The following is a 115343-nucleotide window of genomic DNA, read 5'->3' on the forward strand; positions in this document are numbered from 1 at the left end:
ATCCCGCCCAGCATGACATACTCAAAGGTGATCCACTCCCGATTACGCAGCGGAATCGTATTCAGCGCCTCAAACAACGCCGCAATGTTCCATTTACGCGTAATCGGCATGATGGACTCGCGAATCACATCGTTAGGCGCATTCAGGCTGACAGCGAGCTTGGGCCGCACTGTCTCCTTGGCAAAATCAAGAATACCCGGCAGAATCCCCGAAGTGCTGACCGTCATACGCGACTCCGGAATGCGCATGTACACCAGCAACCGGACGGCGGCCATAAAGTTGGCATAGTTCAAAAACGGCTCGCCCATCCCCATAAAGACCAGATTGATGCGCGCCGGAGTAGGATTGCCCCGGCTGCTGCCAAGATCGAGCCGATGGCGATTCAGCACCGCAGCAACCTGTCCGGCGATCTCACCCGGCGTCAGATTACGGCGAATACCCAGCTTCGCCGTCAGGCAGAACTGACAGTTGACCGCACAGCCCACCTGACTCGAGATGCAGATCGTAGCCCGCCGATAAGGGAACTTGGCCGTATTGCCCGGCCTCTCCTCGTCTTCCTCTTCTTCAGCGGCCAGAGATCCGTCACCCCGCTCGCCGCCATCGCCGTCCGGCATCCAAACCGTCTCGACAGTCTCGCCGTCCGCCATGCGGATAAGATAGCGCTCCGTCCCATCCACTGACCGAGCCGTCTGGACGATCTCAGGCAGACCAATTGCGTAGCCCTCGGCCGCAAAGGTCTCACGCAACTCCGAGGGCAGTGTCGTGATCTCCTCCAGGCTGGTTACCCGCTGCCGGTAGAGCGCCTCGGCCAATTGTGCGGCACGGTAAGGCCGCTGGCCGTGGGCCTCCATCAGGCTGGCAAGCTCGTCAAGAGAAAGGCCGAAGAGCGGTTTGGGCTGGGAAGTAGCTTCGGCGACGGTGTTTATTTTGTTAGACATAGAGGAAAATCACAGCTTCTGATGGGCTTCCCCTAGTTTACTCCGGCACGGAGGGTGTGACCAATCCCCCGCCCCGCTGTGAAACAATGGAGGGTAAGGAGATTCATGTCTGTAACCCTGGTTGAAGATAGTGGCTTGACGAGAAATGCCGCCGAACGGAACATCCGCAAGACCGTTTTGTCCAACGGACTGACCGTTCTGACGGAGGCGATGCCCCACCTGCGCAGCGTGTCGATGGGGGTGTGGATCGGCACCGGATCACGCGACGAAGAGGCCGCAGTCAACGGTGTCTCGCACTTTGTAGAACACATGGTATTCAAGGGCACGACCTCCCGGTCGGCCAAGCAGATCGCCCGCGAGGTGGACACCATCGGCGGCAATCTGGACGCATTTACCAGCAAGGAGATGGTCTGCTTCAACATCAAGGTGCTGGACGAGAACGTCACCCCGGCGCTCGATGTACTGGCTGACCTCGTGCTTCACCCGACCTTCACGCCCGAGGAACTGGTTCGCGAGCAGGGCGTCATCCTCGAAGAGATCAAGATGGACGAGGACAACCCCGACTATCTGGTCCACGAGGTCTTTACCCAGAACTTCTGGAAGAACGACCCTCTTGGCCGCCCCATCCTCGGCACCAAGAAGACCGTCTCAAGCTTCAACCAGCAAATCGTCTTCGACTTCTATGCCAGCCGCTTCACGCCGCGCAACATGGTCTTCTCGGCAGCGGGAAACCTCGACCACGACGCCTTCGTCGCGCAAGTCGAGCAGCAGTTCAGCTCACTGGCCGCCAGCAGTGACAGCCTCCTGCCCCGTCGTCCAGTCCCGGTGGCGACGCCGCACATCACGCTCAAGCGCAAGAAGTCGCTCGAGCAGGTGCAGGTCTGCCTCGGCGTCCCCGCCCCTCCGGTCAACCACCCCGACCGCTACGGAGTCTATCTGCTCAACACCATGCTCGGCGGCGGCATGAGTTCGCGCCTCTTCCAGACCATCCGCGAAGACCGTGGACTGGCCTATGCCATCTACTCCGAGATGAACCCCTTCCGCGACACCGGCTCGCTCTGCATCTTCGCCGGAACCGCCGTCGACAAGACCGAACAGGTTTTGCAGCTTACCATGCAGGAGTTGCGCCGTCTGAAAGAAAACACTGTAAGCGACAACGAGTTGAAGCGGGCCAAGGACCAGTTGAAGGGCAATATCGTGATTGGCCTCGAGAGCTCGGGCAGCCGTATGGCGAACCTTGCAAGGCAGGAGATGTACTACGGCCGTTTCTTCGGCGTCGACGAGATTACGCGAGAGATCAACGCCGTAACCCCCGCCGACATCCAGGCACTGGCGCAGGAGCTGTTCCGCCCCGAGTCCATTGCACTGACACTGCTGGGTAACCTCGGCGAGATGAACGTCGAGCGGGAAGATTTGGCCTGCTAAGGTCTGATAGAGTTTGTTCGAGACTGGATTAAGTGGCCGAGAAGATCGGTACACGATAGCTGAGGAATAGATGACGAAATTGTTGGCGAAGACGACCGCTGTGGAACGGGTACAAACTGCACAACGGGCCGAAGAAGGCTTCACACTGATCGAACTGCTGATCGTCATGTCGATCATGTTGATCCTGATGACGCTCGCCGTTCCCCAGCTCCTGAAGCTCAAGAAGACGGGCAACCAGACCTCGGCGATCAACTCCGTGCGCACCATTGGGCAGGCAGAGCTGCAATACAACTCCGCCTATCCTGCCAACGGATTCTCCTGTTCACTGACCGCCCTTGGCGGCGATCCCAAGTCCGGCGCCCCCACGGCACAGGCAGCCCAGCTGCTTACCCCCGACCTCGCCGAAGGACACAAGGCGGGCTACACCTTCGCCATCACCAACTGCCAGAAGGTGACCATCAATAATCAGGACATGGTCACGTCGTTCGAGATCACGGCTGTACCCGACGCAGTCGGCAAGACCGGCGACCTCGGCTTCTGCTCCGACGAGAACAACGCCATCCGTCAGGACCCCACCGGCGGCACCAACTGCACCCAGCCCATTCAGTAAGAGCGGTATTGAAGAAGCAATGCTGAAGAAGACTGTTCTCACGCTGTTCGTCTGCTGCGCCACGCACCTGTTCGCGCAGGACAACGCCGCGCTGATCCACAAGGTGGACGATCACTACAACCATCTCAGCTCCCTGCGTGCTCACTACACCGAGCACTACACCGGCATGGGCATGGATCGTACCGAATCGGGAACTCTGTTGCTCAAAAAGCCGGGCCGCATGCGCTGGAACTACGACAAGCCAGTCGGCAAGGTCTTCGTGCTCGACGGCAAGTACGCCTGGTTCTATACGCCGGGCGACCCCCAGGCCCAGCGAGTCCCAGCCAAAGAGCTGGACGACCTGCGCTCTCCCCTGCGCTTCCTGCTCGGCCACACCCAACTGCAAAAAGAGCTGGACCACCTGACCGTCACACCCGATGGCTCCAATTTCAAGATCACCGGCGTCCCCAAAGGCATGGAGCAGCGAGTCAAAGCGCTGACGCTGGGCGTGACCGCAACCGGAACCATCGAGCAGATGCAGATCGAAGAGCTCGACGGATCGGTAACAGCATTTTCTTTTAGCGGAATAGAAGAAAATATTCCAGTAAAAGGTGAGGATTTTATCTTCCACCCTCCCGCTGGCGTAACCATCGTAAACGGACTTCCCCCAATCTAATCATCAGGTTCTCGGGGGTTCGAATCCCTCCCTCTCCGCCAACTCAGCCACACGTCATCTCGACCGGAGCGTAGCGGAGTGGAGAGACCCCTGTATTTTTGCCGCCCTGAGCGGCACCCACGCCCCGCACAGGCTCCAAATTGTAAAATCAGGTTAACTTCACAATGATTGAATCAACCGTGCGCGGTCTCGTGCGCAGAAAAGTTGAGTATCCACTTGAGTAATCTAAGCAACACGCTATTGACCCACCGCCTCACCACCGCAGAGTTTCACGCCGCCATCTATGAGCTGTCCCCCTCTGTCGCCGTCTTCGACTGCGACGGAACGCTGTGGTCCGGCGATGCCGGGTCGTCCTTCATGAACTGGACCATCGAGACCGGGCTGGTCTCCCGCGAGGCGACCGACTGGATCGACCGCAGGTATCGCGGCTACAAGCGCGGCGAGGTCTCCGAGATCGCGATCTGCGGCGAGATGGTGCAGCTCTATCAGGGCCTGCGCGAAGACGAGATGCGCCGTGCGGCAAAGAAGTTCTTCGCAAGCAAGATCGAGCAGAACATCTTCCCCGAGATGCTGGAGCTGGTAACCGAGCTACAGCGCCGCAATGTGGATATCTGGGCCGTCAGCTCGACCTGCGATTGGGTCATCGAAGAGGGCGTCCGCCGCTTCAACATTCCGGCAAACCGTGTACTGGCAGCCTGCGTCACGGTCAAGGACGGTCTGGTGACCGAAACGATCTGCGATGTACCCACCGACGAGGGCAAGGTAGCGTCGCTCGCTCGCGTGGGAATCACCAAGCCGGACGCGGTCTTTGGCAATTCGGTACACGACGCCGCCATGCTGGCGATAGCGCGCCGGGCTTTCCCTGTAAATCCGACTCCAGCACTGGTTGAGCGCAGCACAGCCGAAGGCTGGCCTGTTTACTACCCGGCTTCGGTGGCACCTTCCAGCTAACCGGCTAAATATTGCGAACGAAGCATTTAGGCTCCGTGGGAGTCTAAACTGTACTTAGGTGAGAGATTCGATTCGTAAGCTGGATGAACGTGTTGAGACGGCGCCCCCCAAGCCTTTGAGGCTGGTGGTCGCGGCGCTGATCCTGCGTGAAGGCGCGGGCGGCACCGAGGTGTTCATCTGCCAGCGCAAACCCGACCAGCCCATGAGCCTGAAGTGGGAGTTCCCCGGCGGCAAGATCGAACCCGGCGAAGGCCCCGAAGAGGCCCTGGTGCGCGAGCTGAACGAGGAGCTGGGCATCTCGGCAAAGATCGGCCAGCGCGTAGCCCAAGTTCGACACAAGTATCGCAACGGCGGCGCGGTCGACCTTCAGTTCTTCGTGGTGAAGGAGTTTCAGGGGCCGATGGTCAACCGTATCTTCAACGATATGCGCTGGGTGTCGCTGGCCTCCTTGCCCGGATACGACTTTCTCGCCGCCGACCTCGGCCTGATTCGAGACCTGTCGGAAGGCAAACTGCTCTAAAAAGGTTTAGCGCTCAATAGTTGAGGGCTGCAATAGTTTAGTGACTCAATCAAATTTTGCAGATCATCAACATGGATGGCGCATGCGTGAACATCGGCAGTCATCGATTCGCGCTAGAATCACCGCATGATCGCCCCTGCACAGGATGCCACTGAAGTTACCGCCCGTTCGGCCCAGGCCCCGTTCGTCAACGAAGAGTTTGTGGACTTCACCCTGGGAGAGAACCGCCGCGCCATGCAGGAGGCGCTGGCCGAAGTGGGCAGCCAGCTCGGCCGCGGCTACGACCTCGTCATCGGCGGGCGACGCATACGGACAGAAGGCAAGATTATCTCCAGCAATCCGGCCCAGCCGAAGCAGGTCGTCGGCATCCACTCGAAGGCGGGCCTGGAACATGTCCAACTGGCGATCGACGCCGCCCAGAGTGCCTTTCAGGGCTGGAGCCGCCAGACGCCGGTCGACCGGGCAGGGCTCCTCTTCCGTGCCGCTACACTCATCCGCGAGCGTAAGTTCGAGTTCTGCGCGTGGCTGGTCTACGAGGTGGGTAAGAACTGGGGCGAGGCCGACGCCGATGTGGGCGAGACCATCGATTTCCTCGAGTTCTACGGACGCGAGGCGTTGCGTCTCGCCGGTGCGACCACTCCCATCCAGTTTCCCGGCGAGCGCAACCAGCTTCGCTACCTGCCGCTCGGCGTCGGCGCGGTCATCCCGCCCTGGAACTTCCCCTTCGCCATTATGGCGGGCATGACAGCAGCGGCCATCGTCTGTGGCAACACGGTGGTGCTCAAGCCGTCGGAGGATGCGCCTACTATCGCTGCGCGATTTATGAGCCTGCTCGAAGAGGCTGGCTTGCCTGATGGCGTCGTCAACTTCTGTCCCGGCGCAAGGGTGGAGTTCGGCGCAGCGCTCGTCGAACATCCACAGACGCGCTTCATCGCCTTTACCGGATCGAAGGCCGTCGGCTTGCAGATCCACGAGCGTGCCGCCCGCACCCAGCCCGGCCAGCACTTCATCAAGCGCACGATCCTCGAGATGGGCGGCAAGGACTCGATCGTCGTCGATAATGATTGCGATCTCGACGCAGCCGTCCAGGGGGTAGTGGCAAGCGCCTTCGGCTTCAATGGTCAGAAGTGCTCCGCCTGCTCGCGCGTGATCGTCGATGCCGGCATTTATGACACCTTTTGCGATCGTCTGCAGGCCAAGGTAGCAGACATCAAAACCGGCAATCCGGTAGAGAACGCCTACACAGGCCCGGTCGTTAACGAGAAGGCTTATAAAAAGGTGATTGGCTATCTCGATATCGCAAAGACCGAGGGAGCCATCCTCAACGGCGGCGGCGCTATCGAGACACCCGAGGGTGGATACTACATTGCTCCTACTGTGGTTCGAGATGTTGCCCCCACCGCCCGTATCGCGCAGGAAGAGATCTTCGGGCCGGTGCTTGCCGTCATTCGATCGCAGAGCTTCGACGAAGCACTCGCCATTGCCAACAACACCGAGTACGGACTGACCGGAGCCATCTACTCCAACTCGCAGGCAAACCTGGACCGGGCGCAAAACGAGTTCCACGTCGGCAACCTGTATCTGAACCGGAAGTGCACAGGCGCGATGGTGGGGGCGCATCCCTTCGGCGGCTTCAACATGAGCGGCACCGACTCCAAGGCCGGAGGCCCTGATTATCTGTTGCTGTTCACGCAGGCGCAGAGCATCGCTGAAAAGATGTCTTAGCCAGCCTGGCGGGGCTGCTACACAACACCAAACCATCAGAAATCATCTGTTGAGCATGAGACTTATCCCGCTCTTCGAATTACGAAAGAGCGCTATGGCTACTGACACGGTTGCCCTACGCCGATTACTATTGCCGCCGAAGCTACGGAGTAAGCCATGCCTCTGATCGAACGCTTTGCGGTCTGCCTACTTGTAACAGCGTCTGCCTTTACCCAGGCACAGTCATTCGCAACCATCGACGTGAAACCCGCCCTTTCGGTTGAACCGCAGAGCATGCGGGTAAGAGTTCTTCCTAACGGGGATCTGATAGGCACCTCGGTCAACGTGATAACGCTGATCAACGAAGGCTACGACGTTCCATCCAACCCATCTGAGCGGCTCTCCAATCTTCCTTCCTGGGTTTACAGCGAGAAATACGACATCGTGGCTAAGGCTTCTTCTGGCGCGAAGCAATTAAGTTCCTCCAACCCAAATGCAACGAAGCTAATCCGCGACATGTTTCGTCAGGTGCTTACGGATCGGTTCCACCTTGCGATGCAAGTCGAAGACAAAAGCATGCCGGTCTATGCTCTCGTCGTTGCCGGCAACGGCCCAAAGCTCAAGCGCTCAACCCTTGCTGACTGTATCTTCGATACAGCACCGGACGGTTGCCATAGCTTCGTCATAGGCTTCGGACATCCACTGAACGCCAGAGCAATCGATATGGACGATCTCGCTCACTACATCGAGAACTGGACCGACTTGCCGGTTGTCAACAGGACAGCGCTTACAGGGCTCTACACGGTGAGCACTGAGGGATGGCGCCCGATGCGGTTGCCGCCGCCACCGCCGAATGGTGCAGGAGACGTGGACTTCACACAGCTACCGAACATTGACACGATCCTGGGTAGGCTGGGGCTTGGACTTCGCAAGCAAGAGGAAGTTCTGCCCATCTACAAGGTGGAGCATATTGAGCGCCCATCTGGTCATCGGTAACGACAAGTCGGCTTGTCAGAATATGTTTTGCCTCAGGCGGTCTTCATCTGGAGCAGGTTCCCTGCCTTGGCTGCGGCCTCGGCCAGCACCCGGTGGTGAATCGTGAACAGTGCCAGCTCCAGCCGGTCGGAGACGCCGGTCTTGTCGTAGATGCCGCGCAGATAGTTCTTGATGACCTGCTCTTTGGTGCCGAGCTGGGCGGCGATCTCCTTGTTTTTGCAGCCCTGGACGATCAACGCCACGATCTGCATCTCCTTGGGGGTCAACCGGTCGCGGACGCGTGTTCCTACACTATCGGCGCCCTGCATGGTGGTGACGTTGGCAAGCTGCACAAAACGCTGGCCGCGGGCCACCCGGCGTACACAATCCACCAGCTCCGGCCCGGCGACGTTGCGGCCCACGATGCCGTCGAGGAGGACAACGATCTCGTCGGCGACATGCTCTGAATTCTCGGCGACGAGGATGACCCGGCTGCACGATGCCTTTGTTCGGGCAAATAGAGTCTGAAAGTCCGGACGAAGGCTCGAAGCCAGCAACAGTATCCCCGCTCGAAAGCTCTCAATCGCAGTATTCAGCTTCTCCGCGTTCTCGCACTGCGCGACGATACGCATATCGTCCTCTACTGCGAGCACACGTGCCGCCCCGGCCCGGAAGATCGCTTGATTATCAGCGAGAATAAGTCGATTCATGAGCTCTTTCTATCTCCTGCCGGGGTCTGGAGCGTCTGCTGTTCCGGGCACACTACAGCGGATCGAAGTGCCGCGTTCGCTTGAAAGAAAACGGCCTTCGGCCTCCGCCTCGGTGTCCCTTAGCAGCAGAACCGTTCGATTGCCCCGTATTGTGCCTCATCGGCAACGTGCGCCGTGTGAGCGGAGATGTCCATAAATCGGACAACTCAGGAGGCAAAAGGATTCATCGCAGGTGCCTGATTCGTCAACAACCTACGTTTTCTGAACCCTGAGGGCACCGTCCACAATCGAATGATACGTACAGGTATGTGGAAAACCCGTGCGCGAAGTATAACTAGGGTATGCCAAAGCCAATTCTGCTCGCTATCGATGACGACACCAGCGTACTGGAAGCAGTCGTCCAGGATCTGCGCCGCCACTACGGTCAAAGCTACCGTATCGTCCGTGCTGCCTCCGGCGCGGCCGCGCTCGATATCAGCCGCCAGCTTCTGGAGCGCAAGGATACTGTAGCCCTCTTCCTATCGGACCAGAGAATGCCGGGAATGACCGGCGTCGATTTTCTCCAGCAGGCGCTCGTACTCTATCCCGATGCCAAGCGCGTATTGCTGACGGCCTACGCCGATACCGAGGCGGCGATTCGGGCCATTAATTCTGCAAAAATTCACTACTACCTCAACAAGCCGTGGGACCCTCCCGAAGAGAAGCTCTACCCGGTGCTGGACGATCTGCTCGAGGCATGGAAGCAGGGCTACAAGCCACCGTTTGAGGGTATCCGGGTGGTGGGCATGCGCTGGTCACCCGCTGACCATGCCGTGCGCGACTTCCTCTCGCGCAATCGTATTCCCTACCAGTGGCTGAACCCCGACGCTCATCCTGAGGCGTTGCCGCTGCTCAAGGAAAAAGGAATCGACGATGCCAAGTTGCCGGTTGTCCTTTTTGGCGACGGAACGGCACTGGTGCAGCCGTCGACAATCGACCTGGCGCAAAAGCTCGGCATCCCCACCCAGGCACAGCAGGAGTTCTACGATGTCGTTGTCGTAGGAGCGGGACCGGCTGGACTGGCGGCTGGCGTCTACGGAGCCTCTGAAGGACTGCGAACCTTGATCGTCGAGCCTAATGCGGTCGGCGGACAGGCCGGCTCCAGCTCCAAGATCGAAAACTACCTCGGCTTCCCTTCCGGCATCAGCGGCGACGAGCTGGCGAAACGCGCCTTTTTGCAGGCTGGACGTCTCGGTGCTGAGTTCCTTCTGCAGCAGGTCACCTGCATCCGCTCGGAGAACCGCTATCACATCGTGACGATGAAGGACGGCCGCGAGGTGACGTGTCATGTGTGCCTGATTGCAACGGGCGTCTCATACTGCAAGCTGGACATCCCCGGATGCGACCAGTTCAACGGAGCAGGCGTCTATTACGGTGCGGCGCTTACCGAGGCGATGTCCTGTGCGGGCGAGGTCGTCTACATCGTCGGCGGAGCGAACTCGGCGGGTCAGGCGGCGATGCACTTTTCGCGCTACGCCTCAGAGGTTCACATGCTGGTGCGTGCTACCTCGCTTGAAAAGAGCATGTCAAAGTATCTGATCGATCAGATCAAGGCTACGCCGAACATCATCGTCGAGACTGAGACCGAGGTCATCGGTATGTCGGGAGACGACCATCTCGAGTGCCTGATGCTGAAGACGCCCCGGGGAGAAGAAGCGCGCCACTCAAGCTCCCTGTTCATCTTCATCGGAGCTGCACCCAAGACCGACTGGCTGCCCAAGGAGCTTGCCTGCGACAGCAAGGGATTCATCCTCGCCGGTCCGGAGCTGAAGGCGAAGTCGGCTTCTTCATGGACGCTCGATCGTGAACCCTATTTGCTAGAGACAAGCGTACCCGGTATCTTTGTCGCCGGTGATGTTCGCTACAACTCAGTGAAACGATGCGCTTCCGCCGTTGGCGAAGGCTCGATCGCAATCCAGTTCGTGCACCAGTATCTTGCAACACTTTAAAAGGCAATCTTTCCAGGAAAATAATGAGCAATCCATCCCAACTCGTCCAGACAAAAACAAGCGGCAAGATCAGCGATGAAATCTTTGCCAAACTCCGCAACATCTCCATCCTGTCAACCCTGACCGATGAAGAGCTACGCTGCCTCGAAGGTGCAGAGGTGATCCGGCTGGAGAAAGATGAGGTGCTTGTGCGACAGGGTGAGGTTGCTCATTATTTTTGGATTCTGCTCGACGGCGAACTGCGCCTGCTTCAATCGGTCCCCGAAGGCAAGGAGATGAACCTCGCTCCCATCACCAGCGGAACCGCCTTCGGCGAGGTGCCGCTGCTCTCGAATACGCCGAACCTGGTTAGCGTTCGCGCCAAGGATGCGGCTGAGCTGCTTCAGTTTGATGAAGAGGCTTTCTGGAAGCTGATGACCTCCTGCCCCGGCGTACGCAAGGCCATCCTCGGAAACATGGCCATGCGCATCCAGAAGTTGCAGAGCATCGCGGTGCAGCAGGAGAAGATGGCCTCTCTCGGCACACTCGCCGCCGGTCTGATGCACGAGTTGAACAATCCGGGAGCAGCAGCCCGCCGCGCTGCCTCTCAGCTTCGCGAAAACCTATTGCGCATGCACGAGCTCTCCGCGAAGTTCAGCAAGACCGAGCTGAGCAACGAGCAGAAGCAGTGCATCTTCGATCTGCAGGAACATGCGCTCGCCGCCAAGCAGCCGCTGCATCTCAACTCGCTCGAGCAGAGCGACGCCGAAGAAGCACTCGCCGAATGGATGGAAGAGGCCAACATCGAGAACGCCTGGAAGATGGCGCCGACACTGGTCTCGATTGGCATCGACGCCAAGGAATTAAAGTGCGCGCGCGAAGAGTTCCCGGATGCGACGCTCTCTGACGCGCTGGGCTGGCTGGCTGCTCTCGTCTCGAGCATGCAACTGGTCGCGACCATCGAAGAGAGCATCGGCCGCGTCTCCGACCTTGTACTCGCAGTGAAGTCTTACGCCTACGAAGGCAAGGGACAACGGCAGCAGGTCGATATCAACAAGAGCATTCATGCAACGCTGCTCATCCTCGGCCATAAATTTCGCGAGAAAGAGATCGTGGTCGAAAAAGAGCTTGCCTCCGAGCTTCCCGTATTTCAGGCGCAGTGCTCCGGGCTCAATCAGATCTGGACTAACCTTCTCGACAATGCCATCGATGCCGCTTCGCCTCAGGGTCATATTAAAGTGCGCACATGGGTCGAGAAAACGCTTAATGACGGACGTCCCGAGATCTGCATCAGCATCAGCGACAACGGCAGCGGCATCCCGACCGAATGCCAGGCACACATCTTCGATCCCTTCTATACAACCAAGCCGATCGGCGTCGGCACCGGCATCGGCCTTGGAATCGTTCATCGCATCGTCGAACAAAATGGCGGCGTCATTCGTTTCGCCTCTGAACCCGGTAACACCGAGTTTGTTGTTCGCCTTCCGATCGACAATCCTCCCCCGCAGGAACAAGCCAGCTAAAACAAAATTTCAGAACAACATTTTGTTTCATTGAGCGTTTTCACAGAAGAACACGCGCGGCAATCACGCTGCACGAATCGACAAGTGAGGACTCAATGAAGCTTTCCACGTCTGCACGTCTCGCTCTTCCACTCATCGCCGCGGCCTGTCTGCTGACCACCGGTTGCGCCTCGCGCACCTACGTCGGGCCTCCACCTCCGCCGCCGCCCTATCCCGGCCCCTCTCCACTGATACAGAGCGCTGAACAACAGGGATTCCGTGCGGGCGTCGCCGATGGATCGAGAGATGCATACAACCGCATGGGCTATTATCCAAAGCGCACGCGCGCCTTTCACGACACACCCGGCTACAATCCGTCCTTCGGTCCCTTCGGCCCGTACCGCGCACACTTCCGCGATGCTTACCTGCGCGGCTACTATCAGGGCTTCTATCGACGCTAGCCGATCAATACCAGCTCCTGGCACGTCGTCGTAAGATGAGTGCCAGGAGAACCTCGTGCCCCTCACTCCATTTCATCTCGCCTTTCCCGTCGACGATCTCGATGCCGCTCGCCACTTCTACGGCACAGTGCTGGGCTGCCCCGAGGGCCGCAGCTCGACGCAGTGGATCGACTTCGATCTCTTCGGCCATCAGATCGTCGCGCATTTGAAGCCGGAGCCGCGCGAGCGCAAGAAGCACCACAATCCGGTCGATGGTCACGACGTTCCCGTCCCCCACTTCGGTGTCGTTCTTCCGATGAAACAATGGCAGGCTCTGGCCGAGCGTCTTCGCGGCACTGGCATCGATTTCATCATCGAGCCGTACATTCGCTTCAAGGGCGAAGTCGGCGAGCAGGCCACCATGTTCTTTCTCGATCCTGCGGGCAATGCGTTGGAGTTCAAGGCCTTCGCCGATATCGGCCAGCTCTTCGCAAAGTAGATCGGCTTACCAGCAACGCAACCTCTCTTCAACAGGTATCGCCCCTCGCATGAGGTCCGACCTTTTCGGCATTGAGGCAGTGCGAACTATACCGTTAAAACCCATAGCTAATTCGATTTAGTTCATTTAGACTCTCTAGCGACCCAGCAAGAGACGTTTTGGCGTTTTGCGACTGCCCCAGACAGACGGCTGCGTCCAGCTATTGAAGGAGCACCGATGGAATTTTCTGCACTTTTTAAAGGTCTAACGATCTCGTTTCTCTCCACAGCCCTGTCTATCGCAACGTTCGTCCCACAGCAGGCTCAAGCCCAGAAACATACTCAGAAGCATCCGGACCTCGCGCAGATGCCCTGGATGAATAAAGCCCTTACACCAGATCAGCGCGCCGACATGGTCGTTGGCCAGATGACGCTCGACGAAAAGATACAGATGGTGCATGGCACGGGCTGGGGCGTGCTGCGTCCGGGTTCTTATATTGCTCCCGGCTCGAACCTTGGGGCGGGCTACACCGAGGGCGTTGAACGCCTCGGCATTCCCGGCATCAACATGGCCGACTCTGCCGTGGGCATTCGTATGGCCGCGTTGCAAAGCCGCTACGCTACGCTGCTGCCCTCGACGATTGGAGCCGCATCGAGCTGGGACCGCGATGCTGCGTTTCTCTATGGATCGGTGATTGGCCGCGAGGCGCGCGCAGAGGGCTTCAATATGTCGATCGGCGGTGGCCTCGACATCACCCGCGAGCCGCGCAATGGCCGCAACTTTGAATATGCAGGCGAAGACCCTGTGCTTGCGGGCATCATGACCGGCGAGCTTGCGCTGGGCGTCAAATCCGAACACGTGATGAGCGACATCAAGCATTACGCGCTCAACGATCAGGAGACGGGGCGGAACGTTGTGAACGTTCTGCTCGATAAGCGCTCCATGCGCGAGTCCGACTTGCTTGCGTTTGAGATCGCCATTGGGCTGTCGAAGCCATCGGCAGTAATGTGCTCGTACAACCTCGTCAACGGCGACCACGCCTGCGAGAACGACTATCTCCTCAACCAGGTTCTGAAAAAGGACTTCGACTACAAGGGCTTCGTCGTCTCCGACTGGGGCGGAACCCACAGCACTGTAAAGGCAGCGCTCAATGGCCTCGATCAGGACGAGCCCGGCGATGATAACTATTTCAGCGAGCCGCTCAAGAAGGCCGTCGAAGGCGGACAGGTCCCCATGACGCGCCTTAACGACATGGTGCACCGCATTCTGCGCAGCATGTTCGACGCCGGCGTCATCGACAATCCTCCCGTGCGTAGCGTCGTCGATCCTTTCCGCGGCCGCGACGACGCGCAGCACATCGCCGAAGAGAGTATCGTGCTGCTCAAGAATGCTGACGATATCCTTCCGCTGAAGGCCTCGCCTTCTACTTCGATTGCGATTATCGGCTCGCACGCAGACATCGGCGTTCTTTCAGGCGGCGGCTCGGCTCAAGTCGATGCTCCCGGCGGCAACGCAATCGATCCCAAGCCCGGCCCTTCCCCATGGGGCCAGGTCATCTACTTCCCTTCCTCTCCGCTTCGTTATATTCGCGAGAAGTCGCCTCAGAGCAATGTGCAATATAACGACGGCAAAGACAATGCAGCCGCGGCAAAGCTGGCCAAGGACTCCAGCCTCGCCATCGTCTTCGTCAACCAGCCCATGCGCGAAGGGCAGGATGCGCCGACGCTGTCGTTGCCTGATCATCAGGATGCTTTAGTTGAAGCAGTGGCCAAAGCGAATCCCAACACGATCGTTGTGCTCGAGACGGGTGGGCCGGTCACCATGCCATGGGCCGGGCACGTCAAAGGCATCGTCGAGGCGTGGTATCCCGGCATCGGTGGCGCGCAGGCGCTTGCGAACATTCTCTTCGGCGAAGTCAACCCCTCGGGCAAGCTCTCAGTCACTTTCGCCAAGAGCGACGATCAGCTTCCGCATCCCACTGTCCCCAGCCTCGATGCAAATGCTAAGACGACCGGTGATGATGGCCATCACGAAGTCGGTCCCTTCGATCTGAAGTACACCGAGGGAGCCGAGGTCGGCTACAAGTGGTTCGAGGCGACGCACAGGCAGCCGCTGTTCCCGTTCGGCTTCGGGCTCTCGTACACCACCTATGCCTACTCCGGCTTGACCGTCGACGACGCCACGCGCACCGCGCACTTCACCGTCAAGAACACCGGCTCGCGCGAAGGCACCGAGATCGGCGAGCTCTACGTCACACTTCCCTCTGCCGCAAACGAGCATTACAAGCGGCTCGCGGGATGGGAGCGAGTCAAGCTCGCACCCGGCGAATCGAAGGAGGTTAGCATCCCTCTCAATCCGCTCTATCTCTCCATCTTCGACACCGCCAAAGACGCATGGCAACTGCTGCCGGGCGACTACAAGGTGATGGCCGGGGCCTCCTCCAGCGATACTCCGCTGAATGCCACGCTTCACATATCGCAGTAGATGATTCACTGACGAACCAAGCGGCACGGCTGAGAATCCCTCGGTCGTGCCATTTTTTTCTGTTTATAAGATCATCCGCACAGATTTATAAAAATACTATTCACCTGTAAAACACAAACCGAGCGTTCGCGAACTAAAATAAGCGCAGCACTGACGAGCCCGTTTTTCTCTGCCAGCCGCACGAACCTCTCGGAGTCACTGAATGCTTAACCGCACCACCCGTCGTCACTTTCTCATCTCCTCTGCCGCTCTGGCTGCCTCGCTGACGCAACGATCCGCATCGGGTCTGACTACGGAACGGCCACCGAAAGACGACGAGACTCCGTATAAGCTTTACTTCAATCAGCCCGCAGCGACATGGCCCGACGCTCTGCCCGTAGGCAACGGCCGCCTCGGCGCCATGGTCTTTGGCAAGCCGTCGCTCGAGCGCATCCAGCTCAACGAAGAATCGATATGGGACGGCGAATATCGCGACCGCAACAACCCCAAGGCCGGAGCCGCTGTCCCTCGCATCCGCGAGATGCTCTTTGCGGGAAAGACCGCCGAGGCCGAAGCGTTTGCGCTCTCGGACATGATGTCGCTGCCGCGGCGCATGCCCTGCTATCAAACCCTCGGCGATCTTCATCTCGACTTTTCGCCGTCGGGCATCGCGCCGGACGCAAAATTTGAGGACTACCGTCTCGAGCTCAATCTCGACACTGCCATCGTCACCACCAGCTTTACCTGCAACGACACGCGTTATACGCGCGAGGTCTTCAGCTCCGCTCCCGATCAGGCCATCGTCGTGCGGCTGACCGCAAGCAAGCCTGGCAAGCTCTCTTTCACCGCACGGCTTGACCGCCCCGGCCCCAGCCCGTTCGAGGCCAAGGCACTCTCCTCTAATCGGCTCTCGCTCGACGGCGAAGCACTGCCGGTTAAGGACAACCCGGGCCTGCCCGTGAAGGAGCATCAGGTCGGCGTTAAATTTCACTCTGAGTTGCTCGCCCTCTCTACGGGCGGCAGCATCACCACGAAGGACGCGACACTGACCGTCGCCAATGCAACCAGCGCGACCCTCTTCATCGACTGCGCCACCAGCTTCCGCTACTCGGCAGGCGCACAGGCTATGCGCTCTGCGGTGAGCAGAAATCTTGCCTCCGCTTCGCGCCGCAGCTACGCCAGCCTGCGCAGCCGTCACGTCGCTGACCACCAGCGCCTCTTCCGCCGGGCTGAGATCAGCTTCGGCCCCGACGCGAACGCAGCCATGCCCACCGATCAGCGCGTTCAGCGCATCAAGGACGGCGGCGAAGATATGCATCTCGTGCCGATCTACTTCCAGTTCGGTCGATACATGCTCATCTCCAGCAGCCGCCCCGGAACGCTTGCAGCCAATCTGCAGGGCATATGGAATGAGTCGGTCGATCCGCCGTGGGGGAGCAAGTACACCATCAACATCAACACCGAGATGAACTACTGGTTGGCCGAGCGGGCCAATCTCTCCGACCTGCACTTCCCGCTCTTCGACCTCGTCGATTCGACCCGTACTCCCGGCGCGCGAACGGCAAAGGACTACTACAAGGCGCGCGGCTTCGTCGTTCATCACAATACCGATCTGTGGGGAGACTCTTCGCCGATCGACGCGCTCGGCGGCGGCATATGGGCCATGGGCGCGGCGTGGCTTACGCTTCACCTGTGGGACCACTACGACTACACCGGCGATACGGCATTTCTTCGCGAGCGCGCTTATCCCCGTCTGCGCGAGAACGCTCTCTTCCTGCTCGACTACCTCACGCCGGCGCCTGCGGGAACGCCTTATGCGGGCTATCTCGTCACCGGCCCATCGTGCTCGCCGGAGAACAAGTACACACGACCCGATGGCCGCTCCTTCAACCTCTGCATGGGGCCGACCATGGACATCGAGATCACTCGCGCCATCCTGACGCGGCTGCTTCAATCCGCCGCGATCCTTGGCAGCTCTGCTTCCGCAGACAGCGAGCTGCTCAGCAGAGCGCGCACAGCTATCGCCAAACTTCCGCCCTTCAAGATCACGCACGATCACCGCTTGCAGGAGTGGCCCGAAGACTACGTCGACTACGAGCCCGGCCATCGCCACATCTCTCACCTCTGGGCGCTCTTTCCCGATGACCAGATCACGCTGCGCGGAACACCGACGCTCGCCCGCGCCTGCCGCGCTACGCTCGATAAGCGGCTCGCTGCCGGAGGCGGCAGCACCGGCTGGTCGCGCTCGTGGATCATCAACTGCATGGCTCGCCTCGAAGATGGAGAAGCTGCCCATGAAAACGTTCTGCAACTCTTCCGCCAATCCACCCGCCACAACCTCTTCGACGTCTGCGGTCTGAAGGCGAACTCGCCGTTCCAGATCGACGGCAACCTTGGCGGCCCCACCGGCCTTATCGAGATGCTGCTGCAATCTCACGCCGGGCAATCGGCGACCGATGGACAACATGCAGAGGCCCAGCCTCCTGCGAACGTAACTCGCTTTCTGCCCGCTCTGCCGAAGGCATGGGCCAGCGGAAGCTTCCACGGTCTGCGTGCTCGAGGCGGGCTCGAGGTCGATCTCGAATGGAAGGATGCGCGAGCCCTGCGCGCTACGCTTCACTGCTCAATCAGCCGCAGCCACACTCTCGCCGCACCCAACGGTCAACGCATCGCAGCCATCAAGCAGGCGGCGAAAGACGTACCCTTTACCACCAACACTGACCAGACCGTCAGCTTCCTCGCAAAGGCCGGAGCGCACTACACCGTCACGTTCTCGTGATCGTGCAGTGCGTTGAGTACGTCGAATATCTGCCGGAAAAATTACCAGGAGGAGTACGAGGTGCCGTCGGCTGCGCTCAACTGCGAGCCGCTGTGAACATCGTCGATGCCGGAGTCGGTCTGATCGGTAGTCGACAGGTCGCTGCTCTCGTCGGGAACCCAGGTATCCGTGCGCTCAGTGAAGGGGTCCTTGGGCATGGACTTCAGATAGCCTGCCTGCACCAGATCGTCCAGCGATTGCGGAGCCTTCTGCTTGTCCACCGTGTACGAGTCGATCGCCGTGCGCATCGTGTGGAGGTCTTCCTTAAGAACGGCCTCCTTCGCGTTGCGAATATTGTTCGTATACGAAGGAATGGCAATCGCCGCCAGCAGCGCGATGATCACCATGACGATCATGAGCTCGAGCAGCGTAAAGCCTTGCTCAGCGGTGCGTGATGCGCGGGATGAGGAGATCACTACCATGTATTGTATTTTGTACCGTCCAGCGCAGTTCCGTCGCTCTTGGTGTAGACATCGAAGACGTTCTGGCCGCCGAACGAGGTCGAGTCTGGATCGTCCTGATTCGAGCGCAGGCCCCAGTCAGTAGACTTCGTCATAGGATCGACTGGAATGCGGCGCAAAAACTTCACTTTCTTATCCTGAATATCCACTCCATCGACTAGCGTCTGCAGGTCCGGCGGATAGTTCATGCTGTCGACCTTCGTCTGAATGCCGCCTTTGCTCGCTGCGTCGTAGTAGCGATCGATGGCGTCTCGCATCTCCCACAGATCGCGGCGAAGCTCGATCTCCTTCTGCCGCTTGACCTGAAAACGCGCAATCGGAATCGCCGCAGAGGCAAGAATGGCAACGATCGCCACCGTAATAATCAGTTCGACGAGCGTAAGACCCGATTGTGAGTTAGTGCGCGAGACAGCCTCGCCTTGCGCAGATGCCGAACGTATCTCATCCGAAACTCTGGACGAAGCACCGGCCGGGTTGTTGCACACGATCACTTCACATGCACCACGGCCTGCGAACCGACGGCCGGAAGATTGGCCTGGGCGCTATTGCGTGCCCCGACCTTGACGAGGGCGAGGTTGGAATCTCCTGCGGCGACTGCCTTGAAGGTCAGCGTGCACAGGCTTCCCTGCCCGCTGACGCCGGCAACATTCGGCGGCCTCGAGCTGGAGATCGTCACCAGACCGTTTCCGTCATCTCGATGCACCAGCGCAACAGCCTGACCATCGCGTCCAAGGAAGTTTCCTGTATCGACGTTGACCAGTTGAAGCACCTTAGGATTGAACTGCATCTGCAACGGAACCGAGTAGACATCGCGCCCATTGCCGAGCATGACCGCAACCTGGAAGGTGCTGCCAACCGTCTGCGCCGAAGCTGGCGGAACCACGCTGAAACTGACCGGAGGCCCGCTCGGCACAACATCCGTCGGTGCCGGAGGCGTCAACGGCTGCGCCTGCTTCTGCATCTGCTGCACCATGGCCTCAGCAGCATTAGCAGCGCTGGTCGCAGGACCAGTTGAAGGAGGCTTCGAAGACACGAAGCCGGGATTGCCCAGGTCCATGCCCGCCTGATCCGCATCGACGTGCCGCAGCTCGATGGCCTGGCCAGTGCCAGTGTCGATAGCGCGGGTATTCAGGCGGCTCAGTACGGACTCGCGAACGATATGCGGAATCAGCAGAAAGACGATCTCATCCTGCTGCACCTCACGGTCACGCGACGAGAAGAAGTATTTGAAGATGGGCAGCTCGCCGATACCCGGCGTGCCACTGACGTTCAGGTTGTTCTGCTTGGTCAGGATGCCCGCAAGAATGCTGGGCTCCCCCTCCTTCAACTGAATCACCTGATCGATGATGCGCTGGCCGATAATAGGCTCAGTAACGCCCGAGATTGTGACCGACGATTGCTGCGATGAGACTTCAACCTTCATCTTCAGGCTGACCTCATCGTCATAGTGAACTGTGGGCGTCATGTCGATGTTGACACCGACATCGATATAGGTGAACTGTGTCTGGACTCCGATGCTCGAGATGCCCGTAGAGACTCCGGCGTTGTAAGAGCCTGTGGCGATGGGGATTCTTTGGCCAATCTTCAGTTGCGCACGCTGACCGTCCGTCGCCCGAATGCTGGGGTTCTGCAGGATATGGGTATCAGCATCGGTGAGAAGCGCGTCAAGCTCGGCGCCGGTGATGCCGACTGCAAGATTGGTGGAATTGAAATGAGCCAGCGAATTGAGCGTGAAGTTGGAGGTGGTTGAGGTGCCGGTAGTACTACTGCTACTGCTGCTGCTCGAAGTGGGCGAGGCCTGCGGCGTCAACGTGACCGATTGCGGCAGGGCGAGTCCCAGTTTGCGTACCTTGTCGCGGTTGACCTCGAGAATGGCGACATCGACCACAACCTCCGGGCGAGCACGATCGAGGTCGTTAATCAGTTTTTGCGCCAGCAGAAGCTGGTCCGGCGTGGCCCGCATCACAATGGCGTTCTGGCTCGGCACAAGGTTAATCTTGGTGCTCGGGTCCATCAGGTTGCGGATCGCCGTCAGTACCTCGTTGGCATCGCTCTGCTGGCTTGCATTCGTCAGATAGAAAGTCTGGACCGCCTGCTCTTCCAGGTCCGCGCGCTTGGTGCGGCTGTTTTGCGCGACGAAGATGGTATTGCTGGTAACCGGCTTGTAGAACGTGTCGGACATCGTTCCGACGATACGAAGCGCATCATCGAGCGTAACGTTTGTGAGATCGACCGGAATGCGCTTGGAGACGTAGTCGGGATCGAAGATGACATTCAGCCCCGCCATCTTTCCAATGGCCTGGTAGATGACCTTGACGTCCTCGACCATCTTCAGCGTGATGTGATCGTTCGAGACCGGCTTGAGCTGGATCGGACCTGCGACGGAGTTCAACTCCTGGAGCATCTGCGACTGCCTCGTTGGAGGCTGCGGGGTTGCTGTCGGAGTGGGAGCTACGGCAGCAGCACCCGATTCCGGATGCTGCAACTGATCGATCTCCTGCTGCGCGGTCTGGTTCGAAGGGTCGATCTCGCGGGCGCGAAGAAACTCGTTGAGCGCTCCTGTGAGGTCGCCGCTGGCACGAAGAACACGGCCGCGGTCGATGTGGCTGACCCCGGCCTGAAACCTCATCCGCTCAAAGTGAGCTTTGTAGGTCATGTCCTTGGGGTTTTTTAGCGTGGCCTGGCGATAGTCCTCGTAGGCGGTGTCGTAGTCCTGGCGTGTCTCTGCGTCCTGTCCGCGCTTGGCCCACTTCTTGGCTGACTGCGCGTGTGCTGCCACTGGAGTGGAAGCAAGGAATCCAGCCAGCAAAAAGAGAAGCAAGTACGCCTGGAGCGCAAAAGCCGGTAGTTTGATGATTGATTTTTTGCCGCGACTCATGCTGCTTCCGTTTGCGTCCTTTACACCGTTAAGAGTGCGGCGTCTGCCGGAGTATGCGCCTGCCCCCATGCGTTCCGAGTGAAGGACGCTGCCTGTGGAGGCTATGCCTGACAGGCTATTGCGCTCGGGTGAGTATACCATTCGCAGTGCGGTTGACCTCATTGTTTGTGACGGTGTTGAGAGTTAGACGCGACAGACGGCTGCAGGTGAGGCCATTTATAAAGAGCATGTTAAAGTAAGAAGTTCTATGCCTCGCTCACTCTCCAACCCGACCGTCGCCCACCAGCCCAAGCCGGTGGTCAAGGCGAAGGACCGCGATCCGGTAGCTGCGGGCCTGAGGGATGCTGCATTTAATCGTTCAGCCAGCTTCAATTACTTCCTCTCCGACAGGTTCGAGGCGGGCGTCGCCCTGCGAGGAACCGAGGTAAAGTCGATCCGCGAGGGTAAAGCCAACCTGAAGGATGCCTATGGCTTGCTCAAGGACGGCGAATGCTTTCTGCTGAATGCGCACATCGGTCCCTTCTCGCATGGCAATGCGATGAATCATGAATCACTGCGTACTCGCAAGTTGTTGCTACACAAGACCGAGGTTCGCAAACTCGAAGCATTGACGCGGCAAAAAGGATTTACCCTCATTCCTGTCCGTCTCTACTTCCGCAACGGCCGCGTCAAGTGCGAGCTGGCTCTCGCCAAGGGCAAGCAGGACTGGGACAAGCGTGAGACAGAGCGACGTCGCGAGGCCGACAATGAAGCCAAGGCTGCCGTCGCCAGAAGCCAGCGCCGCTAGATTCTCCTTCCCTTATCGTTGTTCCGCATGTACCTCAGGACACAAGCTGAGATGTCATCTTGTCTCCGCCCAATGGCCGAAAATCGGGTTACGATAGTTTCATGGATACGAAGCTTCTCTTTCAGGATGCGGCTGGATTTGCGACACCGATGCTTGCTGTATTCGCCGTAGATATTGCAACGGAGATCGATGCAGATCCCTTGCCGGCCCTGCTGTCAACTTCGGACGCGGTAACGAACGCAGCAGCAAAGGTCATCGCATCGGGTGAATTTAAAGCAGCTTTTGGTGAAACGCTTCTCCTCCATGCCCCGAACGGCCTGAAGGCGGAGCGGCTTCTGCTGGTCGGATTGGGAAAAGCCGGCTCGCTCTCGGTGAATGAGGTGCGCAGAGGTGCCGGGGTGGCCGTGCGTGCAGCCAAGCCTCGCGGCCTGACGCAAATCGCTATTATCTTCCCTGAAGACCATGCTCTCTCCGACGAGCATCTCGACGAGCTTCCCTGCCTTTTAATGTCGCGCGCCGTAGTCGAAGGCGCTTTGCTGGCCGACCCCGATTACGACACCTATAAGACCACCCGCAAAGAAACCGCCTTGCAGACACTCTCGATCGTCGCCAAAGAGAATGAAAAGTCCACGCGCGCCGAGATTCAGGATGGCTTCAACGAGGGCCTCATCATTGCCGGCGCGCAGAACTTTACCCGCTCTCTGGTCAACGAGCCGGGCAATGTGCTGACGCCTACCGTGCTGGGCCAGCGTGCCGCGGAGATGTGTGCGGAGATGGGCCTGAAGTGCGAGGTCTTTTCGACGGAGAAGCTGCATGAACTGAAGATGGGGGCCTTCTGGGCAGTAGCACAGGGCTCTGCCGAGCCTCCGGCACTCATCGTTATGACCTACGAGCCGAAGCTCGAAAAAGGAAAGTCTCCGGCCAAGGACGCACCTGTCATCGGCCTGGTCGGTAAGGGGATTACGTTCGATACCGGCGGCATCTCCATCAAGCCCGCAGACGGCATGGAAAAGATGAAGTACGACATGGCCGGAGCAGGCGCAATGATCGGCGCAATGCGCGCCATTGCCCAGTTGAAGCCTAAGGTCAAGGTAATTAGCGTCGTCTGCTCAGCCGAGAACATGCCCGGTGGCAAAGCCTTCAAGCCTGGAGATGTGGTGACGGCCATGTCCGGCAAGACCATCGAGATCATCAACACCGACGCGGAAGGCAGGCTCGTGCTCGCCGATGGCCTGCACTATGCCAAAACATTGGGTTGCACGCATCTCATCGACGCTGCCACCCTCACCGGTGCGTGTGTCGTTGCCTTGGGTATGGTGAATGCAGGCCTGTTCTCCAACGACGACAAGACCTGCGAGAAATTTCTAGACGCGATGAATATCTCCGGCGAGAAGTTCTGGCGACTGCCCTGCACCGATGACTATCGCGAACTGATCAACAGCCAGATCGCAGATATTCGCAATACCGGCGGAACGCGCTGGGGCGGGGCCATTACAGCGGCGCTTTTTCTGAGGGAATTCGTTGGCGATACGCCCTGGGTGCATCTCGATATCGCCGGATGTGCCTGGAACGATGAGACTAAGCCAGCGATTGCCAAGGGGCCAACCGGCATCGGAGTGCGCTCCATCCTCGAGTGGGTACGAAGCTATTCGGCATAGCAAACTGGCCATGTAACCGGTAAAGAGGACTTTATCCGGTTACATGGAAACTCTTGTAACCACTAACAAGCGCTTTTACTGGTTACATGCGCTCGGGCGCTTCGATGCCGAGGTATCCCAGTGCGCGTGTCATCTCGCGCTGAGCAACAGCGGCGGTCGCTAGCAGGAGCACCTTGCGCGAGGCATCGGTCTCTTTGAGGATGTGGTGGCGGTGGTAGAAGTTGTTGAACTGCTGCGCGAGCTGGAAGGCGTACTTAGCCAGATAGGCCGGTTCTGCTGTTGCGATGCACTGCTCGATCATCAGGGTCAGCTTCGAGGCCAGCAGCCAGGTCTCCCACAGACTCGTCCCTTCTTCTGTGTCGAGGATCGAGCTGAGGTCGAGATCGGCGATAGCGGCAAGCGATGCCTCTGCCGTCGTCTCTGCCTTGCGAAAGATGTTGGCTGCGCGCACGATAGCGTACTGAACGTATGGCCCGGTCTCGCCCTCGAAGCTTAGAGCGTCTTTAAAGTCGAAGGCTATGACTGTATTTCGAGTGAAGCGCAGCATGAAGTAACGCAGCGCGCCTACGCCGATCTGCGTGGCGATGGTGCGACGCGCGGCGTCGTCAAGATCAGGATGGCGGGTGTCGACTTCGGCCTGCGCAGCGGCGATCAACTGATCGAGGAGGTCGTCGGCCTTGACGCCAAAGCCCTTGCGACCGCTGACCTCGATGTAGGATTTGGCCTTGTCTTCTTCGCTGATCGTATAGCCGAGCTCGATGGCGCAGCGCGGCGTGAGTGCAACCATCTCGTAGCTAAAGTGGGTGTAGCGCTCGGCTGCCTCGGTGAAGCCCATGCCAAGCAGCGCCTGCACGACGTTGTTCTGCGGATCGTTCTGCCGCGAGTCGATGACGTTGTAGATAGCGTCTGCCTTGCCGAAGACGGGGTGGCTGGGATCGCTCGGCCCATCGGTCGAGATCCAGCAGGTGTGCGTCGGATACTCGTGAAACTTCACATAACCGAAGTCCTTGCCGGGCAAAAGACCGAACTTCCAGAGATGGTAGGCGATGTCCTTGCCGACGTAGGTGACGGTGCCGTTGGAGCGAACGATGACCTTAGCGTCTTCATCGGTAGTACCGGCGGCGACCTCGGAACCAGCGCGGCGCATGACCATGCAGCCCTTGTTCTTGCCCTCGGTCTCTTCGTAGAGAACGCCTTTGGCGATCATTAGTTCACGCGCAGCGTCCCAGAAGTGGAGATGCAAGATCTCGCTCTCGCGTGGTAGAAAGTCATACTCAATGCTGAGCCGCTCCATCGTCTCGAGATGACGATGAAGGACAGCGGTCGAGATGAGATCGGCGATTGCCGCGGTCTCGTTGCCTCCGGTTTCGAGCGCGTGCAGCGTATCGAGACGTAGCTGCTTGCGCGCGGCGGCCTCTGATGGATCGGCGGTGTACCACTGCGAGACCCGCGCGTAGAGGTCCCAGCAGTAGAAGTCGATGCGTTCGCCACGTGCGCGTAGCTCGTCGAGCAACTCGCGTGTGCTCTCAAGCGTCTTGCCTTCAAGATGCACAAGACCGACGACGACATCGGCAACCTGCACGCCGGTGTTGTCGATGTAGTTTTGTACACCGACCTCGTAGCCGCGCTTGTAGCTGTCGGGACGAAGCAGCCGCTGAAAGGTGTCGCCGAGAATCGCATTGCGCAGATGGCCGATGTGGGCCGCCTTGTTGGGGTTGATGCTGGTGTGCTCGACGAGGCGGAAGCCGGGGCCGCCGACATCGGCGTGCTTGTCCCTTGCGATCTCCTTAACTACGGCCGCGCGACTCAGGCGCAGATTGAGGTAGCCAGCGCCTGCCACCTCTACGCTGGCAATACCTTCGAGCTCAGGCAGAACAGCGGTCAACTCTGCAGCCAGCTCTGCGGCAATGACACGCGGAGCCTTGCGCAGACGTTTAGCCAGCTCAAAGGCGACAGGCAGGGCGACCTCGCCCAGAGCGATGTTCGGCGGCTGCTCCACCGCGAGGGTCGCGATGGTCGTGTCGTACTTTGCAAGCAGGATGGCCTGGAGACGGCTTAGCAGGGACTGTTGGATTGTGCGATACATGCTTCGGGTTCACCGCTGAGAAGATATTTGATTTTGGACTGACTTAAGTTTACGTGAATCTTACAAAGACCACGCATGAGGCCGACAGCAGAAGATGCGATGCTGCATCTGCGCGCTGCTATTCGTTCGAGACAGCGGTGCTTTGCTGCTATGGCAGCTCGTTGGGGAGGCTTTCGATCTCATCGAGCAACGGCTTGTGGTTATGAATTCTGAAGCGATGAATGAAGAAGATCAACCCGCCTGCTCCGGTGATGGAGACGAGCATCCATGCGTGAATGGCGAGGCCGAAGACGGCGGCCTGGGCCTGCGGTGCGCCGTGGCTTGTCAGCGCCGATTTTACGGCCCACTCAAAGGTGCCGATGGCTCCGGGTGAGCTGGGCAGCATGTAGGAGAGATTGGCGAAGGAGACTGCCTCCCATGGGCCGAGGGCATCGGTGCCGAGGCCGACGAGATGGATGGCGGAGAGGAAGATCATTCCCTCGCAGAACCAGATGATAAAGCTTTGCAGGAGGAGAAGGAGGTTGCCCACGATTCCCTGCTGACGGAGAGTGTCTACCGCGAGGAGGAGCCAGTGTTCGAGCTTCTGGACGAGCTTGTTCGATGGCAACTTTGCGAAGATGCGGCGCAGAGGCGCTTCAAGGTGCGCGGCCACGAACATGAAGACGAGCAGGCCAACAACGGAGATGAGGACGGCGATGTCAGCGCCCTGGCGGATTTTGGCGGGTAGATCGCGGCCCATGGTGGCGATGAAGATGAGGCCGACCACAAAGACGTCGAGAAGTTTTTCGAGGATGACGGTGCTGAGGATGGATGACGGTGAGGCTCCGAGGTCGGGAGCGTAGGTGAAGATGCGCATGACGTCGCCGATGCGCAGCGGAAGAATGTTATTGGCCGCGAGCGAGGTCATCAGAACGCGGGCGCAGACGGCGAAACGCGCACCGGTAAAGCGCATCATCTGTGCCCAGCGCACGCAACGAAGGGTGTAGCCCACCAGCGTAAAGCCGAGGACTCCCAAAACCCAGGCAGGCTGTACCATGCGCAGCGCACGAATATGCGAGAACGAGATTCCTTTGAACGTGTACCAGAGAAAGAAGGCGCTGACGAGCAGGCCAGGGACCACTTTGATAAGATTGCGCCCGCCGCGCTGCTGCGTGCTCATGCGGTAATAGAGACCCGACGGAAGATAACGGCAGAGGACGCGAATAATGTATGCATAGGCAGCTTTATTGTACCGTCGCAGCCTGCCTAAATCGCTACAAAGCACAGGAATTCTGAGTGATCGAACTTAGGTGGAACAACAATTTGTTACCGCTGGTGTCCTAAATATTGGCGAGCTCCCGGACAGGCGGATTTTATTTAATCTGTAATGCAGCGTTCGAGAAACTCGCACAGAAATTACCCGCAGAGAATGGAGGCAGGCCCGTTTGTCGACGGCAGCAACAGTATCGGTTCCTTCTTCCTTATCGCATCGACTCGTTCGCCAATCGGAGCTGCGTTTTGCCTGCGTGCTGGTTAGCCTGCTGACGGCGCTGGTGCTGCTTGTGCACGGCTATCATCCTTACGCCGAAGACGGCGGACTTTATATGGCGGGCATTGAGCGGCTGCTCGATCCGGCGCTCTTTCCTCATGGCACGGTGTTTGTGACCGAGCATCTGCGGTTCTCGCTCTTTGCGCCGATGGTCGCTGCACTGGTTCGATGGTCACACCTGAGTCTTCCTGTGGTCCTTCTGTTGCTGCATCTCGCGACAGTGTGGATGGCCTTATTCGCGGCATACCTGCTGGCTTCAAGATGCTATGAATCGCTGAGAGCGCGTGTCGGCGCAGTCGCTCTGCTTGCTCTGTGGATTACGCTGCCGATTGCGGGAACGTCGCTGATGCTGATGGACCCGTACGTGACGGCGAGGAGCCTCTCGACTCCGTGCGTTCTGCTTGCGCTGGTTGGCGTGCTCGATGCCTTTCCTCTTCGAAGCGATGTGCAGGCCGATCGCCGGCGGGGATTGATGATGTGCGGAGCAGCGCTGGTCTTTGCGGCGGCGATGCATCCGCTGATGGCTGCCTATGGGTTTGGATGTGTTCTGATACTGGGCTGCATGCTGTCTCCGCTGCGCTGGGTGCGCCTCTGGGGGACGATGACGCTGTGCATCACCGCTATTGCCGTGGCTACCGCGATGCAGGTGCTGGCCCCTGCTGAGAGCGCTCTTTATGTGCGGGTGGAGATGACGCGCTACTACTGGTTTCCTGGAGCGTGGCACTGGTATGAGCTAGTAGGGCTGGCTGCTCCGCTGATGCTGCTTGCGTATGTCGGCCTCAGAGGCTCGTCCGAGAGTAGCGCGTCACGCGTTGCTCTGGCGCGGATGGCGGTGATCTGCGGTGGGATGGCTGTCGTGATTGCAGCGCTGTTTGCCCGGCAACAGACGGCGACCCACCTGGTGGCGCGGCTGCAACCGCTGCGCATCTTTCAGATCGTCTACATCGTCATGATTCTTGCCGTAGGCGCAGCGCTCGCGGAGCGGGTCTTGCAACGGCGTCCGATGCGATGGGCGGCTGCGCTGGTCTTGTTGTCGGGAGTGATGTTCTCTGCCGAGCGGCTCACGTTTCCCGATTCGTCGCATGTGGAGATGCCATGGATGACGACGCACAATCCGTGGGAGCAGGCGTTTGTCTGGATCAGGCACAACACGCCGAAGACGGCCCTGTTTGCGCTCGATGCTCACTACATCACGAGCCCCGGTGAAGACGCGCAGTGCTTTCGTGCCATCGCCGAGCGCAGCGCGCTGCCTGACTACTCCAAGGATGGTGGCGAGGTCTCGGTCACTCCAGCGCTGGCTACGACCTGGGAGGCAGGAGAGGCAGTCCAGGAGCGGATGGATGCTGAGTCTGACGCGGAGAGGATCAGTATCTTGAAGCCTTTGAATGTGAGCTGGGTTGTGCTGAAAACAGCGACCGCAACGGGCTTCGATTGTCCTTATACGAATGCGGCGGTGAAGATCTGCCGGTTGCCTTAGCGCTCAGTCCAGCGAACGTTGCGGAAGCCCGAAGCCGCAGGTGCCGCAATGGTGCGAAGCCATGTAGCGATGTTGATATAGTCCTCGGCGATCGGCGTGTCCGGAGCATAGTCGACTACGGTCATTCCTTCGGCGAGCGCTTCGCTGACCTCAGGGGAGCGGCGAATCACGAAGGGCAGAAGGCGGTCTCCGAGCTTTTTACGCAAGACCTCGCGCACATCGAGATGCAGCGGCAAAGAAGGATCGAACTGGTTCAGCACATAAAAGGGTTGCAATGGCTGCGCGTCGCTGTCAATTAATCCGCTGAAAAACTTTTCGACAAAGCCCAGGCTGATGACGGAGTTCATGTCAGGAGCGACGGGAATCAGCACGGTCAGATTCATCCGCGCCATCTGCCGAATCACCCAGCCCGAGGCCGCCGACAGGTCGAGCAGGATGCGGTGCATGCCCTGGCTGTTGGTGATCACCTCTTCGATGAAGCGCTGCTGCGCGCCTTCCTCTCTTCCCTTCTCTTCCATCTCGTGGCTGACGAGATAGATGGGCGCGTCGGTGCTTCCGCTGGGAGGAGAGAAGGTGCGTACGGTGTCGTGTTGCAGATCGTTGGCACCAAAGTAAAACGGCAAGAGGCCATGCGTTGTGGTGTCGGTGAGCAGCACCTTCTCACCCATGGCAGAGAGAGAACGGCCCGCGGTCGCAACCAGGCTGGTCTTGCCGACGCCGCCTGCCAGAGAGTAGACGGCAAGCACAGGAGTGCGCGTCTCCTTTTGCCGCAACGATACGGCGTCTGTCTCTTCACTCTGCTCAAAGACGCCCTTAAGTGCAAACCATCGCGAGGCTACCCGCTCGCGGGAGTATTGCAGCGTCTCGGCGACGGAGGGCGAGGGGGAGTTTGGAAGCGTGCCCAGAGGTTTGGCCGGAATCTGCAACGTCGGCGGCGCGTAGAGCCATGCGGGGCCAGCGGCATCGGGCGGACAGGCTGCGGAAGGAGCAAGCGACTCCTCTAATGAACCCGAGAGCTCCGAGGGGGCGGGTTCGCGGCCAAAGTCTTCTTCGGGATAGAGGTTGTAGAGGGCGTTGACTCCGGAGACTGGCTCATCAGCTTCACCTGCCGGGACTGGCTCGTATCCGGGCTCGCGATAGATCTTGCCTACGCCCGGTATCTCTTCGACGTTGCGAAGAGCAGACTGGGAGACGGCAGCCTGTCGACGGCGCAGATCGAACTCAGCATCGCGAGCAGCCTGTCTCTCGGTAGGATCGACGATACCGTGTTTCTCTCTCGTAGCCAGACTCTCAGCCGCGACAGTTGCCTCGGCCCTGCGCACGCCTTTGCGACGCTCCACTCCATCGGCGCGCGGTGCGCTGTCGGTCTCGCGCGAGGGGCGAAAGACTGAGGTATCGGGGATGCCGGCATTGACGGTCTTTGCAGAGGCGGCCACTTGCTGCTCCTCTTCCTGAGCATTCGTGCGATGGCGGACCGGATTTCGGGATTCACGGTGCAATGCAGAGAAGTCGCGGTGTTTGGTTCCGTGCAGGTTTGCCCAAGAATATTGAGGCGACGACTCTTTGGGAGTCTTGGCCGGCGGAGCTTCGTTCGGATTTTTGTCGCGAAAATCCATCATTGCTCGTGGTCTGCATTCGGTAGCGGTATATCGTCTGCGACCTCGAGGGTTTCCGCACCTACCGTAGTAGCCTTGAGGCTACCGGGGGACACAAGGCGAAGTCAATCCAACCTTAGCCACCTGTGGGGTTACTAAAGTTCGCTCCCTGAAGAGGTTCGGCGCTGGGCGAAGAGCTGCCGCTAAATCAACAGCCCCGGATGTGCTAACTTTGTAGTGTGGTTTGAGAGCGTAGCTCAGTTGGTAGAGCATCGCCCTTTTAAGGCGTTGGTCCTGGGTTCGAGCCCCAGCGCTCTCACCATAAAATCAATAACTTACAAGCAGAAAAGACACTTCCCTCATACTCTGTGAGGCACATTTGGGCCACTTCTTAAGTGCCCTTGGGTGGACTCTTGCCGATTCCGTGCCCCAGATTAAATCTGCTGTGGTAATCCACATTATTTTCGCCTATTATTCGCCTATGGGCGGACGAGCATCATCGTCATGCAGAGAGGCTAGCAGGGTTTGCTGGTGAATTCCGCACCCATAACTGTGTGAAGCATGGAAGAGGATAAGACCATGACAGAAGAAATCCTGGCAGAACTATGGAAGATCGAAGACCTTGCAGTCTGCAAGGACGGAATGACATTGGCCCACGATTTCTTGCGGAGTTGCATGTCAGCCCTTCAGTCCGATAATTCCTCAAACTTCAATGCACGGTTTGAGAATTTCAAACGACACCGAGATACCTGCGAGAAATGCAGCGGATTGGAAGCTGTTGCGTAGGTGCTCCTATCCGCAATCTGTTGAAGAAAAATCAATCGATCCCAAGACTTTGCAATCATGCTCCGCGTGAATGAAGCTTTTCTTAGATTCTCGAAGGCCGCACATCGTACAAAATTCTCTTAGCTTTTGATCCTGCTTCCGATCAGCACCACGGCACTCGCTGCGGGCACGTGAACTTTGCCTGAGGCATCGTGCAAATGGATGGGTTCGAGCCTGGCCGGATGCCAGCTTCCGTCAGCGGCAATGTTAGCACCGGCAAAGGTGACTCCCTGCTTGCTCTCGAGTGAAGGCCCGGCGAGACGCATGGCGGTAACTCGAGAGAGGGGTTGCCGGAAGGTCAGCTCGATCTCTGCGTCGCGAGAGGCATCTTTATTAATGATGGTGACTGCGATGCGATGCTGGCCCTCTGCGGTCGCATAGACGGTCAGGTTGGTTGGACCGGAATCGTAGTTGAGGGCGAGCTTTTCTCCGCGGCCGGCATAGGCGAAGGCGAGCATTCCGTAGTAGTCGGGAGCGGCGGTGTAGTGTCCCTTGCCGTCGTCGTCGATCGGCGAGTAGGAGCTGATGAAGTCGAGCTGGTTTACGCCAGTCTCGATGTTGACCCCGCTGCCACCGCCCCATGCCACGGCCAGCATGTAGTCTAGCGTCCAGAGCGCGGAGCCGAAGGTGTTGCTGACGCCGGGCTTGCCGCCGCCGGAGAAAGAGTTGGTCTCGCAGAGGCGGAAGGGGAGATGCGCTCGCTCGGAGATGTCTTTGAGCGTCGCCAGCAGCGATGTCAGTTTGGGATCGCTGTGCAACAGCTCGTCGAGCGTGCTGGCTGGATTGCCTGCGCCGCCGCGGTAGTAGTGGTGTGTCAGCAGGCTCAGATCCTTGCCTTCATCGTTGGCGAAGCGCTGCGCCCAATCGTTGTCCAGAGCGGCATCGGGACCGGCGAGCGGAACGCCGGGCAATGCCGCACGGAGCGCAGATTTGAAGTGCCGATAATCTGTGAGGTAGTTTTCGTAGCTATAGCCATGTGGCCTGTGTCCCTCGTGCGCGAAGAGGTCCGGCTCGTTGCCGATCTCGAAGGCGAGGAGCTTGTCTTTGGCTATCGCCACGATTGCCTTGGCCTCTTCGATCGCATTCTGCTGGCTTCCGTTGCCGAGATTGAGACCCCAGATCAACTGCCAACCGGTGGCATCGAGAAAACCTCCTAACTGCTGAAGGCTTTCTTCGTTGATGACGCTTCCTTTGGGAGTTGAGACCAGCTTGCCTTGTGGGTCGAAGCGGGAGTAATCGGAGGTATTGCCTCCGATGCGGATGACTCCGCTTCTTCCCAAGGTACGGACGAGTTGCACGTAGGTGCGGTTCGCGGGTGACAGCAGATTGTTGGTCGAGACGGAAGAGATCTCGTAGCCGAGACCTGTAAAGCTGGATGGAATTGAGCCCATCGTGCGCGTGGCATCGACGTGGATGCGAATGGGTTGCGAGGCTGCAGCCCCCGCATATTGAAAGGCGCTCATGGCTCGTGAGGTCAGGCTTTGGCCGCAGATTAAGGCTGCGCCGCCTAAAAAGGCCCTGCGAGTTGTGTCCATTTTTCTGCTCATCGTCTCCCTATCGAATTATCGGGCGCAACTTTAGGTGATTCACGGCACGGTAACACGCTACCAAACTTATCGTGCGAGCTGCTTAAGGCTGCACACACGCTTTATCTTCTCGTCACGACGATTGCGCTGCTCGATTCGGTGTAACTTGCAATTCGAGGCGGAGGCTCTTAAGCTTTTCAACCGGGCGGCATTCCGGCATTGGACTGTCACCCAAATCACATACTTCGATGAAACGTTTATAGCTGCACTCTGCCATGCCTGCCGTAACTTGCCCAGCGACTCGATATGCTTCACCAGGAGGAGAGCGATTACTACTTTACGACGGCGAGATTTTGTCAAAGCTCTTGTAGCGGTATCAGCAACGGCCACGACCGCGATGGGACAACAGGGGGCAGCGCCTGTAACTCCTTCCATCCAGCCTGCTGTGCCAACGGCCCCAGGTCCAGTTCCATGGATGCGCGGGCTCATGGAAGTTAAGCCTCTGCCGATAGCGCCTCTTATTCCTGACGCAGTGGCCCAGACGAATGCCACCTTCTTCAGTCATCAGCAACTGGCGACGTTGCGTAAATTGAGTGAAATTCTGTTGCCTCCGCTAAAAGGCTATCCGGGGGCCACCGATGCCGGCACACCGGAGTTTCTCGATTTTCTGATTGGAGCTTCGCCGTCCGATCGTCAGCAGATGTATCAGTCTGGCCTGGACCGATTAGATGCCGAAGCGAAGCAGCACTTTGGCGTGCCGTTCTCCGAGGTGAAGAAGTCGCAGGCGGACCAACTGCTTCAGCCGTGGATGAAGACCTGGATGACCGACCATCCTCCCACCGAACCGTACGCTCATTTCATCAATATTGCTCATAGCGACATCCGCACGGCAACCATCAATTCAGAGGCGTGGAGCAAGGCAGCGAACAGCAAAGGAAATCAGAACGAAGGCATGGGGTTGTATTGGTATCCCATTGAGCCTGATATCCACCGAAAAGGTACTGGAGCATTGAGCAATCCTGTTGCCGACAAAGGTCATTGCTAGTGCTGACGAGTTAGCAGCGACCTGCACCTTTCTCCTTGCCGTCGATGGTGAGGGACAAACTTTGCGTGACTGGATATCGGCAACACGCTATCCAGAGAAACTGGGAGATCATGGCGGAAGAAATAGTTGACGTTCTCATTATTGGATCGGGCCACTCGGGCGGAATGGCCGCAAAAATTCTGACGGAAAAGGGCATCTCGTGCCTGATGTTGAATGCAGGGCCGGTTGCAGATGTTCACAAAGATACGGAGTCGAAGCCCGCGTATTCGTTGCCTTATCGCGGATTCAGCCAGCCCGGCAGGTTGCAGCACGTCTTTCAGTCGAACGAGTTTAATGCGAACACCTGGGTGGATGAACAAGAGGTTCCTTACACCTACGATGCGCAGCATCCTTACAACTGGGTGCGCGTGCGGTTGTTTGGCGGACGCTCGCTCTTCTGGTCGCGGCAGTCGTTCCGGCTGAGTGACTATGAGTTCAAGGCAAAGTCTCACGATGGCTACGGCGACGATTGGCCGATCAGTTTAGCCGATGTAGCCCCCTATTACTCGCGGGTTGAGGCGATCTTTCGTGTGCTGGGCCGACCCTATGGGATGCCGCAGTATCCGGACGGAAATTTCGTTCCGGATAACTCGCCGTGGACGACGTGCATGCAGCGTTTTGTGGACGCGGGAAAGCAGAAGGGTGTTCCGGTTTGCAAAGCGCGCAGCTCTCTGGGAGTCGATGGACTGGCAAGCTCGGTCAACCTGCTGTTGCCTGATGCATTTGCCACTGGCAAGCTGCGGGCCATTCCGAATGTGGTGGTTCGCGAGCTGAGAGTCGACAAGAACACCGGGTTGATAAACGAAGCTCTTTTTGTCGATCGGCTTTCGCGGCGCGAGATGTCGGTAAAGGCCAGGGTGGTGGTTTTGGCAGCAGGAACGCTGGAAAGCACACGCCTGCTGCTGAACTCGAAGCTGGCGAACTCGAGCGGCGTGATGGGTCACTATCTCATCGATCAGATCTACGGAGCCGGCATTACCTGCTCCGTTCCCGAGGCGCGCGATGGTAAGGCCACACGAGAGATGATGGGCGGCAGCGCGCTGATTCCCCGTTTCCGCAACATCAATACGAAGGAGAAGAACTTTATCCGCGGCTATGCCTTGAATGTGCACAGCAGCATGGGAGCCATGGATCCGCGCAACTTTGCAGCCTATGGAGAAGACCTGCAGAAGAAGCTGGATAGCTATAACGGCAGCGGATTCGGTGCCGGAATTATGGGCGAGGTGCTGGCGCGATATGAGAACCACGTAAGCATCGACAAAAATGTTGTCGATGCGTGGGACATCCCGGCGCTGCATATCGATACGAAGTACACCGACAACGAGTTCAACATGGCACGGGACGCCGTCGATACCAGCATCGCGCTGGCCGAGGCAGCGGGCTTCGAGGTTCTCTCCAAGAACTATGATCCCAACCCGCCGGGTTACAGCATCCACGAATTAGGCACCTGCCGCATGGGCGATAACCCGAAGACCAGCGTGCTGAATAAATGGAGCCAGAGCCACGATATTAAAAACCTGGTTGTCGTGGATGGAGCAAGCTTCGTCAGCTCCGGTTGGCAGAACCCGACAATGACCATTGTGGCGCTTGCCATGCGCGCTTCAGAGCATCTTGCCGAAGAGATGCGCAAAGGAAATGTTTAGTACTTCCCTTCCATCAACCGCATTGAGATTCAAGAAAGAGGTTTAATTTTGAAGCACTCACGAAGAGATTTTCTCAAGGCCGGCTCGGCAGCAATGATCGGAGGCTCGGCATTGCTGCACAGCACCGAGTTGTTTGCGCAGACTCTGCGGCTGCCGCTGGCAATTCAACTCTACTCAGTGCGCGAGCAGCTGCCGAAAGACTATACCGGCACGCTGAAGCAGATTGCTGCACTGGGCTATCGCGAGGTCGAAGCGGCTGGCTACTTTGGCCACAGCGCTGCCGAGGTGAAACAGGCCATGCAGGATGCCGGGCTCAACCTGGTAAGCTCGCACCATCCTTCGAGCGATCTGCACAAGCAGTTCGACGAGATTCTTGCGTTCAACAAAGAATTGGGCGTGAAGTACATCATCTGCTCTTCTCCTACGCCCAAAGATCCCTCAAGCAGGGGCAATCAAATGACTCTGGATGACTGGCGCTGGAATGCGGATGAGTTCAATAAGTTTGGAGAAAAAGTAACCGCCGCAGGCCTTAAATTCGGCTATCACAACCACATTGCGGAGTTTCACAAGACCAATGGGGTCGTTCCGTACGATGTGTTGATGAGCAGAACCGATCCGGCCAAGGTGACGATGGAGATGGACTGCGGATGGGTGATCGTCGGAGGCGGCGACCCGATTGCCTGCCTGCGACGGTATCCCACGCGCATCTCAATGCTGCACGTGAAGGACTTCAAAAAGTCTTCAGCTCCCTTCTCGAATACGAATCGGCCAGTGATCGCAGAGCTGGGCCAAGGCAGCATCGACTATCGCCCCATCCTGCAGGCTGCCGCGAAGACTGGACACGTGAAGCATTGCTTTGTGGAACAAGAGGGATTCGACATGCCCCCCATGGAATCCCTGAAGGTCGATGCAGACTATATGCGCAAGCTGGGTCTGGGTTAGGCAGGCTGATCGCAGGCGCGGGATTTTCCCTGGGTGGCTCTGGGAGAATTTCGTGCCTGCTTGAGTAGCTGCGGACGTTTGGAACTTCCCCTCCACCTCCCCCGGGGACATAGTCGATCTTCGCGTCCGGCGTAACCGGTGACGCAATGAATTTTCGATCAGTGCCGGTAAAGGTGCCTTAAAAGATCACTTTGAAGCATAATTTCGCAATTTAAATCACCGGCTGGACATTAATTTCAAACTTTTGATTGACATTCGATTTTCACGTAGATACATTGGCTCAACTGGAATCGTTTCCAGTTTTTCGCGCTAAAGATCGATTTGGCCATAGACCTTAGTTTTTTCACTTTTTTGGGAGGCAGCATAAATGCAACAAACCACCCCCTTCCGGCGCTCAAGCTGTAACTTATTCTTGAGCAATAGTTTAAAGCTTGCACTTTCCGGGATCGTCTTTACCTTTTGCCTCCTGCTTGCGACGACGCAACCAGGGTTTGGGCAGGCATCGAGCGGCGTAACCGGTACCGTAACCGACAATAGCGGCGCCGTCGTTCCGGGAGCAGCAGTCACCGTAACGAATATCAGCACCGGACAGACCGCAAAGACCACCACCGGCTCGGCTGGAACTTATTCCACAAGAGGTCTCATCCCCGGTCACTACACAATTACCGTGACCGCTGCGGGCTTTAGCAAATCGATCAAAAATGACGTCAACGTCGAGGTCAGTACCGAAGAAACCATCGATGTGACCCTCAATGCGGGCAGCTCCGACACGGTCGTTGAGGTAACCTCACCGCTCATCTCGCTGAACACGACACAGCCCGAACTCGGAACCACAGTTGAACCGGAGGTTGTGAACGCTCTCCCTTTTGAGATCAGTGGCGGTCGCGGAAAGCAGATCGACAGCCTCGCCTTCCTCGCACCAGGTGTTCAGGGCAGCGGCTTCTCCAAACGAATCAACGGCGGCGTGGACTTCCAGAGCGAGGTTGTCTTCAATGGTATTCCCGCTCCTCAGCCTGAGACCGAAGGCTACCAGACCGGTTTCAATCCTCCGTTCGACATGGTGAACCAGGCTCGCGTCGAGCGTTCCACCTTCTCAGCACAGTACGGTTTGGCACAGGGTGCTATGACCTATCAGATGGCATCTGGCACCAACGCCTTCCATGGCAATGTCTTCTACATCAATCGCAATGAGTTCTTCGACGCCAAGGGCTACTTCAATAGCAAAACCCCTATCGGTCGCGAGAACGACTATGGTTTCACAGTTGCAGGCCCGGTTGTCATCCCTCATCTCTATAACGGCAAAGATCGCACGTTCTTCCACTTCTCCCTTGATTTTGGAAAGACGGCGGTATCAAACAACAGCATTGGAAGCGTTCCGACAGCTTTAGAAAAGACAGGCGACTTCTCTGACTTCGTCGACGGCAACGGTAAGCTCATCCCCATCTATGACCCGCTAACCCATGCTCCCTTTCCCAACAACAAGATTCCTCAAGGGCGCTTCAGTTCTATTTCGACCGCTCTACTTCCATCCATTCCCGATCCAGATCGTCCTGGCCTCTCCAGCAATAAGACGGCTACACCCAACGCATTTCCCAATGATGCGCACGTCTGGGGATTTGTTATCGACCATAATTTGACGCCTACTCAGTCGCTTCACTATGCCCAGTGGCGTAACGCGTATGACAGCACCGGCTTCGACAATGATCCCATTGTTCCGACCACGAATATCCTGCAAAGCGCCAAGAACAACCCGGCGCTCGGCAGCGTCTTCCTACTCAATTACACCAACGCTGTTACGCCTCACCTTGTAGGTACCGCCGGTATCGGCTGGATCGGAGAGATTGGCAACCAGTTCAATGTGAAGCATGGCGTCGCCTTTCCGGGTGTCGTCGCCAATCCCCTCAGCGATGTCTTTCCGAATGTCACCTTTGACGGACAGTACACGCCAACCAGTTGGGGAACCAGCAGCGGTTGGGTCCAGTCAATCAACCGTAAGCTCGGCATTGCCATTGTGAATAACTGGCTCTGGAGCAAGGGCCGTAACACATTCAACATCGGTGGTGAGTTCCGTCGCACCTATCAGGATGACAATGAGTGCCAGGCTTGCGCCGCACAGATCAACTTCAGCCATAACACAACCGCAGCGCCTCCAGGAACCTTGAACCCTGATGGCACCAGCGCATTTGCTTCTACGGGAAGCGCTTTTGCCAGCTTCCTTCTGGGAGAAGTTGACAGTACAGACCGCATCTTCGCAAACGAACTGAAGCTTCGTAACCTGTCCATATCGCCCTATATTCAGGACGATATTAAGGTCACGCCGAAGCTGACGGTCAACGTCGGACTCCGCTGGGATATCATGCGGCCGTTCACTGAGAACAAAAACCAAATCGTCTATCTCGATCCGACCAAGCAGAACCCATCAGCCGGAAACCTGCTTGGCGAAGCGACACAGTTTGGATCTTGCCCGCTGTGCTCCGGCGTCGATCACGCCGATATTCATTACAAGCACTTTGGTCCGCGTCTGGGTTTCGCTTACATGATCAACGAGAAGACGGTTATTCAGGGCGGTTACAGCTTAGCCTTCCTGGATGGCGGAGCCTATGAGTACGGCACCAGCAAGGTTGCCGTCAGCTATGGCAATCTGCTGCAGGGCTCCTTCAACCGTAACAGCCCAGGAACCAATGCAACCGGCTACGGCGAATGGGATAATAATCCGATTCCGGCACCAGCTAACGGTGTCTTGAACCCCGCTCTGGGTATCGGAACCACGATCCGCGCCTTCGATCCAAAGAAGGACGGTATGGCCCCATATATTCAACAGTGGAACATCAATGTCCAGCGCCAGTTGCCGTGGAACACATTCGTAAATGTGGCCTACGTTGGAAACCGCGCTGTCCATCTCAATGGCCAGCTCAATCCTCTCAGCCAACCGAACCCTTCGATCCTTTCGCTGGGTCCGCTGTTGAACGAAAACATCAACTCTTCTGACGCAATCGCAGCAGGCATCAAAGCTCCTTATGCCAACTACGCAACCGATCTAGGCGGAACAGCTACAGTTGCCCATACCCTTTCACCGTTCCCTCAGTACTCAAATGTCTATAACAACTATGACTTGAGTGGAGCATCAAACTACAACGGCCTGCAGGCCAGTGCTGAAAAGCGCTTCTCGAACGGCCTGTCGTTCCTAACCTCCTACACGTTGTCGAAATCTATGTCGAATGTCGATAGCGGCTTTACAACCTTCGCGTCGCTGCCGGAGAACAAGTACAACCAGAAAGCCGAGTGGACCGTTGGAAGTAATGACATTCGCAACAACACGAAGATTGCTGGAACCTATGAATTACCCATTGGTCCTGGCAAGTCCTTCGTCAACAATAAGGGAGTTACCGGCCAGCTTCTCGGTGGTATCCAGGTCAGCTTCATTCTCTCCTATCAAACCGGAACACCTTTCGGTGTATCGGAGAACGACAATCCTCTCGGCTGCTCTGGTTGCTTCAATCGTCCGAATGAAGTGCAGGGCGTAGCGCGTAAGACCAATGGCTATAATAATCTGACTTTTGCCAATGGCCAGAGCGTACAGAAAGTATTCTCCACCGGCGCTTTTGCCAGCACCAGTAAGACCTATACTCTGGGAGACGCAGTTCGCAACTATAGCGAACTGAGAAACCCCGGCAACTATGACGAAGACATCAATGCACGAAAGAAGTTTGCACTTGGAGAGAAAGTAACTTTCATTCTCCAAATGGACTACTTCAACGTATTGAATCGAACCTACTTCGAGAATCCAAACTCGAACATCGACAACACTTCGAACTATGGATTGGTCCCATCCGGTCAGCAGAACAATGCGCGGCAAGGACAGCTTAGCGGAAGAATCACCTTCTAAGCATCCTGTTCCCTTTCACAAAACCACCGGGTCGCGGCACATCGCGGCCCGGTTCCTTTTGCAACCTAAGCCCACTTATACTGAAGCCTCTATGAAATCAATCGCTGCGTTTCTCTTGTCTTGTAGCCTTGTCACCTGTGGAGCGCCCATGCTGGCAGCGCAGCAAACTGTCTCCCCCGAAGTGCAGTCTCTCTACCAGAATGCGCGCACCGCGCAGGCAGCCAATGATAACGATACGGCTGTTGCCGATTACCTGAAGATCATTCGCCTTGATCCGAAGCTGGGTGCGGCTTACAACAACCTGGGACGCCTTTACTACAACATGGGACGCTTCAGCGATGCGGTTCCCGTTCTCGTGCGCGGGCTGCGTATCGATCCTTCAATGCATCCGGCAGAGATTATTCTTGGCGCGAGCTACTATCAGATGGGATCGTTCGATAAGGCCAGAGGCTCTCTTGAGGCTGCGCTGAAGTCGCTTCCAGATGACAGATTTGCCCGGATTACTCTGGTGCATGCTCTGATGGAGCAGAACAATCTCGACGAGGCGGTGCAGCAGCTTCGACACCTTACCAGTAGCGATCCTAAGGATCAGGAGGCCTGGTATCTGCTCGGGAAACTACAGCTCCAACTCTCACAGCAGGCCTTTGAGCGTGTCCATGCTATCGATCCCAACTCTCCGCTATCGCACGAGCTTTCGGGCGAGATTATGGAGAGCATGAAGAACACTCCTGGAGCTATTGCCGAGTATAAGAAGGCACTCGAAGTTGCTCCTAACGATGGCGGAGCGATGGAGCATCTTGCCAATGCTTACTGGAACTCGGGCGAGTGGGCCGAGGCACGCGATAGCTTCGAGGCAATTCTTCAGCATGATGCGAGTAACTGCCTGGCGCATTGGAAGCTGGCAAACTCTCTCGATGAGTTGAATGCCTCGCCGGACGATGCCTTGAAGCAGGTTGATGCTGCTCTTGCGACGTGTCCTGCTCTTGCCCAGGCTCGTGTCGAGAAAGCAAGGATACTGTTGCGTCTCGGTAAAGCGGCTGATGCGCTGCCTCAATTACTCAGCGCTGAAAAGACTGCTCCTGACGAGCCTTCGATACAGGTCTTGCTGGCGAGAACCTATAAGGCATTGGGAGACTCTGCCCATGCTGCGGAGGCCGATGCAAAGTTCAAACAACTCTTGCAGGCAGAGCACGCTAAAGAAGAAAATCATGCGGCCGATGTGATCCGCGCAAATCAATAGAGCGACCTTGCATCGATCAGGACTTGCACATGCCGTTCGGGTGACAGCCGCAGGACTCTCGAATAATCAGCTGCGTTGAGAAACGAACGGGATCGCCGACCGGCGCCGAGGCAGCTTCCCTGCTCTCATTCCGCATGCGATGAAAGAGCAGTTCTGCGGCAGTGCGTCCCAGGTCGTCAATCGTCTGCTGCACAACGCTCATTGGCGGAGTAAGGCTGTCGGCCAGATCGAAGTCGTCGAAGCAGACCATCGCAACCTGCCGAGGGATAGCAAGATGCAGGGTACGGACCGCCTCCCATGTGAATCGAGCGGCAAGGTTATTCGCTGCGAAGACTGCAATCCTGGAGTCAGTAGAGCTGAGATGGTTCTTCAGGCACATCTCGGCATCCTCTGCGCTCTCAACTTTATAGAGCAGCGGCTGAAGCCCGGCATCGTTCATCGCCTCGGTGTATCCATGTAGTCGTTCCTGAATGGGATATAACTCCGGCTTGATATGGATGCAAAGAACCTTGTCGTAACCATGAGATATAAGATGGCTGGTTGCGGCCTTTGCGCCTTCGAAGTTTTCACTGATCACCGATGGGATGTTTGCTTCCTGCAAAGGACGGTCCAGGCCGACTACTGGAACCGTTACATCTCGAAGTGCTTTATATAGTTTCGTGTTGCGCGATTGTGCCGACGACAGGATCAACCCGTCGATCTGGTGAAGGAGCAACTGCTGCAAGTTCTCAAACTCGACCAGAGGATCGTCATGAGAAGCCATCACGATCAGCAGAGAGTCATACTTGCGAGCGACAATCTCAACGGCCTCGGCGCACTGCGAAAAGAACATGTCCGAAATGCTGGGAACAAGCATCCCTATAATTCCGGATGTGGCGCCCTTGAGGCTTCGCGCGATCCGATTCGGACTATAGCCGAGATCGCTGATCGCCTGCTTGACGCGCCGATTTGCCTCTTCGCTGACGTGCACGTGACCGTTCAAGACTCTCGAAACGGTCGCATTTCCTACCCCGGCCAGACGAGCGACATCACTTAGCTTTGGAGCAGGAGGGAATACCTTTTTCATCTTTATAGTTCCTTACGCTTTCCTACGCACTCAGGATAGTTTAGGTTCCATAAATATGAGCACAAACTAAAAAGTATCGCCCCTCAATCATCCTGCCAGCTTCTAACGACAACTGTAGTCGATCGTAACTACTCCACGCCAAACTACTCCAGCCGTAATATCAAAGCCCTGAGCACTCTCATCTCCGCTGCCAATTCCTAAAAATGTAGAGCCGCCGTTTTGCGTGGCGATACAGATAGTCCCCGCAGGCAACGAAGTCCGTACGCTTGCGATCGTCCCCGCAGACGCGGATGCAGCAGCGGCGAGGATAATGCGGCCACGATCGGAGGTGCAGACGTACCCTTTAGCGCATGCCGCGCTTATACCTCGACTGGCAGCCCCAGGCAGCACGGTGGCAAGTGTCTGCGATGCGGAAGAGGTCGCTCCTCCGGTTGGTCTCCCTACAGTTAAAGCGTTTGAACTACCTGTTGACTGTGCGCCTGCGACAGCGTGTGAGTTAATAACAACCTGTCCGTGGGAGTTAGTAATGGTCAACACCTGGCCGGGTGATCTCGGGTCCTGCAGATCGATCTGCGTCGTCGTCAGCGGCCCATTGAGATGTCCCGTAAACAGGCTGGCTGACATCTGCGGCACCGTAAAGTTTCCATCGGAGGGGTCATAGTCCATCTCACCATTTTGAAGCTGGAATATTTGATAAGGGGCCTGATGATTACATCCCCTAAGGTCACATCCAACTGTGATCAGACTTCCTGCATTCAGCGGAGCCGACCTCGCATAAATAAGGTCGCGATACGGCCCTTCATAGACGCTCCACTGAATCGGCTCCAGCGTTCCTCCGCATCCGATGTAAAGAGGACAAGGATTTAGATTCCTCCACGTTGAAGGATAGTAATTTGCGCTAATTCCTGCCCCCATGAATGCCCATAGCTGGCCACCGGAGTTAGTGCCGTTGGGCAACGTGTGTTGATACACGCTTGTCATCTTCGCTCCCATTTCAAAAGAAGGGTTGTGCGGGTTCTCAATCATATCGCCGGGGGCCCAATCAACCGAGTTAGGTTCCAACGGAACTCTGCCTGCGACCTCTGGCCCCAGCACCTCTGCGCCCGGATAGAGATGAAAACCATAGTAGGAAGATGGAAGGTCGATCGTAGCCGACTGGCTGGTTGTGTCCGGTCCGGGCTGCGACCAATGCAGGTCGCGGTTCAGGTCGTCATCATATGCAGGCTGATGAACCGTACCATTTAAAGAAGGATCGCTTGCCCCTGCAATGACAACCGATGCGGCGTGGTTAAAGATGTAGGGTTCATTGGCCTGACTAAAACTTGCTGTTACGACACCGTTCTTTCTTGAGAGGTTTCTCAACTTGACGGGAGGTTCATACACCCGGAGCACATTCTGTTTTGTGAATCCCTTAACGTTCCAGATATAGGCCAGGTGGCTCGAATCGGTCGCACCCACAACCTCATAGCTCGTGGGGAAACCATCGCGCGCGATATTTCGATCAAGGCTCAGATACTGTCCGCAGAGTCCGCCCTGCCATAGCGACGTTGGGTTATTCGCATCGGTGCCATTGGGATTTTTGTGGACGATGGTGACATCCTGCACTCCATTCGCAGCCGTCTCTGTCTTTGTGATCAAGACCTGCTCCGGATACCACCCTCCGGCGAGGCAGGCTTTGCCGGTGACAAAAGAGCCGCGAATCAGATGAACGCCGGTCAGCGTAATTGTCTCCGGTGTATTTTCAACCTTGATCCGTGGAATTGGCGTATTCACAACTCCGATTCCAGTCGATACCGGCAGTGTGGCCGAGACCGGGATAACATGCACCGAAGTGCCCTTAACCAGAGTCTCCTCTCCGGTCACGATGCCGGAGATCTTTCCCTTGCTGATATCCAGCATGTAAGCGCCGTCGGTAGTTGTCTGCTGCGATTGCGAGCCGGCGACATAGGTAACCGGCAAGAGAGTTGTTCCAGCAGTGGCACCCTCGGCCGCGGTTCCGTGAAACCACTTGTCGGTCTCGCCGCCCTGGCGGGTATCGAGCGCAAAGCCCTCGTCAGACTGAGCAGTCACACCTCCATCCGTAAAGGCATAGGTATATTGCGCGGCAAAGTCGCCTGTAGCGTGCTTCACAGCGTTGGAGACACTCATCTGCCCGATGCCGCGGGTGTTGAAGGTCCCGGTCGATGAAGTTCCAATCTGCACGCTCCAGCCGCCGGCGTTCCCCCAGTTATAGCCCGGCGTATTGAACTCGTAGAGATTGTTATGCGCGATGAGGTGATGAGGATCGAACTGATCGAAGGTAAATCGTTGTGCGATGGAGACGCTGTGGTCTTGATTGATGCTGGAAGAGTTGTGGAAGACCTGAGTTTGTGGCGCCCCCTCCCGGGCTGCATCCTGGGTCTGCGCCACCGCGCCGTAGCTCAACATTAACATTGCACCCACTATCCATCCGCATTGCACCAGTTTCATAACAGAGCCCTCTTCCGTCATTTTATTGATCCGATAGGTGAGATGCAGGATCGCTTCGTTTGCGATACTTTATGCAACTCTCGCCCTGTCGCAAGATCGGTCTTATAATCAGCCCCAGTGAGTCGCAAAGCCCAACCCGCCCGCTACCCGGCCAATCAGACCCTGCTCATCGACGCAGACGATACCCTCTGGGAGAACAACATCTATTTTGAGCGGGCGATCGCTTCTTTCATCTCTTATCTCGACCATCGCATCTATAACGCCGAACAAGTTCGCGAGCGCCTCAACTGCGTCGAACGCGCGACCATCGCCTCGCGCGGCTATGGTTTAAACAGCTTTCGCCAATCGCTTATCACCTGCTTCGAGCAGCTTACCGATCGCCCCATTACACCGGACAAGCACGCACGCATCGTCAGCTTTGCCCAATCCATCGCCGACCAGGAGATCGAGTTGCTTCCCCACGTAGCTGAGACTCTTGCCGAGCTCGCCACGCGCCATCGTCTCATCCTCGTCACCAAGGGAGACCATGCCGAACAGAGCGATAAGCTTCAACGCTCTGGTCTTGCGCCGCACTTCAGCGCCGTCGAAGTGCTACCTGAAAAGCACAACGCGGCGTATCGCAGCCTCTCGGCGCATCATGGCTGCGAAGGTTGCACCACGTGGATGATCGGCAATAGTCCCAAGTCTGACATCAACCCTGCCTTTGCTGCCGGGCTCAACGCCATCTTCATCCCGCATGACTTTACCTGGGCACTCGAACGCGAGAATATCGACCATCCGCCCGCAGACCGGCAGCTTCTCGAACTCGCGCACTTCGCAGACCTGACTCGTCACTTCTAGCCTAATTTTCTCTTCCAGACTTCAAAACTGTAAGATCTGCGAGCCTCATCCGTCAGCTACAGTGTCGGACATAACAGTCCGGCAAAAAGGAGAATGGAAATGAATACATACCTATGCCCTTGCGGACTGGATTGCCCCTGCGGACCTGGCTGCCCTTGCTCGTAATCTCACTAATCAACCATCATGGTGCGGTGTGGAGCGATCCACACCGCACCTGAAAGACTTGTTCCATCATGCAAACCGAAGTTATCGCCGGCCTTATCGACCAAAGAAAGCAGTTTCTCCGCTTCGTCGAAAACCGTGTCAGCTCCCGTGTTATTGCTGAAGACATCATCCAGGCGGCTTACATCCGCGCCATGGAAAAGGCTTCCACGCTCAACAAAGGCGAGTCTGCCGTCGCCTGGTTCTATCGCATTCTGCGCAACGCCGTGATCGATCACTATCGCCATCGCGCTGCCGAAGATCGTGCGCTCGAGCAATGGGCCAAGGACCTCATCACCGAGACGCAACCCGATGCAACGACCCAGCAGATTGTCTGCCAGTGCATCGACAATGTCCTTGCAACACTCAAGCCCGCTTACAGCGAGATCATCCGCGATGTCGATCTTGCCGAGAACTCCATTGACTCGTTCGCGAAGAAATCAGGCATCACTCCGGCGAATGCATCCGTCCGCGCTCATCGCGCTCGTCAGGCACTCAAAAAGCAGCTCATTCAGACCTGCCGTACCTGCGCCAAGCACGGCTGCATCGACTGTACCTGTCCCTGATCGGCATCGTTCGTCATAGCTCCGAGCCGGATATGTTATCTCGGCCCGAAGCCATGACCTTCTATCAGAAGTAGAACTTGCCGCCGAGTTCAACTGTGCGAGCCTGGTTGATCTGCTGCAGGGTAACGGCTCCGAAGTTCGAGTCGTTGGGGTTCGTATCCGGTGCGCCGAAGCGTGGGTGATTCAGAGCATTGAACGCATCGAAACGGAGTTGAAAGCGAGTAGTGGAGTTGATAGCAAAGTTCTTATAGAGGCCAACCACCAGTTCGCTGACTCCCTGCTGGCGAATATTTCCCCAACGGGTCGGATAGTTGCGGATATATGCGGCAAAATCTTGATAGACGCCGTTGCGGATCGTATCTCCTTTAGGCGGTTTGTAGCCGGCACCCGGCATCTGCTGTATGCCCGTCCACGCGGGATAGGTTGAGATGTCGGTATTCCGGTTGGGAAAGGCGACAAACTGGCTGGTATCGAACCAGCGCTTCAGGGTTCGCTGCTTGCCCGTGAGTGCAGCACTCTGCCCGCTGTAGAAAGAGTCCGTCGAAAAGACGACAGGAACGCCGGAGCTGGCCGAGTAATTCCCTGTGATCTCCCATCCACCGACCAGCATATCCAACGGGCGGGACAGCGATCCGCCCCACTGGCGACCACGTCCAAAGGGAAGATCCCATATTCCGGTGAGAGCGAGAACATAGGGACGATCTTCTCCGCCGAGCTTGTGCTCAACCTTGGGGCCTGCAATCTGAGGCCCCAGGAACGCGGTATCTTCAAAGAGCTTCGACCAACTAAAGGCGGTAATCAACGAGAGCCCGTTTGAATAGCGGCGCTCAATCTTGGTCTGCAGAGCGTCGTATCCGTTCTTGCCCGTGGGTCGGTTCTGGTTGATCGCGCCCAACAGTGGAATGGGATTGAGCAACTGGTTGACGGTTACGTTCTTGCTGCTGGCGATCGTACCGGTTACATTCGGCAACTGGTAGAAGGGATTGGGAAGCAGCGTGTTCCACGGCAGAATATCGCCGGGACGTCCGTTGGCATCGAAGACAGGTTGTTGCAACTGCTTCCACAACGCGAAGCTGGGCTCGTTTTCATTCCACGTCCACGGAATGTTGTAGGTCTTATTGTGCGAGTATCCGATCTCGAAGAGCCAGCTTCCATATTGCTGTTGCAGATGCAGCGAATACTCCCACGAGTACATGCGGTTGAGGTTGGGATCGTCCCAGTTGACTCCCTGTCCGAGGTTCGTCAACGGCCCAAGCGAAGAACCCGTCGGTTGCAAAATGCCACTATGAAATGGATTGGAGAGCGTGTCATAGGGCGTCAGGTTATTGTCCTGCGATGTGATCAGAGCGGTCGTACGCGAGAAGCCGTTCTGTCCGCCGGTCACAAAACTGGCCTGGGTAAAGCGTCCGAAGCCACCGCGAAGAACAGCATTCGGCGCGATCTTGTAAGCAAAACCGGCGCGAGGCTGCCACTCGTGATAGTCCGGATCGACCGGCGTGCGCGGCGTTCCGTTGACTCCTGCGAACAACTGCGCTCCCATGACCTTGAAGGCAGAGGAAGGCAAAAGCTGGTTAAGAATCTGTACACCGGCGTTGGATTGATTGTTCGCCATAATGCTGGCGTAGGAGGCCTGTGCCGAGTTGCTGACAGGATTGATGACAGTCGGATCGAATCGGTCCGTCAGGCGATTGTGACGCTCGGTGATCGGCTGTTCCAGGTCCCAGCGCATGCCGAGATTCACCGTCAGTTTCGGCGTCAGACGCCAATCGTCCTGAAAAAAGCCTGCGATGTAGTGCTGCGAGTAGAAGGCAGTCGCGTTCACAGGCACGTTACCACCAGAGGGCAGCCCCAGCAGGAAGGCAGCAAAGGTGCTCCCGTTGCCCGTGCCCCCAGAGACGAGTGCGTTCTGCTGCGTCCATGTACTGGTGAAGTCAAACTCGCCCTGGTTGCCAAGATTTCCCGCGGCATTCTGCAAGATCCAGAACTCACCGCCGAAGCGGAAGGTGTGTGTCTTGTAGATCTGGGTAAGAGTTGCGGCCCAGGTGTGATACGTGTCCATGCTGTATGACGACGCGTTCGTAGTGCCGAAGTCCCCCGCTACTCCCTTGATGTAGGGGAACGAAGGCTTCACAAGTTGCGAAGTAAACGCCTGCGAGAAGCCTAGCTTCGTTGGATCGAAACCGGCGCCGTTGCTCGAGGAAGGGCTCTCATAACGGTTAAGCGTGTAGTGCATGGAAAGGACTCTGCTGTCCCCCAACGTCCATACATGGTCGATACCGACTCGCTTCGACGTGCGAAAGAGATTGCTGCCACTGGCAACAGTGCCAAAGTTGTTGCCGCTGAACTCCGACAGATGATCCCAGTTGACAGTGACGAAGCTGTGCTGCGAATTATTCCAGTTCTGGTCGACGCGTACAGCAATGACCGGATATGTGTCCTGTCGTGTCGCCGGCGAGACGAAGTTATTGGAGTCCGTCGACGTACCATCTCCCGCTGTATTGGGCAGCGGAATGTAAGCGAGGATATTTTTCGCAACCGGATCGAGCAGACTAGGCGTAATCACGTTTCCACCAAACTGTTTGCGGTTGCCCTTCGAGTCGACCTGGAACGGGTTGTAGATATTGATCGGATAGGTAACGCGGTTTCCGCTGACGACCTGGGTCGTGAAGGACTGGCTGAAATCTCCTGTACGCTCGAGCGCCGTAGGCAGCGAAAGCGTGCTCGGCAGCGGATTAGTGTTGATGGTCTTGTCGAAGGCAAAGAAGAAGAACGTGCGGTCTCTTCCGTTGTAGATCTTTGGCAACCTCACCGGTCCGCCAAACGTGCCTCCAAACTGGTTGAAGTGAACGGACGGAGTCGTTAAGCCGATCAAATTGTTCTGGTAGAGATTGGCGTTGAGAAAGTTGTTCTGGTTGTACTCATACAGAACGCCGTGATACTGCTTACCTCCGCCTCGCGTCTCCATGTTGATGGTCGCACCGGCCTGACGCCCGATCGACGCATCGTAGGCATTGGTCTGCACGCGAAACTCCTGCACGCTGTCCATCGGCGGAATAAAGTCGATATCGCCGCCCGTCTTAGTATTGGGCATACCGTCCAGTTGAAAGTTATTCGAGTTGGTATCGTTGCGGCCGCCATTTGCGGTGAACTGCGATGCCGCATCGTTGGACCAGCCACGAGCAACGTTCGACCCCTGCTCGCGCTGCACAACACCAGGAGCCAGCGTGGCAAACAACGTCGGCACATGAGACTGTGTCGGCAGATCGTCGAGCTCGCGCCGGGTAACTACAGTCCCCGAGGTTGCCGCCGTCGTATCGATCAGCGGAGTCTCCGACGTGACCGTGACCGTCTGCGCCTCAGACCCGACCGCCAACTGCATGTCGAACTGCTTCACATCGGCGGCCTGCAGCGTGATGCCTACACGCTTTTCCGAACGAAATCCCGGAGATGCAATCGTGAAGTGATACTTGCCCGGCAGTAGCAATTGAATCTGCCACAGGCCTTTGTCGTTCGTGACCGTAGTACGCGCCACGTTCGTATCGTTGGAGATGACGGAGATCGCTGCTCCACGAATGACTGACCCCTGGGGATCGGTTACGCGCCCACCGATGGTCGCGCGGACGTCCTGTGCAAATCCTGCCCCTCCCCAGCAGATGGTTAGAAGAAATACTGCCCAGCCCAATACAACACCTACGTTGTTCCCTCGGAAGAATCTATGCATGTATGGCCCCGTATTTATCTTTACTAATTTGTTTTAGGTACGAATCAATGACTGAGCGCAAAAACTCCAGACCGTGTGTGAAAGTTTGGAAAAAATGCATAGCCATAATGATGGCGAGAGCTACCCTTGTCAAGTCAAGATTTATCAATGTTTACGATTATGTAATCGCTTCCAACAAATTAGAGCTAGGCGAATGAAAAGACTGTATCGAGCCATTTTGATCAAAGCGTGAGTCTGACAGCGGGTTTTGCTCTTGTCCTCTATCAGCGCCGTTCAGCGTAAAAATGTCTCTGCTGCTGCCCTCTGAATTTTCACTTGCAGTACACAAAATTTTCTTCGATACCCCCTTGTGTATCTCCACCGGAAACTCCCTGTAACATTGAAACGAGAAGTGAGAGGTGTATGAACGAAGGTCGTTGGGTTTTATTGATTGCGAGTGAAGTGGGTGGCACCGATTCCGTCTCCGACCGGGCCATGGAACGTTTAGTCGATGCCATCAAACAAGAGGGCTACGAGGTCGTCCGCACCTCGACGCCGGAGGATGGTCTGTCCCTTGTCACCTCAGACCCATCGCACAGCGCGATCCTGCTGGACTGGGACCTCGAGGGCGACAACCAGTTCGACGAGCGCGCCGCGCTGAAAATTCTCCGCGCTGTCCGTCATCGCAATAAGAAGATTCCTATCTTCCTCATCGCCGACCGCACCCTCGTCAGCGAACTCCCACTCGAAGTCGTTAAGCAGGTGCACGAATACATCCACCTCTTCGGCGATACTCCGGCCTTCATCGCGAACCGCGTCGACTTCGCCGTCGAACGCTACCACGAGCAGCTTCTGCCTCCCTACTTCCGCGAGTTGAAAAAGTACAACGATCAGGGAGCCTACTCGTGGGACGCGCCCGGCCACATGGGCGGCGTGGCGTTTCTGAAGCATCCAGTCGGCATGGAGTTCCAGCGCTTCTTCGGCGAGAACATCATGCGCTCCGACCTCGGCATCTCGACCTCGCAACTCGGCTCGTGGCTCGACCACATTGGGCCTCCGGGCGAGTCCGAACGCAACGCCGCGCGTATCTTCGGCGCCGACTGGACCTTCTACGTCCTCGGCGGGTCGTCGACCTCAAATCAAATTGTGGGCCACGGTGTCATCGCGCAGGACGACATCGTCCTCGCCGATGCCAACTGTCACAAGTCCATCTGTCACTCGCTCACCGTCACCGGCGCGCGCCCTGTGTATATGAAGCCCACGCGTAACGGCTACGGCATGATTGGACTTGTCCCCATCAAGCGTTTCAGCCCCGAGTTCATTCGCGGCCTCATCGACAAGAGCCCCCTCTGTACCGGCGTGCCCAATCAGAATCCGACCTATGCCGTCGTCACCAACTCCACCTATGACGGCCTCTGCTACGACGTCAATAAAGTGGTCACCGAGCTCTCAAAGTCCGTCCCTCGCGTCCACTTCGACGAGGCCTGGTACGCCTACGCCAAGTTCCACGATATCTACCGCGGCCGCTACGCGATGGGTGTCCCCGATGATATGCCCGATCGGCCCACCTTGTTCTCGGTGCAGTCGACGCACAAGATGCTCGCGGCCTTCTCCATGGGCTCGATGGTCCATATCAAGCTCAGCCCTCGCGCTCCGCTCGACTTCGACCAGTTCAACGAGTCCTTCATGATGCACGGGACAACCTCTCCGTTCTATCCGCTGATCGCATCGCTCGACGTCGCTGCCGCAATGATGGACGAGCCCGCCGGTCCTACGCTCATGGACGAGACCATTCAGGACGCCATCACCTTTCGCAAGGCCATGTCGTCGGTCGCGCACCGACTTCGCGCCGCCGACGAGGAAGGCGGCTGGTTCTTCCGCCTCTTCCAGCCCGAGCAGGTCATCGACTCCACGACTGGCGAGACACACCTCTTTGAAGAGGCCCCGGACGAGCTGCTCGCCACTGATCCGCACTGCTGGACGCTAAAGCCGGGCGAAGACTGGCACGGTTTCCAGAGCGAAGACATCGCCGACGAGTACTGCATGCTCGACCCGACCAAGGTCACCATCCTTATGCCCGGCGTCAATGCTCAGGGCAAGGTGGCAGAATCTGGCATCCCCGCGGCTATCCTCACCGAGTTCCTCGACAGTCGCCGCGTCGAGATCGCCCGCACCGGCGACTACACCGTGCTCGTCCTCTTCTCGGTCGGAACCTCCAAGGGCAAGTGGGGCAGCCTGCTCGAAAACCTCTTCGAGTTCAAGCGCCTCTACGACAGCGAAGCTCCTCTCGAAGAGGCGCTGCCCGAACTGGTCGCGAAGTATCCCAACCGCTATCGCAACGTCACCCTCAAAGAGTTGAGCGACGAGATGCACGCCGTCATGATGCAGCTTCGTCTCGCCAACCTCGTCGGCGAGGCCTGCGACGAGGACTTCGACCCCGTGCTTACGCCTGCGCAGACCTATCAGAAACTGCTGCGCAACGAGACCGAGAAGATACGCTTCACCGACATGCCCGGCCGTATCGCTGCCGTCATGCTGGTTCCCTACCCTCCCGGCATTCCCATGTCCATGCCCGGCGAGCGCTTTGGCGGAGCCGACAGCCCCGTCATCCGGCTCATCCTCGCCATGGAAGAGTTTGGCAAGCGCTTCCCCGGCTTCGAGCGCGAGGTCCACGGTGTCGAGGTCGACTCCGATGGCAACTACTGGATGCGTAGTGTCGTCGAGGCCGCCAATAAGCGGCGCAACGGCAACGGCAAGCATCGCCCACCCAGCTCCGCTCCACCGGTCAAAAAGCCGCGCAAGCCAAAGCCGTCGCCGGAGAGCCTTGCGCATTCCACTCTCAATCCTCTGGTAAGGGAGTAGCTTCGCTTCCTCCTTCACTGAACTGAAACCAAAGCCTCTGGATCGCTGTTCGCAGCACCCTCATGAGCAACGATCCAGAAAGTTCTTTCCACAGCAGGCAGCAAAAAGGCTCGATAACATCCATACGCATGAACCAGATCGCGCACCAAAATCTGCGAATGGGATGCTATACTAAGTCTCGGATTGCTTACCGCACCTCTCGCGTACCAACGTAAGAGAAACAATGCGGAGGTGGCGAAATTGGCAGACGCACTAGCTTGAGGTGCTAGCGCCGCAAGGCATAGGGGTTCAAGTCCCCTCCTCCGCACCAATCCAAACATTCTGGCTTAAGAAGGTCGCAAAGCTACTCCGATGCTCTATTTCGTCCTTGTCATCCACATCCTCGTCTCGTTCTTCATCGTAGGCATCATTCTGCTGCAGCAGGGTAGCTCGGCAGACCTCGCAGGCGCCTTTGGCGGACAGGGTTCGCAGACAGCTTTCGGCCCTCGCGGCGCAGCCACGCTGCTCACCAAGCTCACCGCATGGTCGGCTGTGCTCTTCATGATCACCTCCATCAGCCTCACGGTCATGCTCTCCCGTTCGAGTGGCGATCACTCCGTCCTCTCCGGCGCCGGTCATCCTGTCACCCAGACCGCTCCGAAGAAATAGGCTTCCTCAAGCTTGAAAAGCGCGGGCCATTGGCTCGCGCTTTTTTCATGCTGTCACTCCGCTATCGACCGCACAAACTATTAGTCTTAATCCATGATCCACGAAATCCTCATCGTAGGCCCGCTCCAGTGCAACTGCTCCATCCTTGGCGACGAAGTCTCGCATGAGGCCATCGTGGTCGATCCCGGCGACAATATCTCCCGCATTGTAAGCACTCTTGAAAAGCATCAGCTTACCGTCAAGCAGATCGTCGTCACCCACGCTCACATCGACCATATCGCCGGAGCGCAACGCCTCAAGCAGCTCACCGGAGCACCTATCCTCTACAACCAAAACGACCTGCCCCTGGTCAAAATGATGGACGTCCAGGCCGGATGGCTCGGCATCGCCACGCCTGACGTAGCCCCTCCCGACGCCAGCCTCGAAGACGGCCAGACCATCTCCATCACAGGCTTGACCGGCTCCATCCTCCATACCCCCGGACACACCGAAGGCAGCGTCTGTCTCTATCTTCCCAAGCAGGCTCTACTCCTGGCCGGGGATACCCTCTTCGCCGGCTCCGTAGGCCGCACCGACCTGCCCGGAGGCAATACTCAGAAGCTCATCCAATCGATCCACGAGTCCTTGCTTACCCTGCCTGACGAGGTAACCGTCATCCCCGGGCATGGAGCCAAAACTACCATTGGCACCGAAAGAGACTCAAATCCATTTCTCCAATAAATCAATGAGATACAGCGTGAACTCTCGAGAAGCACATGATGCGAGCCCTGCAAGCTAATTACTTACTTGGTTCCATTTATGGCTCCAGCAATCTGCCTTACTCCAGCAGCAAAATCCTCGGAAGGGCCGATCAAGCTGACCACCACTCGCCCGCTCTCGGCGATTCCATAGAACGATCCCGGATGCACGATCACTCCACACTCATGTAATAGCTCCTCTGCTACATCGCCGCCTCTCGGTAGCCGCAGAATGGCACACCATCCAGCCTCCACCCGCAGGACCTCCAACCCCGCTTCTTCAGCGCAGGCCAGATTCGTTTGCACCCGCTCCAGAATCTGCCGCTGAATTCCCTCCCGTCCCGCAAGCCACAAAGGCAGCGCCCTCTGCACCGGAGCATTCATCGACAGAAACGTATCGGCAATGACCTCCAGCCGCGCCATCGCCTCCTGGCGAACCTCCTCAGGCCCGAACCCGGCGATCCAGGCCGCCTTCATCTGTGGCAGGCCGGCGATCTTGCTCATCCCGCTTAACACGAAGGTCAAGACCGGATGCGAACCCACCGCAAAGCTGACCAGCTCCTCCGTATCCGTCCGCTCCAGCGAGAAGTCGAGGAAGACCTCGTCGACAATCAGCGCCAGCCCATGCTGCGCGCAGATCGCTTCAAGCCTGCGTCGTTCGACAGCTTTGGTTCCATGCCCGGTTGGATTATTGGGATGCACCACCACGATGGCCCGTGTCCTCGGCCCGATGCGCCGCTCGAGTTCAGCAAAATCGATCCACCATCCGTAGTCATAGAACAGCGGATAGGGTCTCAGCTTCACATCTTCAAGGTCGGCGAGAAAGTCAAAGAGCGGATAGCTTGGCTGCGCCACCAGTATCTCGTCGCCCGCATCGCAGAGCAGCCGGAACAGATAGCCGTACCCTTCGCTTGTGCTTGTGGTTAGCACCAGCGCATCGGGATCGACCACAGCACCATGCCCCCGGTAGTACCCGTCTACCGCCTCCCGCGACGACCTCATCCCCCGAGCGTCAGGATCGTACGTCAGAGCATCGATGTCGCTCAGCGGAGACAGAATTGCAGCAGCGTCATAGCTGAATCCGCAGACCGTAGGGTTCGAGATCGTCAGGTCATAGAGCCGCCGCCCTGCCAGCCGCGCCTCGCGAATCGCAGCAGCAAAGCTGCTCTCCCCAACATCCCAACCTGTACGCGCAGAAAATCGAAGGCTCACCTCACCATGCTAATCAATTCATGGCCATCGCCTACAATAAGAGCTCACCTATGAGCTCAATCAAAGCAGTCCTCTTCGACTTCGGCCAGGTCCTCTCCCTGTCCGCCGACCCCGCCGTCTGGCAGCAGATGCTCAACCTCAGCGGCCTCTCCGAAGCCGATTTCCGTCGCGAGTACTGGGCGTACCGCCACGACTACGACCGTGACACGCTCAATAAGCACACCTACTGGCAGGCGGTGGCTGCTGGCTCTGGAACCACCTTTACCCCCGAGCAGATCGCTGCGCTGATCGCCGCCGACGTCAATCTCTGGTCACGACTTAACCAGCCGATGGTCGAGTGGGCACAGCAACTGCAACGCGCAGGCGTCCGCACCGGCATCCTCTCCAACATTGGCGACGCCATGGCCGAAGGTCTCGTCGCAAAGTTCGACTGGATCGGCGGCTTTGACCACTGCGTCTGGTCACACTCACTAAAGCTCGCCAAACCCGAGACCGCCATTTACCGCTGTGCTGCCGAAGGTCTCGCCACCGACCCATCGCAGATTCTCTTCATCGACGACAAGATCGAGAACATCGAGGCCGCGGAAGCCGTCGGCATGCAGGCCATCCAATACCACCTCGACCACCCGGCGTTCGAACAAGAGTTGCGCCGCCGCCATCTCGATTCGCTGCTCGATTTATCTCCGACAGCCACCATCGTCTAGCGTTGTTATTCCCATATTGGGACAGTCACATTACTACAGTTAGAAATTATTAAAGAAAAAGACTAATCTCACCCGGCACCATGGATATTAAAGGGCAGGCTGTAACCAGCGAATCACCGCAGCCAAGTAACCATGATGAAAACACGACCCTCCCCACGGCTCATCCCCTGTGTCTTTGGCCTCACCATTCTCTGCGTTCTCAGCTTCATCATCCCTGAAACTCTTCACGCGCAGCAGACCCAGCAACTTCTCTTCACCGGCCTCCGTTCCGTGGCCAGCCAGGGCCGGTTCAACGCCGTTCAATCCGCCCCCAACGGCGACCTCTATCTTCTTCTCGACCAGAAAGACGGCGTTCGCCTGCTCAAAACCGACGCCAGCGCCACTATCGTGCTCGCACAGGCGCAGCTGGGCGCAAAGGGCGACATCGGCCTCGCCATGGCGCTTGATCCGAGCGGCAGTATCTACATCACCGGAACCACAGGCTCCGGCTCGCTTGCAGCAACGTCTGGCGTCGCCTTCCCCAACGCCGCCGATACCTCCACCAACTCGTTCATCGCAAAGTTCGATTCTGATCTGAACCCGCTTTTCGTCACCTTCACCGGCAGCGGACGCACGGCGGCCTCCAGCATCGCCGCCACCGCCGATGCCGTCTTCATCACCGGCAGCACCTTTGGCGCGCTGCCGGTGACATCCGGCGCCTTTATTCAAAACCCCGCCAGCAACAGCATGCAAAACGGCTTCGTCGAAAAGTTCCGTGCGGACGGTACCAGCCTGCTCTACGCCACCTACCTTAGCGGAGCTAACGGCAGCACCGCGCCCACAGCCATCGCGGCGGACGCCTCGGATGATGCCTACGTCGCCGGTTACACCACCTCTTCCGGCTACCCTACGCTCAACGCACTCGTCCCCGAGATGATCGGAGCCTATTCCGGTTTCCTCAGCAAGCTCACACCCGCGGGCGATGGCGTCCTCTTCTCTACCTTTATCCCCGGCTCCGGTGTCACCTCGCTGGCCGTCGATCCCACCGCCGGGAACCTGCTTCTCTCCGGCACCATCGCCCTCGGCCAATTTCCAGTTGCCACCGCAGCCATGCCACTGGTCAACCTGTCTTACCAGACCCTGTTGCGCATGCCGCTCGACGGTAGTGCCGTTTTATCCTCAACGCTGCTTGCTCCGGGAACGCAATCTGTCGTCGCGTCTGCACCCAACGGCGCAGCATGGGTTGGCGGAACACTCATCACGCCACTGCTCCCGCTTCCTGCACTCTCCAACATCGGCGACTCCTTCGCACTGCGTGTCACGGCGCAAAATAACATCGATCAGGCATTGCGCTTCGGCGGCCTGCCCACGACTAACCCCGGCTTTGCCAACGCTGTCGTCACGCTGACCTCGCTTGCCACCGATGCTGCAGGTCATCCTCTCTTCGCCGGGGCAGTAGATCCCACTGCAAGCTCCAGCCTGCTCGCCAGCGAGACCTACGATCTTCCTCTCTACAACTCCCCCACGGCAGCTCTACCTTCGACTGTCCGCAACGCCGTTCTGCCGACAGGCATCTGCACAGGAAGTCAGTGCGCCGGATCGGGAGCCTACCTTAGCAAGATCGATCCCACGACTGCCGCGCCTAGTCTTGCGCTCTCGGTCGACGACTCGCCTAACCTCACTCTGCGCAACCTCGGTTCGGCTGCTGCGACCGGCCTGCAGATCACCGCAACTGGATTCACGCTCGCCACCGACTGCCCCACCATTCTCTCTGCGGGAGCGGAGTGCAGCATCGCCCTCAACGGCTCAGGTCCCGGTTCGATCACCGCACAGGCGGATGACGCCACTACGCAAACCGTATCTCTCCCTGCATCTGCCACCACGCCCAACGCCATTGTCTTCTCGCCCAAAGAACTCGACTTCGGCATCGAGACCTCATCGAACCCCGCAGCCACGCGAACCATCACAATCACGAACTTGAGTGCGCAGAGCCAGACCTTCGCATCGTCCTCTGCCGGCACACAGTTCACGGAACAATCGAGCGACTGCCCTAGCAACGGCACAGCCAAGCTGCTGTCTGCCGGAGCTACCTGCCATATCACCGTGGCCTTTACCGTATCCAGCGACCCTACCACCGACGGACCTCTGCAATCGAACTGGACCATCGGCCCCGGTAGCGTCCGGCTCACCGGCTACTCCGAGGCTGCGGCTCTCGCCCTCTCCGCCAGCGAGATCGACTTCGGCACTCAATACACAGGTGGCCTTCGTCTTCCTCGCTATCTCTATCTCTCGAACAACTCAGACGTCGCTATCCCACACAGTACCGTCGCGCTCTCAGGAGCATCGCCCTTTACCCTCGTCGACCGCTGCCCAACCCAGCTTCTCGCTCACACTGTCTGCCAGATCCAGATCGATTACCTCTCCGCGCTGTCGCCATCGGACGACTCCATCACACTCTCGCTCGATCAGGGCCTGACTGTTCTGGTCACCGGCAAGACCCTGCCGCCGCCTGGAGCGGGCGGAGCCACCGTCAATCCCAATCTCACTGTCTCACCGTCAAGCCTTAACTTCCCCAACGCCATCCCCGTCACCGCTGTCTCCAGTGCTACGCAGACGGTCGCCGTCGGCAACACGGGAAACCAGCCCATCCCTCTCGCACTCTCACTCACCGGAGACTTCACCGAGGCTACAAGCTGCAACACAACTCTAGCCGCTCACACCACCTGCAACGTTGTCATCAGCTTCGCGCCATCGCAGCCGGGAACGCGCCAGGGACTACTCTCGGTTACCGCGGGCGCTGCCACCACGCCCGCCTACGTCGCCCTCAGCGGAACCGCCACGCCAATCCTCACGAGCAATAACGGCGCGCTCGACTTCGGCAACGTGATCGCCGATCAGTCCGCCGTTCAGTGGTACAAGATCACGCAATCCTTCACGGCTCTGACTGCCGTTACCTCCAACTCCGCCTTCAAGGCCATCCTCGTCGAAGACATCGGCTACGGCCACGGCACCCCTCCTACCTCGGCGTTCAGCACCAGCGCTACCGGTTCGTGCGTGAACTGCTGGCTCGGCTTGCAGTTCACGCCGCCCACTACCGGCCCGCAGGCTGCAACCGTTGCTCTTCGCTCAAGCGCGCAGGGCAACGCCTACACGCTTACTCTCACCGGCAATGGATTGCCTCTCTCCGGACTCATTCTCAGCCCCGTCAACTATGACTTCGGAGCCATCCCTGCCAACTCCACCACGGCCCCTACGCTCTTTACCCTTACTAATCTCACTTCGTCCGCCGTCACGCTCACGGCTCCTGCCGTTAGCGCAGGCTTCGTCATCAACACCGCTCCCACCGGAGGCGCGGCCTGCACCGGAACCCTTGCTCCCACCGCTTCCTGCTTCGTCGCAGCGGCCTTCGCTCCCACCGCGACTGGCCAGATCGGAGGAACGCTCACTATTCCTACGAGCACTGGTAACCTCACCGCTTCGCTCACCGGCTTCGGCGTACCCGATCCCGGCTTGTCACTCACACCAAATGCTCTGGTCTTCAATAACGTTCCCGGCACGACTGCGACACAGCAGACCATCACCCTCAAAAACACAGGGGCAGTAACACTCCAGATCGCTACCCCCACCGTTGCCACATCAAACTTCACCGCCACGACAAGCTGCACGACGCTCACTCCCGGCGGCGTCTGCACCATTGCAGTGGCGTACGTGCCTGGGAGCGCACCGGCAACCGACACGCTGACCATCCCAGTTATCAACTCGCTTACCGGAGCAGCCACCTACAGCGTCGCTCTGACCGGAACTTACACCACCGAGGACTCCGGCCTCCAGATCATTCCCGCTACCGCCGACTTTGGGCCACAGCTTACCGGCAGCCCCGGAGTTACCCGACAGTTCACCATCAACAACCTCGCGGCGAAGTCGCTTACCCTGACACTCTCCCTGCCTCGACAGGTCGTGCTCGCGGAGCCTCCCTGCGCCGCGCTCGCTCCCAACGCAAGCTGCAACTTCTCGGTCACCTTTCTTCCGCTTACCAACGGCGACATCACCGGGACTCTCTTTGCCCAAGCCACACCCACCGACGGGAGTGCTACGCTCACGAGTCTCGGTTACATCGAAGGCTATGGACTAGGCACCGGGACGCTTGCTATCACCGGCAATCTCACCCCCACTGGAGGCGACGGCACGCTGCTCAACTTCGGTCAGGTAACCTCCGGCCAGTCGTTGAGCCAGACTCTTACGCTCAGCAATCCCAACACCACCGCCATCACCATCCGGCGCATTACCAGCGAGTGGCCCTTCCTCAGCACAAGCACCTGCACTGCCGCGCTTGCACCCGGGCAATCCTGCACTGTGACCATTACTTACTCTCCACTGAACCAGACGGCGGCGGGGAGCGGCTTATCGCTCTCCAACAGCGACACCGGCTCTCTGGTCATCGAGAGCGATGCGCTCACCAGTCCCAACATCGTCGATCTCACCGGAAGCGCGGCACCGATCTTCGTCACCGTACCGGACAACACTGCACCGCTGGCCGCTTATACTGTCTCGCAAAGCTCGATGGCCTTCGTCTCTACCGCCGTCGGCAACGTCTCGGCTGCACAGACCGTCACGCTCTCAAATACGGGTACTCTCACCCTTCACGTCACCGGTCTCAATACGACGCCTGACTTCACCGCGACGGGCACCTGCGCCACACTTGTCCCCGGAGCAAGCTGCACGCTCACCGTCACCTTTACGCCACAGCTTTCCGGCACTCGCGCCAGCGCACTCGAGATATCCTCGGACGCGAGTACGACGCTCGACTTTATCAGCCTGATCGGCACCGCAACCCCGGCCTCGCTCAGCTTCTCGCCATCTTCGCTCGACTTCGGCAGCATCCTCGTCGGCAGCACCTCGACCATGCCCATCCAGGTCACCAACACAAGCGCGACTCCGGCAATCTTTCACAGCATTACCGCTACCGGCGACTATGCCGTCACAGGCGATTGCCCAGCCTCCGGCGGCTCGCTCGCCGCCAGCACAAGCTGTACGCTCGAAGCCGCCTTCACGCCGACCCAGGCCGGAACACGCACCGGAGCGATCGCGGTTGCCAGCTCGCTCTCGACGCTGGCGCTGACCGTTCCGGTCACGGGCATCGGAGCGCAGTCTCACCTTCTGGCGAACCCTGCCAGCCTTGACTTCGGCAGCCTTGCGCTGGCGGCCTCGGCAGAGCTTACGCTGACTCTGAGCAACTCCGGCACCGCCCCCGTCACAGGGCTACACCTCGCGGTCACAGGCGACTACGCCATCATCAGCCCATGCGCTCTCACCACACTCGTCGCGGGAGCCAGTTGCTCGGTCACACTCTCGTTTACGCCTACTGCGCTTGGCACCCGCGCCGGTGCGCTGACCATTACAAGCGCGACCAACTCCCCAACTGCCGTGCCGCTCACCGGCAGCGGAGTTCCGAACGGCAGCTTCCTGTTGACGGTCGACGGCAAGTCCTCCTCGAGTGTCACGATCAAAAGCGGCTACCCCGCGAACTACATCCTTACCGTCACGCCACAGAACAGCTTCAGCGGAACCGTCATCCTGAACTGCTCGGCGGTCACCCCGGGGCAGTACACAAGCTGCGCCCTGCTGCCCTCGAGCATCGCGCTAAGCGGTGCGGCACAGAATACGACGGCCACCCTCAACACGATTACCTCGGCCCAGGTCACCCTTGCGCAGAACGTCAGCCACGGCGGCGCTTCGCACACCGGCATCATGCTCGGCCTGCTGCCTGCCGCTCTATTCTTCTTCTGGAGAGTGCGCCCGGCCCACGCTAGGTTCTACACTTTTGTGATCATCGCTTTCGCTGCAACAGCAATGATCACGCTGACCGGCTGCGGCAGTGGGGGGTCGCTCGACTCCACCGACCCCAACCTCCGCAAGACGCCGCCAGGCACCTACCAGTACCAGATCACGGCTACTTCGGTCACAGGCCCGCGCATCACCGAGACGGTGACGCTGAACCTGACTGTTCAGTAATTTACCTAAGCCTTTACCTTGACCGGTACCGGAACCTGCTCGACGATCTCGATACCAAACCCCTGCAAGGCAGGCACGTGCGTCGGCGTATTGGTCAGCAACCGAATTTTGTGGATGCCCAGATCGGATAGTATCTGGCCGCCGAGACCGACCTGGCGAAGCGTCCGCTGTGTGCGGTCGTCGCTGCGGTCGCGGGAGCGGTCGCGATGCAGCACGATCCGCGCGGGCACCGTTCCGCGATCGATGCCGAATCCCTTGGTCCCGTTGTGCAGATACACCAACGCACCACGTCCGGCCTCGGCGATCATGCGCATTGAGTTCTCTACCACTGCCTGGCAATCGCACATCGAGGTCGAAAACACATCGCCGGCAAGGCAGTGCGTATGCACACGCACCGTAACCGGTTCGTCGCCGGTTACATCGCCGTAGACCAGCGCGACGTGCGACTCTCCGCCCTCGACCTCGCTCTCGTAGGCAATCATGCGAAACTCGCCGTGGGCCGTAGGCAGCATCGATTCGGCCACGCGATGGATGTATCGCTCGTTCTGCAGACGATAGCGAATCAGGTCTGCCACCGTCATCATCTTCAGGCCGTGCAACTCGCAGAACTTGATCAGGTCAGGAACCCGCGCCATGGTTCCGTCTTCGTTCATGATCTCGCAGATGACACCAGCCGAGATCAGCCCCGCCATCCGTGCCAGATCGACCGAAGCCTCCGTCTGTCCCGCCCGCACAAGAACGCCGCCCTTTCGCGCCCGTAGGGGGAAGACGTGTCCGGGCCGGGCCAGGTCCTGCGCGGTCGAGGCAGGATTGATCGCCACTCGAATCGTATGCGCCCGGTCAGCGGCAGAAATTCCTGTAGTGACGCCTTCGCGCGCCTCGATGCTCTCGGTGAAAGCGGTGCCGAATCGCGAGGTGTTCTCCTGCGTCATCGGTCCCAGCCGCAGGTAGTCGGCGCGCTCCTCGGTCAGCGTCAGGCAGATGAGACCGCGACCAAACCGGGCCATGAAGTTGATGGCCTCGGGCGTGACGAACTCTGCCGCCAGCGTCAGGTCGCCTTCATTTTCGCGGTCCTCGTCGTCGACGACGACGACCATCCGCCCAGCCCGTATCTCTGCAACCGCCTCGGCAACATCGGCAAACATAGCAGCCTCCTACACTTTCGACTCAGTTCATGATACGTTCGACGCAAAAAGAAACGCCGCCATTTTCAGGCGGCGTTCGTCACTTCAGATAACTGCTTATAGGATCGACTCGATTTTTTTTACAGAGTCGACTCAATCTCAAATCCCCACGCTTCCAACAGCGCCTCGGGAATGTACTTCGAATTCTTGTTCCGCCGAGCCCACTCACGCAGTCTGGTCGACCGGATGTATTGGTCGGGAGTCAGTTTGAACTCCTTAACGACTTGCTCGAACGACGTAACCGTAGGCACGACCGGCCCGATCGGCTCAGGCTTGCCCCAGTTCGGATTTCCACGACGCTTTGCCATATCTGTTCGGTACCTCTTCCAGGATATCTAGATGATCCCCCGCTCTTCGTACGGCGGTTTAAGGGAAATTGATGCTGCATTCATTCTATGGCATTTATGCCCATAAATCAAGCATTCTGTCTGTTCTGATGGAGCGATCGAGCACTCATGATGCCCCTGTTCGGAGCAGGCATCTTTTCCGGTCGTAGCTCCGTCTATCCAGCAGTCCCGTGAGATGGCAAGCGTTCCGATGTAAGATCGAACCGACAATTTCTCGACGTCCTTTCGATCGACTACTTTAGATCGTTTCTTGCCCATTTCAGCCGCACGCGAGGCAATAGCTATGAGCGCCCCCCCCTGCTCCCCTCTCGAGGAAGAAGAGCTTCTCGAAAACGAGTCCGCGACCGAATCGGTCGACCTCGAAATCTCCCGCCGCACCTTCGTCAAAGCCGCCAGCATTCTCAGCGCAGGTGTGATTACCGGCATGCCACGCATAGCCGAGGCAGAAGCGGAGCGGATGGCCGCAACCAGCACACCGCAGACGATCTCGGTGACGCTCAGGGTCAACGGCAAGTCCGAACCGCTGACGCTGGACACCCGCACCACGCTGCTCGATGCCCTGCGCGAACATCTCGACCTGACCGGCAGCAAAAAAGGATGCGACCACGGCCAATGCGGGGCCTGTACCGTTCTGATCGACGGTCGCCGGGTGAATAGCTGCCTTACGCTTGCGGCGGTCGCGGACGGGGCCGAGATCACCACCATCGAGGGCCTGGCCAACGGCGACGACCTCAGCGCCGTGCAGCAGGCGTTCCTCGAGCATGATGCCTTCCAATGCGGCTACTGCACGCCGGGCCAGATCTGCTCGGCCACCGCGCTGCTCGACGAGCAGAAGCACGGCGCGCTCAGCACCGTCTCGTTTGAGACCGGCAACCTCGCCAGTCCGCAGCTCACCGACAACGAGATTCGCGAGCGCATGAGCGGCAACATCTGCCGCTGTGCCGCCTATCCCAACATCGTCGCCGCCGTTCGCGCAGCAGAGAGGGCCAGCGCATGAATCCTTTCAGCTATCAACGCGTCACTGATCCTGAAGAAGCCATTCACGCGGTCTCTGCTCATAACGCAAAGTTTCTCGGCGGAGGCACCAACCTTGTCGATCTGATGAAGGATGGCGTCGAGCACCCGACGACGCTGATCGATATCAACCGGCTCGATCTTGCGCAGGTGACTACCACGGCCAGCGGCGGCGTCCTCATCGGCGCGCTGGTCCGCAACAGCGATCTTGCCAATCACGCTCTGATCCGTCGTAACTATCCTTTGCTCTCGCAGGGGTTGCTCAGCGGAGCCTCTCCGCAGCTTCGTAACATGGCCACCACCGGCGGCAACCTGCTACAGCGAACCCGCTGCTTCTACTTCATGGACACCACCTTCCCGGCCTGCAATAAACGCTATCCCGGCTCGGGTTGCGCGGCCATCAACGGCTACAACCGCATCCACGCGATCCTCGGCGCAAGCGAAGATTGCATCGCCACTAACCCCTCCGACATGAATGTCGCCATGGCCGCTCTTGATGCAACGGTTCATGTTCAGGGACCTAAGGGTAAGCGTGCTATTCCCTTTGCCGATTTTCATCGCCTTCCCGGGAAGACTCCACAGATCGAGACCAACCTCAGATCCGACGAACTGATCACCGCCGTCGAGCTTCCTGCTCCGAAGTTCGCCGCGAACTCCTGGTACCTCAAAGTCCGCGACCGTCAGAGTTATGCCTTTGCCCTGGTTGCTGTAGCTGCCGGACTCGAGATGGACGGCACCACCATCAAGTCGGCAGGACTCGCACTTGGCGGCGTCGCGCACAAACCGTGGCGATCTATGGAGGCCGAGAGGTCGCTGGCAGGAAAGACCGCCAACGCCGAGGCGTTCAAAAAAGCTGCCGACCTTGCGCTGGCTGGAGCCAAACCCTACGAGCACAATGCCTTCAAGATCGAACTGGCCAAGCAGAGCATCGTGCGCGCCCTTACCCTTGCCGCGCAGGGGCGCCGGGAAGGAGCACAGGCATGATCGGGATTCAGACAGAGCAACAGCAAGATCAGCAGCAGGAGCAAAGGCCGGAACGCCAGCTCAACCATCGCTACGATGCCTTCGCCAAGGTAACCGGACGCGCGAAGTATGCAGCCGAGTTCCCTGTCAAAAACGTCGCCTATGCGTACATCGTTCAAGCCACGATTCCCGCCGGAGTTGTAGTCTCGATCGACGATGCCGCTGCCAGCCGTGCCTCCGGCGTGCACAGCATCATCACTCCTTTTAATGCGCCGAAGCTGGCCGAGCTTGGCAACGTCAATGTGCTGCAGGATACGACCGTCTTTTACAGTGGCCAGCCGATCGCCGTAGTGGTTGCACGCTCGCTGCCCGAGGCTCGCTCAGCCGCAGCCATGCTGCACATCACCTACAAGGAGCAGCCGGCGAAGCTGGACTTCGACGGCCTGCTTAGCGAAGCTCGACCGCCAAAACGCGGGGGCACCTTCCACCGTGGCGACACTGCCGCTGCACTTGCCAAAGCCACGGTCACCATCGATCAGACCTACTCCACGCCGCTGCAGAACCACAACCCGATGGAGCCGCATGCCACCATCGCTGCCTGGGACGGCGACAAACTCAATGTCTACGACGCTACCCAGGGCATCACCGGCGTTCAACAGGGGCTGGCTCGCGCCTTCTCCATTCCTCAGGCCAATGTCCACGTCGAATGCCCTTATACCGGCGGCGGGTTCGGCTGCAAAGGCTATGTCTGGTCGCACACCTTGCTTGCGGCTATGGCAGCCAAGGTAGCTCAGCGCCCAGTAAAGCTTGTGCTCGATCGCGGACAGATGTTCGGCCCGGTAGGCTCGCGCCCCAACACCAGCCAGCACATCAAACTTGCCGCTTCGTCAGACGGTAAGCTCTTGCTGCAACAGCACGACTCCACCTGCTACACCTCCTTCATCTCCGACTGGGTCGAGAGTTGCGCCGCGCAGACTAACCTCCTCTACGACAGCGAATCGCTCTCCACCTCGCACTTGGTCGTTCCGCTCAACCTCGGGATGGGTACGTGGATGCGTGCTCCCGGCGAAGCTACCGGAAGTGTCGCCTTAGAGATCGCGCTCGACGAGCTGGCGGAGAAGTTGAACATCGATCCCATTCAACTACGTCTGATCAACTACGCCGAAAAAGATCCTCGTAGCGGCAAGCCCTGGTCGAGCAAACATCTGCGCGAGGCGTATGCTCAGGCCGCAGATCGCTTCGGATGGTCCAAACGCAATGCCCAACCCGGACAGCTTCGCGAGGGCAACAAACTCATCGGGCACGGCATGGCGACCGCGAACTATGGCGCTGGACGCTCTCCCTCGTCCGCCATCGTTCGCATTCAGCCGAACGGGCGAGTCTTCGTCGGAATCGGCACACAGGATATCGGCACAGGGACCTACACCATCCTCGCCCAGGCCGCGGCGCTTGCGCTGGCCATGGACCCTTCGCTGGTCGACGTCAAGCTGGGAGACACCACGCTGCCGCGTTCCGGCGGCTCCGGTGGATCGACGACCGCGGCCTCCGTCTGCCCGGCCGTCTATGACGCTGCGACACAGGCAAAGCTCAAGCTCGCGCAGTTGGCCGTCTCCGATGCAAAGTCGCCCTTCCACGGAGCGAACGTCGCAGACATCGACACAAAAGATGGCAAGCTGTTCCTCAAGTCCGCCGCCGCAGGCGATCCTGAGTCCATCACCGACTTACTTGCCCGCAATGGTGGCGCAGCCATCGAAGCGACCGCTACCAGCGAGCTGGCCAAAGATCGTGAGTCGTTTACATCGCACTCCTGGGGAGCGGTCTTCGCCGAGGTTGCCGTCGATGCCGACACGCACATGACGCAGGTACGTCGTGTCGTCGCCACCTACGACATCGGCACCCTGCTCAACGAAAAGACCGGCCTGAACCAACTGAGCGGCGGAGTCGTCTGGGGCATCAGCATGGCGTTGCACGAAGCGTCCATCATCGACAAAAAATATGGGCGCACCGTCAACGAAAACTTCGCGGACTATCACGTTCCCGTCAACGCGGACGTTCACGAGATCGACATTACCTGTCTCAATATCCCCGACTACAAGTTCAATCCTCTAGGAGCAAGAGGCATCGGCGAGATCGGCATCACCGGGGCTGCGGCTGCCATCGCCAACGCGATCTACAACGCTACCGGCAAGCGCGTTCGCGACCTGCCCATTACCCCTGACAGGCTGATGGCGTGACCTGAGAAAAGTTTTCCTCAGGCACGCTGAATCCTTCCCCAAACTCACCTCATCTATTCGATGTTTGTCGAAATATCAATAAATGGAGCGTAGAGAGATGAGCAAGCTGGCAGGCAAGGTAGCAGTCGTAACCGGAGCATCAAAAGGCATTGGCGCGGGCATCGCAAAGGGGCTGGCAGCGGAAGGCGCGTCCGTGGTAGTCAACTACGCCTCCAGCAAGGAAGGCGCGGACAAGGTCGTCGCCGAAATCACCTCAAACGGTGGCAAAGCTGTCGCGGTGCAAGGGGACGTGGCCAAGGCGGCTGATGTTAAACGCATCTTCGCCGAGACGAAAAAGGCCTTTGGGCACCTCGATATTTTGGTCAACAATGCGGGTGTGTACCAGTTCACACCACTCGAAGAAATCACTGAGGAGATTTTTCACCGTCAATTCAACACCAATGTGCTCGGCCTTCTCCTCGCCACGCAGGAAGCGGCAAAGCACTTCGGTCCCGAGGGTGGAAATGTCATCAATATCAGCTCTACCGTTACTGCGGTAAATCCGCCAGCCTCCGCGATCTATACGGCGACAAAAGGAGCGGTCGATTCCATCACCCACGTTCTAGCTAAGGAGCTTGGCCCTAAAAAGATACGCGTCAACGCCATCAATCCCGGCATGATCGAAACCGAAGGCGTTCACTCCGCAGGATTTATCGGAACCGATTTCCAGAAGCAGCTCGAGGCACAAACTCCTCTCGGCAGAATCGGCAAACCCGATGACATCACACCCGTTGCAGTCTTCCTGGCCTCGTCTGACTCAGGTTGGATTACCGGCGAAACCTTGTTAGTCGCAGGCGGTCTCCGCTAAAACTCAAAAGTATTCTCTGCGGAAGTTTTCAGCGAGGATTGCCCAGCCTTAGGCTTAAGTAATCCTCGCTGTTTGCGCCACCATATTTATTTCTTAAATATTCCATTCAAACGTTTATCCTTGTTCGCGAAACCGCACGAGCAACTTCGCGTTCGAGGACCGGCACGAATGACTGGAAACGTAGAGAGCCGCAGCAGAACAACTGTCGTCTGTATCGCGGTCGCATTGCTGCTTGTGCTGGTCGGCCAGCTTGCGTACACCAGCCGCGCCAATTCCATCTCCTGGGACGAGGCCCACCACCTCTTCGACGGCTACAACATCTTGAAGCAGCATGACTACGGACTTAACCCTGAGGTGCCACCGTTGGTCAAGATGATCGCCGCGGCGCCTCTATTGCGAATGCATCTGGTTGTGCCGCCTCTACAGGGGCGCTCGGAGCAGACCGAGGCCTTTCTCGACGGAAAGGACTTCGTCTTTCACAACGGCGCCGACAAGCTACTCTTTCGCGCGCGCATGGCTGTCTCGCTCTTTATGATCGGCCTCGCGATCTGCGTCTTTTTTGCAGCTTACGAGATGTTCGGCCCTGCCGCAGGCCTGCTGGCTCTGGCCTTTCTGGTCTTCGATCCGAACTTTCTGGCACACGGAGCGCTGGTCACAACCGATACGGCTATCTCCTGCTGCATCTTTCTTGCGCTCTACCTTGCTTATCGTTATGCCAAAAAACCCACAGCCGTCAGGCTCCTGCTTGTAGGGCTGGCAACCGGCCTGGCTGTGGTAGCGAAGTTTACGGGACTGCTTATTCTGCCGATGTTGCTGCTGCTTGCCCTTGCGGAGTGGCTCATCGCTCGCGATTGGCGGCTGTTCATTCGTCGTATTGTGGCTCTGGCCGTGGTGGGCGCGATCTCGTTCGGCATCCTCTGGTCGTTCTATGGATTTCGCTATAGCGCACGTCCCGCAGGCCCCGACATTAATCCCCCACTCGCTGACTATCTTAAGCAACTTCCCAACCCGCAGGACGCTCATCACCTGGCTCTGTTGGCGCACACACATATTCTGCCCGAGGCGTATATCTTCGGCCTCGCCAACACTAAGATCACAGAGTTCGAAGATACCAGTTACTTCTTCGGCCACATCTATCGACATGGCACATGGCTCTACTTCCCCGCTGCGTTTGCCATCAAATCTACCCTTCCGTTTCTTCTGCTGCTGATGGCTGCGTTTGCAGTCATCGCAACGGGGCGTCTGAAACACCGTCGCGAGCTTCTCTTTCTCCTCGTCCCGCCTGTGTTCTTCTTTGCCGTCGCCATGCACTCGACCATGAACATCGGTCAAAGACATATCCTGCCCATCTACCCATTTCTCTATGTCCTGCTCGCTGGTGCTGCTGCGTGGCTCATTCAGAGAAACCGTCGATGGAGCTACGCTATTGCAGCGCTGCTTCTGTGGCAGGTTGTTACCTCCGCGCGTCTAGCGCCTGCATACATGGCCTACGCAAACGAGGCCTGGGGTGGTCCGTCGTTGCTGCATAAGTACCTCGGTGACGCCAACACCGACTGGGGCCAGCAGCTCAAAGCAGCCAAACGATATCTCGATCGTCGGGGCATCAAAAATTGCTGGTTCGCGTACTTCGCCGATGGAGTCGTCGACACCAGCTACTACGGCATCCCCTGCAAGCGTCTACCTACAGTTGAAAATACCGTTTGGCTCAACCTTCCCATGAATGTGCCACCGGAGATCGACGGTCCCGTCCTCATAAGCGACGGCGTTCTGGCCGGTATCGACTATGGGCAAGGCGCGCTCAATCCCTATCAGCAGTTCCGCAGCCTGCGCCCCACCGCAGCGATCGATTATGGCCTGTTTGTCTATGACGGCCACTTCAAGATTCCTCTCGCCTTCGCCCTTGCTGAGACGCAACAGGCTCAAAATATGCTGGCGGCAGGTCATCCCGACGAAGCGCTTGCCGCTGTTCAGCAGGTAGCGACGTTTGCGCCCAACTCCGTCACGGTACAGGTCGCGTTCGGCGATATCCTGATGAAGCTGCATCGCAATCAGGATGCCCAGACGCACTATCAGCAGGCTCTCATCTCAGCAAAAACGATAGAGCCTGAACTGCAGGCTGACTCAATTCCCATGATCGAAGCTAAACTTGCGACGACCCGCAGCCACTGATCGTGCTTAGCGATCGTCGCCTCAGGCATCGGGCATCCGTTCCAGCACTACGCGCAAGGCAAAGAATATGCGAAGATAGCCAAGCGCATGGAATCCGAATCACCAGACCTCGCAGCCCTTCTTCACCGGACCTTCGGCTTCCCTGCCTTCCGCGCCAATCAGGAGGCTGTCTGCCGCGCTGCGACTGAGGGCCGCGATGTTCTTCTGGTGATGCCGACAGGCGCGGGAAAGAGCCTCTGCTATCAACTGCCTGCCATCGCACGCGGAGGCACGGCACTCGTTATCAGCCCGCTGATCGCCCTGATGGACGACCAAGCAGCCAAGCTCTCGGCGCTGGGACTGCGCGTAGCTCGCATCCACTCCGGCCTTAGCCGGGACGAGTCGCGACAGGCCTGCCGCGAGTATCTGGACGGCACGCTGCAATTTCTCTTCATCGCGCCCGAGCGAATGCGCGTCCCTGGCTTCCCCGAGATGCTGCGGAAGAAGAAACCAGCGCTCATCGCCATCGACGAGGCTCACTGCATCTCGCAATGGGGACATGACTTTCGCCCGGACTACCGCACGCTTGGCGAGTATCTTCCGGCTTTGAGGCCAGCGCCGGTGCTCGCTCTGACAGCTACCGCGACTCCTACCGTCCAGAAAGATATCGCAACGCAACTTCAGCTTCAAAATCCTGCTCTCTTCATCCATGGCTTTCGCCGCCACAACCTCGCCATCGAGGTCGTCGAAATGTCAAAGCCGCGGCGTAAGGAGTTCACTGCCGATCTGCTCAAGCTGCCAGCCAGTCGGCCCGCCATCGTCTACGCGCCCAGCCGCAAGGCCGCCGAGGAGCTGGCTTCTGCGCTGGGTAGAAGCGCCGCGGCGTACCATGCCGGACTCGAACCCAGCGTGCGCGAGCGAGTCCAGCGCCACTTCCTGTCAGGAAAGCTCGAGATTGTCGTTGCCACCATCGCCTTCGGCATGGGAATCGACAAGGCGGACGTCCGCACCGTCGTCCACACCGCGCTGCCCGGCAGCGTCGAGGCCTACTACCAGGAGATCGGCCGCGCCGGTCGCGACGGTCTGCCCAGCCGCACCGTGCTGCTGCACTCCTACGCCGACCGCAAGATGCACGACTTCTTCCTCGAACGTGACTACCCGGCACCCACAGAGCTGGTTCGCGTGGCCAAGGTACTCACGGACGAGTATCAGATGCCCGACATTCTCCGCCAACAACTCAAGATGGATGTGGAGAGCTTCAACCGCACCGCCGAAAAACTTGTCTCGCAGGGAGCGGCTGCCTTCGACATCGCCGGCAACATACGCTCTACGGGCCAGACTAACTGGCGCGCCAGCTACGATACGCAACTGGCCTTCCGCCATAGCCAGATCGATCGCATGGTCGCCTTCGCCGAGTCGCCGCAGTGCCGCATGTCTGCTCTGGTCCAACACTTTGGCGACACCACCGACGGTCTGCGCCCTTGCGGCCACTGCGATTTCTGCTCTCCCGAGCGCGCCACCGCGCAGAACTATCGCCCTCCAACCTCGCAGGAAGAGCGCCAGCTCCGCACCATTCTTCGATCGCTCGATGGAGGAGCCGCCAAAGCCACCGGCAAACTACACAGCGAGCTTGCCCTGGGCATCGACCGCAAGCAGTTCGACAGCTATCTTGACGCCCTTGCTCGCGCGGGCCTCATCGCTCTCACTGCGGATACCTTCACTAACGCCGAAGGGACGCTCATCAACTTCAAGCGGGCCTCGCTCACTCACGAGGGCCGCACACGCGACGAAGGCGACGACTTCAACGTTCTGCTCAAAGACATCTCAAATCAGAGACCATCAAAGGCTCGCGGCGCAACCAGCGGTAAAAAGTCCTCCAGCAAGGCGGAGAAAGCCGAGGCCATCGCTTCGTACACTCCGGCACAAAAAGACCTTGACCAGCGCCTGCGTGAGTGGCGTAAAGCCGAAGCCGCAAAGACCGGAAAACCGGCCTTCATCGTCTTCTCCGATAGCATCCTTGCCTCCATCGTGCAAGAGTGCCCAACGACAATTCCAAACCTTCTCAACATCTCCGGCATCGGCCCCGAAAAGGCTGACCGCTATGGAGCCGCAATCGTCGCCATATGCACTTCAAGGCCAGTTCCTGCTGAATATGGTGCTCTCGAAAAGCCGAAGCCAACTCGTTCGTCTCAATCGCAGCCCAAGGCCAGCGCTCCAGCGACGCAAAGGAGTAAAAGTTTCGTGCCGGAAAAACCAGCCGAGATCTTCCAGCGTCCACGCGCTGTCGTCGCCGAGCCAGCCGAGTCGCTTACACCGGCGCAGCAGGAGCTCGATCAACGGCTTCGCGAGTGGCGCAAGAACGAGGCTGAGAAGCTCGGCCTTCCCCAATTTTTTGTTCTCGGCTCATCGACTCTGCGCGGCATCGTCCTGCTGCGACCCGAGACCATCGCTCAGCTGAAGACCGTCAGCGGCATCGGCTCGGAAAAGGTCGAACGCTTCGGTGCGGCGATTCTTGAGGTATGTAAAAGCTGAAAGAACCTTGCTTGTTTTTCTTTATCGTCGAACCGCGCGCTTGATCAGCGCATATTGCAGCAGGATGAAGCTATCGGTCATCCCCGCAATATAGTCGGCGACCACGCGCGCCAGCCCTTCTTCTTCGATATCTTCGAAGTGCCCCTGCGGCAACTCCTCCGGATCATTGATCCAGAAATTAAAGAGCGCCGTCACCACCTCTTCCGCCTTGTCGTGCTCGTTTTCAAGCGCCTCGCAGGTGTAGAGCGTGTCATAGAGATAGCGCTTCTCCTGCAAGCGTTCAGCCTCTGCCTGTGGCGAAAAAACGGCCAGTCGCTGCGGGCATCGGCGTATGTCCTCAAGACTCTCCGCGCCAAGCGCCTCAACATTTCGCAGTGTTGTTGCAATCAGGTCATCGGTCAAGGTGTTCTGCATCAGTTGCAGCGCCTCGTTGAAGAGATACTTCTCTTCGACCCCGGCGTGTTGCCTCTCAACTGCATCGTAGCACCGTGCAAGAATCTCGACGTTCTCGCGGATATGGCCGATGGCCAGCAACCCTGACTCGACCCCATCATCAAGGTCCGCGGTCAGGTAGGCGATCTCATCGGCAAGATCAATCAGCTGTGCCTCGAGCGGCGGCATCTGGTCCAGCATGTACTCTGCCAGCTCGGGGTACTCACTGACGCTGTAGTCGCGCGAGTGTTTGATAATTCCCTCGCGGACACCGAGCGTAAGATTCAGGCCGCGATGTGCTGCATAGCGCTGCTCGAAGTGTTCGACGATACGCAGAGCGTGAAGATTGTGGTCAAACCGGCGTCCATGATCGCGAAGGCAGCGGTCGAGCGCTCGTTCTCCGGCATGTCCGAATGGAGGATGGCCAATATCATGCACCAAAGCCAGCGTCTCTGTCAGGTCCTCGTTCAAGCCAAGAGCCGAAGCGCACAGCCGTGCGATCTGCACAACTTCCATCGTGTGAGTCAGACGACTGCGAAAATGATCGGACGCCCGGCTGGTGAAGACCTGGGTTTTGCCTGCAAGGCGGCGAAAAGCGCGAGACTGCACGATCCGCTCGCGATCGCGCTGAAATGGAGTCCGCAGCGACCGAACCGGCGCAGGATAGACGCGCTCCATGAGTGGATCGTCCGGCCGCTCGACGACCGCATAGCGATGCAGTTTGGTAGACATGGTCAGGTTCGAGTGTAATGGAAGACCGCAGTGACCGCTGTGTCCGGTAAAAACTGGAGACAGAGAGTTGCAGGTCTTACTTGGAAGCCGCTGCCGGAGCAGGCGAAAGCTTAGCCAGCTTGACGCGTGCGCTCTCCAGCTTGTGCTGCACCTTGGCAACGTCCGCGGGGTCCGCATCGGCCGGCAGCGAGTGTGCGTACTCGGTCATCGACCGCTCCCACTGCATGACCGCCATCTTCAGCTTGCCCGTCTTCTCGTAGACCTCGCCCAGGTGATCGTGAACGGTCGGGTCGGTGCTCATGCGCTCCATCGCCTTGCGCAGATTCACCTCAGCCAGATCGTACTGGCCGGATTTGAAATAGACCCATCCCAGCGAATCGAGATACGCTCCGTTCTGCGGATCGAGCTCGACCGCTTTCTGGATCATCGTCAGCGCCTCGGGCAGCTTGACTCCGCGATCGGCAAGCATATAGCCGAGATAGTTCAGGATTGTCGCATTCTGCGGATCGATGGCCAGCGCCTTGTGGAACTCGGCCTCGGCCTCATCATAGTGCTTCTGCCGGTCGGCCAGCACTCCGCGAAGGAAGTACACATACAACTTCTCGTCGGGCTTGGTCGAGAGCCCTGCCGCACTATCGAGCGCCGAAGCCGCATCCGACCAGCGCTTCAACCGGGTATAAATCTGCGTTAAGGAAAGATAGGTGTCTCTGTCATCCGGCGTATTTCCCGCCGACGAGAGCTGCGCCTTCGCCAGCGCAATCCCCTGATCGACCTGGCCTGTATCGGCAAGCTGGCCGGCATACATCAACTGCGTCGCTTTATCTTTAGGCGCAGCCTTGGCAGCAGCGGCGGCAGCGGTGGTGGCATCTTTCCACTGGTGAGCATCGCGATATGCGTCGACCTGCCCCTGATAACCGCCCTTGGCGAAATCCCCGCCCAGATCGACCATCTGCTTATAAGCGGCAACCGCTTCCGCAGTCTTATTCTCTTCGCGATAGATGATGCCCAGGCGATCGAGGAAGATGGCGCGGTTTGCCTTCTCGCCATCGCTGTACTTTCCATCGGCGTGGGTGGTATCGGATACCAGCTTGGTTAGCACGCCCGTGGCATCGTCATAGCGTCCCAACGAGTCGTAGATCAGGGCCTCGTTATAGCTCAGCTCAAGCGAGTTCTGTGCCAGTGGCTTGGCCTTCTCGAGTGTGGCCAGCGCCTGATCGTAGTGTCCTTGCCTGCGCTGAATCTCCGAGATATGAATCTGCGACTGCGCATCCTGCGGCTCGGCAGCAACGACCTCGTTGAAGATCTTCAATGCCTCATCGAGCTTCCCATCCAGTAACAAAGCGTTGGCAAGGCCGCGCTCCGTATCGAGATTGCCCGGCTCAAGGTCGAGTGCCCGCTGATAGGCCGCGGCTGCCTCGTGGGGCTTCTTCAACTGGTCGTAGGTAGCGCCGAGAGCATACTCGATGCGCGCACTGCGGTCATCTACCGGGATGCCGCTTAGCACGTCGGCTGCACGCTTGGCATCTCCCTCATCGCTGTAGAGCCGCGCCATATTCAGCGCCACCTCTTCCGAGTTAGCGTCGACCTTTTGCGCTTCCTTGAACTGTGCCTCGGCCTTGATCGAATCGTGGTTCAGGCCATATAGCTGGCCGAGTAGAAGATGCGTCTCGATGTCCTTGGGCTTCAACTGCGCCAGCTTTTCGTACTCCGCGATGGCGAGCTTCAGAATCTGGCCCGACTGCGGTGTCTGCATATCGCCGAGCGACCGCAGATAAACCTTGCCCAGCAGCTCATGTGCCTGTACATCATTCGGGTCCTTGGCAAGCCGGTCCTGCGCTGTACTTACCGCCTCGCGAATTCGCCCGATCTTGAAGTAGAGGTCAGCCAGACCATCCTGCAACTGTTGAGAGTTGGGATCGGCGTTCAGCGCCAGCTTGTACTCTTCCACCGCCTGCGTCGCATAATCGGATCGGCCAGCGCTAACGGCCATATCTTCATAGAGATGCGCCAAGCCATAGTGATAGTAGGAAGAGGCCCGGTCAGGTACGGGAGCTGTAGTCGTCGTGGCAGCAGGAGCCGCAGCAAACATGGATTGCGCGGCAAACAGGAACGCAGCCGCCGGCAGAAGGCGGATCTGGCGAAGAGACGAAGCACGCAAAAACAAGGTCATGTCATGTAACTTTCTGGACTGGCAAACGCTGGACCGAATCCTTGCGAGACGAAAGACAGTGGTTAGACGGCTCTCCCTGGCGATTGGATGCAGCGCCAGATCGTACCGTTTGCGACGCTGGCGCTGATTATATCCGTCCGCCGATCATCCATGCCGGAAGTGCCGGACGCCGGTAAACGCCATCGCTACTCCCAGCCGATTGGCTGCCTCAATCACTTCGGCATCCCGCACCGAGCCGCCTGGCTGAATCACCGCCGTTGCCCCGGCATTGGCAACCACTTCCAGGCCGTCAGCAAACGGGAAAAACGCGTCTGAGGCAGCGACAGTTTCCGCCAGCGGGAGCACCGCCTTCATCGCGCCGAACTTTGCCGCATCCACACGGCTCATCTGTCCGGCACCAATGCCGACCGTCTGGCCATGCCCATCGGCAAAACGCGCATAGACGATCGCATTCGACTTCACATATTTGCAGATGCTCCATGCAAACAGCAGCGCCCGCAACTCTTCCGCCGTAGGCTTCCGCTCGGTCACCATCTTCAGTTCGGCCTCGCTGACCTTCAACCGATCAGCATCCTGCACCAACAACCCACCCGAGACCTGCTTGAGCATCCGGGTCGTGTCTACCGGAGAGATCTTCACCAACCGCAGGTTCTTCTTCGCCGCAAACTTCTCCAGCGCTCCGGCAGTAAACGAAGGCGCAACAATCGCCTCGACAAACAGTTTGGCAATCTCTTCTGCGGCCTCCGCATCCACCTCGCGATTGATGCCAATCACGCCGCCGAACGCCGAAACCGGATCGGCCTCAAGCGCCCGTTTGTAAGCCTCCAGCACCGTTGCTCCGGTCGAAGCTCCACACGGGTTGGTGTGCTTGATGATCGCCACCGCCGTCTCATCGAACTCGCTGACGATGTCCCAGCACGCATCGAGATCGACGAGGTTGTTGTAGCTAAGCTCCTTGCCCTGCAACTGCTCCGCTCCGGCCACTCCCTTGCCGCTGCCATCGACATACAGCGCGGCCTTCTGATGCGGATTCTCTCCGTAGCGAAGCGTCTTCGCCAGCGGCTCGATCAACCGGATCGTCTGCGGCAGTTCCTTCGAAAACACCGCCGCCCCACTCGGCTCCTCGATGCTCTCGAGCGCCGTAGCAATCCCCGCATCGTAAGCCGCCGTCACCGCAAACGCCTGTTTCGCCAGCCGCCAGCGAGTAGCGCGGCTCAGGCTACCCTTGTTCGCCTTCAACTCTTCCGTCAGCGCACCGTAATCGTCTGCCGAGGTCACAATCGCCACGTCGCTGAAGTTCTTCGCCGCCGACCGCACCATCGAAGGACCGCCGATGTCGATGTTCTCGATCACATCGGCAAACGCCACGCCCGGCTTCTGCGAGGTCTTCTCGAAGGCATACAGGTTCACCACCACCATATCGATCGGCTCAATCGCATGTTCCGCAACCGAGGCCTCGTGCTCGGCATTGCCGCGGATGTGCAGAATGCCGCCATGCACCTTGGGGTGCAGCGTCTTCACGCGGCCATCCAGCATCTCCGGAAACCCGGTCAGATCACTGATATCGCGCACCGGCAAACCAGCCTCACGCAGCGCGCGGGCCGTCCCTCCGGTCGATACAAGGTCTACATTGAATGAGGCAAGCGCACGGGCAAAATCGATAAGGCCGGTCTTGTCCGTGACAGACAGAAGAGCGCGGCGAACAGGGCGAAGATCAACCAGCGGAGCGTTCGGGGCAGAATGAGTGGAAGTCATTATTCCCTTTATTCTATCCACAATCTCCCGACAAACACATGCCCCAGCGAAACTGTGGCCAGTCGCCTATACGCTTGAATATTTCCGGCAGAGGCGCTCGATCTCGGCAATCGCCGGAGGAATTCCGGGGGTGTCCATCTCCTCGCCTTCATAGGACATATAGCCCTTGAAGCCCGCATCCGCAAACAGCTTCCAGACCCGATCCATGTCGATGGACGTTCCATCGTCGAACTTGGTGCGAATGTGGGTATTGGTGGCATAAGGAATGCAGGAGGCGATCTGCTCGTAGGGATCTCCGTCTTTCTTGTCGAAGTGGGTGATGTCCAGATTGATCCCCGCATAGGGCGAGTTCACACGATGCATCACCTCAAGGCAGACCTTCGCGCTCTGGGAGACTCCATAGTGATCTTCGAGTCCGACCATGATGCCTTTGCTGCCGGAGTAGTCGCTGGCAGCCTTCATAATCTCAACCACCCATGTCGTGGCATCGGGCAACGAGGTTCCCGCAGGAAGAGGACCGGCGAAGATGCGAAGATGAGAGGCACCGAGACGGTCGGTCACGTCGATCCACTTTTTAATCTGGACAAGAGCATCAGCGCGTTTGGCAGGGTCAGCCGCCACCATGCTGACACCGCAAGCCGCACCGGAAAAGGCGACAGCATGTTTGTACGCCAGCCAGCGAAGATTCTCTATATAGCCTGGGTCGGTGGACTTCATATAGTAGACCGTCATATCAATCGCATCGAGGCGAAGATCGACCGCCTTCTCGATGAATTCCTCAAGCGTAAAGCCATTCTTAAACGCATTGCGGTAGGTGTAGGCACAACAACCGGAGAAGAGGCGGGCTGGCTTTGCTGAGGCTATTGGCAACGCATCGGCGGATGGAGTCCCGAGAGCTTCCACTGCTGTGGCAGCGATTGCACTCGCCCCGACATTTCTGAGAAAGCTGCGCCGATTGAGTTTATTCTGCATGGTCCATTGCTCCGGTCTGTTCAATTCTGCCCAGCGAAAGGATGAGCAGCCAGCAACATCCTACCAACTCCCGGCGAGCCGACCGGCGGAACTCATAGACGATGGAGCACTACAGCCGCTGAAGAGAAGCTAGAGCAGTAAACCGCCCGTCAGCGACGAAACCTGCGCCAGCCCATGCGATGCGCACCAGCGCTTCAACCCATTGGCAATATTTTCCACGGCTCGCGGATCGGCATAGCTCGCCGTCCCCACCTGAACCGCCGTCGCCCCGGCCAGCATAAACTCCACGGCATCCTCTGCCCGCACAATCCCGCCCATGCCGACGACAGGAATCTTCACCGCCCGCGAAACCTCGTGCACCATCCGCACCGCAATCGGCTTGATCGCCGGTCCCGAAAGCCCGCCGGTCACATTGGCGATCTTCGGCCTCCGCGTCTTCACATCAATCGCCAGCGAGACGAAGGTGTTTACCAGCGAGACGGCATCCGCTCCGCCATCCTCTGCCACCTTCGCCATCTGTCCGATGTTGGTCACATTCGGCGACAGCTTCACCATCAGGGGCCGCTTCGACGCCGCCTTGCATCGCACCGTCAGCTCATGCAGCAGCGCCGGATCGGTGCCAAACACCATCCCGCCGTGGCTCGTATTCGGACAGCTCGCATTCAACTCATACATGGCAATGCCCTCGGCATCGTTCAAAGCGCCGATGACCTCGAGGCAATCTTCAATGGTGAAGCCGAAGACATTCGCGATCACCACCGCACCGGCCAGCTTGCGCAGCTTGGGTAGCTTCTCCGCAACAAACGGGCGAACCCCCATATTCTGCAGGCCAATGGCGTTGATCATCCCCGCCGCAGTCTCGATGATCCGGGGAGCGGCATTACCTGCCATCGGCTCCCGCGAAAGCCCCTTGGTCACAAACGCGCCGATACGCTCCAGCGAGACAATCTCTTCGAACTCGATGCCATAGCCAAACGTCCCACTGGCCGCAATTACCGGCGAGCTCAGCTCCACCCCGGCGATGCTCACCCGCATATCCGGGCCTTTATGATGTGTCGATGTACTCATCTAACTCCTAATACGTCATTTCGACCGGAGCCGCGCAGCCTCATCGCGCGACGGAGTGGAGAAACCCATGTATTTGGTCTGTCTGTTCTAAGCCTAATCGTATTTCCTTTCCATCCCTCCTCAAAATCCGCATTCACACCGAGAGACGCTAAAATAGTCTTCAAATGATCGATCTAGGGTTTATGCGGGCGAACTTGCCCCTTGTGGAGGAAAAACTGCGCGCACGGGGCATGGACCCGTCTGCCGCGCTTGGCAATTTTGCCGAAGTAGACCAGCAGCGCCGCGACGCCATCACCCGCGTCGAAACGCTGAAGGCAGAACGCAACAAACTCACCACAGAGATCGCTGCCCTCCGTAAGGCAGGCTCCGACGCCACCGCTCAGACCGAGCAAACGCGAACCCTCAAGACCGAAGTCGAGTCACTCGAAGCCACCGCAGCCGCAGCCGACGAGCGCCTGCGCGAGATGATGCAGACCCTGCCCAACCTGCCGCAGGACGACGTACCCGTCGGCAAGTCCGAGCACGACAACCGCGTCGAAAAGACCTGGGGCGAGCAGCCGAAGTTCGACTTCACCGCCAAGCCGCATTGGGAGCTGGGCGAGGCTCTCGGCATCCTCGACTTCAACCGTGCCGCCAAGATCTCCGGCTCGCGCTTCGTCGTCCACTTCGGTCAGGGAGCGCGCCTCGAACGCGCCCTCGCCAACTTCATGCTCGACCTGCACACCCGCGAGCACGGCTACACCGAAGTCCTGCCGCCCTACATGGTCAACTCCAAGTCGCTCTTCGGCACCGGCCAGCTCCCAAAGTTCGCCGAAGACCTCTTCCACTGCGACGACAAGGGCGCGTACGAGCCCGGCGTCTTTCAGGAGAGCGACCACTGGCTCATCCCCACCGCCGAAGTCCCCGTCACCAATCTCTTCCGCGACGAGACCCTCGACGAGTCCCAACTCCCCATCTCGTACTGCGCTTACACCCCCTGCTTCCGCAGCGAGGCCGGCAGCTACGGCAAAGACGTTCGCGGCATGATCCGTCAGCACCAGTTCCAGAAGGTCGAGCTGGTCAAGTTCGCCAAGCCTGAAGACTCGAACGAAGAGCACGAACGCCTCACCCGCCATGCCGAGACCGTCCTTGAAAAACTAGGTCTCCCCTATCGCCGCATGCTGCTCTGCACCGGCGACATGGGCTTCTCCTCGGCCAAGACCTACGACCTCGAGGTCTGGCTCCCCGGACAAAACCTCTACCGCGAAATATCTTCTTGCTCCAACTTCGAGGCATTTCAGGCGAGACGTGCCAATATCAGATATCGTCCCACCGGCGCGAAGAAGAGCGAGTTCCTGCACACCCTCAACGGCAGCGGCCTCGCCGTAGGACGCACCTACCTCGCCATTCTCGAGAACTATCAGCAAGCCGACGGCACCATTCGCGTGCCCGATGCGCTCGTCCCGTACATGAACGGTGATACAGTCATCGGCAAGCAGCAAGGCAGGAGCTGACACGATGATCAAACTCCTTCGCAGCTATCTCTTCTGGACCTACGAGCGCGGCAGCTTCCACTACGACGTCATGGTGACGCTGATCCTGCTCTTCCTCTTTGTCGGGCCGCGCTTCATCGACTTCAAGGCCAAGCCGGTCGAAACCCTCACGCTCGACCCCAGCGAAGTCGTGGTGAAAGAGGCAGGCATCACCGAGGCCGGAAAGATCTTCGTCTACCAGATTCGCGCCCAGGACCTCGAAGGCGCAACCACCGACAGCGAGCGTCAGGCCGCCATCCTCAACGTGATCGAGCCGATCTCCGGCCACGTCACCCTCCAGCGTTTCGAGCCCATTCGCGACGCCAAAGGGAAGATCACGGCCTACAACGCCTGGGCACTCCGCTAGCGCGCGTCAAAAGCCGCCGCGAGCTATCCCAATCCCACGACGAACCATCTAATGACCGGGAGCAATTAACGAATGACGCCTTTCCGCCGTGTTGCTACAACGTTTCTCATCGCTGCCGCCGCACTCCTGATCACGCCTCTCTCTTCATTCGCCCAGCCGAAGCCAGCCGACTTGAACACCGTTCTCCATCAGATGGACCAGGCGAGCACCCGATTTAAATCCGCAGAGGCCGACTTCCGTTGGGACATCTACGAGCGTGTCGTGAAAGAGACCACGACGCAGAACGGCACCATCTACTTCCTCAAAAACGGTTCGAGCCTGCAGATGGGCGCACAGATCAAGCCTCCCTCGGCCAAATTTATCGAATACAAGAACGGCAGCCTGCAACTCTTCGATCCCGGTTCGGACCACCTCACCATTCTGAGCGCCGGAAACAATCAGGCACAGTACGAGAGCTTTCTCACGCTCGGCTTCGGCGGCAGCGGTACCGACCTCGCCAAGGCGTGGAACATCACCGACCTCGGCACCGAGCCCATCAATGACGGCAGCAAGATGGTGACGACCACCAAGCTCGACCTCGTCTCGAAAGACCCCAACGTCCGCAACATGGTCAGCCACATCATTATCTGGGTCGATCCCACGCGCGCCGTCTCCCTGAAGCAGCAGTTCTTCATGCCGTCCGAAGATCAGCGCACCACCTACTTCACCAATATTCGCTACAACCAGAGCGTCAACACCAAGCCCTTCGCGCTCAAGACCGACAAGAAGACGACAGTCGATCGTCGTTAGGCCGAGCAGCGATCAACGCTGCCCAAATGATCAGCACAGGAAAGAACTCCAGCGTATACCGCGGCTCCGAGTTGTCGAGCGTCAGCAACACACAGCAACGCAGTAGCACAAATCCCATCATCGCCCACGCCAGGTCGGGGTTTGCGTCCCATCCCCGCCTTCGCCACAGCCAGAAGCCCACGCCTCCCAGCACAAAATAGACAAGATTCAGCCCGGCATATCCCGCTGCAAACCAGCTCTTCCGCGGATGGTCCCAGTGCCACCAGTACAGCGGAATCGGCATCATCTCCGTCCGTGGCCGAAACGCCATGTTCAACAATCGCGCCACCGGCAGCGCGACATAGTAACGAAGCGGGTCGTCCTGCATGCGCTGGGCGGCAATCTCTCCAAACCGTGCGTCGATTGAAGCGGTAGCGTTGTCGGTCTGGTTGTAATCGTTCAGCAGCGCATCGGTCTGCTTATACTGCTCCTCGGAATCAAAGGCACGCGAGGGCACATCGCTGATATCGATCTCCGCGCCGTCATAGTTCCAGTACACGTCTTCGGTCGAGGCAAAGTCGATGCCCCAGCTCCGATACCATCGCTGAAACCCCAACGGCACCAGCTCGCCGGGATCAGTGGCATACCGAGGAGCGAGCGGCTGAATCACATGAAATGTTCGCCAATTTCGCACCGCCCACGGCACCAGCGGAAGCACCATGCACACAGCAACCACCGCCACGGGCCATAGCGAACGCACCCAGTTGCGACTACGGGAGGCCATCCAAAACATTGCAGCCAACACGGCGACGGCGAGCAGCCCCTGCTCCGGGCGCAACAGCACCGCATAGGCAAGCGCGCAGGTGATCGCCCATAGCCATCGGTTCAGCCCGAGCGAAGTCGTTCGCCACCGCTCCAATCCGTAAAATGCAATCGCAATACAAGCCAGGCTCAACGTCTCCGTCAGAGGAGCGGCAACATAGTTCGCTGTGAACGGACACAACGCAGCCAGCCACAACGCAACCATCGCCGCACGCCGCCCGAACAGGCGCCCAGCCAGCGCGGCGATCACCAGGCAGGTGAACAGGTCGATCGCACTCTGCACGACCATGACTGCCGTATAGTGCTCAATGCCGAAGACGCGAAAGCACGCCGCCAGGAACAGCGGATAGCCCGGAAGCCGAATCAACGTTGGACGCGGAGCAATCCCTGTACGCGTGAATCCATAGACGCCATGTTCCAGCCAGTTTTTAGCGATATCGCCATACAGCAGCGTATCGCCGTCGATCCGAGCCAGGTGCGCGATAAACCATAGTCGCAGGGCAAGCCCCAGCGCCAGCGGCAAAGCCACCCACAACCCTAGCTGTATTCGTCTCCAAGTCATGTATGTGCATCATACTTTGGATGATGCCCTCCCTTGCTTCCACATTGACTCTAACCGACACACTGCATACGATTGATACAGCCGCTCACGCCGCAACCCCTCCTCAATGACCAAGCAAATCTTCTACGATCCGCAACGTAAACGCTGGAAGAGGCTGCGTCGAGTCTTCGATGTCCTTGCCCTGCTCGGCATCCTGCTGATCGCTGTATTTCTGATCAACCTGATACGCACCAAACCGCTGCCGGAGCTCTCGTTCCAGGTGCGGAAGCGCAACTATCGGACGCTGACGACTCCGCGCAAGCCGGTCGCAAAACCGGTCGCAAAGTTGCGCCGTTCGGCGCACCGCAAGACCGATCTCAAACCCTCCGACGTTACGTTGAACTCGGGCGAAGGGCTTCGCGCCGCCTACTACGTGGAGTGGGACCCAGCCAGCTACTCTTCGCTGAAGCAGCACATCAAGCAGGTCGATCTCCTTTTTCCTGAGTGGCTCCACGTTGTAACGCCTGAAGGTAACCTGACCTCGTTTTCCATCGACAACCGCCCCTTCCGCGTCGTCGATGACGGCGGTGTTCACCCTGTCGATCAGGAGTTCAAGGTCGCACGCACCATTGCGGCGAACCACGTCGACACCGAAGTCTTCCCTCTCGTCAATAACTACGATCCCGTTAAGGGCATCTTTCTCCCCTCCATCGGAGACTTTCTCGAAGACGCAACGGCACGCGCAAACTTCCTGAAGCAGCTCGACACCTTCTTCGAGGCCAATCCGAACTATCACGGTCTTTCGCTCGACTTCGAGGAGATTCCGTCCGACGCACAGCCCGGCTACAACGCTCTGATCGCCGCAATCTACAGCGACTTCCAGCAGCACCATCTCCGCCTCTACGTGAACACTCCCGTGGGAGACGACGACTTCAATCTGAAGTACATCGCCGACCACTCCGACGGCCTGCTGCTGATGAACTACGACCAGCACCAGACCGACAGCGGCCCCGGCCCCATCGCTCCGCAGGGCTGGTTCATCGACAATCTGAAGAACGTCCTCAAGATCGTCCCCAAAGAAAAAATCATCTGCGCCATCGGCAGCTACGGCTACGACTGGTCCATGTCCATGCCACCGGCAGAGACGGACAAGCACAAATCACACAAGAAGCCCCCACCGCCAAAGGTGCTCACTTCAGAGAATCTATCCACGCAGGAGGCATGGCAGGAGGCGTACGACTCCGGCTCCGACGTCGAGCTGGACGACAACTCTCTCAACGCCCACTTCGCCTACGACGACGAAGACGCTCACGTCCGTCATCAAGTCTGGTTTCTCGACGCAGTCACAGTTCTAAACGAGATGCGCGCCGCACGCGCCCTTGGCCTCGAGACCTTTGCCCTGTGGCGACTGGGATCTGAAGACAACTCGCTCTGGAAGATATGGGACAACCCGACCAAAGGCGATCCGCTGAAGGACCTTGCCACGGTTGAGCCTGGCTACGACGTCGATACCGAAGGTGACGGCGACATTCTGCGCATCACACGCAAGCCGCAGGATGGTCATCGCACCATGACTCTCGACGATGACGCCTCCATTCCATTGAACTACCGTTCGATCGTCGACGAGACGATGGACTCTCTGCCGCTCTCATACACGGTGCAGCAGTACGGCTACCATCCCAAAGAAGTCGCGCTCACCTTCGACGACGGCCCCGACCCGGAGTGGACGCCGAAGATCCTCGACATCCTGAAGCGTTACAACGTGCATGCCACCTTCCTGATGATCGGCGAGGTCGCTGAAAACAACGTCGGCGTCATGCAGCGCGTCTATCGGGAAGGCCACGAGATCGGCAATCACACCTTCACCCATCCCGATATCAGCGATATCTCCAACGCGCAGGTTGACCTGCAACTGAACCTCACCGAGCGGCTCTTCGCCTCCAAACTCGGCGTACAGCCTCTCTACTTCCGTCCTCCCTACTCCATCGATCAGGAGCCCGACACCAACGACCAGGCCGCTCCCGTAGACCGCATTCAACACATGGGCTACGTCATTCTCGGCAACAAGATCGATACCAACGACTGGGACGAGCACCCGCGCAAATCTCCACAGGAGATCGTCGACAGCGTCTTTCAGCAGATTGCGGACATGAACGTCCGTACCTGGACTAAAGGCTCCGTCATCCTGTTGCATGATGGCGGCGGAGACCGTTCCGCAACCATCGCCGCGCTGCCTGTTCTCATCGAAGCCCTGCGTGCCCACGGCTACAAGATCGTCAACGTCTCCGACCTGATCGGCAAAACCCGCGCTGAAGTCATGCCTCCGCTTACGCCGCACCAGCGCTGGCTGGCGCGCGCCGACTCGGTCACCTTCTTCTTTGTTGGCTTCTTCAACAACTTCATCGTGGGCGTCTTCTTCATCGGCGACATCCTCATGAGCGCAAGACTCATCATCATGGGTATCTGCGCCGTCATCGACCGCCTGCGCAAGCGCAAAAACTACGCGACGCCTGGCTATCAACCCAGGGTTGCTGTCGTCATCCCTGCCTACAACGAAGAGAAGGTCATCGTGCGGACCATTCGTTCCGTCATGATGTCCACCTACAAGAACCTGCGCATCATCGTGGTCGACGACGGCTCTACCGACAAGACCTTCGACACGGCGCGCGCGGCCTACGCTGCCGACATCTCCTCTGGTCGCCTTACCGTGATGACCAAACCCAACGCCGGCAAGGCCGAGGCTCTCAACTTCGCGCTGCCTTACATCGAAGAAGAGATCTATGTCGGCATCGACGCTGATACGGTCATCGCTCACGATGCTATCGCCAGGCTGGTTCCGAACTTCGCGAACCCCAAGGTCGGCGCTGTCGCGGGCAACGCCAAGGTGGGCAACAAGGTCAACCTCTGGACCCGTTGGCAGGCGCTCGAGTACATCACCAGCCAGAACTTCGAGCGTCGCGCCCTCGATCTTTTCGACGTGGTCACAGTCGTCCCCGGAGCCATCGGAGCCTGGCGCACCTCCATCGTCAAGGCAGGCGGCGGCTATCACTCCAACACCGTAGCCGAGGATGCCGACCTCACCATGAACATCCTCGAACAGGGTTACTCCTCCATCTATGAGGATGCGTCGTTGGCATTTACCGAAGCACCGGTGACAGTGAATGGGCTGATGCGCCAGCGCTTCCGCTGGTCCTTCGGCATCCTTCAGGCCATCTGGAAGCACCGCAGCGCATTCACCAAGCACAAGGCGCTGGGCTTCTTCGCGCTCCCAAATACGCTGATCTTCCAGATTCTGCTGCCGCTGGTCTCGCCCCTTATTGATTTGATGTTCGTCGTCGGCATACTGAGCTACTACGTCGACAAGCACTTCCACCCCATCACCACGTCATCGGCCAGCCTCGACAAGCTGATCATCTTCTTCCTCGCCTTCCTGATGATCGATTTCGTTACCTCCGCGCTCGCTTTCGCGCTCGAACGAAGACATCCGGCGAGCAAGGGCGATGGCTGGCTGCTCTTCCATATCTGGATTCAGCGCTTCACCTACAGGCAGGTCTTTTCGGTCGTATTGTTCAAAACCATCAAGCGCGCCATCGACGGCAAGCCCTTCAACTGGGACAAGCTAGAGCGTACCGCCAAGATGTCCAAAGCTACCGAAAAGCTGACCGAGGACGACCCCGCCCACTAAGCTCGTCTAACGTCAGCTAATCACCAGGCTCCGTCATCTCAACCGAAGCTGCGCAGCGTCATCGCGCGGCGCAGTAGAGAGACCGCTCTTGCCTGTTCTTTAGCAATTACGAGTGAAAGCCGTTCCAGACCATCACCCCGGACAGCACAATCACGATGACGGTAGTAAGCCACGCCATGGCATTGAACCAGCGGCTGTTTGTATACGTTCCCATCAGCTCATGCTTGTTGATCAGCCGCAGCATGAAGATCAGCACAATGGGCAGCAGAACGCCGTTCAGTACCTGCGACAGAATGCTGAATTTAACCAATGGAAAGTTCGGTATCAGGACAATGGCTGCGCCGCCCGCCAGTAGCAGCGTGTAGAACCCATAAAAGAAACGAGCATCCTTGAAGCTCTTATCCAGCCCACTCTCCAGCCCAAGCCCTTCGCACACCGTATAAGCAGTCGAAAGCGGAAGGATCGACGCCGCAAACAACGATGCGTTGAAGAGCCCCGCGGCAAACAGGATAAACGCATACTGGCCGGCCAGCGGCTTCATCGCTCCAGCAGCATCGGCAGGATCGACGATATTGCGGATACCATGCGCGAACAAAGTCGCCGCGCAGGCCACGACGATGAACCACGCCACAAGGTCGGTAAAGAAGGAGCCAACGATCACGTCCAGCCGCGAGGCCTTGTACTGGCGTACATTGATTCCCTTCTCAACAATCGTGGACTGCAAATAGAACTGCATCCATGGACTGATCGTGGTGCCGATAATGCCGACCGTCATGTAGACATACAGCTTGTCGTGCCATACGCCGCGAGTGGGCAGCTTCACCGTCTCAACCAGCGCGAGATGCCAGTCCGGGCCGCTGAGAACACCGGCCGCAATATACGCGATGTAGAAGACGCTGGCGATGAGAAAGACTTTTTCGACGCTCTTGTAGTCGCCTTTGATCACAAGAATCCAAACCAGAAAAGCACACGCCGGAACGCTGACGTACTTGCTGATATGGAAGAGCTGCATGCTGCCCGCAATGCCGGAGAACTCCGCGATCACATTGCCGAAGTTGACTACAACCAGCAGGACCAGCATCAGGAAGGTCATGCGCAGGCCGAACTCTTCGCGGATCAGGTCGCTGAGTCCCTTGCCCGTCACCACGCCCATGCGCGCGCACATCTCCTGCACGATGATTAGCGCAAGCGTAATCGGAATCATCGTCCACAGCAGCGTGTAGCCGAACTGCGCGCCTGACTGCGAATAGGTGAGAATGCCGCCCGCATCGTTATCGACGTTCGCGGTGATGAAGCCCGGACCGAGCACAGCCAAAAAGAGGATGAGGCTCGTTCTCCATCTGCGCCAGGATGTCATGCCTGCCCCCACCTTTTATTAATTGCCCAGCTAATTGACTGTTACTGATCGTAAGGCTTACCAACCGCCCAGGAGTATCCACCCGCGGCGCACAACTTCAATCGTCTTCTCAGGCTAAATCAAAGGCCGGATAAATCCGACCATCAGGCTCGATTAGTACGCAAACGATTAACAACGCCCTGTGCGCGCTCGACAATCAGCTCCATCTGGCGATCGTTATGGTAGCCATCGCGCAACGCACGTCTCTGCCCCGCTGCGGCGATCCGCTGCCGAGCAGCTTCGTCCGGCAGATAGCGGCGAATCTTCTCCAGCAGCTCATCGTACGACGAGAAAAAGACCGCCTCCTCGTCTTCACGGAAGCGTTGCAGGTGCCCCTCCGACCTCTCGGCCAGCAGAAAGCCGCCGCACCCTGCGATCTCGAAGCTCTTGTGCACGAACTCGTCCAGGTTCGAGTGCGTAATAAAGCTGAGATTGATCTTCGAGCGCCAGATGGCCTCGCGGTACTGCTGCCGGTAGAGCTCGCCCTCGCGGTAGAGGCGATGGAACGGTTCCTCGCCCAGCGCCCGCCTCCATTGCCGATCGTTGCCCGAGATCACCACCTGAAACTCGTTCAGCTTCGATAACCGGTCGAGCGTCTCGGCACGGTTGTCGTACGGCGTTCCGACAAACGAGACCTCGCGGTTGCGGTTCGCATCCGACCAGTCGTCAGGCGGCGGATACTGAACCGTAGGCTCATATGCAGTCTGAATCTTGATGACGTCACGCGCACCGCGCTCGCGGTAGTCGAGGATGTTTTTATCCCGCTGCACCACATGCAGGTCATAGTGCGGAATGTCCTTCATGTAGAGCCGCCAGCCGGGGTCCTGCCGCGGCCCAAAGGGGTTGTCGATCATATAGCTGACCGATGCAATGCCCATCGCACGGATGCGGTCGAGCGTTTTGGGGCGCATCGAGAGCAGCTTGTCCGTCCATAGCAGGTCGGGCTTTTCTGCGGCAGCGATCTTCAGCAGATCGCGGTTCAGCTTAGTCACCATCGGCCCGGTGGCAAGGCGAAAAAACACCTTGCGCGCAAAATCATTGGCGTACTGGTAGTCATAGGTATTAATCGGAATGACTTCGTGACCCAGCCGATTCAGCGCCCAGAGGCGATAGAGCGAGGTATCGTTTGGGCTCAGGCCGGCGGCATAGAGAATCTTCATCGAAAACGGAGTCTTCCTGATCGTTGGCTTTGTTTAATTTTAGTGGTTCGCACGCAACAGCGCGATCACCTGCTCGGCGTGAACAACCCCCACCAGCCGTTTTTCACTATCCAGCACAGGCAGCGAGCGCAGATTGTACTTATCAAATAGCTCGGCCACCTTGCGGCCATTTGCGTCGATATCGCAGGCGACCACATGGCCCTGCGGCAACTCGGTTAACAGCGCATCCGGCGCTGCCAGCAGCAATTGGACCACGGAGATCAGACTGGCAATCCTTCCCTCTTCATCCAGAAGATAGATGTCGGTAACAATCTCGATGTCGCCTTCGAACTCGCGCAACGCAGCAATCGCGTCCGCCAGCCGCGCTGTCGCGGGCAAGGCAATATAGTCGGTCGTCATGCGCCCGGCAGCCGAGTCTCCTGAAAACTCCAGAAGCTCCTCGACCTCCTGCCTCTCCTCCGGCTCCATCTCGCCGAGAATCTCTTCAGACTTCTCTTCCGGCAGCTCAGAGAGCAGATCGGCGGCAGCTCCAGGGTCCATCTCCTCGACGATGTCGGCAATCTGGCCCGAATCGAGCGACTCGATCAGCGCCTGCTGCATCTTCGGCTTTACCTCTTCCAGAGCCTCAGCGGCGATCTCTTCATTCAGGCTAATAAACAACGCCTGGCGCTCAGCAGGCGCAAGTTCTTCGAGAATGTCCGCGATATCGGAGGGGTGCATCTGCGAGAGACGGTTCTGCTCGATCTTGAGCTTGACCCTGCGCGCAGGATCGCGGTCGATCAGGTCGACAAAATCCCACGGGATCAGGCTGGGATTGAAGCGCGCTGCGATACGTTCCGCAGCAGCAGAGGGCAGCCCCTTCAAGAGGCGGCGAATCGCGCCACGCAGGCCAACCTCAACCTCAACGATGCGCAGCGATAGCTCCGAGCCATTCTCGTGGCTCGACTCCCAGAGCAGATCGACGTCATTGACGCGGACGACCTTGCGCCCATGAACATCGATGATCTGCTGATCAAGCAGATCGCGCTCCAGCATCAACTGGCTCTCGTCCTCTCGCAGCGCAGCGGGCAAAACTCCTTCGCGAAGTTGCATTTCATTGCGAGGTGTCAGCTTCAGATCGGTGATGAGCACCAGCGAAGGCTGATCTCCCCGTCTGGCATCGGGTCGCTTCAGCACAAGTCCGTGAACCTGCGAGGTCGCAATCTCCGGGGCGACGACGAACTCGCGCACGCGGCCGTACAAGGCTCCCTGGTCGTCCACCACACTCGCGCCCATCAGCGCCGAGACGCTCGTTCGTTTGTTCAGCTTCGTCATAAGCAATCGTAACTGTTGTAATACCAGACTTTACATCGTTCAACCGCAAGCAGGCTTCCGGGTTTCCTACTTGGATGCTGTCAGAAACAACATCATCCCAATCAAAGGTCGCCTCCACAAACATACGTCATCTCGACCGAAGCGAAGACGGGGTGCAAGCGTAGTGGAGCCCCCCTGCATTTTGTCGTCGCTCAATCTTCCCAATCAAGCCAATGCGGTCTTCAACCCACTCAAAGCCCCCAGACGAAAATCTGCATCCAATAAAATTGTGCGAAAAGCGAGGGGGATAGCCCACCCTGTCCGTATACTCCTCTTATCCGCATAGTAGCTCACCTGAACGAGCCGGGCCGCGAAAAGACCGGAAGCATCGCCGTCGAAACCGCGTGTCCCGTATCGAGGGGAGGAAGAATTTGGAAAAGCCCAAGAACCCGGCATCCTTGACATTCGGCCCAACCACAAGCACACTGCCATCATCGCTCTCATCTGTAGCCGATGACCGAGACGAGGGGTTCACAGGGATAGCATTGGCCGATTCCACCACAAGCCGCGTCAGCTTCACTCTCGACTCTTCCCTCGACAGCGTGAATAAGGTCGAGTTGACAGCCGAACAAACCGCGCAACGCGCCGGCTTCGATGAGGACACCGCAACGCACGTAGCGATGGCGGTTCGCGAGGCAGCAGTCAACGCCGTCCTCCACGGCAACGCCTACGATCCCAATAAGCACATCACCGCTTCCTTCGAAACGACCTCCGACGCACTCATCATTCGCGTCGCCGATCAGGGCCCCGGGCTCGATCCGGACAGCATTCCCGACCCGCTGGCACCGGAAAATATTCTTCGCGGATCCGGTCGCGGCATCTTCCTTATCAAGGCATTCATGGATGAGGTACACTTTCGCCAGCTACATCCCGGCACGGAACTGACACTGATTAAACATCGCAGACCCGCTCAGCCGGGGAACTAAGGAGACGATTACTCATGAGCATGAAAGTACAGACTCGCCAGGTCGACGGCGTCACCATTTTGGATCTCAGCGGCCGGATTACACTCGGCGAAGGCAGCATTACCATTCGCGACGCAGTTCGCGATGTGCTCGCCAAAGGCTCGAATAAGATCCTGCTCAACCTTGCCGAGGTCAACTACATCGATAGCTCGGGAATCGGCGAGCTGGTCAGCGCCTTTACCACGGTGAAGAACGCAGGCGGCGAGTTGAAGCTGCTCAATCTCACCAAGAAGGTGCACGACCTCCTTCAGATCACCAAGCTCTACACCGTCTTCGACGTCAAGGATGATGAGGCCTCCGCAATCTCTTCCTTCACCAAATAAGTATCGTTCTACACAAAAAGGCCGTCGCCAAAGCGACGGCCTTTTCTATTGCCCAAACACTCTACTTCGAGAAATCGACCTTCGGAGCGGTGCTGTTCTCCGGGTTCCCCTTGAAGTATTCATCCCTGTAGTGAAAGCCTGCAAAGTTTGCCCAGATGCTGTTGGGAAACTGGCGAACATAGACGTTGTACTCTTCGAGCGCACGGTTATACCGGCTGCGTTCGACGGCGATCCTGTTCTCCGTTCCTGCCAGTTCATCCGTGAGCCGTGTGAACTGCTCGTTGCCCTTCAGGTTGGGATACTGCTCCTGCAGCCTGAAGAACGGCCCCAGCGCAACGTCGAGCTTCGAGTTGGCTGCAATGCTGCTCGCACGGTCCGGAGCGCTCGTAATGGCCGCGCGAGCATTGGCGATGTTAGTCAGCACGGTCGATTCTTCGCTGACATAACCCTTCACCGAAGCAACCAGGTTCGGAATCAGGTCAAGGCGGCGCTGCTGCACCACATTCACCTGCGAATAGGCCTGGTTGATGGCCTCATTCTTCTGCACTAAAGTATTTTTCGTGCTCACATAGCTGCCAAATCCAAACAGCAGTATGAGAACAATAACTCCCAGAATTCCAAGTCCAACCCATAAAGATTTCATTCGTCCCTCAATCTCCTTCGTCTGGTTTCGATCCTCTCGGCAGGTATCTCCGGCTGTACTGTATCACTGCCGGATGTCTCTGCCCTTCTCACTCCATTGACGTTGAACTAATCCCTACATCGGGCACCCTCAAAAATCTCCACTCGCACCTCCGCCGCCGGAGCTTCCACCGCCAAAGCCGCCGAAGCCTCCTCCACCACCGCCCCGGTCGTCGTCTCCGCCACCTCTACCTCCACCGCCACCCATCAGGCTTCCCAGCAGAAAAAAGATCAGCCCAACGTTCCCTGTCCTGATCAGGATGAACAGCACAAACAGAACACCGAGCCCACCGATCACCACCTGCCACAGACTCAGATGCACGGGCACAGGCTGCGGCTGCTGACGGTACTGCTGTCGCTGCATCGGCTGCATCAGGGTAACGCCCGCATCGGTCGCAATAATCTGTGCAAGTTGCCCCACACCCAACGCGACCGCGCGGTTGTAATCTCCCTGCCGAGAGTACGGAGCCATCGCCCGGCCTATATCACCCACCTTGGCGTCGTTGAGGATGCCCTCCAGCCCATAGCCAACCTCAATGCGCCCACGCCGCGGCTGCATGACCAGCAGCATCAGAACGCCGCGGTCAGTTCCCTTCGCGCCTACCTTCCACTTGTCCTCAAGGGCTGTAGCGAACTCTTCGATCGACTGATCGCCATCAATCGTCTTGATCGTGACCACTGCGATCTGGGCATGTGCCTGGCGATCGACCTGCGTGCACAGCGCATCCACGCTCTGCACCGTCCCCGGAGACAGCACACCGGCAAAATCGTTGACATAGCCAGTAGGCGCAGGTAACGACGCTACGGTCTCCGCCGCCAGAAAACCGACTGGCGAAAGAACCAGAACAACGATTGCCAGCCATCGCGAAATGCGCTTCATCGAAGCTCTATTCTACGCCTTGCCCGTTAGCATCACAGAGCAAAAGAAAAGGGCGCTCCCGGCGCCCTTTTCTTTTGCTCATCTTCATCACTGCGTGGGCGGCGGAGGTTGTTCCGCCCCGCTCTCATGATGCCGATGCGGAACCTCGATCCCTTTGCTCTTCGCCATCTGGTCCACCATCACCAGATGTTCATGAATCGTCTTCGCCCCCTTCACCACAGCCTCTCGCAGCGCCGGGTCCTGGGTTCCTTCCGCTTCCACACGAAACTCCCTCAGATCGTGATGATGGCCCTTCACCATCATCGTCAGATATTCCGTATCGAAGGCATCACCCGATAAGCCGTTGAGCTTGTCCAGCTCCACCTGATCGTCTTTATTGATGTGCTTCGGCAGCATGATCCCCATCGAATCGGCCACGCTCTCCAGACTCTTGTTCAACGTCGTGTGGTCCTCGACCATCTGCCGGCCAAGCGATTTTACGTCATCGCTGCTTCCCTTCTGCTCGGCCAACTGACCAAACTGCACCTGTGCCAGCCCCCCCTCAACCGCCTTGCGAACGAACATCTTGTCCTTGGTCGCCTGCGCAGTCTGTCCACTGCTGCCAATCGAGTCCTGCATCGACGGCCTCGGCGTCTGCTGCTGTCCGGGTCCCGGCGCTGGCTCGCTCGATGGAGCCGACTGCGTCGCAATCTCCTCCGGCAGGGTTCCCGGCTCTCGTTGGCCAAAGAGTGTCACCGGAAACAGCGTCGTCGCCATACACAGCAGGATGATACGCACTGGTTTAAAGTTCATTGCTTTAGCCCTCCGGCGGACATCTGTTAGTCGTTCTCGTGCCGCCTTTTCTTTCTGGTTTGGTGTACTGGTTGGGGTTAGGGTTGCCTCTCTCAAATGGTCTAACGCGGTATCCTGTCGGCTGGAGTTCATTGAATGACCGAAAGCATCATCACGCCGCCAACTGCCCGCCAGGAACCTACGCCTACAACGCTGCACGGCCATACGCTCGAAGACAATTACCGCTGGATGCGCGACAAAGACTCACCAGAGGTTCTTGCTCACCTCCAAGCGGAGAACCAATATACGCTCTCCGTCATGGCGCCTACTACGGAATTGCAGGCGCGGTTATACGCCGAGATGCTCTCGCACATTAAGGAGACCGACGAGTCCGTCCCTTATCGCCATCGCGGCTGGTTCTACTACACGCGCACCGTTGAAGGCAGCCAGTACCCCATCCACTGCCGCAAGCTCGCCACGTCCACAACCTTCGACGCGACCCAGCCCGAAGAGATCCTGCTCGACGTCAACAAGCTTGCCGAAGGCCAGCCCTTCATGTCACTGGGCGGAATGAGCGTCAGCCCCGACGGCATGAAGCTCGCCTACTCCACCGACAACACCGGCTTCCGCCAGTACACCCTGCACATCCGCGACCTCAAAACCGGCACCGACCTACCCGACACCGCCGAGCGCGTCGGCTCCCTCGTCTGGGCCGCCGACTCGCACACGCTCTTCTACACCACCGAGGACGAGGTCACCAAGCGTCAGGACAAGCTCTATCGCCACCGCCTCGGCGACCCAACCGAAGACGACGCCCTCATCTACGAAGAGAAGGACGAGCGCTTCAACCTCGGCGTCGGCAAGACCCGCGACGGCAAGTACCTGCTCATGGAATCCGGCAGCCACACCACCAACGAGTGCAGCTACCTCTCCGCCGACACCCCCGGCGGCGTCTTCCTCGTCATCGCCCCCCGCGTCGACGAGCAGGAGTACTACGTCGACCACCGCAACGGCCTCTTCTACATCCGCACCAACGACACCGGCAAAAACTTCCGCGTCGTCACCACCCCCGTCGATGATGGCGACCGCGAATCATGGACCGAACTGATCCCCGAAGACAAGAATGCTCCGCTTGAAGATTTCGACGTATTCGACTCATTCTGCGTAAGTTCAAGAAGAGAACTTGGCCTCACCGCCATCGAAGTCATCCGCTTCACTCCGGACAGCAACCTCGGCAACGCCGAAAAGATCAGCTTCCCCGAACCCGCCTATACCGCACAGTCACACATCAACCGCGAGTTCGTCACCGACGCCTTCCGCTACAGCTACCAATCGCTGGTCTCTCCCGCGTCCGTCTACGACTACGACGTCGCCTCCGGCAAATCTACCCTGCTCAAGCAGCAGGAAGTCCCCGGCGGCTTCGACTCCACCCGCTACGCCTCCGAGCGCCTCTGGATCGAAGCAAAGGACGGCGTCAAGGTTCCAGTCTCCCTCGTCTACCGCCGCGACGCCTTCAACCGCGACGGCACCAGCCCGCTCTACATCTACGGCTACGGCTCCTACGGCTATCCCCTGCCCATCGGCTTCAGTCCCTCACGCCTCTCGCTGCTCGACCGCGGAGTCGTCATGGCCTACGCCCATATCCGCGGCGGCGGCGAGATGGGCGACCCATGGCATGATGCCGGAAAGATGATGGTCAAGCAAAACACCTTCACCGACTTCATCGCCGTCACCGAGCAGCTCGTCGCCCAGGGCTACGGCGCCAAAGACCGCGTCGCCATCGAGGGCGGCAGCGCCGGCGGCCTGCTCATGGGAGCCGTCGTCAACCAGCGCCCCGACCTCTTCCACGTCGTGCTCTCGCACGTTCCCTTCGTCGACGTGATGAACACCATGCTCGACGCCAGTCTTCCCCTCACCGTCGCCGAGTACGAAGAGTGGGGCAACCCCAACGAGCCCGAGGCCTTCGCCTACATGAGCTCCTATTCGCCCTACGACAACCTCAAGGCCGCAGCCTACCCCGCCATGCTGGTCAAAACCAGCCTCAACGACTCGCAGGTCATGTACTGGGAGCCCGCCAAATACGTAGCTCGCCTCCGCACCCTCAAAACCAACGACACCCCCCTGCTCCTGCACATCAACATGGACGCAGGCCACGGCGGAGCCTCCGGCCGTTACGACTACCTCAAAGAGATAGCCTTCGACTACGCCTTTCTACTGACGCAATTGGGCATCACTTAGAAACTGTCTAAAAACTCGATAAAGCACGTCATCTCGACCGGAGCCGCGCAGTTTTATCGCGTGGCGGAGTGGAGAGACCCCTGTATTTCGCTGTTGCTTGTTTCCAATCAGTAAATATCAGGATTGACCTTCAGTTTTTAGACAGATTCTTAGGCTTCAGGCACAATATCCGGGCAATTTGTTGGATTGGCTGCGATGTACTCACAGACAATATCCTTCTCCCGACCGATCATGATGCTCAAGGGATCAATTTCCACGACTATCTTCCGAGCCTGAGTTATCAGCGATTGGCGTTGACTGGGAGTTTTTGAAAATCCTGGAGGAGCATATGTAGTTGGCCCGCAACGCAACTTGGATAAGTAAAAAATCAAACCAGGCGCCTTCTCCCATAGTGCTGCCCAACGATCATAAACGCTCAACGACACTGTAAATCCGGATATGTGAGTCAGTTCAAAATGTGGAGGGTCATTAATGATTTTCAAATCCCAATTTTTAGTGAAAATAGGAAGCTTCTTGACTAACCTGTGCCAAGACGGGATATCGTTATCCACCGAATCAGCTTTCCTTTTGTTTTGCCAATAAGTATCTGCCAATGTCTCCATAGGCATCCAGCAGCCAGCCTCTAAAATCACCCTCTCAATAACTGCTTCCGCAGATAGCCCAAAACGAGCCATAAGCTCTTCGACCTCAGCAACTGCCCCTGCGTCCTGTATATCGACGATCATGAGGCCATTCTATCTTTTGACGACTTCCTCCGGCACAACGTCACCCTCGCCCGGCGCAAGAAACAAATTGGTCTCAAGGCCATGCTGGCGAGTGTAGAGGTCGTAGTAGCGGCCGCCCATCTGGTAAAGCTCCTCATGGGTGCCGCGCTCGACGATCAAGCCCTGCTCGACTACGAGAATCTGGTCGGCGCGGCGAATCGTTGAAAGTCGGTGAGCAATCACAAAGGTCGTCCTTCCCTGCATCAGGAAGTTGAGGCCGTTCTGAATCATGGCCTCTGACTCCGAGTCGAGCGAGCTGGTCGCCTCATCGAGGATGAGGATGCGAGGATCGGCAAGGATGGCGCGGGCAATGGAGAGACGTTGCCGCTGGCCGCCTGACAGCTTCACGCCGCGCTCGCCGACGATAGTGTCGTACTGCTCTGGAAAGCGCTCGGCAAACTCATCGACCCGGGCGATGCGGCAGGCTTCCATCAACTGCTCTTCGGTGGCGTTGGGACGGCTGAAGAGGATATTCTCGCGGATGCTGCCGTCGAAGAGAAATGTCTCCTGCAACACAACGCCAAGCTGCTCTCGATAACTGCTGAGGCGCACGGTAGAGAGGTCGAGGCCATCGACCAGGATCTCACCCGTCGTCGCATTATGAAAGCCGCAGATCAGCGAGATGATCGTCGACTTGCCCGAGCCTGACGAGCCGACCAGCGCGGTGACTGTTCCCGGCTTCGACTCGAAGCTGATGCCATGCAGCACCGGCTTGCCCTCTTCGTAGGCGAAGGTGACATTACGAAAAGCGATGTCACCTGTGATAACAGGCAGGCTGTGTGTCCGCACCGGCTCGGAGTCTTCCTGTTTCTCTCCGAGGATCTCGTTGGTGCGGTCGAGCCCGGCGACAGCCTCCGTAAGCTGCGTCCCGATTGAGACCAGTTGGACGATCGGCGCGATCATGAACGCGAGAAACATGACATAGGTCACGTATCCGCCGGTCGTCAGGTGTCCAGCAACCACCTGATGAGCGCCAAGGTACATCACCAGTGCGCCGACGACGCCGAGCACAGCGGTCGAGGCAAGCGACATGAGCGACTGCGCGGTGAGCGAGGAGATGACGTTCTGCAGCAGCCGGTTCGCTCCGGCGGCAAAGACGTTGGCCTCGCTGTCTTCAGCGTGATAGCCCTTGACCACGCGCACGCCGCCCAGGGATTCCGTCAGGCGTCCGGTAACCTCGGAGTTGATCTTGGCGCGCTCGCGGAAGATGGGACGGATGGTTTTGAAGGCGCGTTGCAGGATGAGGCCGAAGACCAGCAGGATGACGAAGGTGACCAGCGTCATCTGAACGCTGAGGAAGATGAGGAAGCAGAACGCGAAGATCGCGGTGAGCACGCCGCCGACGAAATCGACTACGCCGGTACCGATAAGGTTGCGTACACCTTCAACGTCGGTCATGATGCGGGCGACGAGGGTTCCCGTCCGGTTTTCATCGTAGAAGGCAACCGGGAGCCGACCGATGTGCGCCTGCACCTTCATGCGCAGCTCGGCGATAAGGCGCTGGCCTTCTTTCGACAGAAGCTGCGTGAGCGAGTAAGAGGTAATGCCCTGAATGATGGTGGCGAGGACAACGATGCTGACGATCAGCGGCAGCAGGTTCAGGTGATGAGCTTCGACGAAGCGCGCGATGACAGGCGATTTGATGGGGTGCTTGCCCATCACGTTGTCGATGAGGTACTTCGTCGAGGCGGGCAGGATCAGGCCGCTGGAGCGGTTGATGACCATGAGCAGGAAGCTGCCGCCGAGCAGTACGCGGCGCGGCTTGATCAGCTGCCAGACCTCGGGCAGTACCTTTTTCAGCGTCGGCTTGGGCCGCGCCGCGCTAAGATCTGCCGCTACGGCGCGGCCTGTTCCACGGGATGGGCGGTCAACGGCCTTCATTCCGCCGCCGTATTTGGATGGACCGTAAGAAGGCATAGAGGATACGCAGAACTCAGCCAGTACCAGCTAGAGTTTACGCCTGTTAGATGGAAAGCTTATGCCCCGGGATTCAGGCTTCTTTGGCGTCGCGCGTTAATAAATGACCGTACGCAGAACAGCACGTAGAGCAGGCTGAGGAGCGAGGTCGCCGACTTTTCGATCACGGCAGCGGGATAAGGAAAAGAGACGCCGCGGCTGAGACGGATGACATCGATATCGGCTTTGATAAGGCTGAGGAACAGGAGCAGGGCTATGGTGACCGAGACGTGCATCCAGAGCATGCGCTTCTTTGCATCATCACTGCTGGCGAGCGCTCCGAAGATAATGAACAGGATGCCGGCGCCTGCAGGAATAAGTGCCGTGGGATGCGCGCTGCCGGTAGAGACAAATCCGGTAACTCCAATAATAATCAGCAGGATGCCGAATACGATCGTCAACTTTGCCATGTGGGTCTCATGCTCCTTACGTGCTTGAAAAACCAGAATACCTGAGTGGTTCAGAAGAGGCGGCCGCAAGAGCGAATACCGCCCCTTCCTTTAGGGTTGGGCAACGATCGGCTGCGAGATCGTGGGCACGTAATTGAACTGGTAGAGCTGGGTGCGCTTGCCCGATTCGAAGCGATCGTTCCAGTTCAGAAGATATTTCAGCGAGCTGGGACTCTCCGGGTAATGCTCACTGGCCGGATAGGGATAGGTCGTCATCTGATGGAACGGCATCTGCGCCACGGTAAATGGCAATGCCTCGTAGAAGTCCATGTCCTTGACGAAGCCGTTTGCGTAGAAGAAGTAGTCACGCTTCCAATGCGCGGGCAGCGGAGGCAGCGGCGCAGCGCTGAACTCGGCGTCGATCTCTTCGCCACTGCCGAAGATGACGTACTGATTGTCGACCTTGTTGAGCAGCGGAGTGACGTTGCCGTACTTCGTGTAGCTTCCGCGCTGCCACTGGAATGGGCCAGTCGCGCTGATGTGGTCGTAGCGATAGGTGAGGTCGCCGGGAGTCTTGCCCTCGACCTGCTGCGGATAGCCGCGGAACTCCAGATGAGCTGTCGACAAAGGCAGCTCGATCTGTCTCGCGCTTCTCGCTTCGTCCGGGCCATTGTCGATCTGTATCTGGTCCCAGTAGATCTGAAGGTTAGTTGTGATGCGAATGCGGCGTGTGCCGACGGGAAGCTTTCCAGTGAGATCAACCACGATGGTTCTGGGAAGCCCTGCGGGGAAGCCCATATCGTCGATGATGCGCTTCCAGCTTCCGTCCGGCATCTGCGCTTCTACGAATGGCGAGATGGGTTTGAGCCCTGCTTGCCACGCGGCGTACATCGAGCTGGCGCTGAAGTATTCGATGTAGCCGCTCATGAAGAGACGAAGCGGGTTTTGCGGCGTCCACGCGCCTACGTCGAGAGTGAGCGTGTGCATGTTCGCATAGCCAGCGTAGCTCAGGTTGGTGAAGCCGCGAACATAGTTGTGATCGCGTTTGGCGAGGAGCGGAAGGACGTCGTGGCCTTGGTCGTCCCACGCTGCAACAGGCAGGCGTGTTGACGGGGAGGCTACGACAGTTTTGCCTGAGGCGAAGGGACGCTCATCGAGGAAGCGCTCGTCGGGATAGACCTCCGTGCCTTCGGGATGGTCGATTGCGACGAGGCGTAGCTGATCGATGAAGTTGATCTCTTCCATCGGCTCTCCGAACCGGAGGCTGAAGAGGCCATCGCGCTTTTTGAGCTGGCTGCCATCTACCTTGATCCACTCGTCAGCATCGGCCTGATTGGTCGCGGTAGGCGAGATCCAGTGGCCGATGACTCCAGCGCCGATGACGTCGGAGACGAACTGATATTTGCTGCCGTCCCATGCGAAGAGCACGGGGCATGAGCTTCCGCGGCGGTCGAGCTCTGTGAGCGTCACAGGCTTGCTGGCGGTGACGTCCAGTTCGTCCTGCGGAACGCCTGTGGGCCACAACAGGCGAACGACATCAGCCTGAGTCGCTTGTCCGAGGCCCGCGATGATCTCAGTCGCACCCTGGCTTAGATAGCCTGAGCTGCCGGGGATCTCAAATTTTTGCGATCTGCCGTTCGAGAAGATTTCTACCTTGGTTCCGATTGCAGTTTTGTTGTCGGCGAGACCTGCCAGCGTCAGACGCAAGGAGTGATTGCGGTTTCCGCCCATGTTGTGCAGCACAACCGGAGGTGCGCCGAGTTGCGTGACGATGAGATCCGCTGCGCCATCTCCGTCGATATCCGCTGCAATGACAGAACGAGGGTTGTGCAGCTTGAGGTGATCAGCGCCTACCGCGTGGCTTACATCTTCAAAGCCCTGCGCGCCACGGTTGCGCCAGATACGGAGTTCGGGGCCATTGGATGTTTCCACGATTGCCGCCAGATCGATCCAGCCATCGTTGTCGATATCAATCGGAGTGAGCCCCCATGCGCCTTTTACGTCCGCAAGTGGCAATGGCACGCGCTCGAAGCTCTTGCCTTCCACGTTGCGCCAAAGGCTGACGCCGGGAGCGCCCGCATGCGTAAGGGCAACGTCCATCCAACCGTCTTTGTTGAAATCGAAGACTGAGACACCGCGCGTAGGAGCAATGCCGGTTTCTTTGTAAAGAGGTGCGGACTTGAAGGGGCCTTCGCGCTTATTCTCAAAGATCGTTGGCGAGCTGCTATCGCCGGTGACAATCAGATCAATCGCACGATCATTGTTCAGATCGGAGATGGTAACGCCCGTGGTGTGCCCTTCGCCAGCAAGCCCAGCAGGTCCAGTCCACTCGGTAAACGTCGAGTTTCCGTTATTGCGCCAAAGGACGTTCGGCCCTGACGTTGCACTGAGAGGAGAGCCTGTAATTAAAAGGTCCACATCGCCATCGTGATCGAAATCGACAAACGTCAATCCGGCAGGGCGATTCAGTTGCTGAATGCCAACCGCCTTTGTCGTATCTGCAAACTTCCCATTCCCCAGGTTATGAAAGAGGATGACTCGATCGCTCAACGCTACCGCGAGATCGGGCTTTCCGTCGCTGTCGTAATCCCCAACGGCACAGGCGATTGCGTGGCCGCTGGCGATCAGGCCTGTCGTCTGCGCTGGAATCTCTTCGAGTGTGCCGTTTTGAAGGCTCTTATAAACATGAATGGCGGAGTCGCCGTCACCCATGACGACGATATCTTTTTGGTTTGTGCCTTCGATATTCAGGATGCAAGCGCCGCCACCCTCCTGCTTGCCCGAGGATGGCGCGGAAGATGAATCACCGGTTCCAGCAGACTGGACGAAGCTGACTGGGATCATTGGCCCGACTGGTTGCTCAGCAACGCGCATGTTCTGCACTGTCGCATAATCGCCCTGCTCACTATAGGTAACAGCGAGCGGCGTGCCGACCTTGGTTTGCGTAATGACCTGGAAGCGCTTCAGATGCTCGCGGGCTTCGGCAATCTTGCCGGAACGCTGTAAAGCACTGGCCAATCCAAACTGCGCCGAGGCGTGCAGCGGATTCAGACGGAGAGCCTCTTCAAACTCCTGGATCGCCTGATCGTAGTCTTTGAGGCTGCGATAGAGGGAGCCTAAGTAGTAGTGGCTGTCTGCTTCCGTGGGGTCAAGTTTGATCGCTTGCTTGAAGTCATCGACTGCAAGCTCGGACTTGCTCTCGGCCAGGTGAGTCAATCCGAGGCAATACCAAACGCGAACATTTTTAGGATCGACAACAGTCGCCTGCTTCAATGCCGCTTCCGCTTCGGGCAGCTTTCGCAGGTAGAGCAACGCAATGCCCTGGTTCAGCATTGGAATCACAGAAGCCGGATCGCTTTGGTGCGCCTCATCAAATTTTTGAAGCGCTTTCTCGGTGAACTGCTGCCCCATCAAAGCGACACCGACGTTGTTTAGCTGGGCAGCCGCGACCAACTTGTTCGGCTGATCTTCGGCCCATCCGGGTCGCACCGTAACAGTAGACAGGCCAAACAGCACAAGGCCCGCGATACACGTACGCCCACAAAGAATGCGCAGGAAGTTGCGCCCGGAAGGAAGAGTTTTATTGAACATGGTCACCGCACATTGTAGAACACAAGGCCCAGGCTGATATAGGAATCAACGACGAAGGCTAAAGATCAGACGGAGAGCGGCGCGGAGTATCTTTTGCCAGCCGTTGCGCCCCCTTCAGAAGGGCGTAAACTGGTCTCAAACAAACGCCCTGACGAGGAAGAACTGTGCATCAATACATCGAAAGAGTTGTCGATCTGACAGAGCCGGAAGCCAACCAGATCTACAATCTGACAACCGAAGAAGCGAGGCAGTTGCTACTGGAGAGTCCAGCCGATGCAATGCGAGAGATTGCCGGTTCGTTCGCTTTGCTCGCAAGATCGGGAAAGACGGTCAAGATGGCCAGATCTCTCGATCGGCCGATGCGATATTTTCTTGCAAAGCGACAGGAAGGGCCTGTTTTGATCGTTGCTGCCCGCATCGATGCCATTTACAACTGGCTCAAAAGCGAAGGGCTTCATGAGCAGTTTCATCCCAGCTATACCAGGATGGTGCCGGCTCATTATGTCGTCGAGATACAACTGGTAGGCTGTCCCGATCCCGATCCTGTTTATACGCGATTCTTCTCTCCACAAGTAGAACTAGATCCGCTGCCACCCGATCTCGACCAGATTGGGCAGCGATACATCGCGTCTCTGGCGGAAGAGATCTCGCAGTGGCTTAGCCGTGTTCCTACCGATGAGCCCATCGGGGTCTGCTTTTCCGGTGGAATCGATAGCGGTAGCGTGTTCATCACGACCTACCACGTTATGAAAAAGCTCGGCATGAATTTGAGCCGGCTCAAGGCATTTGTGCTGGACCTGGGTAATGGTCCTGATGTGCAGCAGGCACGCGCTTTTCTCGATGCTGTAGGGCTGAGCCTCTTTCTCGAACCGATCGAGGTCGATGCTTCTACACTCGATGCACAGGAGACGATCCGCATCGTTGAAGATTACAAGCCGCTTGATATCGAATCGGCAACGATGGCGCTCGCGCTATGCAGAGGTATTCGGGAGCGCTATCCCGAGTGGCGTTATCTGGTGGATGGCGATGGTGGCGACGAGAACTTGAAAGACTACCCCATCGAAGAGAATCCCGAGCTAACAATTCGGAGTGTCATCAATAATCAGATGCTCTACCAGGAAGGTTGGGGAGTAGGAAAGATTAAACACTCGTTGACTTATAGTGGAGGGTTGAGCCGCTCGTACACTCGCACCTATGCGCCGTCTCATCACTATGGGTTCAACGGCTTCAGCCCTTTTACCAGGCCAAATGTCGTCGCTGTGGCCGAGGCAATTCCTTTTATTAAGTTGACAGACTATAGCGTTGAAAAACTCTATGAACTGAAGGGCGAGATTGTATCTAAGGGAGTAGCAGCGCTAACCGGTTTGCAGATGCCTGCCTTTCCGAAACGACGCTTCCAGCATGGAGCACTGCCTGAAGATGCTTTGCGCCGAAAGCTGCCCTTTCGTGAAGCCGAGTATCGAAAGCAATTTCTGTCGATCTATCTGTGAAGCCGCCGATGTCCTCTTACCCAACTAGCGACGTCGAGCGAGATCAATGGATTCTCGCTCGACGTCCGGCACGCGAAGATCTGGATTACCGTCAGCCTTATGCATTCTTAGTTGAAGAGGAGTACTCCGCGGCAAAAGAAGTAGTGCCGGTGGCTACTGTATTTTTAACCAACCGCGAATGCCCCTGGCGATGCGTGATGTGTGACCTCTGGCGTAACACGCTAACGGAAAAGGTTCCGGTGGGTGCCATCCCACAACAAATTGACTATGCGCTGGCGCGACTGCCGCCTGCGCGTCAGATCAAGCTCTACAACAGCGGCAGCTTCTTTGATCGCGGTGCAATTCCTATCGAAGACTATCCTGCAATTGCGGCTCAAGCGAATTCGTTCGATAGAACAATTGTTGAAAGCCATCCATCACTTATTAATCAAACATGTCTCCAGTTTCGCGATCTGCTCTCCAACAAGCTGGAAGTTGCCATGGGACTTGAAACGTCTCATCCGAAGATATTGACCCTACTGAATAAGCGCATCACGCTGAATCAATTCTCTGACGCATCGCAGTATCTGCAATCGAATGGGATTGATCTTCGCGTATTTATTCTTGTCCAACCACCTTTTATGAGAGCGCACGAGGCGCTCTATTGGGCAGAGCGCTCCCTGGACTTTGCTTTTGATTGTGGAGCAACTGCAGTTACGCTGATTCCAACAAGACCCGGAAATGGCGCGATGGAAACGCTAATCCAATTAGGTGAGTTTTCTCCGCCGAAGCTGAACGTCGTGGAGGCAGCAGCAAGCTATGGTTTGAGACTTGGGCGCGGGCGCGTCTTTGTTGATCTCTGGGACCTACATTCTGCTCCGAGCAAGTGCTCATGCTATCCATTACGCATGGAGCGGCTAAGGAAGATGAATCTTCAACAATCTGTGACAGACAGAATCGAGTGCCCACAGTGCAAGGGGAACAGTTGAGTCGCACCTATGACATTGCAGTAGTAGGATCTGGCTTTGCGGGCTCTCTGATTGCCATGATCGCACGCAGATTAGGACACTCTGTCGTGTTATTAGAGAGAGGCAAGCATCCTCGTTTTGCCATTGGAGAATCCTCGACCCCACTTTCAAACCTGCTCCTCGAAGATATTGCGACGCGCTATGATCTTCAGCGGATCAGGCCGCTCACTAAGTGGGGCACATGGCAGGAACAATATCCGGAGATTGGCTGCGGAAAAAAGCGCGGCTTTACTTTCTACCATCATCAGCTCGGACATCCTCACACTCCCGATCCAGACAATCAAAGACAGCTCCTCGTAGCCGCCAGCCCGCACGATTCCATTGCAGATACACATTGGTTTCGCGCGGACTTCGACGATATGTTCGTCAAGGAAGCACAGCATGCCGGCGTCGAATATTGTGATGAGACTAAGCTGGATACTTTTCTCGACGACGGCGATCTGGTAACGCTAGGCGGCACGAGGGGAGAACAAAGTGTTACTTTTCGTGCGAGATTCGTAGTAGATGCTACCGGCCCTCGCGGATTGCTCCATCGCGCATTGCATCTGCCAGAGAGCTCTTTGCCGAACTATCCTGCTACGCAGGCGCTGTTCAATCACTTTACAAACGTAGGGCGTCTTGACGATAAACATTCGACCTCAGGCACGCCTCCCTATCCAATCGACGATGCAGCCGTTCATCATGTCTTCGACGGTGGATGGATATGGGTTCTCCAATTTAAGAATGGAATAACCAGTGCGGGAGTCGCTGCCACTGACAAGACCTTCTCGCGTCTACGGCTCGCAGACGGAGAAACCGCTTGGAAAGAGCTGATTCAATCGATACCTGCACTTCGTGAGCAGTTTCTTCATGCGAAAGCAGTACGCCCTTTCACGCATATCAAGCAGCTCTCTTTCTTGAGCGAAGCTATTCATGGGGAAAGATGGGCGCTACTTCCATCAGCAGCAGGATTCATCGATCCACTGCTTTCGACAGGGTTTCCGCTTACACTCTTAGGCGTCCGGAGATTAGCGGGCATCCTTGAAAACGATTGGGATACGCCGCGCTTCCAAAGCAGTCTTCAAGGTTACGCCAGCCAGACCAGGGGAGAGCTTCTCGCAACGGCCAGGTTGATCTCAAGTCTCTACGCCAACATGGATAACTTTCCGGCCTTTACTGCGCTATCGTTGCTTTACTTTGCCGCAGCCAGCTACTCCGAAACAGCGTTCAGGCTAAAGAAGCCACAGTTGGCGCAATCGTTTTTACTTCACGACCATCCGAGTTTCGGCCCTGCATGTCGCGGCTTATTGGAGCGCGCACATCATTTAAACACACAGCAGGAATCTGATCGCTTCATTGAAGATGTTTTACAAACGATAGATCCGATTGATGTCGCCGGTCTTTGCAATCGTCAGCGTCGTAACTGGTACCCTGTCGATGCAGACGATCTCATCAGGTCAGCACATAAGGTAGATGCGACACGCGAAGATGTTATCCATTTGCTGCAGAGCTGTGGTTTCTACCAGTCATAGCAATCGTTAACTTCGCCTATGGTTGAGATAGTTTTATCGGCACCGCTGAAATCATCCCACTTCCCTCTTTTAGAGTGATGGTCTGATTTGGCTTGATATTTGAGATAGACTCCTTTTTCCCTGACGGCCAGACAATATCAAGCTCAACTAACTTTCCGGGTTCCGGTTTTCCTAAGCCAAAGGTCAACGGCATCTCGCTCTGCGAAAGATAGCTGGAGCCTGATTTGACCATCTCAAAGAGGCGCGTTCCTTTGTCTGTTTTGACAGTAACTTTGGCACCTATTCCATCTCGATTCGAGCGTATGCCAATTGTCCGCACCCGCAACATGTCATTCTGATTGCCGTTGTCATTCCGAAAAAGCTTCGCCGGCCCATTGTTGGTGGTAATGACCAGATCGAGATCACCATCATTATCGAAGTCAAGGTACGCGGCTCCGCGCCCTACAATGGGTTGGTGCAGGGCTGACCCAACCTTATCTGTGACATTTTCAAAATGTCCCTTCCCTTTATTTCTGAAGAGCAGTGGCGACTCTGCATAATGCAGCGTCGGTTGTGTCACACTCACATCGTCGGCGACATGTCCGTTCAGCGCAAAGATGTCAGGCCAACCATCCAGATCATAGTCGAAGAAAAATGTACTGAATGTCAGCGATTTGGCAGAGGCGGTCGCGATGTCCGAATCTGTCGCGTGATCGGAAAATAAACCGGAACCGTCGTTATGGTAGAGAGCCATACTCTCATTCGTAAAGTTTCCGATGACAAGACTCTGCCGACCGGAGGCATCATAATCGGCAGCATCCGTTCCCATGCCAGCACGCGCCTTTCCAGCATCGCTGAAAGCTACGCCTGCTGAGAAGGCAGTGTCTGTAAACGTCCCGTCGTGATTATTGTGATAAAGCTTATTCGGCTGTGTGTCATTCGTTACAAACAGATCGAGCCAGCCATCATTGTCATAATCCAACAATGCAACTCCAAGTGACTTGCTCGTGGGATCAAATAGACCAGCCTTCTTCGTTACATCTTCGAATACGCCATTTCCCTTATTGTGATAAAGCGTTGCGCTCTGCCCTTTGTATGCCTCCGGGGTGCAGTAGGACTTGTTTTTTCCATCCAGCGAGCAGAACTGATCTGTGGCGATGGACCAATCGACATAATGCAGCACCAGAAGATCGAGCTTGCCATCGTTATCGTAATCAAACCATACTGCGCTGGTGGCAAAGCCAGGATTCTTTACACCCGCTCTGGCCGTGACATCGCTGAACTTTCCATTCCCCAGATTGTGAAAAAGATGATTGCCATCGAGAGCCGTAATATAGATGTCGTCGTAGCCATCGTTATCATAGTCACCGACGGCGCAGCCCAACCCATACATCTTGACGGCAAGCCCTGCCTGGCGCGTTACGTCAGTGAAGGTTCCATTTCCATTGTTGTGATAGAGGGCTGGATAATCGTTCGCCGAGTGGTGTCCCGGCCAGTCCATGGAATTCACAAACAAGATATCCTGCCAGCCATCATTGTCGTAATCGAGAACGCAAACTCCGCTCCCCATTGTTTCAGGAAGATACTTCTTCCCAAACGCTCCGCTGTTGTGGCGAAAGTGGATTCCAGCCTGATCGGTTACATCGGTAAAGCGAATAGGGCCGGAAGGCCGTGCAGGGACAGGCTCTGCGTTCCTCGTAAGAGTAGACTCAGCCGTTGTGTGCTGACTCGCTGACGAACTTGCTTCCTGTGACGGCGTAACAGGCTGATGCTGTTTGCAGCCTGAGATTGCTAGAAGTGCAATCAGTAAAGGGCAATAAGCAAGCTGGAACCGTAATCTCATTAAGATGCTTCCTTTACTAAATTCGGTGTGGAGATATTTTTACGAGACAACGCCATCTCAATGAGCAGAGCTATCGGACCTACGATAAAGAGTGCGTAAAACGGAGCGTAGACGCTCTGGTCAAGTCGCAGGACCATCTCAACCACAGCCACGGCACAGGCGACAACGCACTGCCATTTTTTCGAGCGCACAGTAGTCTTCGGATCGGTAATCATGAAGAAGATGAAGAGTTGATACTCCGGCCCGGTGATAGGAGATATCTCAGACAGCAGCGGATCTCCTGTAATCCAGGTGCGAAGAAAAGCTAAGGCAATAAAGGAAAGAACATAGGTGGCGCAGATATGAAAACGTCGAAGCCTCCAGATGATCACTGATCCCAGAAGCCAGATCACGAGCATCGCGCCCAGGTTATTTCCCCACTGAATGCTCAGAGTAGCAACCGACTCAGCAGCTAAAAAAACCATCGCAGAGATGCCAAAGTTAGACGGATTCCAGATGTGCCGTCCGTTGATACGCAGAACATACTTCGATGTAATCGCGAGCGCGCTGCAAAGTGCGTATGGCCAGAAGAATGGGGAGCGAATCAGGATGCCGACACTGATGCCCGTAATATAAGCGCTGGCAAGGTGTGGCCACTTGTGCAGAAAGATGCGGCCAAGGACCAGTTCCACCACGATGCTGGTGGCAATTGACAGCAGCGTCTTTTGGTAGCTCTCAAGAATGCCGAACGAAACATTGCCCACCAGAAGAATGAGCGTAATAAACAGCGGGGGCATAAAGCGGTTATCGAGGCTAAAGACCCGCTTCGATTGTGCGCCGTTATTTGGCGGTACCGGCATCGTCGTCGCTAGCTGACTCATTTCGGCTCCTCGATCTTATAGAGTTTATCCGGCATAAGATTGAGAAGAGTCTGCACTTTTCCGGAAGGCCAGTGAATGATTGCTTTGTCGATACGCGGATTCTTGCCTAACCCAAAGTGCAGCCGTCGATCATTTTGTGCGGCGAAGCCGCTACCTCCAGAAACTTCTTGAATCTGCTCCTGCCCATTCCATGACAAGGTAACTTGTGCGCCAATCGCACTGCGATTGCTCTTTGTTCCTTTTAATTGAAACTCGATCCAATCTACTCCCGGGGCTACGGTGTTCTTGTAGATGAGCAGCGGGCCACGCTGATTTGCGACGACCGCATCGAGCACACCGCGGTTCCACAGGTCGACGAGCGCAACGGAGCGGCCATCGTAGGTGTCGGTTACCCCGACTGCTTGTGCAACATCGACAAATTTGCCCGAGCCGTCATTGAGCCAGACGTGCTTTTGCTGATAGCCGGACAGGCTTCTTCCATCCATCGCGGGCCAGTTTTTGGCATCTCCAATAATCGTCGAGTTTCCGCCGGAGATCTTCGTGAAGTCATACCAGTAGCTCTTTTTGCGATCGAGCGATACATAGCCGTTAGTAAGGTAGAGGTCCAGCGTTCCGTCGTTATTCAAATCTCCAAACTGCGCGCCAAAGCTCCACCCACCCAGTTCGACACCCATATCGCGAGCGAGATTCTCAAACTGAATATTCTTACCGCTTGTGCCCTCCTTGGGAACCCACAGGTTATTTCCCTGAATCAGCACGCCGTCCTCTGAGATATTCGAAACGTATACGGCATATCGCCCCTGATTGAAAATGTCGCCGAAGGCCACGTTCATACCGCTCTTTGGCGCAAAGCCTACGCCCGTCTGCTCACCTGCCTCATGGAAGCGCTTGCCATCGTTGAGATAAAGCTCCGACACGCCATAATCGTTCGCGACAAAAAGATCCGGATGCCCTGTCCCACGCAGATCGGCGGCAGCCGCTGCTAAAGCCCAACGGCGACTATTGATTCCGACCTTTGCGCTTACCTCTTCAAACTTCCCATTCCCGAGATTATGGAAGAGATATTTTCGGCCGCCATTGTTGGCATACTCGAAGCTGTCCGGCATCATCTTGGTCGATTTCAAGTGCCAGAGATCAACATCTTCGGGATAGTAGCCACCAACGAAGAGATCGAGCAGGCCGTCTCCGTCGTAGTCGAACCAGACCGCTGTATTCGCGTTGATCCATGGCGGCAGCCCTGCTTTTTCGCTTACGCGGGTGAAGCCGTGCCCCTGATCGTTATGAAACAGTTCGGGGCGGCCCCACTTAATCAGATAGAGATCTTCGTAACCATCGTTGTCGTAGTCGCCCCATATTGCGCCCATCGAAACACCGGTGCCGGGCTGATTGACATCGGCAATCCCCATTTGCTCTGCGACATCTTTGAAGGTGCCGTCATGCATGTTGCGATACAGATGGTTCTTGCTGCCCTCTGCACTGTTCGTTACATAGATATCGGGCCATCCGTCGCGGTCGAAGTCGACGATGGAGACAGAGGCGCCCATCGAGGCGACCTCCGGCATGATTGGCGCAAGCTTCGGGTCGAGCGTAGGCCCTTGGTGCACGAAGTCGATACCAGCCTGATGCGATACCTCGGTGAAATAGAATCCATGATTTGCCAGCGCGGCTTTCGTATCAACCTTAACCGGGGAAGCGGCTCGGGAACCCGACATCTTTCTAAGCACAACAGGCGTCACAAGCAACGCAACAAAAAAAATACTGACCAGAATCCTCGCAATAGGGATTCGCTTCATTTCCCTGCCTCACTTCTCAAAGCTTCTTCAAATATCCTTGGAGTAACATAGCGCGTCTGATAGACCTGCCAATCCTCCTTGTGGTGTCTATACTCCCAATCGTCCTCCAGACTTCCCGGAGGCGCATCGTATTCCCTCTTCGCGTGATAGGGATAAGGCAATACAGTCTGCGAGTTCGTAGAGTTGTAGTCGCCATCTTTGATCCAGCCATCGCCTGCGATCACATAATCCCGCACCCACCCCTTCGGTGGCGCTGCAGGCGCGGCAAAACGTAACGACATCTCGTCGCCCGCGTTCATGATGACGTAGCGATCATCGATGCCGGACAACAATGGCCTGACGTCGCCATAGCGTGTGTAGTAGCCCGCAAGATCGCGCCATATCTGCGTTGTGGACATCAGATGGTTGTAATCGGGAATCTCCGGCGAAGATGCATTTGCCTGATGAATGGTAGAGTAGCCGCGATAATGCAGGTCCGCCATGCTGGGTGCCAGACGCTCGATCTTCAGAGGCGTATCCGGCAGTCCTTTGGCCCACTCGATGGAATCCCAATAGATCTCCAGATTTGTACTGAGTCGAACGCGTCGTGGTGTTCCAGGAACAAAGACGTTTGTCAGGTTGATCAGACAAATCTTCTTGCGACCTGCTGGAAATCCAAGGTTCGGCCTTGCCACCTTCCAGCCGCCATGACCATCCGGCACCTCAAGGCTGAGAGGCTTGGGATGTTCATGCTGCCCCTGGCTCATGGCGACATTCAGCGATGAGTCGGCAGGATGCAGCCAGCCTTTGGCGATCAGCCAGAGAGGGCCTGTCGTGGGGGCCTTGTCTCCCAGGTCGATCTCTACATAATGATCGCGAGTTACTCCCTGATACTGTCCCCGGCCAAAGTTGTCGAGATACTTTCCGTCGAGCGATCGTAGAATCGCCGTGACATCTTCTCCGTTGTCGTCGACCGCGCGAGCGATTGGCTGAGGCGTTGCAACCGCAGTGATGGCCAGCTTCACCGGCGGCACTGCAAAGCGCTCGTCGGCAAATATCTCTGTACCTGCAGGATGGTCTACGGTCATCAGTGCGAGATAGTCGTAATAGTAGGTCTCCCAAAGCTCGCCGGTGACGCGCAGATCGTAAAATCCATCTTTCGGCACTAACTGATCGCGACCTATCTTGTACCACTCCTCTGTTGCTTCGATGCGAGCGCTTCCCAGCGAATTGATGCGTAATCCAATCGCCGATCCCCATGGTACGGAGTCCTTCACGAACTCCATGTCTTTGCCGTTGTAAGCAAAGAGGAACGGACAGGAACCTTTCAATCGCTGCTCCGCAACAAATTCCTGATCAGCCTTGAGTGCAAACTCGGCGCGAACCGATCCATTCGGCCAAACAATCCGCGCTACATCGACCCCCTTCTGCTCGCCCAATCCAAAATGCAGCTCCGGGCCTGAGATCTCCTGTCGCTGAACCATCAACCCGGAGCGAATCTCAATCTCGCCACCGATGCCAAACGAATTGATGCGTTGATCACCCGTGGCCTGA

79 protein-coding genes and 2 tRNA genes (2 of these 81 running past the window's edge) are annotated in these 115343 nt (G+C 57.7%); 46 read left to right on the forward strand and 35 right to left on the reverse strand.

The features are described from left to right. Nucleotides 1–938 carry the 5' portion of a dual-specificity RNA methyltransferase RlmN gene (rlmN, locus tag IEW09_RS06635; RefSeq protein ID WP_188553416.1) on the reverse strand. 295 nt of this gene lie to the left of the window's left edge, so only the first 938 of its 1233 coding nucleotides appear in the window; the start codon lies at nt 936–938; its stop codon lies beyond the left edge, outside the window. Nucleotides 939–1043: 105 nt separating this feature from the next. Here rlmN and IEW09_RS06640 point away from each other — a divergent pair, with 105 nt between their 5' ends. The 7 genes from IEW09_RS06640 (at nt 1044) to IEW09_RS06670 (ending at nt 7799) form a co-directional block, all read left to right on the forward strand. After that, nucleotides 1044–2363, forward strand: coding sequence for a M16 family metallopeptidase (locus tag IEW09_RS06640; protein WP_188553417.1), 1320 nt, complete (start codon nt 1044–1046; stop codon nt 2361–2363). A gap of 70 nt (nt 2364–2433) precedes the next feature. Next, nucleotides 2434–2973, forward strand: a complete 540-nt coding sequence (locus IEW09_RS06645) for a prepilin-type N-terminal cleavage/methylation domain-containing protein (RefSeq protein ID WP_188553418.1) — start codon at nt 2434–2436, stop codon at nt 2971–2973. Between the two features lie 19 nt (nt 2974–2992). Beyond that, nucleotides 2993–3628 carry a LolA family protein gene (locus tag IEW09_RS06650; protein WP_188553419.1) on the forward strand — a complete coding sequence of 212 codons (636 nt, stop codon included), beginning with the start codon at nt 2993–2995 and terminating at the stop codon, nt 3626–3628. 216 nt (nt 3629–3844) lie between these two features. Beyond that, complete coding sequence (locus IEW09_RS06655) at nt 3845–4579, forward strand: HAD family hydrolase (RefSeq protein ID WP_229739151.1); 735 nt, start codon at nt 3845–3847, stop codon at nt 4577–4579. A 58-nt stretch (nt 4580–4637) separates the two neighbouring features. Beyond that, nucleotides 4638–5099 carry a (deoxy)nucleoside triphosphate pyrophosphohydrolase gene (locus tag IEW09_RS06660; protein WP_188553420.1) on the forward strand — a complete coding sequence of 154 codons (462 nt, stop codon included), beginning with the start codon at nt 4638–4640 and terminating at the stop codon, nt 5097–5099. 126 nt (nt 5100–5225) lie between these two features. Then, a complete protein-coding gene (gene pruA, locus IEW09_RS06665; protein WP_188553421.1) occupies nt 5226–6824 on the forward strand; it encodes an L-glutamate gamma-semialdehyde dehydrogenase in 1599 nt (532 codons plus the stop codon). A 156-nt stretch (nt 6825–6980) separates the two neighbouring features. Further along, the gene (locus IEW09_RS06670) at nt 6981–7799 is read left to right on the forward strand and encodes a TIGR03435 family protein (protein ID WP_188553422.1); all 819 of its coding nucleotides are present in this window, start codon (nt 6981–6983) and stop codon (nt 7797–7799) included. 32 nt (nt 7800–7831) lie between these two features. Here IEW09_RS06670 and IEW09_RS06675 read toward each other — a convergent pair whose 3' ends face one another. After that, nucleotides 7832–8488: a response regulator transcription factor gene (locus tag IEW09_RS06675; protein ID WP_188553423.1), complete on the reverse strand. Its 657-nt coding sequence runs from the start codon at nt 8486–8488 to the stop codon at nt 7832–7834. A gap of 341 nt (nt 8489–8829) precedes the next feature. Here IEW09_RS06675 and IEW09_RS06680 point away from each other — a divergent pair, with 341 nt between their 5' ends. The 6 genes from IEW09_RS06680 (at nt 8830) to IEW09_RS06705 (ending at nt 18117) form a co-directional block, all read left to right on the forward strand. Further along, on the forward strand, nt 8830–10476 hold the full coding sequence (locus tag IEW09_RS06680; protein WP_188553424.1) for an FAD-dependent oxidoreductase: 1647 nt from the start codon (nt 8830–8832) through the stop codon (nt 10474–10476). A 23-nt stretch (nt 10477–10499) separates the two neighbouring features. After that, nucleotides 10500–11978 carry a sensor histidine kinase gene (locus IEW09_RS06685; RefSeq protein ID WP_188553425.1) on the forward strand — a complete coding sequence of 493 codons (1479 nt, stop codon included), beginning with the start codon at nt 10500–10502 and terminating at the stop codon, nt 11976–11978. 95 nt (nt 11979–12073) lie between these two features. After that, nucleotides 12074–12418, forward strand: coding sequence for a hypothetical protein (locus IEW09_RS06690; protein ID WP_188553426.1), 345 nt, complete (start codon nt 12074–12076; stop codon nt 12416–12418). A gap of 55 nt (nt 12419–12473) precedes the next feature. Next, on the forward strand, nt 12474–12896 hold the full coding sequence (locus IEW09_RS06695) for a VOC family protein (RefSeq protein WP_188553427.1): 423 nt from the start codon (nt 12474–12476) through the stop codon (nt 12894–12896). Between the two features lie 216 nt (nt 12897–13112). Further along, on the forward strand, nt 13113–15359 hold the full coding sequence (locus tag IEW09_RS06700; RefSeq protein ID WP_188553428.1) for a beta-glucosidase: 2247 nt from the start codon (nt 13113–13115) through the stop codon (nt 15357–15359). 202 nt (nt 15360–15561) lie between these two features. Next, nucleotides 15562–18117 carry a glycoside hydrolase family 95 protein gene (locus IEW09_RS06705; RefSeq protein WP_188553429.1) on the forward strand — a complete coding sequence of 852 codons (2556 nt, stop codon included), beginning with the start codon at nt 15562–15564 and terminating at the stop codon, nt 18115–18117. A 41-nt stretch (nt 18118–18158) separates the two neighbouring features. On the opposite strand, the gene IEW09_RS06710 is transcribed toward IEW09_RS06705, so the two are convergent. Genes IEW09_RS06710 through IEW09_RS06720 form a run of 3 tightly spaced genes read right to left on the reverse strand, consistent with a single transcriptional unit; the run spans nt 18159 to nt 21495 of the window. Further along, complete coding sequence (locus tag IEW09_RS06710; RefSeq protein WP_268235730.1) at nt 18159–18572, reverse strand: type II secretion system protein; 414 nt, start codon at nt 18570–18572, stop codon at nt 18159–18161. Then, nucleotides 18572–19057, reverse strand: coding sequence for a type II secretion system protein (locus tag IEW09_RS06715; RefSeq protein ID WP_188554333.1), 486 nt, complete (start codon nt 19055–19057; stop codon nt 18572–18574). Before IEW09_RS06715 ends, IEW09_RS06710 begins: the two co-directional genes overlap by 1 nt. A 47-nt stretch (nt 19058–19104) precedes the next feature. Further along, nucleotides 19105–21495, reverse strand: coding sequence for a secretin GspD/PilQ domain-containing protein (locus tag IEW09_RS06720; RefSeq protein ID WP_229739152.1), 2391 nt, complete (start codon nt 21493–21495; stop codon nt 19105–19107). A 247-nt stretch (nt 21496–21742) separates the two neighbouring features. On the opposite strand from IEW09_RS06720, the gene smpB reads away from it, so the two are divergent. Together smpB and IEW09_RS06730 are read left to right on the forward strand one after the other, a co-directional pair. Next, entirely contained in the window at nt 21743–22282 is a 540-nt protein-coding gene (smpB, locus tag IEW09_RS06725; protein WP_188553432.1) for an SsrA-binding protein SmpB, read from the forward strand. Nucleotides 22283–22383: 101 nt separating this feature from the next. After that, entirely contained in the window at nt 22384–23940 is a 1557-nt protein-coding gene (locus IEW09_RS06730) for a leucyl aminopeptidase (protein WP_188553433.1), read from the forward strand. Nucleotides 23941–24022: 82 nt separating this feature from the next. On the opposite strand, the gene IEW09_RS06735 is transcribed toward IEW09_RS06730, so the two are convergent. Both IEW09_RS06735 and IEW09_RS06740 read right to left on the reverse strand, forming a co-directional pair. Next, nucleotides 24023–26026 (reverse strand): arginine--tRNA ligase, encoded by a 2004-nt coding sequence (locus IEW09_RS06735; protein ID WP_188553434.1) that lies wholly within the window; start codon nt 26024–26026, stop codon nt 24023–24025. A gap of 148 nt (nt 26027–26174) precedes the next feature. Further along, the gene (locus tag IEW09_RS06740) at nt 26175–27185 is read right to left on the reverse strand and encodes a lysylphosphatidylglycerol synthase transmembrane domain-containing protein (protein ID WP_188553435.1); all 1011 of its coding nucleotides are present in this window, start codon (nt 27183–27185) and stop codon (nt 26175–26177) included. A 265-nt stretch (nt 27186–27450) separates the two neighbouring features. Between IEW09_RS06740 and IEW09_RS06745 the strand changes: the two genes are divergently transcribed. Then, complete coding sequence (locus IEW09_RS06745; protein WP_188553436.1) at nt 27451–29031, forward strand: hypothetical protein; 1581 nt, start codon at nt 27451–27453, stop codon at nt 29029–29031. Here the strand turns inward: IEW09_RS06745 and IEW09_RS06750 are convergent. Then, nucleotides 29028–30650, reverse strand: coding sequence for a cellulose synthase operon protein YhjQ/BcsQ (locus IEW09_RS06750; protein ID WP_188553437.1), 1623 nt, complete (start codon nt 30648–30650; stop codon nt 29028–29030). The genes IEW09_RS06745 and IEW09_RS06750 overlap by 4 nt on opposite strands. Before the next feature lie 222 nt (nt 30651–30872). Here IEW09_RS06750 and IEW09_RS06755 point away from each other — a divergent pair. Then, nucleotides 30873–30948: transfer RNA gene (locus tag IEW09_RS06755), tRNA-Lys, on the forward strand. Nucleotides 30949–31531: 583 nt separating this feature from the next. Here IEW09_RS06755 and IEW09_RS06760 read toward each other — a convergent pair. Next, on the reverse strand, nt 31532–32998 hold the full coding sequence (locus tag IEW09_RS06760; protein ID WP_188553438.1) for a glycosyl hydrolase family 79 C-terminal domain-containing protein: 1467 nt from the start codon (nt 32996–32998) through the stop codon (nt 31532–31534). Nucleotides 32999–33464: 466 nt separating this feature from the next. On the opposite strand from IEW09_RS06760, the gene IEW09_RS06765 reads away from it, so the two are divergent. The 5 genes from IEW09_RS06765 (at nt 33465) to IEW09_RS06785 (ending at nt 41772) form a co-directional block, all read left to right on the forward strand. Continuing rightward, on the forward strand, nt 33465–34022 hold the full coding sequence (locus IEW09_RS06765) for a gluconate 2-dehydrogenase subunit 3 family protein (protein ID WP_188553439.1): 558 nt from the start codon (nt 33465–33467) through the stop codon (nt 34020–34022). Between the two features lie 110 nt (nt 34023–34132). Further along, nucleotides 34133–35704, forward strand: a complete 1572-nt coding sequence (locus tag IEW09_RS06770; RefSeq protein WP_188553440.1) for a GMC oxidoreductase — start codon at nt 34133–34135, stop codon at nt 35702–35704. A gap of 48 nt (nt 35705–35752) precedes the next feature. After that, entirely contained in the window at nt 35753–36646 is an 894-nt protein-coding gene (locus IEW09_RS06775) for a sugar phosphate isomerase/epimerase family protein (protein WP_229739153.1), read from the forward strand. Between the two features lie 412 nt (nt 36647–37058). Next, on the forward strand, nt 37059–40532 hold the full coding sequence (locus IEW09_RS06780) for a TonB-dependent receptor (protein WP_188553441.1): 3474 nt from the start codon (nt 37059–37061) through the stop codon (nt 40530–40532). A 91-nt stretch (nt 40533–40623) separates the two neighbouring features. After that, the gene (locus IEW09_RS06785) at nt 40624–41772 is read left to right on the forward strand and encodes a tetratricopeptide repeat protein (protein ID WP_188553442.1); all 1149 of its coding nucleotides are present in this window, start codon (nt 40624–40626) and stop codon (nt 41770–41772) included. A gap of 16 nt (nt 41773–41788) precedes the next feature. On the opposite strand, the gene IEW09_RS06790 is transcribed toward IEW09_RS06785, so the two are convergent. Together IEW09_RS06790 and IEW09_RS06795 are read right to left on the reverse strand one after the other, a co-directional pair. After that, nucleotides 41789–42838 carry a LacI family DNA-binding transcriptional regulator gene (locus IEW09_RS06790; RefSeq protein WP_188553443.1) on the reverse strand — a complete coding sequence of 350 codons (1050 nt, stop codon included), beginning with the start codon at nt 42836–42838 and terminating at the stop codon, nt 41789–41791. A gap of 102 nt (nt 42839–42940) precedes the next feature. Further along, on the reverse strand, nt 42941–45307 hold the full coding sequence (locus IEW09_RS06795; protein ID WP_188553444.1) for a hypothetical protein: 2367 nt from the start codon (nt 45305–45307) through the stop codon (nt 42941–42943). Nucleotides 45308–45424: 117 nt separating this feature from the next. Between IEW09_RS06795 and IEW09_RS06800 the strand changes: the two genes are divergently transcribed. Beyond that, complete coding sequence (locus IEW09_RS06800) at nt 45425–46147, forward strand: HAD family hydrolase (RefSeq protein WP_188553445.1); 723 nt, start codon at nt 45425–45427, stop codon at nt 46145–46147. Between the two features lie 233 nt (nt 46148–46380). After that, entirely contained in the window at nt 46381–46914 is a 534-nt protein-coding gene (locus IEW09_RS06805; protein WP_188553446.1) for an RNA polymerase sigma factor, read from the forward strand. Nucleotides 46915–46978: 64 nt separating this feature from the next. Here IEW09_RS06805 and IEW09_RS06810 read toward each other — a convergent pair whose 3' ends face one another. Further along, nucleotides 46979–50635 carry a TonB-dependent receptor gene (locus IEW09_RS06810; protein WP_188553447.1) on the reverse strand — a complete coding sequence of 1219 codons (3657 nt, stop codon included), beginning with the start codon at nt 50633–50635 and terminating at the stop codon, nt 46979–46981. Nucleotides 50636–51037: 402 nt separating this feature from the next. Between IEW09_RS06810 and IEW09_RS06815 the strand changes: the two genes are divergently transcribed. From IEW09_RS06815 to IEW09_RS06830, 4 genes are all read left to right on the forward strand, one after another. Next, the gene (locus IEW09_RS06815; RefSeq protein WP_188553448.1) at nt 51038–53476 is read left to right on the forward strand and encodes an Orn/Lys/Arg family decarboxylase; all 2439 of its coding nucleotides are present in this window, start codon (nt 51038–51040) and stop codon (nt 53474–53476) included. A 225-nt stretch (nt 53477–53701) separates the two neighbouring features. Continuing rightward, nucleotides 53702–53786 (forward strand) — tRNA-Leu (locus IEW09_RS06820). Between the two features lie 41 nt (nt 53787–53827). After that, a complete protein-coding gene (secG, locus tag IEW09_RS06825) occupies nt 53828–54124 on the forward strand; it encodes a preprotein translocase subunit SecG (RefSeq protein ID WP_188553449.1) in 297 nt (98 codons plus the stop codon). A 93-nt stretch (nt 54125–54217) separates the two neighbouring features. After that, nucleotides 54218–54844 carry an MBL fold metallo-hydrolase gene (locus IEW09_RS06830; RefSeq protein WP_188553450.1) on the forward strand — a complete coding sequence of 209 codons (627 nt, stop codon included), beginning with the start codon at nt 54218–54220 and terminating at the stop codon, nt 54842–54844. Between the two features lie 62 nt (nt 54845–54906). On the opposite strand, the gene IEW09_RS06835 is transcribed toward IEW09_RS06830, so the two are convergent. Next, nucleotides 54907–56073 carry a pyridoxal phosphate-dependent aminotransferase gene (locus IEW09_RS06835; protein ID WP_188553451.1) on the reverse strand — a complete coding sequence of 389 codons (1167 nt, stop codon included), beginning with the start codon at nt 56071–56073 and terminating at the stop codon, nt 54907–54909. Nucleotides 56074–56123: 50 nt separating this feature from the next. Here IEW09_RS06835 and IEW09_RS06840 point away from each other — a divergent pair, with 50 nt between their 5' ends. Next, nucleotides 56124–56777: an HAD family hydrolase gene (locus IEW09_RS06840; RefSeq protein ID WP_229739154.1), complete on the forward strand. Its 654-nt coding sequence runs from the start codon at nt 56124–56126 to the stop codon at nt 56775–56777. A gap of 132 nt (nt 56778–56909) precedes the next feature. Then, a complete protein-coding gene (locus IEW09_RS06845) occupies nt 56910–62768 on the forward strand; it encodes a choice-of-anchor D domain-containing protein (RefSeq protein ID WP_229739155.1) in 5859 nt (1952 codons plus the stop codon). 5 nt (nt 62769–62773) lie between these two features. Here the strand turns inward: IEW09_RS06845 and ribB are convergent, their stop codons facing one another. Further along, nucleotides 62774–63913, reverse strand: a complete 1140-nt coding sequence (gene ribB, locus IEW09_RS06850; RefSeq protein WP_188553453.1) for a 3,4-dihydroxy-2-butanone-4-phosphate synthase — start codon at nt 63911–63913, stop codon at nt 62774–62776. Between the two features lie 119 nt (nt 63914–64032). After that, nucleotides 64033–64260 carry a hypothetical protein gene (locus tag IEW09_RS06855; RefSeq protein WP_020713518.1) on the reverse strand — a complete coding sequence of 76 codons (228 nt, stop codon included), beginning with the start codon at nt 64258–64260 and terminating at the stop codon, nt 64033–64035. 322 nt (nt 64261–64582) lie between these two features. On the opposite strand from IEW09_RS06855, the gene IEW09_RS06860 reads away from it, so the two are divergent. The 6 genes from IEW09_RS06860 (at nt 64583) to IEW09_RS06885 (ending at nt 74037) form a co-directional block, all read left to right on the forward strand. Continuing rightward, the gene (locus IEW09_RS06860; protein WP_188553454.1) at nt 64583–65296 is read left to right on the forward strand and encodes a 2Fe-2S iron-sulfur cluster-binding protein; all 714 of its coding nucleotides are present in this window, start codon (nt 64583–64585) and stop codon (nt 65294–65296) included. Next, a complete protein-coding gene (locus IEW09_RS06865; RefSeq protein WP_188553455.1) occupies nt 65293–66297 on the forward strand; it encodes an FAD binding domain-containing protein in 1005 nt (334 codons plus the stop codon). Before IEW09_RS06860 ends, IEW09_RS06865 begins: the two co-directional genes overlap by 4 nt. Beyond that, nucleotides 66294–68510, forward strand: a complete 2217-nt coding sequence (locus IEW09_RS06870) for a xanthine dehydrogenase family protein molybdopterin-binding subunit (protein ID WP_188553456.1) — start codon at nt 66294–66296, stop codon at nt 68508–68510. The genes IEW09_RS06865 and IEW09_RS06870 overlap by 4 nt, the downstream gene beginning before the upstream one ends. A gap of 97 nt (nt 68511–68607) precedes the next feature. Then, nucleotides 68608–69357: an SDR family NAD(P)-dependent oxidoreductase gene (locus IEW09_RS06875; protein WP_188553457.1), complete on the forward strand. Its 750-nt coding sequence runs from the start codon at nt 68608–68610 to the stop codon at nt 69355–69357. Nucleotides 69358–69525: 168 nt separating this feature from the next. After that, entirely contained in the window at nt 69526–71526 is a 2001-nt protein-coding gene (locus tag IEW09_RS06880) for a glycosyltransferase family 39 protein (RefSeq protein ID WP_188553458.1), read from the forward strand. An 87-nt stretch (nt 71527–71613) separates the two neighbouring features. Continuing rightward, on the forward strand, nt 71614–74037 hold the full coding sequence (locus tag IEW09_RS06885) for a RecQ family ATP-dependent DNA helicase (protein WP_188553459.1): 2424 nt from the start codon (nt 71614–71616) through the stop codon (nt 74035–74037). 21 nt (nt 74038–74058) lie between these two features. Here the strand turns inward: IEW09_RS06885 and dgt are convergent, their stop codons facing one another. From dgt to IEW09_RS06910, 5 genes are all read right to left on the reverse strand, one after another. Then, nucleotides 74059–75201 carry a dGTP triphosphohydrolase gene (gene dgt / locus IEW09_RS06890; RefSeq protein WP_188553460.1) on the reverse strand — a complete coding sequence of 381 codons (1143 nt, stop codon included), beginning with the start codon at nt 75199–75201 and terminating at the stop codon, nt 74059–74061. A gap of 76 nt (nt 75202–75277) precedes the next feature. Continuing rightward, entirely contained in the window at nt 75278–77371 is a 2094-nt protein-coding gene (locus IEW09_RS06895; RefSeq protein WP_188553461.1) for a tetratricopeptide repeat protein, read from the reverse strand. 144 nt (nt 77372–77515) lie between these two features. Beyond that, a complete protein-coding gene (gene purH, locus IEW09_RS06900; RefSeq protein WP_188553462.1) occupies nt 77516–79126 on the reverse strand; it encodes a bifunctional phosphoribosylaminoimidazolecarboxamide formyltransferase/IMP cyclohydrolase in 1611 nt (536 codons plus the stop codon). Nucleotides 79127–79192: 66 nt separating this feature from the next. Continuing rightward, nucleotides 79193–80098: a sugar phosphate isomerase/epimerase family protein gene (locus IEW09_RS06905; protein ID WP_188553463.1), complete on the reverse strand. Its 906-nt coding sequence runs from the start codon at nt 80096–80098 to the stop codon at nt 79193–79195. 129 nt (nt 80099–80227) lie between these two features. Then, nucleotides 80228–81166, reverse strand: coding sequence for a dihydroorotate dehydrogenase (locus IEW09_RS06910; protein WP_229739156.1), 939 nt, complete (start codon nt 81164–81166; stop codon nt 80228–80230). A 164-nt stretch (nt 81167–81330) separates the two neighbouring features. Between IEW09_RS06910 and serS the strand changes: the two genes are divergently transcribed. The 3 genes from serS (at nt 81331) to IEW09_RS06925 (ending at nt 83833) form a co-directional block, all read left to right on the forward strand. Beyond that, nucleotides 81331–82659, forward strand: coding sequence for a serine--tRNA ligase (serS, locus tag IEW09_RS06915; RefSeq protein ID WP_188553464.1), 1329 nt, complete (start codon nt 81331–81333; stop codon nt 82657–82659). Nucleotides 82660–82663: 4 nt separating this feature from the next. Next, nucleotides 82664–83044 carry a hypothetical protein gene (locus tag IEW09_RS06920; protein WP_188553465.1) on the forward strand — a complete coding sequence of 127 codons (381 nt, stop codon included), beginning with the start codon at nt 82664–82666 and terminating at the stop codon, nt 83042–83044. 72 nt (nt 83045–83116) lie between these two features. Further along, complete coding sequence (locus tag IEW09_RS06925) at nt 83117–83833, forward strand: LolA family protein (protein WP_188553466.1); 717 nt, start codon at nt 83117–83119, stop codon at nt 83831–83833. On the opposite strand, the gene IEW09_RS06930 is transcribed toward IEW09_RS06925, so the two are convergent. Next, nucleotides 83796–85196 (reverse strand): ArnT family glycosyltransferase, encoded by a 1401-nt coding sequence (locus IEW09_RS06930; RefSeq protein ID WP_188553467.1) that lies wholly within the window; start codon nt 85194–85196, stop codon nt 83796–83798. The genes IEW09_RS06925 and IEW09_RS06930 overlap by 38 nt on opposite strands. Before the next feature lie 106 nt (nt 85197–85302). Here IEW09_RS06930 and IEW09_RS06935 point away from each other — a divergent pair, with 106 nt between their 5' ends. Further along, nucleotides 85303–88860: a trifunctional glycoside hydrolase family 18/polysaccharide deacetylase/glycosyltransferase family 2 protein gene (locus IEW09_RS06935; RefSeq protein WP_188553468.1), complete on the forward strand. Its 3558-nt coding sequence runs from the start codon at nt 85303–85305 to the stop codon at nt 88858–88860. A 106-nt stretch (nt 88861–88966) separates the two neighbouring features. Here the strand turns inward: IEW09_RS06935 and IEW09_RS06940 are convergent, their stop codons facing one another. From IEW09_RS06940 to IEW09_RS06950, 3 genes are all read right to left on the reverse strand, one after another. Then, the gene (locus IEW09_RS06940; protein WP_188553469.1) at nt 88967–90217 is read right to left on the reverse strand and encodes an Nramp family divalent metal transporter; all 1251 of its coding nucleotides are present in this window, start codon (nt 90215–90217) and stop codon (nt 88967–88969) included. A 143-nt stretch (nt 90218–90360) separates the two neighbouring features. Further along, nucleotides 90361–91416 (reverse strand): CgeB family protein, encoded by a 1056-nt coding sequence (locus IEW09_RS06945; protein ID WP_188553470.1) that lies wholly within the window; start codon nt 91414–91416, stop codon nt 90361–90363. A 39-nt stretch (nt 91417–91455) separates the two neighbouring features. After that, entirely contained in the window at nt 91456–92730 is a 1275-nt protein-coding gene (locus IEW09_RS06950) for a magnesium transporter MgtE N-terminal domain-containing protein (RefSeq protein WP_188553471.1), read from the reverse strand. A 410-nt stretch (nt 92731–93140) separates the two neighbouring features. Between IEW09_RS06950 and IEW09_RS06955 the strand changes: the two genes are divergently transcribed. Both IEW09_RS06955 and IEW09_RS06960 read left to right on the forward strand, forming a co-directional pair. Continuing rightward, nucleotides 93141–93695: an ATP-binding protein gene (locus tag IEW09_RS06955; RefSeq protein ID WP_229739157.1), complete on the forward strand. Its 555-nt coding sequence runs from the start codon at nt 93141–93143 to the stop codon at nt 93693–93695. Between the two features lie 14 nt (nt 93696–93709). Then, nucleotides 93710–94057 carry an STAS domain-containing protein gene (locus tag IEW09_RS06960; RefSeq protein WP_188553472.1) on the forward strand — a complete coding sequence of 116 codons (348 nt, stop codon included), beginning with the start codon at nt 93710–93712 and terminating at the stop codon, nt 94055–94057. Between the two features lie 61 nt (nt 94058–94118). Here the strand turns inward: IEW09_RS06960 and IEW09_RS06965 are convergent, their stop codons facing one another. The 3 genes from IEW09_RS06965 to IEW09_RS06975 all read right to left on the reverse strand — a co-directional run bounded on the left by IEW09_RS06965 (nt 94119) and on the right by IEW09_RS06975 (nt 96410). Then, a complete protein-coding gene (locus IEW09_RS06965; RefSeq protein WP_188553473.1) occupies nt 94119–94700 on the reverse strand; it encodes a LemA family protein in 582 nt (193 codons plus the stop codon). Nucleotides 94701–94829: 129 nt separating this feature from the next. After that, nucleotides 94830–95618 carry a TPM domain-containing protein gene (locus IEW09_RS06970; RefSeq protein ID WP_188553474.1) on the reverse strand — a complete coding sequence of 263 codons (789 nt, stop codon included), beginning with the start codon at nt 95616–95618 and terminating at the stop codon, nt 94830–94832. An 87-nt stretch (nt 95619–95705) separates the two neighbouring features. Beyond that, nucleotides 95706–96410 (reverse strand): DUF4142 domain-containing protein, encoded by a 705-nt coding sequence (locus IEW09_RS06975; protein WP_188553475.1) that lies wholly within the window; start codon nt 96408–96410, stop codon nt 95706–95708. A 135-nt stretch (nt 96411–96545) separates the two neighbouring features. On the opposite strand from IEW09_RS06975, the gene IEW09_RS06980 reads away from it, so the two are divergent. Further along, nucleotides 96546–98627 carry a S9 family peptidase gene (locus IEW09_RS06980; RefSeq protein ID WP_188553476.1) on the forward strand — a complete coding sequence of 694 codons (2082 nt, stop codon included), beginning with the start codon at nt 96546–96548 and terminating at the stop codon, nt 98625–98627. A gap of 149 nt (nt 98628–98776) precedes the next feature. Here IEW09_RS06980 and IEW09_RS06985 read toward each other — a convergent pair whose 3' ends face one another. The 4 genes from IEW09_RS06985 to IEW09_RS07000 all read right to left on the reverse strand — a co-directional run bounded on the left by IEW09_RS06985 (nt 98777) and on the right by IEW09_RS07000 (nt 105327). Beyond that, nucleotides 98777–99352 (reverse strand): hypothetical protein, encoded by a 576-nt coding sequence (locus IEW09_RS06985; protein ID WP_188553477.1) that lies wholly within the window; start codon nt 99350–99352, stop codon nt 98777–98779. Between the two features lie 9 nt (nt 99353–99361). After that, nucleotides 99362–101272 carry an ABC transporter ATP-binding protein gene (locus IEW09_RS06990; RefSeq protein WP_229739158.1) on the reverse strand — a complete coding sequence of 637 codons (1911 nt, stop codon included), beginning with the start codon at nt 101270–101272 and terminating at the stop codon, nt 99362–99364. Nucleotides 101273–101367: 95 nt separating this feature from the next. After that, complete coding sequence (locus IEW09_RS06995; RefSeq protein ID WP_188553479.1) at nt 101368–101757, reverse strand: hypothetical protein; 390 nt, start codon at nt 101755–101757, stop codon at nt 101368–101370. 90 nt (nt 101758–101847) lie between these two features. After that, a complete protein-coding gene (locus IEW09_RS07000) occupies nt 101848–105327 on the reverse strand; it encodes a CRTAC1 family protein (RefSeq protein ID WP_229739159.1) in 3480 nt (1159 codons plus the stop codon). Between the two features lie 164 nt (nt 105328–105491). Here IEW09_RS07000 and IEW09_RS07005 point away from each other — a divergent pair, with 164 nt between their 5' ends. The 3 genes from IEW09_RS07005 to IEW09_RS07015 are packed head-to-tail and all read left to right on the forward strand — an operon-like array spanning nt 105492 to nt 109335. Beyond that, the gene (locus IEW09_RS07005) at nt 105492–106817 is read left to right on the forward strand and encodes an asparagine synthase-related protein (RefSeq protein ID WP_188553480.1); all 1326 of its coding nucleotides are present in this window, start codon (nt 105492–105494) and stop codon (nt 106815–106817) included. A gap of 8 nt (nt 106818–106825) precedes the next feature. After that, nucleotides 106826–107785 (forward strand): archaeosine biosynthesis radical SAM protein RaSEA, encoded by a 960-nt coding sequence (locus tag IEW09_RS07010; protein ID WP_188553481.1) that lies wholly within the window; start codon nt 106826–106828, stop codon nt 107783–107785. Further along, nucleotides 107782–109335, forward strand: coding sequence for an NAD(P)/FAD-dependent oxidoreductase (locus IEW09_RS07015; protein WP_188553482.1), 1554 nt, complete (start codon nt 107782–107784; stop codon nt 109333–109335). The genes IEW09_RS07010 and IEW09_RS07015 overlap by 4 nt, the downstream gene beginning before the upstream one ends. A gap of 16 nt (nt 109336–109351) precedes the next feature. On the opposite strand, the gene IEW09_RS07020 is transcribed toward IEW09_RS07015, so the two are convergent. The 4 genes in view from IEW09_RS07020 to IEW09_RS07035 are tightly spaced (each overlapping or abutting the next) and all read right to left on the reverse strand, a layout consistent with a single transcriptional unit that may run on beyond the window. Further along, on the reverse strand, nt 109352–111157 hold the full coding sequence (locus IEW09_RS07020; RefSeq protein WP_188553483.1) for a CRTAC1 family protein: 1806 nt from the start codon (nt 111155–111157) through the stop codon (nt 109352–109354). Next, a complete protein-coding gene (locus IEW09_RS07025) occupies nt 111157–112017 on the reverse strand; it encodes a hypothetical protein (RefSeq protein WP_188553484.1) in 861 nt (286 codons plus the stop codon). Before IEW09_RS07025 ends, IEW09_RS07020 begins: the two co-directional genes overlap by 1 nt. Next, nucleotides 112014–113810 carry a CRTAC1 family protein gene (locus IEW09_RS07030; RefSeq protein WP_188553485.1) on the reverse strand — a complete coding sequence of 599 codons (1797 nt, stop codon included), beginning with the start codon at nt 113808–113810 and terminating at the stop codon, nt 112014–112016. The genes IEW09_RS07025 and IEW09_RS07030 overlap by 4 nt, the downstream gene beginning before the upstream one ends. Continuing rightward, nucleotides 113807–115343 carry the 3' portion of a CRTAC1 family protein gene (locus tag IEW09_RS07035; protein WP_188553486.1) on the reverse strand. Its footprint extends 1991 nt past the window's final position, so the window shows 1537 of its 3528 coding nt (coding positions 1992–3528); the start codon falls outside the window, past its right edge; the stop codon is at nt 113807–113809. Before IEW09_RS07035 ends, IEW09_RS07030 begins: the two co-directional genes overlap by 4 nt.

It is taken from the genome of Edaphobacter dinghuensis (assembly GCF_014640335.1).
Lineage (GTDB): Bacteria > Acidobacteriota > Terriglobia > Terriglobales > Acidobacteriaceae > Edaphobacter > Edaphobacter dinghuensis.

Excerpts from the sequence above, each read along its gene's own strand:
- IEW09_RS06640 (WP_188553417.1), top strand. The coding sequence starts at position 1,044 with ATGTCTGTAACCCTGGTTGAAGATAGTGGCTTGACGAGAAATGCCGCC.
- IEW09_RS06645 (WP_188553418.1), top strand. The coding sequence starts at position 2,434 with ATGACGAAATTGTTGGCGAAGACGACCGCTGTGGAACGGGTACAAACT.
- IEW09_RS06650 (WP_188553419.1), top strand. The coding sequence starts at position 2,993 with ATGCTGAAGAAGACTGTTCTCACGCTGTTCGTCTGCTGCGCCACGCAC.
- pruA (WP_188553421.1), top strand. The coding sequence starts at position 5,226 with ATGATCGCCCCTGCACAGGATGCCACTGAAGTTACCGCCCGTTCGGCC.
- IEW09_RS06670 (WP_188553422.1), top strand. The coding sequence starts at position 6,981 with ATGCCTCTGATCGAACGCTTTGCGGTCTGCCTACTTGTAACAGCGTCT.
- IEW09_RS06675 (WP_188553423.1), bottom strand. The coding sequence starts at position 8,488 with ATGAATCGACTTATTCTCGCTGATAATCAAGCGATCTTCCGGGCCGGG.
- IEW09_RS06680 (WP_188553424.1), top strand. The coding sequence starts at position 8,830 with ATGCCAAAGCCAATTCTGCTCGCTATCGATGACGACACCAGCGTACTG.
- IEW09_RS06685 (WP_188553425.1), top strand. The coding sequence starts at position 10,500 with ATGAGCAATCCATCCCAACTCGTCCAGACAAAAACAAGCGGCAAGATC.
- IEW09_RS06690 (WP_188553426.1), top strand. The coding sequence starts at position 12,074 with ATGAAGCTTTCCACGTCTGCACGTCTCGCTCTTCCACTCATCGCCGCG.
- IEW09_RS06700 (WP_188553428.1), top strand. The coding sequence starts at position 13,113 with ATGGAATTTTCTGCACTTTTTAAAGGTCTAACGATCTCGTTTCTCTCC.
- IEW09_RS06705 (WP_188553429.1), top strand. The coding sequence starts at position 15,562 with ATGCTTAACCGCACCACCCGTCGTCACTTTCTCATCTCCTCTGCCGCT.
- IEW09_RS06720 (WP_229739152.1), bottom strand. The coding sequence starts at position 21,495 with ATGAGTCGCGGCAAAAAATCAATCATCAAACTACCGGCTTTTGCGCTC.
- smpB (WP_188553432.1), top strand. The coding sequence starts at position 21,743 with ATGCCTCGCTCACTCTCCAACCCGACCGTCGCCCACCAGCCCAAGCCG.
- IEW09_RS06730 (WP_188553433.1), top strand. The coding sequence starts at position 22,384 with ATGGATACGAAGCTTCTCTTTCAGGATGCGGCTGGATTTGCGACACCG.
- IEW09_RS06735 (WP_188553434.1), bottom strand. The coding sequence starts at position 26,026 with ATGTATCGCACAATCCAACAGTCCCTGCTAAGCCGTCTCCAGGCCATC.
- IEW09_RS06740 (WP_188553435.1), bottom strand. The coding sequence starts at position 27,185 with ATGAGCACGCAGCAGCGCGGCGGGCGCAATCTTATCAAAGTGGTCCCT.
- IEW09_RS06750 (WP_188553437.1), bottom strand. The coding sequence starts at position 30,650 with ATGATGGATTTTCGCGACAAAAATCCGAACGAAGCTCCGCCGGCCAAG.
- IEW09_RS06760 (WP_188553438.1), bottom strand. The coding sequence starts at position 32,998 with ATGAGCAGAAAAATGGACACAACTCGCAGGGCCTTTTTAGGCGGCGCA.
- IEW09_RS06765 (WP_188553439.1), top strand. The coding sequence starts at position 33,465 with ATGGAAGTTAAGCCTCTGCCGATAGCGCCTCTTATTCCTGACGCAGTG.
- IEW09_RS06770 (WP_188553440.1), top strand. The coding sequence starts at position 34,133 with ATGGCGGAAGAAATAGTTGACGTTCTCATTATTGGATCGGGCCACTCG.
- IEW09_RS06785 (WP_188553442.1), top strand. The coding sequence starts at position 40,624 with ATGAAATCAATCGCTGCGTTTCTCTTGTCTTGTAGCCTTGTCACCTGT.
- IEW09_RS06790 (WP_188553443.1), bottom strand. The coding sequence starts at position 42,838 with ATGAAAAAGGTATTCCCTCCTGCTCCAAAGCTAAGTGATGTCGCTCGT.
- IEW09_RS06795 (WP_188553444.1), bottom strand. The coding sequence starts at position 45,307 with ATGAAACTGGTGCAATGCGGATGGATAGTGGGTGCAATGTTAATGTTG.
- IEW09_RS06805 (WP_188553446.1), top strand. The coding sequence starts at position 46,381 with ATGCAAACCGAAGTTATCGCCGGCCTTATCGACCAAAGAAAGCAGTTT.
- IEW09_RS06810 (WP_188553447.1), bottom strand. The coding sequence starts at position 50,635 with ATGCATAGATTCTTCCGAGGGAACAACGTAGGTGTTGTATTGGGCTGG.
- IEW09_RS06815 (WP_188553448.1), top strand. The coding sequence starts at position 51,038 with ATGAACGAAGGTCGTTGGGTTTTATTGATTGCGAGTGAAGTGGGTGGC.
- secG (WP_188553449.1), top strand. The coding sequence starts at position 53,828 with ATGCTCTATTTCGTCCTTGTCATCCACATCCTCGTCTCGTTCTTCATC.
- IEW09_RS06830 (WP_188553450.1), top strand. The coding sequence starts at position 54,218 with ATGATCCACGAAATCCTCATCGTAGGCCCGCTCCAGTGCAACTGCTCC.
- IEW09_RS06840 (WP_229739154.1), top strand. The coding sequence starts at position 56,124 with ATGAGCTCAATCAAAGCAGTCCTCTTCGACTTCGGCCAGGTCCTCTCC.
- IEW09_RS06845 (WP_229739155.1), top strand. The coding sequence starts at position 56,910 with ATGATGAAAACACGACCCTCCCCACGGCTCATCCCCTGTGTCTTTGGC.
- ribB (WP_188553453.1), bottom strand. The coding sequence starts at position 63,913 with ATGTTTGCCGATGTTGCCGAGGCGGTTGCAGAGATACGGGCTGGGCGG.
- IEW09_RS06855 (WP_020713518.1), bottom strand. The coding sequence starts at position 64,260 with ATGGCAAAGCGTCGTGGAAATCCGAACTGGGGCAAGCCTGAGCCGATC.
- IEW09_RS06860 (WP_188553454.1), top strand. The coding sequence starts at position 64,583 with ATGAGCGCCCCCCCCTGCTCCCCTCTCGAGGAAGAAGAGCTTCTCGAA.
- IEW09_RS06865 (WP_188553455.1), top strand. The coding sequence starts at position 65,293 with ATGAATCCTTTCAGCTATCAACGCGTCACTGATCCTGAAGAAGCCATT.
- IEW09_RS06870 (WP_188553456.1), top strand. The coding sequence starts at position 66,294 with ATGATCGGGATTCAGACAGAGCAACAGCAAGATCAGCAGCAGGAGCAA.
- IEW09_RS06875 (WP_188553457.1), top strand. The coding sequence starts at position 68,608 with ATGAGCAAGCTGGCAGGCAAGGTAGCAGTCGTAACCGGAGCATCAAAA.
- IEW09_RS06880 (WP_188553458.1), top strand. The coding sequence starts at position 69,526 with ATGACTGGAAACGTAGAGAGCCGCAGCAGAACAACTGTCGTCTGTATC.
- IEW09_RS06885 (WP_188553459.1), top strand. The coding sequence starts at position 71,614 with ATGGAATCCGAATCACCAGACCTCGCAGCCCTTCTTCACCGGACCTTC.
- dgt (WP_188553460.1), bottom strand. The coding sequence starts at position 75,201 with ATGTCTACCAAACTGCATCGCTATGCGGTCGTCGAGCGGCCGGACGAT.
- IEW09_RS06895 (WP_188553461.1), bottom strand. The coding sequence starts at position 77,371 with ATGACCTTGTTTTTGCGTGCTTCGTCTCTTCGCCAGATCCGCCTTCTG.
- purH (WP_188553462.1), bottom strand. The coding sequence starts at position 79,126 with ATGACTTCCACTCATTCTGCCCCGAACGCTCCGCTGGTTGATCTTCGC.
- IEW09_RS06905 (WP_188553463.1), bottom strand. The coding sequence starts at position 80,098 with ATGCAGAATAAACTCAATCGGCGCAGCTTTCTCAGAAATGTCGGGGCG.
- IEW09_RS06910 (WP_229739156.1), bottom strand. The coding sequence starts at position 81,166 with ATGAGTACATCGACACATCATAAAGGCCCGGATATGCGGGTGAGCATC.
- serS (WP_188553464.1), top strand. The coding sequence starts at position 81,331 with ATGATCGATCTAGGGTTTATGCGGGCGAACTTGCCCCTTGTGGAGGAA.
- IEW09_RS06920 (WP_188553465.1), top strand. The coding sequence starts at position 82,664 with ATGATCAAACTCCTTCGCAGCTATCTCTTCTGGACCTACGAGCGCGGC.
- IEW09_RS06925 (WP_188553466.1), top strand. The coding sequence starts at position 83,117 with ATGACGCCTTTCCGCCGTGTTGCTACAACGTTTCTCATCGCTGCCGCC.
- IEW09_RS06930 (WP_188553467.1), bottom strand. The coding sequence starts at position 85,196 with ATGACTTGGAGACGAATACAGCTAGGGTTGTGGGTGGCTTTGCCGCTG.
- IEW09_RS06935 (WP_188553468.1), top strand. The coding sequence starts at position 85,303 with ATGACCAAGCAAATCTTCTACGATCCGCAACGTAAACGCTGGAAGAGG.
- IEW09_RS06940 (WP_188553469.1), bottom strand. The coding sequence starts at position 90,217 with ATGACATCCTGGCGCAGATGGAGAACGAGCCTCATCCTCTTTTTGGCT.
- IEW09_RS06945 (WP_188553470.1), bottom strand. The coding sequence starts at position 91,416 with ATGAAGATTCTCTATGCCGCCGGCCTGAGCCCAAACGATACCTCGCTC.
- IEW09_RS06950 (WP_188553471.1), bottom strand. The coding sequence starts at position 92,730 with ATGACGAAGCTGAACAAACGAACGAGCGTCTCGGCGCTGATGGGCGCG.
- IEW09_RS06960 (WP_188553472.1), top strand. The coding sequence starts at position 93,710 with ATGAGCATGAAAGTACAGACTCGCCAGGTCGACGGCGTCACCATTTTG.
- IEW09_RS06965 (WP_188553473.1), bottom strand. The coding sequence starts at position 94,700 with ATGAAATCTTTATGGGTTGGACTTGGAATTCTGGGAGTTATTGTTCTC.
- IEW09_RS06970 (WP_188553474.1), bottom strand. The coding sequence starts at position 95,618 with ATGAAGCGCATTTCGCGATGGCTGGCAATCGTTGTTCTGGTTCTTTCG.
- IEW09_RS06975 (WP_188553475.1), bottom strand. The coding sequence starts at position 96,410 with ATGAACTTTAAACCAGTGCGTATCATCCTGCTGTGTATGGCGACGACG.
- IEW09_RS06980 (WP_188553476.1), top strand. The coding sequence starts at position 96,546 with ATGACCGAAAGCATCATCACGCCGCCAACTGCCCGCCAGGAACCTACG.
- IEW09_RS06985 (WP_188553477.1), bottom strand. The coding sequence starts at position 99,352 with ATGATCGTCGATATACAGGACGCAGGGGCAGTTGCTGAGGTCGAAGAG.
- IEW09_RS06990 (WP_229739158.1), bottom strand. The coding sequence starts at position 101,272 with ATGAAGGCCGTTGACCGCCCATCCCGTGGAACAGGCCGCGCCGTAGCG.
- IEW09_RS06995 (WP_188553479.1), bottom strand. The coding sequence starts at position 101,757 with ATGGCAAAGTTGACGATCGTATTCGGCATCCTGCTGATTATTATTGGA.
- IEW09_RS07000 (WP_229739159.1), bottom strand. The coding sequence starts at position 105,327 with ATGTTCAATAAAACTCTTCCTTCCGGGCGCAACTTCCTGCGCATTCTT.
- IEW09_RS07010 (WP_188553481.1), top strand. The coding sequence starts at position 106,826 with ATGTCCTCTTACCCAACTAGCGACGTCGAGCGAGATCAATGGATTCTC.
- IEW09_RS07020 (WP_188553483.1), bottom strand. The coding sequence starts at position 111,157 with ATGAGATTACGGTTCCAGCTTGCTTATTGCCCTTTACTGATTGCACTT.
- IEW09_RS07025 (WP_188553484.1), bottom strand. The coding sequence starts at position 112,017 with ATGAGTCAGCTAGCGACGACGATGCCGGTACCGCCAAATAACGGCGCA.
- IEW09_RS07030 (WP_188553485.1), bottom strand. The coding sequence starts at position 113,810 with ATGAAGCGAATCCCTATTGCGAGGATTCTGGTCAGTATTTTTTTTGTT.